Raw genomic sequence first — 115,343 nt, forward strand, 5'->3', positions numbered from 1 at the left:
CGACTTAATTATAGAGGAAACAGATGTCTTTTTCTATTATTATGAGTATAAAAAAAGATATTTAGTGTTATCCTCCGTTTGAGTAACAACACTAAATATCTTAGACCCTTTTTTTTTGATATAGTTTCGCTTGCTTCTTCTATATCTTTGAAGAATTTTTTAGAAACATGCTATAATCATCTTAAGGAAAATCTGAGGAGGAATGACGATGAAATTAACGATTTTAGGTTGCATGGGGGCCTATCCATCTAAAGGGCGCGGAACTACAAGCTATCTTTTGGAATCAGACGGCTTTCATCTATTAATCGATGCCGGCAGCCAAACATTAAGTCAATTAGAAAAGGTGATGAGTCCGCTTGATTTAGATGCGGTGATTATCAGTCATTATCATCATGATCATATTGCTGATTTAGGCGTGTTGCAATATATGTGGCAGTTATCTAACAAGCGTGATAAAAACAGAGTCTTACCCATCTATGGTCATGGCAATGATGCGTTTCATTTTAATGATTTAACCATGCCACAAGTGAGTCAAGGGCATAATTACTTGGAGGCGAATCATTTGAATTTGGGACCGTTTTCTGTTACATTTAAAAAGACGATACATCCTGTGGAGTGTTATGCGATGAGAATTGTCGAAAAGCGTAGTGGCAAGGTATTTGTCTTTACCGCAGATTCTGGTTATATGGAAAGTTTTAACGAATTTGTCAAGGATGCCGACCTATTTTTAGCGGATACCTATCTCTTTGATGGACATGAAAATCACCATGCGCATTTTACAGCAGGTGAGGCAGGTAAGATTGCGAAGGCGGCTGGTGCGAAACGTTTAATCTTATCTCATTTACCAGAAGAAGGCGACTATGATTTACTCAAGGCTCAAGCGCAAAAACAAGCAGGAGAAAATATCCAAGTATCGGTTGCCAAAATAGGTGATACTTACCAAATTTAGGAGGGATTAGGCATGATTTTTGTACCTAATGAAATCACAGATCCAAGAATTAACTTAGCAATTGAAACTTTTTTACTACAAGAGATGCAAGTAGATGAGCCGATTCTACTTTTCTATATCAATGAGCCGTCGATTATCATTGGCCGTAACCAAAATACCATTGAAGAAATCAATAAAGAATATGTGGATGAACACGGCATTCATGTGGTTCGTCGCTTTAGTGGTGGTGGTGCGGTATATCATGATTTCGGGAACTTGAATTTCAGTTTTATTATGAAAGATGATGGTGAGTCTTTCCGCGATTTCGAAAAATTAACGAAACCAATCGTGGAAGCATTACAAGAATTAGGCGTAAAAGGTGCGCATCTAAAAGGCCGCAATGATTTGGTTATCAATGATCAAAAATTCTCTGGTAATGCGATGTATGCGACGAATGGCCGAATGTTTGCGCATGGTACAATCATGTTCGACAGCGATATTAACGAAGTCGTGAATGCTTTGAAAGTGAAGAAAGAAAAGATTGAATCTAAAGGCATTAAGTCCATTCGTTCACGCGTAACCAATATCAAACCGTTCTTACCTGAAGATAAACAAAACATGACCACCAAAGAATTCCGCCAAGATATTTTATTAAAAATCTTTGGTGTCGATAGTGTCGATCAAGTGAAAACCTATGAATTAACTGATGCTGACTGGGAAAAGATTAATCAAATTTCTGATAAATATTACCGTAACTGGGACTGGAACTATGGCCAATCCCCAGCCTTTGATTTACAACGTAGCCAACGATTCAATATTGGCTCAATCGATGTGCGCTTAAATGTCGCAGAAGGTAAAATTACCGAGGTCAAAATTTATGGAGATTTCTTCGGTTTAGGGGAAATCAAAGACGTGGAAGAAGCTTTAGTAGGTGTGAAATATGAAAAATCCGCCTTACAAGAAGCCATCAGCAAAATCGATTTGAAGAAATACTTTGGTAATATCGAACCAGAAGAATTCTTAAACTTAATTTACTAAAATGAGGTGTCTTATGAACGCATTTCAAGAAAAGTTTTATCATTTTATTTTAGACCGTGTCCAAACTGACAAGGTAGAAGATGTGAAAGAATTATTGGCAGAAAGCTTTGCCAAACAATCGGAAGGTACCTTTGATGTGGCTTATCTTTTAACTTTTCAAGACAAAATCGTGCCTATGTTAAAAGAAGCCGATAAAGAAGAAGTGCTGAAGATTATGGAAGAATTTGGCAAAAAGTTCCAATAAAATCTACGAACTTAGCTGACACGATTGAAGCTTTCGGTTGAATTGATGCAAAATTTGCATGGACCTTTTACTTCTTTAGAGGAGCTATTAATAATCAAAATCAAAAGGACTGACTGCAATAGGCGCAATCAGTCCTTTTTGAATGAGGTCGCAAAACAGCTTGGCAAGATAGGAATGTCAAGCTGTTTTGCCACGATTGGTTATTCTGTTTTTTCGGTGACGTAATAGACTTTGGCGATTTGTGGATATTTCTTTTGGATTTGTTTGGTTAATTTTTCTTGATAGTCTTTCGTTAAGTCATTTTTCGTTTGAATCACGACCAATTCGATTTCCTCATCATTTAAGTATCCTGTCGCACTAGCCACATCGGTAATGACTGTTTCATCCATTTTCTGAATGGTAGCGTTGATTTTGGCGTAGTCGGTGGTATTTTCACTATTTTCTGCTTGGGTATTGGCATTTTGGTGACTTTCGATAATGCTAGAAATATAGTCCTCAAACTGTTTACCCGATAATTGAGAAAGCTCGGCGATTTGCGTGATTTTGAGTTCATACCCACTCAAGCCATAGTGTTTTAAATCATTTTGTAGTTGATCGATATGGGCATCGGTGTAGTCATTACCCGCTATCGTAAAGCGTAAAATCTTATCTTTTTCATCGATGCTTTGTTTGATAATGGTCGCATGGGTTAATTCTTCCGTGGCAAAATTTTTCACACTAGCATCTAAAATCGATTTTTGGACCAAAGATTTTGCGGAAATCACGCTTGGAAGTAAAATCAAGGCAGTTAACCCGATATAAAAAATTCGTTTATGCTTGGTTAATCTTGGCTCGGCTTCTACTTTTTGACGACTTGGCATCCGCAGTGCTTTGACTCCAGCATAAGTCGTTAAAATGATGAAGAACGCATTGATAATAAAGAGATAACCCGCACCCGTGGCATAGCTGAGATTTTTGCTGGCAATCCCATAGCCTACCGTACAAATTGGCGGCATTAAAGCAGTGGCGATGGCAACCCCGGGTACGATATTATTGATAGTTTTCTTTCTGGCTCCGATAATGCCGGCCGTACCCCCAAAGAGCGCAATCAACGCATCCCAAAGTGTCGGTGCTGTTCGGTTAATGATTTCCTGACTGGCATAACTAATCGGTGAAAAATAAAAATAAATGCTAGCAACTACGACGCTGAGCAATACTTCAATTCCGAGCGTTTTGGCGGCACGTTTTAATAGTTCTTGATCATAAATCGCTAAAGCCGTCCCAATCGCCAAAATAGGGGACATTAAAGGCGAAATCAACATTGCCCCGATAATTGTCGCTTGCGAATTCATATTTAAGCCAATCGATGCGATGAAAATGGCGCAAGTTAAAATCACTAAATCTTCTTTACTAATGTCGCTATCTTCATACATCTTATGATAAAATTCTTGGTTCGTATACGTATCTGGTGTACGCAAAAAAATCACTCCTCAAGTCATATAACTGGCCATATTTTAGCAAATTTTCACACAAAATAAAATAAATTCGCCCAAAAATATGAGCGAATTCATCTAAGGAATTAATAAGCGCGGGCAATCCAAAGGGTGTGTTTGGCAGGTTTTCCGCTGACGATATCAAATTCTTTTTGCATAGGCACTTCAAATGGAATGTTACGCGTCGTAAAGCCAGTTTCTTCTTTAATTTTCGCTTCTGTTTCTTCGGTGCCATCCCAACCGATTAATACAAAACCAGGAACTTTGCCTTCTGCTTTAGATTTTTCGATATGTGCTTTTAATTCATCTAGTGTATTGATGTCATAGTGTTCGTTTGCTTTGTTGCGTTCTTTAGCCGCTTGTAATAGACGTGGAGTCATCGCTTGTAATTGTTCATCAATGTAGCTTTCCAAGTCTTCAAATTTCACGGTTTCTTTGCCATCAAGGTCGCGCATTTTGACCATGACATGCCCATTTTCTAAGTCGCGTGGGCCACATTCCACACGGATACAAGCACCTTTAAGTTCCCATTCATTAAATTTATAGCCAGGAGAATTATTAGAATCATCTAGGCGAACACGAATGCCTTTTTGTTTTAAGGTTGCGAAGATTTCATCTAATTTTTCCATGATTGCTGGATTTTTCTTCCATGGGCCAACTGGGATAAGTACCACTTGAGTAGGCGCCACAGTTGGTGGGAAGACTAAGCCATTTTCATCCCCGTGTGTCATAATCAATGAACCAAGTAAACGAGTCGAAACGCCCCATGAAGTCGTATGTGCAAGCGTGTGTTGGTTTTCTTGATTTAAGTAAGTGATGTCAAACGCTTGGGCAAATTTGGTTCCCATGTAGTGAGAAGTACCGGCTTGAACTGCTTTTCCGTCTTTCATCATTGCTTCGATGGAATAAGTATCCACTGCCCCAGCAAAACGTTCGGAAGGTGTTTTTTGACCTTTGTAGACTGGAATCGCTAAAAATTCTTCACATAAACGTGCATATTCATCTAATACACGCATCGTACGGCGGCGCGCATCTTCTTCATCCACGTGCGCTGTATGTCCTTCTTGCCATAAAAATTCAGAAGTACGCAAGAAAGGAAGGGTCTTTTTCTCCCAGCGGAAGACATTGGCCCATTGATTGATTTCATAAGGTAGGTCACGGTATGAATTAATCCAATCAGAAAAAGCGGAACCAATCATTGTTTCTGAAGTTGGACGCAATGCTAAAGGTTCTTCTAATTTTTCATTTCCTACTTCGGTCACCCATGGTAATTCAGGGGCAAATCCTTCAATATGATCGGCTTCTTTCATGAAAAAGCTTTGCGGAATCAACATTGGGAAGTATGCATTACGGATGCCTTCTTTGCGTAAAAATTTGTTGAACTCTTCTTGGATGTGTTCCCAAAGTTCAAAGCCATCTGGACGGAAAATAATTGAGCCACGTACGGGTGAATAGCTCATTAATTCCGCTTGTTGTACTGTCTGTAAGTACCATTCTGTAAAGTCGTTGGTTTGGTTGTTTGCCATAATTTCCTCCTAAAAGATTTATCTCTTGTCAGCTCATCTTTTATCAAACGTACACAGGTAATAAAAAAAGCATCCGCCCTCATAAAAAGGACGAATGCTTGAATTCGCGGTACCACCTTTATTGGTTAGAAAATGTCTAACCCAGCTTTAGCGTCGATAAGGAAGACGAGTCCTGACTGTTTGCAATCAATCATCATTGGTAGGTTCGCAAATACAGGGGTTGCCAAAGTTCCAGCCATGCTTTAGCTCTCTATAAACATCTATTTGCTACTAGTCCAAATCTATTTCTTATCCTATACAAAATTGAGCGAAAAAGCAAGTAAAACTCATAAAAAAATAAAGGAAAGAAGAAAACAGTGTCTTTACAAAAATAATAGAAAAATTGCTATTTTAAATGTTCGTGATTTATTACTTAGTTCGTTGTTGGAAGAAAGTGAAAACATGATATTTCACCAAATTTGTACTTTCTTTCTCAAATAAAATGAGCTGTTTTTCGAATGATATGAGAGAAAAATGTTACTGAAAACGATTGAAATCTGATTGATGACTATAGTATAATAATACTTGTCACTGTATTACAACACATTATCGAGGAAGGGAGGATAATTTTTGATAATGTGGCAAATTACAAATGAAGAAGGTGCGAAATTTTGAAAATGAAGAAGTTGACAAAACATTTATTAGTGGCTGGGGCGGTGCTTTCCTTTGGTTGCTTTGCGCCAAAAATCTTAGCAGAACAAACGACGGTACCTGTCCAAGTGTTGGGGGTAAATGACTTTCATGGTGCATTAAGTACAACCGGAAGTTATTACTATCCAGGTGGCAAAATCTCAGGTGCTGGTGGTGCAGCTTTACTTTCAAGTAAGCTAAACCAAATGCAAGCAAACTTTGTAGCCAATCATCCAACTGGGCAAACCTTACGTGTCTCTGCTGGGGATATGGTTGGGGCTAGTCCAGCTAACTCAGGTCTACTCCAAGATGAACCAACGATTAAAGCATTCAATGCAATGAACTTCACAGTAGGTACAATTGGTAACCATGAGTTCGATGAAGGTTTAGCAGAATTTAATCGTATTTTATTAGGTCAAGCTCCGAGCGCCGACAGTAACTTTTTAGATATTGTCAAATCTTATCCACGTGAAGCTTCTAAAATGGATTTAGTCATTGCTAACTTGGTGAATAAATCTGACGGCAAGATTCCATTTGGCTGGCATCCATATACGGTCAAAACACTAACAGATGCAAATGGCAATTCTGTTAAAGTTGGTTTTATCGGTGTTGTCACGACAGAAATACCTGATTTAGTTTTGAGAAAAAATTGGCAAGATTATCAATTCTTAGATGAAGCTCAAACGATTGCGAAATACGAAAAAGAATTACGTGAAAATCAAAAAGTGAATGCGATTGTCGTCTTAGCCCATGTACCAAGTGTGCAAAGTGGCGAGACTACGACCGGTGCAGTGGCTGATATGTTAGCTAAATTAGCAACAATTGAGCCAAATCATACCGTCGATGCCGTGTTTGCTGGACATAATCACGTGTATACAAACGGGGTAAATGGTAAGACGCGCGTGATGCAGTCTACTTCTCAAGGTAAAGGCGTCGCAGAAATCACGGGTGAAATTGATGTTGCGACTCAAGATTTCGTGAAAGTACCAGATGGCCAAGTCGTACCTGTCACGAAAGAAAATCTTACCCCAGATGAAAAAGTTGCTGCGATTGTTGCAGATGCCGATAATCGAATTGCTGATGAACAAAATAAAGTCATTGGGGCAGTCGATGCAGATACCATGGTCACTCGTGAAGTCAATGACAATGTCCAAAGAGAATCCCCACTAGGAAACTTGATTACAGATGGTCAACGTGCGATGGCGAAAGAAGCAGGCTATGATGTTGATTTTGCGATGACGAATAATGGGGGAATTCGTGCTGATTTATTATTAGGCAAAGATGGCATGGTTACTTGGGGTGCTGCTCAAGCGGTTCAACCATTTGGCAATATTTTACAAGTAGTCGAAATGACCGGTGCACAAATCAAAGAAGTGCTAGAACAACAATATGATGATGAAAAATACTTCTTACAAATTTCGGGATTAAGCTACACCTTTACGGAAAATCCAACAGGGGATGCCAATCAAAAATATGTTGTGGAAAGCATGACGAAAGAAGACGGCAATCCAATTACCCCTGAAGGAAGATATAAAGTAGTCATCAACGACTTCTTATTTGGTGGGGGCGATGGCTTCAAAGGCTTTACTAACACGAAATTATTAGGGGCTATTGATCCAGATACGGAAACTTTTGTCAATTATATTCAAAAATCTTCCGCAAAGGGTAAAATGGCGGTTCCTGCTTTAGGCCGTAAGCTTTTATATCAAGAACGCGTGGCTAAAGTTGGCGAAATCCAAGGACATGATCATCTTGGTGCTTTTACGCATCAAAACGTGACAGTGAAAGATGTGGTTGTTACTGCAGTTGAAAATTCAAGCCGCTTCTATGTGCAAGATTTACATCCAGATGGTGATATCACAACTTCAGATGGGATGAGTGTCTACTTCAAGAACCATAATGTGAAAGTCGGCGATCAATTAGAATTAAAAGGAACGGTCGCTGAAGTCTTTGGTGCTGGCTATGCGGAAAAAGAACAAACTGATTTAACCATTACCCAATTACAAGCGACTCAAGTAACGAAAGTCGCTACTGCCCAAGTGCCTGCGCCAGTCGTATTAGGTGTCGATCGTAAAGTGCCAAGTCAACATATTGAAAATGATGGCTTTGTAAACTTTGATCCAAATGATGATGCTTTAGACTTCTGGGAATCATTAGAAGGGATGCTTGTTGCAGTAAATAATGCGAAAATCTTAGGCCCACAAAAGAATGGCGAACTATTTGTCTTACCTGGCGAAAGTACGGATATTTTAAATCATTCTGGTGGTTTACTCTTAGATGAAGACTATAATCCACAAATCATTGCGTTATCAACAGGTGATCGTAAATTACGTGCAAAAGCCAAAGACACTATTGAAGGAAAAGTAGCTGGTCCGGTAACTTATTCTTATGGTATGTATAAAGTGTACTTACCAAAAAATAGTGTCAAAATTAAAGACGGTAAACTTGCCCGTGAAAAAACAACAATCAAAGCAAGCAAGGATAAATTAACCATTGCTTCTTATAATATTGAAAACTTCTCAGCAAATAAAGCGTCCACAAGTGATGAAAAAGTTCAACGCATTGCCCAATCGTTTGTGAATGATTTAAATGCACCAGATATTATTACCTTGTTAGAAATGCAAGATAATAATGGTCCAATTGATGATGGCAAGACGGATGCGACTCAAAGTGCCAAACGTTTGATTGAAGCGATTGAAAAAGCAGGCGGGCCAAGCTATCAATATATCGATGTGGCGCCAGAAAATAATCAAGATGGTGGTGCACCAGGGGCTAATATCCGTGTCGGCTTCTTATACAATCCAAAACGTGTAGATTACAACGCGTCCGAAGCTATCGGTAAAGGGGACGAACTCTTTAAAGATACACGTAAATCTTTAGCGGGTTACTTTACATTTAAGGGTCAAAAATTATTATTGATTGGTAACCATTTGAATTCTAAACGTGGTGACCAACCATTATACGGTAGCCATCAACCAGCAAGTTTTGCCTCTGCGATGAAACGTGATCAACTAGCACAAACCATTGCTACGTATGTTGATAAAGCGGTGAAGAGTGATCCAAGCTTGAAAGTCGTAATGACAGGTGACTTCAATGATTTTGAATTCAGTAACACTTTAGCGATTCTTGAAGGCAAACAATTAGTGAACTTAGTCAAGACGCATCCAGCTGAAGACCGCTATTCATACTTCTATCTAGGAAATAGCGAAACACTTGATCATATCTTAGTATCTAAAGACTTAGCGAAAAATGCTGTGTTCGACATGATTCATATCAATGCGATGTTTATGCAAGAGGATGGTCGCGCTTCTGACCATGATCCGGTAATGGTGCAATTAACCTTTACGAAACAAAATCCAGATGTTGGTGAAAAAGATAAAGATAAAGGTAAGGGCAATCCAACAGCTAATCAAGATAATAATAAAGGTAAATTACCTAAGAAATTGAAAAAAGATTTACCATCTGCCGGTACGAAGATTATGGGCTCATTGGTCATTATCGGTGTCGTGCTAATCGGTGCGGCAATTATTATTCGTATCTACAATACTAAAAAAGCAAAATAAGCCTGAATAAGGGGTAGTCAGATTGGCTGCTCCTTTTTTGTAACCATTAGTCTATCCAAAACTCACTTCCATCTGTTTGGGGTGAGTTTTTTGAAAAATTCCAAGCATTATGAAAAAATATTCAGAAAATTTAGCAAAAACTATTGACTTTTAATTTTAAATTAGGTAAATTCTAATAAAATATTAATTTAATTAGGTGAGTCAAATGAAAAATAAAAAGGTTATGCATTTCGGTTTATTATTATTAAAATAGAGAACTCTTTTTACCCAACCCAACAGTTGAAATAAAAGAGTTCTATTGGCATTGCATCAAAACAACATGCAATGCCTTTTTAATTAGAGTTGTGAGAAGGGTTGAACAGCTACAAGCAGCTAAGTTTGTCCGGAATGGCAGGAAAATCTATTTTGTTTAAAGATTTTCCTAGACAGGCCGGCTTAGATGCGATGTAGCTACCCTTCGAACACGGATTATATAAGGTTGTAAATCGACTTGGTCAGCTACGAGCGGATAAGTTTGTCCAGCACGTCGGGAAAGTCCCCAAAGTTAAGACTTTCGCAGACGAGAATGTCTTACGCCGAAGTAGCTAGTCGATTTGCACCGTCAAATAAGGTTGTAAATCGACATGTCCAGCAAGTGAAAAAAAGAAAAAGGAGTGGCAGGTTCTATGCGTAAAATTCAGTTTTTTGATACGACATTAAGAGATGGGGATCAAACCCCAGGCGTCAATTTTAATACTAAAGAAAAGGTACAAATCGCCCTACAATTAGAAAAATGGGGAATAGATACGATTGAAGCGGGTTTTCCGATTGCTTCACCGGGAGATTTTGAAGCAGTGAGTGCGATTGCGAAGGCTTGTCAAAAGATGACAGTGGCAGGTTTAGCGCGTTGTCAGAAAAAAGATATTGATGCAGCATATGAAGCTTTAAAAGAGGCCAAATATCCACAAATTCATGTCTTTTTAGCAACCAGTCCTGTGCATATGGAATACAAATTAAAAATGACACCAAATGAAGTCTTGGCATCCATCAAAGAACATGTGACTTATGCGAAAAGTAAGTTTGAAAAAGTCCAATTTTCACCAGAAGATGCGACCAGAACAGAAAAGGACTTCCTACTAAAAGCTGTCCAGACTGCCATTGATGCGGGTGCGACCATTATCAATATTCCTGATACGGTAGGATATACCAACCCAACAGAATATGGTGCGATTTTTAAATTTCTGATTGAAAACATTCAAAGCAAGACGGAAATTACTTTTTCTTCTCATTGTCATGATGATTTAGGGATGGCCACGGCAAATGCATTGGCAGCTATCGAAAATGGGGCCAATCGTGTAGAAGGAACGGTCAATGGCATTGGTGAACGCGCTGGAAATACTGCACTAGAAGAAGTCGCAGTGGCTTTGCATATTCGCCAAAATTATTATCAAGCAACCAGCAAAATTGATCTAAGTGAAACCAAGTGTACCAGTGATTTGATTGCCCGACTATCAGGAATCAAGGTGCCGAAAAATAAAGCAGTTATTGGTGGAAATGCTTTTAGTCACGAGTCGGGTATCCATCAAGACGGTGTGTTGAAAAATCCAGAAACCTATGAAATCATTACCCCACAATTGGTTGGAGTGAAAACTAATGCCTTGCCACTGGGTAAATTATCTGGGCGTCATGCCTTTGCCAATAAGCTAGAAGAATTAGGCTATCACTTTGATGAAGCAGAGCGCAATCTACTATTTAAGAAATTCAAAGTATTAGCAGATAAGAAAAAACAAGTAACCGATCAAGATATTCAAGCGTTGATTGCGGATAAACAAACGCGCGAGGCTGATTTGTATCAATTATCAGCCATTCAACTACAATATGTCTCCAATGGTTATCAAGCAGCCGTTGTATCGATTACGATGCCAGAGCAAGAAATTAAGACATCTTCAGCGATTGGTGATGGCAGTATTCAAGCCATTTACAATGCGATTGATGACGTCTTTGAACAAAAACCAATCCTAACCAATTACGAAATTCAAGCCTTAACTAGTGGGGAAGATGCCCAAGCGGAGGTACGTGTCACACTCACGAATCCACAGACAGCCACACAAATTAATGGAATCGGCGTGGACTTTGATGTGTTGAAAGCTTCAGCCAAGGCCTATGTCCATGCAAGTTCAAGTATGAAGGAAAGAGGATAAGCAATGAAAAAAATAGTGATTTTAGCCGGTGATGGCATCGGACCAGAAATTATGGACAGTGCGCTAAAAGTCTTTGAAGCAGCTAGTCCAACAATTACCAAAGAATATACCTTCGAAGCACATGTCTTTGGTGGTGCGGCCATTGACAAGACGGGAGAACCTTTGCCAGCAGAAACGTTACAAGCCTGCCAAAGTGCTGATGCGATATTAATGGGCGCAATCGGTGGACCAAAATGGGAGCATGCCGAAAAAACACCAGAAGCGGGACTATTAGCCTTACGAAAAGCATTGCATTTATTTGCGAATATTCGCCCAGTTCAAGTCCCACCCGCCCTTGTGAAGTATTCGCCCTTAAAACCAGAAATTGTCGCAGGAACGGATTTGGTCGTCGTGAGGGAATTAACCAGCGGCATCTATTTTGGTGAACCGCGTCATCTGGGGGAAGATGAGGCTTATGATACGAATCGTTACCGCAAAGAAGAAATTGCGCGTATCTTACATCAAGCCTTTCAAATTGCCCAAACTCGCAATAAACGCGTGATGTCGGTGGATAAAGCCAATGTCTTAGCCACGAGTAAATTATGGCGCAAGATTGCTAATGAAGTCGCCAAAGATTATCCAGATTGCACCTTAACGCATCAATATGTGGATTCAGCGGCGATGAAATTAGTCCAACAGCCAAATACCCTAGATGTTATCGTCACAGAAAATTTATTTGGCGATATCTTAAGTGATGAAGCTTCGGTCTTACCAGGAACTTTAGGGGTATTACCAAGTGCCAGTCATAGTATTAATGGTCCGTCACTTTATGAACCAATTCACGGCTCAGCACCTGATATCGCAGGGAAGAATATCGCGAATCCTGTTTCGATGATTTTATCAGTCGTGATGATGTTGCGCCAATCCTTTAAAGAAGAAGCCCTTGCAGCGAAAATCGAGGCTGCTTGCTTTGAGGTAATGGACAGAGGGATTTTGACACCTGATTTAAATGGGACAGCAACTACGAGTGAATTTACCCAAGCCGTCATAACAGAACTAGAAAAATAATAGAGGTGAAAGCGATGCAGACACTATTTGAAAAAGTATGGCAAGAACATGTGATTAAAGGAGAAAAAGGACAAGCACAGTTAATTTATGTGGATTTGCAGATGATACATGAAGTTACCTCGCCACAAGCGTTTGAAGGCCTAAGACAAGCCAATCGTCCCGTGAGGTGTCCAGATAAGACCTTTGCGACAATGGATCACAACACACCGACTAAAGATATCTATAATATTACCGATTTAATTTCGAAAAAGCAGATTGATACGTTAAGAAAAAATTGCGAGGAGTTTGGCATTACGCTATGTGATAATGGCTCTGAACGTCAAGGTATCGTGCACATGGTGGGACCTGAAGTAGGATTGACCCAGCCAGGTAAAGTGATTGTTTGTGGAGATTCGCATACCGCCACGCATGGTGCATTTGGGGCGATTGCTTTTGGGATTGGTACATCTGAAGTGGAGCACGTCCTAGCTACCCAAACCATTTGGCAAAAGCAACCTAAAACTCTAGGCATCAAAGTCAGCGGTCAATTACCTAAAGGCGTCTATGCCAAAGATATTATTCTTGCGTTGATTCGTAAATATGGGGTTGATTTTGGAGTCGGTTATGCAGCGGAATTTTATGGAGAAACGATTGAGGGCTTGTCCATGGAAGAGCGCATGACGATTTGTAATATGTCGATTGAAGGAGGCGCAAAAATTGGCATGATTCGCCCGGATGAAAAGACTTTTGAATATATTAAAGGTCGTGAATATGCGCCTAAAGACTTTGAAGCAGCCGTAGCACATTGGCAAACGCTGTATACGGATGATGAATCTTGCTATGACCGCATTTTGACGCTAGATGTATCGACTCTAGCCCCATATGTTACCTGGGGGACGAATCCAGAAATGGGCGTGGCATTTGATGAGGCCTTTCCAGCAATCAAGGACCATAACGACACGCTAGCTTATGAATACATGGACCTTCATCCTGGACAAATGCCAAGTGAGATTCCGATTGAGTATGTCTTTATCGGTTCGTGTACCAATGGCCGTCTATCTGATTTACAAGAAGCGGCCCAATTCATTCGTGGCAAAAAAGTCCATCCTAAAGTCACCGCCATTGTCGTACCAGGCTCTAGACCGGTGAAAAAAGCAGCGGAGAAGATGGGCTTAGATCAAATCTTTAAAGAAGCCGGTTTTGAGTGGCGCGAACCAGGCTGCTCGATGTGTCTAGGGATGAATCCTGACCGCGTACCTGAATACGTCCATTGTGCCTCAACGTCTAACCGTAACTTTGTTGGCCGTCAAGGAAAGAATTCACGCACCCATCTTTGCTCTCCAGCCATGGCCGCCGCGGCAGCTATTCATGGACATTTTGTAGATATAAGAAAAGAAGTAGGTGAAAACTAATGGAAAAATTTACGATACACACCGGGCAAAGCGTCCCATTGATGAATGATAATATTGATACGGACCAGTTGATACCTAAAACTTATCTCAAACGTGTGGAAAAATCAGGCTTTGGGGAGTTTTTATTTGATGATTGGCGCTATCTAGCAGACCGCAGTTTAAATCCTGATTTTATCTTGAATCATCCGGACTATCAGCAGGCTACCATCCTAGTTGCTGGCGATAATTTTGGCTCGGGTTCTTCTCGTGAGCATGCTGCTTGGGCTTTGATGGATTATGGCTTTAAAGCGGTGATTGCCGGCAGTTTTAGTGATATCTTCTATATGAATGCGACAAAAAATGGTTTATTACCCATCGTATTAGACCAAAACGCGCGTGAAAAAATCGCCCATTTACCTAGCGATCATCAGCTAACGATTGATTTAGAAGCTCAAACTGTAAGTGTGGGTGAGGATACGTATCATTTTGATATCGATGAAACATGGAAGTATAAATTGCTTAATGGTTTAGATGAAATAGGGATTACGCTCCAATCTGCTGATGAAATCACCGCCTATGAGCAGACGATTCCTAGCTATCGTGCTTAAAATCAGTTAGTAAGTCTACCAGTTGTGCTCATGTCTTCCCTATCTCCATCTCACTGGTAGCTTTCTATATAAAAAACGCGCTGAAATTCCATCAAGCGCGTTTTTGTATTTATTTTGCATTTTTTTCATCGACAAAAGCATCATTATAGTAGTTACTATTTTTCGATAATTCAGTATTGACTTTATCTAAGCCGTATTTTTCAATCAAGGTTGGCGTATCAGAAGCCAAGTTACTACCAAGTCCTAAACGATTGCCTTGAATTTTCACACCCATACTTGCCAAAATGGTAGGGAAGTAGTCATATGGGGCGTATTTGCGATTGAAGGCTTTGATATTCTTTTGGTCAAAGTCTGCATTTAAAATCAAGTTAAAGGTCGTGCGGTGATAGTTCGGATCAAAGTTAGCAAAGAATTTCTTATCCATGCTTGGGTGATCACCAGTTAGAATAATCACGGAATCTTTATAGAATGGTTGCTGCTGAATCCAACGAACTAAATCCACAACTTGTTTTTGAGAATAGTGAATGACATTGGCATATTGACTAGGATAAATCTTTGGTGTATCTGGTTCGACAAAGCCATCAGGGAAGTGAGTATCGGCATTTTCCATGGTAAAGTTAAATGGTTTGCCCGTATTTGCTAGACGCGTCATTTCAGCTTTGGCAAAATCATATAGCTTATTATCCTCAAAGCCCCACCAAACATTATAGTCTTTTGGAATCAAGCCAGCTTTACGCGCATATTTCACATCGAAAATATTGTAGTGACCATGTGTCGTAAAGAAGCTCGTTAACCCACCAAAGTCTGCATCTGCACCGAACATAATCGTTTGTTCATAGCCTTGTTTTTCCAAAATATCCCCGATAAGTGTCGCACCTGGTAAGAATTGGCCCGTTTTACCGTAGCTATTGCCCTCCATCGGAATCTTTAGCGGCAAGCCACTACTCATATTGACCATGGAGGCTACCGACCAACTAGAGCCATACGTTTGATATGGTCCGCCAAATGTTTTCGACTCACTAAAATGAATCCCTTCTTTAGATAATTCCATCAAATCAGGCATTAAGTTCTCATCCATAAATCCACCATTGGCCTTATCAAAGTAAGAATTCTCAATAGACTCTAAGTAGAGATGAATGACATTGCGCTTTTGTTTTGGGAAGGTGAGCTTGACATCATTTGGATTGACATACTCGTCTTTAATAAAGTTAGATTGGTCAAAGTAAGCAGCATAGACTTTATCTAGTTGGAGTTCTTTAATACTATAGAAGATACCGCCAGCTAAAAATCCTAGACTGAACAGCGCAAATAAAATACGTTTTACTCGATTAGGAAGTACTCTATAATCTTTGACGTAGATATCTTTATTCGCAAACAATAAGACTGCAAAGATAATTAATAAACCAACCGCAAATAATACTGGGGTACCGACGATTTGATCGGTCATATTGCTCGCAGTACCCTTAACTGGTGATTTGAAGTTAAAGATAAATTGCTCTGGTGTGAGTCGACCGAAGAAATCAATAAACCAACTCGTCCCAATAAAGCAAACCGTTCCTAAGGCAAACAGGATGCAGCTGATTACACTGAGTACGATTTGCCAGGCCGTTGTTTTTCCCTCGGCTTTTTCCAAAAAGACTGCCCCTTGGAATCCGCCTTTTAAGATATTTAAGCCTAAGCCAATCCCAAGTGCCAAGGCTAGATACTTGTAGGCAAAATTCGTGGCATAAATTTCAGGAATGAGCCCAGTCTGGATATTTAAGGCAAAGCGCACAATTAATAACGCCACTGCATTGGTCAGCAGCGTGTCGATGAGCCATTTTTTTAAAATTGTCGTTTTGCTGTAATCCTCAGTCAACCAGACATCGACAGCACAAGTAATCACCCCGACAAGTAAGTAAATTAGTAGTTGTAAAAAAATCAAATTATTTCCCACCCTATCATCAATTTTTCATATGTTCCTAGTATACCTTTTCATGAGTCAGGACGACAAGTAGGCAATGTTTAAAAATTTATTATTATTTGTCAAAAAGAATCTAGATAAGGGGAGTTCTCCAAATTTAAACGAAAAATCCCTACTTTCCAATCTTTTCAGAAAATCAAAAGAAATCAGTCGAAAATGATTGACAAGCAAGGACGGTTTTGGTAGTCTTAAATTGTTGTAATTGTGGTCTCCACAGCTACAACCGCTCAGAACAAGTATTTAAGTACGCATGTCGCTTGGGATGGCGAGTCTAAGTATATATAAGGAGGTGCTTTAAGCATGTACGCAATTATCAAAACTGGTGGTAAACAAGTGAAGGTTGAAGTAGGTCAAGCTATCTACGTTGAAAAATTAAACGTTGAAGCTGGCGAAAAAGTTACTTTCGATGAAGTTGTCTTAGTTGGTGGCGAATCAACTAAAGTGGGAACTCCTTTAGTAGCTGGTGCAACTGTTGTAGGTACTGTTGAAAAACACGGCAAACAAAAGAAAGTTGTGACTTTCAAATACAAACCTAAAAAACATTCACACCGCAAACAAGGTCATCGTCAACCATACACTAAAGTGGTTATCGAAGCAATTAACGCATAATTAGACAAAGAAGGATAAGTTGATGATTAAGGGTACTTTTTACCGAACAGAATCAGGAACGATACATCAATTTCGCATTACAGGTCATGCTGGGGCAGGAGAATACGGCGAAGATATCGTCTGTGCTGCTGTGAGTGCATTAAGCATCAATGCGATTAATAGTGTCTCTTCACTTGCTGGCATTGAGATGCAAGTTGAGGCAGATCAAGAAAATGGTGGTTTCCTAGAGGCGACGATTTCTGAAGATTTGACTCAGGAGCAAAAAAATGTCGCACAGATTCTCCTTGAAAGCTTGTTTTTAGGTTTAGAGTCGGTACAAGAAGACTATCAGCAATATATCCAAATCAAAACCATTACAAATCACTAGGAGGTGCATCTCATGTTAAAGATGAACTTACAATTCTTCGCTCATAAAAAAGGTGGGGGTTCTACTTCTAACGGACGTGACTCACGTGCAAAACGCTTAGGTGCTAAACGCGCAGACGGTCAAACAGTTACTGGTGGTTCTATCCTTTACCGTCAACGTGGTACTAAGATTTATCCAGGTGTAAACGTTGGTATCGGCGGAGATGACACATTATTTGCAAAAGTTGACGGCGTGGTACGTTTTGAACGTAAAGGTCGCGACAAAAAACAAGTGTCAGTATACCCAGTTGCTAAATAATTGAATTTCAATAGCCCAAGATGTCTTCGGATGTCTTGGGCTTTTTTGTTGTCTGAAATTTTATCTAATCAGGTGCGAATGATTCAGGCGATTTGAGAAGAAAGACATTCGAAATGTTTTATTCTGCTTACTTGATTAAATAATAAAAGAAATTATTCTATTTTTACTTCTCTTTTCATTTCTGACTAGACATAACGTTTACATAGTCATTAGTATGTAAACAACTATTTTATAAAATGTTATCTAATATAACAAATATTTTATATATAATACTTTAAAAATACAGTTGTATCAACGAAAATATAACTGTTTTTTTATTTCTTGCTAGAATGATGTTATTTAATAGTTCTTTGACTTAGGTTATTGACAGGAGTAAAATGAACATTGTAATAAGTATAATTTTTATCAATAATTATGCTTATTTTGTCTTGTAATTTGAGAAACAAGAATGGGGGAAAATGTAATGTTTAAATCGGAAAAAGAAAAGCGTTACAAATATGGATTGCGTAAAAAACGCGGAGGTGGAGGAGCTGCCTCATACATAATTGGCGCAATGTTGTTTGTTGCTATGGGAATGGCCGTCGCACCACAGGATGTGTTTGCACTTGATACATCAGGCGGTATTAGCAATGCGCAGTTCAAGTAAACTGTTTCTACAGATAGCAATTTTGCTTATGTAGGAATTCGAAATGTACGTATTGATGGTAAACGTTTGTATTTTGATTTAGCGAAAACAAGTAAGACATCTTTTAACCTTGTACCGAATAAATCTGGATGGTTTGCATTTAAGCTCAATGATACACTCAAGGAACATGTTACTGATTTTCGTTCGCAATTTTATGATGAAGGATATTATGGGGGAAATAATTATCCAAAAGCTCAAGGTGGCAAAGATGCCATAAATGATTATGATCGAATTGCTCAAAAAGGTCCAGATTCTGATGCTTATTACTTTAAAATGATAAATAAAGATGCTGATAAAGATTTGAAATGGCCAGAATACGCTTGGGGTCACAAAGATTCACCAGAGCAAGGATTATTTATTGGTAATGAAGAATCTGAACAGCTTGTTCCAATGTATATAGAATTTGACCAAGATGTAAAAACTTTGATTGACGAAAACGATAAAAATGGAATTGAAAGCTATTTGCAAATGGTTACATATGGTCCTAATGGTGATATCATGTCTAATGGATGTGTTCGCAAAGTGCTGTCATCATCGGTGAATGATAATAACCCTAGTCCATTAAAATCTGTTGCCAAAAGTGGTGGAGAATTTGTCGCAAATAATTCGGATATGATACTAACTTATGATCCTAGATATAATGCGATTGTTGTTGATGTCAGATATAAGCCAGCAACTTGGTCTCAAGGTTATTCAACCCAGTTGGTTAACTTATTAATGACTGATCCTATAATTCAAAGAAATGTTGGTCGTGTTGAAATCATGCGTGAAGGGCTATCAGGAAATTCTTGGTATAATTTACAAATAGAAGGTCAAAATATTGAAGCTGCGATATGGTCTACAGATCCACAAGCTTCTACCAATGAGAATCCGACCGAATCTGATCCCCCTAATTCAATTCAAACGATATATAAAGCTGCAGATGACTCTTACCGTAGACCGAAAGAGGTATTAAATGGAACCACTTGGGGAAGTTTGACAGATAGATTTGGTAAGAATCGTGCGGTATTTATTGCTGATGATGGACCAGATGGGAACATTCATGATCATTATTTTCAACTTAATAATGCAAACATGCAAGCGGGAAAAATAGTGTTATATTTGAATGGAAATCCTACTAATTTGTTAATAAATCCTGATGGTACACGTGCAACAAGTAAGTTGTTTAAATTTGAAGATATGTTTGCGATACCGGCAGCCGATAATTCGGGATATGAATATGTAAGTAATACGTTGAGTTCAGCTTATTTTGAAATTCGTGATTCCGATGGTGATGGTTTAATGGATCAAACCGAACAATATATCGGTAGCAATCCATATAACAAAGATACCGATGGCGATGGTAAGGAAGATGGCGCGGAATTTTCTAATTTAGACGTTACACGTGCTGCATACACATCGAATAAAACAAGTTATGGACATGATCATTATAAATTCTTTGGTACAGGGGTAAATACACCACCACCAGTCTGGAATAACCAAGAAATTAAGGCTGGTCAAACAGAAATTACGCTTAACACGAAAGATTGGCATAACCGTGTCATGGATGTCATCTTGGTTAAAAAAGGAACAGAAGCTTATAATTTAAGTCGAGACGATTTCTATGATTCAGGTAGTATGTACAAATCAGGCGCTTACGTTCTTTCTAAATTCAGTGGGACTCACCCAATCGATTCTAGTCTAGGGACGGTCAATAGTGGTGGTACAATTATTGGGCCAAACGAGAATACAAAGACTTTCAAATTACCTGATGGGGTTAGTCTCGAAAAAGGAGATAAGTTAATCTTACGTGCATGGCAAGATGGTGGTACTTATGCCGGCAATGATGGAACACGTCCATTCAGCATCCCTGAGTTATCGACCGAACGCTATGTGGGTGTATCTTCTCCAGCGATTGTAGAATCACCATACAATACAGAATCTAAAATGACCGGTACCGTTCCAGCTGGTACAAAGCCTGAAGATTTCAAAGTAAGCTTGACTTATGGTGATAACAAAGACCAAAAATTTGAAATTCCAAAAGAAGCCATTACAATCGATTCTGCAAAAGTAGGTGACGATGGCGCGACAACAGAATATGCAAAATTCACTATTGATTGGTCTAAAGTGCCTAACATCCCAGCTGAATTACTAGATGCAGATGGTCATATTAAGAAAGACACACCAATCACATTCTCAACAGCTCAATATGGTGCTGATCCTGCAGAAGTAACCGTTCCGATGTTACAAGGACCACATATTGAACCTGTATACACGACTAGCAAACAAATCACAGTCGATGTACCTGATAAAACAAGCAGCGTGAAATTAACTGTTAATGGTAAAGAAATTGTCGCTACACGTAATCCAGAAAATAAAAAACAATTTATCGCAAATGTTCCAGAAAGCATGGCTTTAAATGAAAACGATGAAGTCGTGGCTACAGCGGTGGTTGATGGTAAACAATTAGAACCAGTTAAAACAAATGTATTACTTGATACTGCAGCAACTGAAACACCAACCATTACGCAAAGTGGTAAAGATTTAGTAGTAGGTAACATTGATCCTAAAGCCAATAATGACGATGGCGATGGTATGATTATCCATGCCAAAGACGCAACAGGTAAAGACGTTACTTATACTTATGAAAAATTAGGTAATGCCTGGGTACCAACTAATGATGCGGCTAAACAAATGCCTACCAAGGTCAATGCAGACGGTACAGTATCACTTACACCATCTGATGAATTACAAAAGACTTTAGTAGGACAAACAATTTATGTTGAAGTGAAAGATAAAGAACAAGACGGTGCTTTACCTAAGTCTGATACATTAATCTACCGTGACGTTCCTTACGCATTCGAAACACCAACCGTAACGAATAATACAGATGTTCCGGCAAATACTAAAGCAGTAACGGTTAACGAACCATATACAATCAAAGAACCAGCTAAGGCCGATGGTGTTGATTTAACGATTAATAGAGATGGCACTGTAACTGGTAAACCTGTCATTGAAGATTGGCAAGAAGGCGAACCTGCTCGTATGGTGAATATTCCGGTAACAATTGTGGATGATAATGGTGCTGAAAAGACTATAGAAGTCCCGATTGTTGTAGAACGTCAAGATAAGGTAACAGCTACTGATAAGACAATTAAACCAGTAGTTGAAAATACTGAGCTTAAATCTACACCAGCCATTGAAGCTGAAGAGGGTGCTACCATTACTCCTCCAACTGATCCAGTGAATGGCTTAACAGTGGATAAAGATGGTAAAGTTTCAGGTACACCAAAGATTAACGACTGGAAAGACGGAGAACCTCGCCGTACTGTTGAAATTCCAGTAACGGTTTCTAAAGATGGTAAAGAATCTACCACTGTCACTGTCAAAGTTCCAGTGTTACGTGATTCAGATGGCGATGGTTTGTCAGATGAAAAAGAAAAAGAACTCGGTACAGACCCTAATGAAGCTGACAGTGACCATGACGGTGTCAATGATGGCCAAGAAGTCAAAGACACGACTGATCCAAATAAAGCTGACACAGATGGTGATGGTCTAAACGATGGCGAAGAAAAGACTAAAGGCACAGATCCTAAGAACCCAGATTCAGATGGCGATGGCTTAAAAGATGGCGAAGAAGTCAAAAGTGACAATCCAACCAATCCAAATAAAGCCGACACAGATGGAGATGGCTTGAAGGATGGAGAAGAAGTCAAAAGTGACAATCCAACTAATCCAAATAAAGCCGATACAGATGGCGATGGCTTAAATGATGGAAAAGAAGTTAACGAAACGAAGACTGATCCTAACAAAGCTGATAGCGATGGTGACGGTGTCAACGATGGTCAAGAAGTCAACGAAACGAAGACTGATCCAAATAAAGCTGACACAGATGATGATGGTCTAAACGATGGCGAAGAAAAGACTAAAGGCACAGATCCTAAGAACCCAGATTCAGATGGCGATGGCTTAAAAGATGGCGAAGAAGTCAAAAGTGACAATCCAACCAATCCAAATAAAGCCGACACAGATGGAGATGGCTTGAAGGATGGAGAAGAAGTCAAAAGTGACAATCCAACCGATCCAAATAAAGCTGATACAGATGGCGATGGCTTAAATGATGGAAAAGAAGTTAACGAAACGAAGACTGATCCTAACAAAGATGATAGCGATGGTGACGGTGTCAACGATGGTCAAGAAGTCAAAGACACGACTAATCCAAATAAAGCTGACACAGATGATGATGGTCTAAACGATGGCGAAGAAAAGACTCAAGGCACAGATCCTAAGAACCCAGATTCAGATGGCGATGGCTTAAAAGATGGGGAAGAAGTCAAAAGTGACAATCCAACCAATCCAAATAAAGCCGACACAGATGGCGATGGCTTGAAGGATGGGGAAGAAGTCAAAAGTGACAATCCAACCGATCCAAATAAAGCCGATACAGATGGCGATGGCTTAAATGATGGAAAAGAAGTTAACGAAACGAAGACTGATCCTAACAAAGATGATAGCGATGGTGACGGTGTCAACGATGGTCAAGAAGTCAAAGACACGACTGATCCAAATAAAGCTGACACAGATGGTGATGGTCTAAACGATGGCGAAGAAAAGGCTAAAGGCACAGATCCTAAGAACCCAGATACCGATGGTGATGGCTTAAACGATAAAGAAGATCCAAATCCTCTTGTGTTCGATGTCAAAGCAAATCCAGTCAAAGGTCTTGAAGCAACTGAAAACAAAGCAGTCACACCTAAAAAAGCGATTGAAACAAATCCAGGTGCAACCATTACTGCGACAGAAACAAAAGGCTTAACAGTGAATGCCAATGGCGACTTAACAGGTACACCAAAAGACCTTGTTTGGAGTGGCGACAAAACTTCACAAACAGTCTCTATCCCAGTGAAAGTAACGGTGACTGATGCGAAAGGCGAAACACATACGAAAGAAGTAAGTGTGCCAGTACTTGTCTTGCGTGACCGTGACAATGATGGTATCCCTGATAAAGACGATCCAAACCCAACAATTTCTGATTTACGTGCAGATGTTGCTGAAAACTTGAAAGCGACAGATGGTCAAGAATTACCAACAGGTAAAGATGCAATCAAGGCGGTAACTACAGATGTTGGTTCAACGATTACTTCTAAACCAGTGAACGGTGTGTCAGTTGATAACAATGGTAACTTAGCAGGCAAACCAACTGTTACGGATTGGAAAGACGGCGAAACTGAACGTACAGTCGAAATTCCAGTCACTGTGTCTGGTGATGGTAAGACTCGTGATGTCATGGTGCCAGTAGTCATTGAACGTGATACAGATGGCGATAGTTACTCAGATAACACTGAAAAAGACAATGGTTCAGACCCAACCAACCCAGATTCTACACCAGAAGATTTAGATGGTGATGGCATTAAGAATGACGAGGATAAGAATCCAACGCAATACGATATCAAAGCCGATCCAGTGGATGATTTAGCAGTAACAGACGGTCAAGAAATTCCTGAAGGTACTAAAGCAATCGAAAAGAAAGACGGCGCAATAGTAACACCTAAAGATAAAGATGGTGTCAATGGTGTGAATGTCGATGAAAATGGTAACTTAACAGGTAAACCAACTGTTGATGATTGGGGCAAAGACGAAGAAGAACGTGAAGTCAAGATTCCAGTCACTGTAACGGAAGATGGCAAAGGTTCAACGGATGCAGAAGTTCCAGTAACCATCCAACGTGATACAGATGGCGATGGTACACCAGATGTCAAAGATACTGACGATGATAATGATGGCATCGATGATAAGGACGAAGCTGGCAAAGGTACTGATCCTAAGAAGGCCGATACAGATGGCGATGGTATCAATGATAAGGACGATAAGAATCCTACTAAATATGATGTCAAAGCCAATCCAGTGGATGACTTAGCCGTAACAGACGGTCAAGAAATTCCTGAAGGTACTAAAGCAATCGAAAAGAAAGACGGCGCAACCGTAACACCTAAAGATAAAGATGGTGTCAATGGTGTGAATGTCGATGAAAATGGTAACTTAACAGGTAAACCAACTGTTGATGATTGGGGCAAAGACGAAGAAGAACGTGAAGTCAAGATTCCAGTCACTGTCACAGAAGACGGCAAAGGTTCAACGGATGCAGAAGTTCCAGTAACCATCCAACGTGATACAGATGGCGATGGTACACCAGATGTCAAAGATACTGACGATGATAATGATGGCATCGATGATAAGGACGAAGCTGGCAAAGGTACTGATCCTAAGAAGGCCGATACAGATGGCGATGGTATCAATGATAAGGACGATAAGAATCCTACTAAATATGATGTCAAAGCCAATCCAGTGGATGACTTAGCCGTAACAGAAGGTCAAGAAATTCCTGAAGGTACTAAAGCAATCGAAACCAAAGATGGCGCAACTGTAACACCAAAAGACAAAGATGGTGTCAATGGTGTGAACGTCGACGAAAATGGTAACTTGACAGGTACACCAAAAGTTGATGATTGGGGTAAAGACGAAGAAGAACGCGAAGTCAAGATTCCAGTCACTGTATCTGAAGGAGATAAAGGTTCTACCGATGCTGAAATCACTGTAACGATTCAACGTGATACAGATGGTGATGGTACACCAGATGTGAAAGATGCCGATGATGATAATGATGGCATCTCTGATCAAGATGAACTTGCGAATGGTACAGATCCTAAGAACGATGATACCGATGGCGATGGTGTGAAAGATAACGAAGACAAGAATCCAACTATCTTTGATGTACCAGTCACTGTGACAGATGGCTTGAAAGCAACTGAAGGACAAAAAGTTCCAGCTGGCACCAAAGCAGTCGACACAGCAGATGGCAATAAGATTACCGCACCTGAAGTCAATGGTTTAACAGTGGATAAAGACGGCAACTTAACAGGTACACCAAAAGTGGATACTTGGAAAGGCGACGAAGAAACCAAAGATATCACTATTCCTGTTACGGTAACAGATAAAGACGGCCATGCTTCAACAGTCAAGGTGCCTGTAACAATCGAACGTGATACCGATGGCGATGGTACCCCTGATGTGACTGATCCAGATGATGACAATGATGGTATTCCAGATGCGAAAGACCCAGATAGCAAGACACCAACCCCACTTGTCGATCCTAAGACTTTAGCAGACACAACTATTCTCTCACCAGTCTTGGAAAACAAACCAATGACACCAACAAATGTTGTGAAAACTAAAGATGGTTCTCCAGTGAAACAAGGTGCACTTCCTGAAGGATTATCTGGTGTAAGTATTGATGAAAATGGTCAAATCACAGGTACACCTAAAGTAAGTAATTGGGGAACAGATGAAGAACGTACTTTCCAAATTCCTGTTACATTGACGGACAGCTATGGTCGTGAATACACTATCAACGTACCTTTAACAGTTTTACGTGATACTGATGGCGATGGTATTGCAGATAAGGCGGATAAAGATGATGATAATGACGGTTACTTAGATGGTGAAGATAAGAATCCTAAGACCCCAGATGCTGCGCCTGAAGCCGTAGCACCTGCTTTAAATATTGATCCATTAACAGAAGGTCAAGCAGTGAAACCTGGTACGAAGGTAATCGAATTAGCAGAAGGTCAAACTACGACTGGTGCGAAATTTGAAGATGGTGTGACTGGTTTAGCGGTTGAAAATGGAAACTTAACAGGTACACCTAAAGTAACCAACTGGCAAGAAGGAGAAGAAGTCCGTAATACTACAGCTGTCATCGAAGTAACGAAGAAAGATGGTACAAAACAAAATGTGACTGCACCGTTTACAATCTTACGTGACACAGATGGCGATGGTATTCCAGATGTGAAAGATACCGATGATGATAATGATGGTGTATTAGATGTGAATGACTCAGCACCAAAAGATCCGAATAAATCAACGGATGAAGTCAAACCTAATGCAGTTGTCAATATTATCGAACCTTTAGTAGAAAAAGTGATGATTAACAAACCAGTTCAAGCAGTCACAATCTACAATGGTAAGATGTCAGTCATTAGCCGTCCTGCCAATGTGAAAGGATTAATCCTAAATGCAGACGGTACACTTACAGGTTCACCAGTTGTTACTGATTGGAAAGCTGATAAGAATGACACGACGCGCGATGTGAAATTCATTGTGCAAGTGGGTGACCAAACCTTTGAAGTGCCTGTACGTATCTTACGTAACACAGATGGGGATGCTAAACCAAATATCACAGATGAAGATGCTGATAATGATGGTTTAACTGATACTGAAGAAGCACAAAAAGGTACTGATCCATTCAATCCAGATTCAGATGGCGATGGGGTCAAAGATGGTCAAGAAGTCAAAGATGGTACTGACCCTAATAAGGCAGATAGCGATGGCGACGGCTTGACAGATGGCGAAGAAAAAGACCATGGCACAGATCCAAATAGCAAAGATACCGATGGCGATGGCTACACGGATAAAGAAGAAGTCGATGCAGGTTCTGACCCATTAGATCCAAATAGTCATCCAAGCTATGATAAAGATAGCGATGGCGACGGCTACTCTGATAAAGAGGAAGAAAAAGCTGGTTCTGATGCTACTGATCCTAAGTCTACACCAAATGATCTTGATGGCGATGGTTTGAGTAATGAGGAAGAAAAAGCCCATGGTACCGATCCTAAGAACCCAGATACAGATGGCGATGGTGTTTCTGATGGTGAAGAAGTCAAGAACGGCACAGACCCAACCAAAGCAGATAGCGATGGTGATGGTTTAAGTGATGGTGAAGAAAAAGCACACAGCACTGATCCTAATAAAGCTGATAGTGATGGCGATGGTGTCAATGATGGACAAGAAATCAAAGACGGTACTGCTCCAAATAAAGCCGACACAGACGGTGATGGCCTAACTGATGGCGAAGAAAAAGCGAATGGTACTGACCCTAATAAGGCAGATACGGATGGCGATGGTATCTCTGATGCAGATGAAGTGAAGAATGATACTAACCCAACCAAAGCGGATAGTGATGGCGATGGTGTCAATGATGGACAAGAAATCAAAGACGGTACCGATCCAAATAAAGCCGACATAGACGGTGATGGCTTAACAGATGGCGAAGAAAAAGCCCACGGTACTGATCCTAATAAGGCAGATACCGACGACGATGGCTACAGTGATAAAGAAGAAATCGCTGCAGGTACTGACCCTAATAAGGCAGATAGCGATGGCGACGGCTTGACAGATGGCGAAGAAAAAGACCGTGGCACAGATCCAAATAGCAAAGATACCGATGGCGATGGCTACACGGATAAAGAAGAAGTCGATGCAGGTTCTGACCCATTAGATCCAAATAGTCATCCAAGCTATGATAAAGATAGCGATGGCGACGGCTACTCTGATAAAGAGGAAGAAAAAGCTGGTTCTGATGCTACTGATCCTAAGTCTACACCAAATGATCTTGATGGCGATGGCTTGAGTAATGAAGAAGAAAAAGCGCATGGTACTGATCCTAAGAACCCTGATACCGATGGCGATGGTGTTTCTGATGGTGAAGAAGTCAAGAATGGCACAGAGCCAACCAAAGCAGACAACGATGGGGATGGTTTAAGTGATGGTGAAGAAAAAGCACACGGCACTGATCCAAATAAAGCAGATACGGATGGCGATGGCGTCAATGATGGACAAGAAATCAAAGACGGTACCGATTCAAATAAAGCCGACACAGACGGTGATGGCCTAACTGATGGCGAAGAAAAAGCGCATGGTACTGACCCAACCAAAGCAGATACCGACGGCGATGGCTACAGTGATAAAGAAGAAATCGCTGCAGGTACTGACCCATTAGATCCAAATAGTCATCCACAAGCTGATGGCTTAACGGGTGTTGATTTAGCAGTAAATAGCATTACTGTCACTGATGGTCAAGCTGTGCAAACTCAACCAATCGTTAAAGGTGCTGACAAAGATACGAAGGTGACGCTTGAATTACCAGATAATCTTAGAGGTCTAACTTTAAATGACCAAAACCGTATCGTGGGTACACCAAAAGTAACTGATTGGAAAGATGGCGAAACTTCACGTACCTTTGAAGTGATTGTCCATGTTACAAAAGATGGACAAACAAAAGACTTCAAACTTAAAGTAACTGCGAAACGTGCAAGCAGCTTATCTGGCCGTGGTGATGTACAGGGTATTTCTACTGGACGTGGTACTGTTAGAGGTACAACTCGTGGTCACCTACCTCAAACTGGTAGTCAATCTGTCTTACCAAGCTGGTTAGGTGGCATCTTTGCAAGCCTAGGTTTAGGATTAGCCTTCTTCAAACGTCGTAACAAAGAAGAAAAATAATGCTTAAATAAAACTCTCGGATGGCTGAACTCCCATAGCCTCCGGTAGTTTTTTTATACATGTGATTAGCGTTTGTTTTCTATAGTTTTTCACGATATAATAAATGTATAATTTTTTTTGGAGTGATGAATGATGAAAATAAGGGTTGCCAAAGTAGAGGATGCTGCACGGTTAGTCGAGATTTATCGTCCATATGTAGAAGATACGGCGATTACTTTTGAATATGAGGTGCCAAGTGTTGAAACATTTGCTCAAAGAATCGCGCAAACTTTAACCAAATATCCTTATTTAGTTTTAGAAAACGAGCAAGGCTATATTGTTGGTTATGCTTATGCGGGAACTTATAAGGGACGGAGCGCTTATGATTGGTCTGTGGAAGTGACCGTTTATTTAGACCAAGAAAATCATGGGCGTGGTTATGGTAAAGTATTATATACTGCCTTAGAGTCCTATTTATCTAAGCAGCATGTCTATCAGTTAACAGCTTGTATTACTGCGGGAAATGGGGCCAGTGAGCATTTTCATGAAAAGCTAGGTTATCGTAAAGTTGCACATTTTGCGCAAATTGGCTATAAATTTGGTCGATGGTACGATGTTTGTTGGATGCAAAAGACTTTAAGAGATTTACCGTCTCAGCCAGCACCATTTATCCCTTTTGGTGAATTGTAAAAAGTATATATAATAGTAGTTTTTGTTGTGAGGTGAGGATTGTTGAGTAAACGAATGGAACGAATTTATCAGTATGTCTATGAGCAGACGGCCTTATTGACTAGTTCGCAACTAGCATTATCTGGTGTGACAACCAATGAAGTCGCCGAAGCATTAGCCATTCAGCGGACGAATGCCAGTAAAGATTTGAATGAGTTGGTCCGGCAAGAGCGCTTGATGAAGTTAGAAGGTCGCCCTGTACGTTATATGGTACAGACACAAAAAGAAATCTCAGCTACTTCTTATAAGGATGCTTCCGTAGTTGTAAGTAAACCAACTGTAGAAAACATAGCGCAACTTCCTGATACATCTAATCAAGTAGATATCTTCTCAAAAATTATTGGGATAAAAGGAAGTATGAAAAATGCGGTCGAACAGGCAAAGGCAGCGATTTTATATCCGCCACGGGGGTTGAATTGTTTGATTACAGGTCCGACTGGTTCAGGGAAGACTTATTTTGCGCATGCGATGTTTCAGTTTGCCAAGGATAATCATGTAGTTCCTCAAGATAAGGATATGATTGTTTTTAACTGTGCCGATTATGCCAATAACCCAGAATTACTGATGAGTCACTTATTTGGGTATGCTAAGGGTGCGTTTACCGGTGCCGATGATGAAAAAGAAGGGGTTATTGACCAAGCAAACGGCGGGATGCTCTTCTTAGATGAAATTCACCGACTCCCTCCTGAGGGGCAAGAGATGATTTTTTACTTTATGGATCATGGTACGTATAGTCGTTTGGGTGAGACGGGTAAAAAGCATCAAGCGGACGTACGAATTGTTGGGGCGACTACGGAAGATCCTACTTCGGCATTATTAGATACGTTTGTCAGACGGATTCCGATTAATATTCAATTGCCAGCTTTTGAAAATCGACCAGCTATGGAGCAAATTGATCTTGTTCGTGTGATGGTTGCACAAGAAGCCAAGCGTATCCAACGCACGATTACCTTGACAGAAGATGTGGTCAAAGCATTACTAGGTAGTGTGAGTTTTGGGAATATCGGGCAGCTGAAATCGAATGTCCAACTAATCTGTGCGCGCGGTTTTTTAAATCATATGAACCAGACACAAATTGATATAGATTTGCATGATTTATCAGAAGGAATCAAAAATGGGTTAATTGTTTTAGCGAATAAACGAGACCATTTAGCTCAGTTGCAAAAATATTTGGTACCGAAATTAATTGTTCAGCCAAATGAAAGTATCGTGGATATTAATACTGATTCGTATGAGTTGCCGTATAATTTGTATGATATTATTGGCGATAAAGCAGCCTTGTTAAAAGCAGAAGGAATCGATCAAGAAGCGATTAACCATTTTATCAAGACCGATATTAATATTCATTTGAAATCATTTTATAAGCATCATCAGTTTTCTTTCCAATCTGATAATAAGTTAGCTGAATTGGTGGATCAGCGTGTAATTGAAGTGACGCGCGAGATTTATCAGTTAGTCGAAAGTGAATTGAACATCGAATATCAGGCGAATTTCATTTATGCTTTTAGTTTGCATATCAGCAGTCTTTTGAAGAAACTCAACCTCGGGGAGCAACGCCAGATTAACGACAATATTCGTACCATGATTAGCGATTATCCTGAAGAATTTCAATTGGCTAAAAGAATTCGTAAAATGATTGAAGCAGCTTTTTCGGTAACGATTTTGGAAAGTGAAGATTATTATTTAGCGGCTTTACTCGTTTCGCTGAAATCCACTCCATCTGCAGGAAAAATCGGAGTCGTGGTCGCTGCGCATGGTCGTAGTTCGGCCTCGAGTATGGTGGAAGTGGTGTCGCAGTTACTAGGCGTTGAGCAGTTAAGGGCTGTAGATATGCCTTTAGATATGTCTCCGAAAGTTGCGTTAGAAAAAATCGAGAAAGCCGTATTAGAAGTTAATGATGGTAGTGGCGTTCTTTTATTAGTAGACATGGGTTCACTTGCGACTTTCTCTCAAGAAATTTATCGTCACACCAATGTGCGTGTGCGCACCATCGATATGGTCACTACCGCCGTTGTTTTAGAAGCTGTGCGTAAGGCTTCGATGGTGGGGACGGATTTAGATAGTATTTATGAAACAATGCGTAATTTTCGTGGATATGGTCATATTGATCATGAAAGTACAACTGATATCAAAAAGACCAAAGCTATCTTAGCTGTTTGTGCTTCTGGAGAAGGAACCGCCCAACGTATCAAAGAAATTTTAGAGTATTCATTGCAAAAACGTCCAGGTACGGATTTAACGATTGTGACTTCATCTATTGCTCAAGTGAATCAAAAATTACCAGAAATCATGGAGCGTTATCAAGTGATTGCGACTACCGGAATTGCCCAACCAAATATTCCAGTGCCATTTATTACTTTAGAACAATTTATTGATGCGGATATTGATCAATTATTAGACCAATTATTAATAGAAGATGAATTACTTGATTTAGATCAGAAACAACTCGAGCAAAATGTCGATGAAGATGATACGCGCCAATTGTGTATTCAATTTTTAGAGCGCAATGTCACTTTTATCAATCCAAAGAAAGTCATCGATCTTTTGTGGAACTTTGCGGATAAAGTGATTGAACAATGGCAGTTTACCGAGGAGTTGAAAGGATTTCGGATTAATTTTATCTTGCATTGTGGCAATATGCTAGAGCGCAATGTATTACACCGTACCTTAACACCACCAGATGGCTATCAAGGCAAACTTTATGGAAATGCAGCCTATGAGCAACTTCATTTGGCTACTCAAAGTCTTGCCAGAGCGCTAAATATCGATATTTTACCTGTGGAAGAGTATTATCTTTTAGAATTAATCGAAAATCATCGTGCAAGAGTACAGTCTAAATAATACAGTCAAGACAGCGATACACTAGATACACTAAAATACAATTAGTGTATCTTTTGTAGTGTATCGCTTTTTTGTTGATTTTTAAGCTTTTTTTAAGTAGTGTATCGTTTTGAAAGTTGGCACACATCTTGCTTATATTAAGGTGGATACAAAGGAGGGAGGAAATACTAAGGATTGAAAGATACTGTATTTCTAAAAGTTTCAAAGGAGCAGTTAGTATGGATGTCCGTTTAGTTCGAATTGATGACCGTCTGATTCATGGCCAAGTTGCGACAGTATGGGCGAAGGAAACCGGTATTGAACGCATCATTGTTGTGAGTGATACGGTAGCGAAAGATGAGTTGCAAAAGTTTTTACTCAATCAAGCAGCTCCACCAGGCGTCAAGGCGAATGTTGTCCCTGTCGATAAGATGTTTGAGGTATTTCATAATGTATTATTTATCAATACCAAGGTCATGTTATTATTTACTTGTCCTCAAGACATCGAACGACTGGTACAAGCAGGCATTCCCATCCAGTCAGTGAATATCGGTGGCATGCGTTTTTCTCCAGGAAAAAAGATGTTGACCAATGTAATATCACTAGATGAAGATGATGTCCGATCTTTCCAATATTTGTATGGGAAAGGGATTGAATTGGAGGTCAGGCAGGTGCCAGCTGATCGCAAGGTAAACTTTATGGATTTACTTTATCGTTTCAAAGATGTGAAATAAAAATAATTGTTGGTTGAAAGGTTAATTTATTCAGTAGGAGGTATGAAGATGGTAGGAATTATCCTAGCAAGTCATGGGGAATTTGCAAATGGTATTTTACAATCAGGCTCAATGATTTTTGGTGAACAACAAAACGTTGCTGCTGTTACATTAATGCCTAGCGAAGGTCCAGATGATGTCAAAGCAAAAATGGAAGCAGCCATTGCTACATTTGAGAATCAAGATGAAGTCTTATTCTTAGTTGATCTTTGGGGTGGTACACCATTTAACCAAGCAAATAACTTGCTTGAAGCACACAAAGATAAATGGGCAATTGTTGCAGGTATGAACTTACCAATGGTAATCGAAGCTTATGCTTCACGTTTTTCTATGAATACTGCGCATGAAATCGCAGCACACATCATTGCTACAGCAAAAGATGGTGTGAAAGTGAAACCTGAAGAGTTAGAACCAGCTGAAGAAAAGGCAGCAGTTCAACAACAAGGTCCTGTAGGCGCAATCCCACCTGGAACAGTGTTAGGTGATGGAAAAATCAAATTTGCTTTGGCGCGTATTGATTCACGTCTATTACATGGTCAAGTGGCAACTGCTTGGACAAAAGCAGTGCAACCAACACGTATCATCGTTGTTTCAGATGCTGTATCTAAAGATGAATTACGTAAGAAATTAATTGAACAGGCTGCTCCTCCAGGAGTAAAAGCAAACGTTATTCCAATTGCTAAAATGATTGAAGTCGCTAAAGACCCTCGTTTTGGTAATACAAAGGCTTTACTATTATTTGAAAACCCACAAGATGTAGTCCGTGCAATTGAAGGTGGCGTTGACATTAAAGAAGTTAACGTTGGTTCAATGGCTCACTCTGTTGGTAAAGTATTAGTCAATAAAGTATTGTCAATGGATGCTAAAGACGTTGAAGCTTTTGAAACAATGAAAAAAGCTGGCGTGAAGTTTGATGTACGTAAAGTACCAAATGATAACAAAGACAATATGGATGCTTTACTACAAAAAGCAAAATCAGAGCTTGGTAATGCTTAGTTTACCAAATAAAGGACTTATATAGGAGGTTTATTATGTCTATTATTTCTATGGTATTAGTCGTAGTGGTTGCCTTTTTAGCCGGAATGGAAGGTATCTTAGATGAGTTCCAATTCCATCAACCATTAGTTGCTTGTACTTTAATCGGATTAGTAACCGGTAACTTAGAAGCCGGAATTATTTTAGGTGGTTCTTTACAAATGGTTGCCTTAGGTTGGGCAAACATCGGGGCTGCCGTAGCACCAGATGCTGCCTTAGCTTCTGTTGCTTCTGCAATTATCTTAGCTTTAGGTGGTCAAGGAGTTAAAGGTGTTGACTCTGCATTCGCTATTGCAATGCCTCTAGCTGTTGCTGGTTTATTCTTAACTATGATCGCTCGTACTTTAGCCGTTGCTATCGTGCATGCAATGGACCGCGCTGCTGAAGCTGGTAACATTCGTGCTATCGAAATGTGGCAAGTAGTTGCTATCTGTATGCAAGGTTTACGTATCGCTATCCCTGCTACTTTACTTTTAATGATCCCTGCTGAACGTGTGCAAGCTTTACTTGAAGCTATGCCAGCTTGGTTAAACGAAGGTATGGCAATCGGTGGTGGTATGGTTGTTGCCGTTGGTTATGCAATGGTTATCAACATGATGGCATCTCGCGAAGTATGGCCATTCTTCATGCTTGGTTTCGTTATCGCTGCAATTACACAAATCACATTAATTGGTTTAGGGGTAATCGGTGTTGCTTTAGCATTACTATACCTACAATTAACTAAGAATGCTGGTTCTGCTGGCGGTAACGGTGGATCAGGTGATCCTCTAGGCGACATTTTAAATGATTATTAAGAAGGAGGAAAATGAGTAATGGCTGAAAGAATTGAATTAAGTAAAAAAGATCGTTTGGCTGTAGCATGGCGTTCAACTTTCTTACAAGGTTCTTGGAACTATGAACGTATGCAAAACGGCGGCTGGTGTTATGCAATGATTCCAGCAATCAAAAAATTATATAAAGATCCTGAAGATCGTAAAGCGGCTTTAAAACGCCACTTAGAATTCTTTAACACTCACCCATACGTAGCATCTCCAGTATTAGGGGTTACTTTAGCACTTGAAGAAGACCGTGCCAACGGTGCAGCTGTCGATGACGTTGCAATTCAAGGGGTTAAAGTTGGTATGATGGGACCTTTAGCCGGTGTTGGTGACCCAGTATTCTGGTTTACTGTACGTCCTATGTTAGGGGCTTTAGGTGCTTCTCTAGCTTTAGGTGGTAACATCTTAGGTCCAATCTTATTCTTCGTATTATGGAATGCCATTCGTTGGGGATTCATGTGGTATACACAAGAATTTGGTTACCGTACTGGTTCTAAGATTACTGAAGACTTATCAGGTGGTTTATTACAAGACATCACTAAAGGGGCTTCTATCTTAGGTATGTTCGTATTAGCAGCCTTGGTTGAACGTTGGGTATCTATCAAGTTCACACCAGTTATCGCTAATATCAAACTATCAAAAGGTGCTTACATTGAATGGGATAAAGTTGAAATGTCTGGTAAAGGTATGAAGACTTTATTTGAACAAGTTCAAAGCGGTATGGCATTTGGTCCAATCAAACAACAAACTTTACAAGGAAACTTGGATTCATTAATTCCTGGATTAGTTCCATTGCTATTAACATTCTTATGTATGTGGTTATTGAAGAAGAAAGTTTCTCCAATCGTAATCATCATTGCATTATTCATCGTTGGTATCGTTGGACACTTAATCGGATTATTATAATTCATTATTACTACTATTCGTTTATTGGAGAAGCGAGAATCAAATTGGTTCTCGCTTCTTTTTACTAATTATGTTATGCTAATGGCGAGGTGAGAAATATGGTGCAATCTTTAAATACAAAAGTAGATTTAACAGTGAATGCGACATCCTTTATGGGCCTAGCAAACTATGGCAAAATCATGGTTGGTGATAAGGCTTTTGAATTTTATGATGATCAAGATGTGCGTAAATATATTCAAATCCCTTGGGAAGAAGTGGAATTTGTGATGGCAACGGTTCTATTTAAAGGAAAGTGGATTCCTCGTTTTGCGGTCCAAACCAAGAAAAATGGACGTTATCAGTTTGCTGCAAAAAATCCAAAGAAAGTCTTACGTGCCATTCAAGATCATATCGGTAAAAAGAAAATGCGCCGTTCGCTGAGTTTTTTCCAAATCTTTTCTCGAAGCATCAAGGCAAAATTTGGCAAAAACAAATAAACTTAATTTTTTCGAGATAAACGCATTAAATCGTGCAAAGTCAATGATTTAATGTGTTTTTTGTGTTAGAATTAAAAATATCTTAGAGAAGAGAAGGTAGATATGATGATTCGAGTAGAAAACTTACGCAAATTAATGAGAGAAAATGATTTAGAGGCTTTTTTAGTGACTAGCCCATATAATTTGCGCTACTTAACAAACTTTACAGGAACAACAGGTTTAGCCGTGATTACATTAAATAATGCCTACTTTGTCACTGACTTCCGTTATACTGAACAAGCAGCGATGCAAGCAAAAGGCTATACCATTGTGAAAAATACTGGTCCAATCTTTGAAGAAGTAGCTAAGATTTGCACACAAGATGAGTTGAAGAATCTAGCCTTTGAAGAAAGCTTTGTGACTGTCAGAGATTATGATCAATTAGAAGATCTAATCCACGAAACTTCTTTAGTGCCAGTGAGCGGATTAATTGAATCTTTACGTGAAATTAAAGATGAAAAAGAAGTCGAAATCACGAAAAAAGCTTGCGAAATCGCGGACAAAGCCTTTTTACACATTCTTGACTATGTAAAACCAGGCATGAGCGAAATTCAAGTAGCAAACGAATTGGATTTCTTCATGCGTTCTTTAGGTGCAAGTGGTGTCAGCTTTGATACGATTGTGGCAAGTGGTTTACGTTCAGCTATGCCACATGGTGTTGCAAGTGAAAAATTAATTGAACAAAATGATTTAATTACGATTGACTTTGGTTGCTACTATCAAGGTTATGTTTCAGATATGACTCGTACGTTTGCAATTGGCGATCCTGGAGAAAAATTAAAAGAAATTTATCAAGTGGTATTGGAAGCTCAATTAAAAGTCATCGAAGCTGCTAAACCAGGCATGACTGGCGTTCAATTGGATGCAGTGGCTCGTGATCATATTGCTTCTTATGGCTATGGTGAAGCTTTTGGTCACTCAACGGGTCATGGGATTGGTCTAGAAATCCACGAAGGGCCAAATGTATCCTTCAGAGCAGAGAAAGCTTTTGTGCCAGGAAATATTATTACAGATGAACCAGGTATCTACTTACCGGGTGTTGGTGGGGTACGTATTGAAGACGACCTATTGATTACCCAAACTGGCAATGAAGTCTTAACACATGCACCAAAAGAATTAATTCTCTTATAATCTTGTTAGAATTACACCAAGCTATAGATTATCAGCGCATAAAATGATAAAATAGTTGTGAATGATAACTATCTGTTAGAATTGGAGGAAATGAGATGGCTGATGAAAAAGCTTTAAAATTAGATGTCCAAGATGAACTTGGCGAAATCGTCATCGCCCCTGAAGTTATTGAAATTATTAGTGGGATTGCTGCTTCTAAAGTTGAGGGCGTATATAAAATGCAAGGTTCTTTTGCTAATAATGTAACAGAATTGCTTGGTCGTAGTGTCTATGGTAAAGGCGTTTATCTATCAAACACTGAAGATGGAATCCAAGTAGATGCTTATGTGAGCGTAAAATATGGCGTTTCTGTCCCTAAAGTAGCGACCGAAATCCAACAACGTATCAAACAACAAGTCTTATTCATGACTGATGTGACTTTAGCTCAAGTCAATGTGCATATTGTAGCAGTTATTCCTGAAAAGCAAGAAGCAGTGAATTTAGACGAACTTTTTGATGATAATGAGGACGACAATGAATAAAGAATTATCCAGACATCAAATCCGTGAAATGGCCATTCAAGCTTTGTTTCCGTTAAATTTTAACCAAGATTTAACGAAACAAGCGGCGATTAACCATGCAATTGAATTGAATTTAGTGGACCAATTAGATGATGAACAAGCTAGTTTTGTGCCGCCATACTTAGATGTATTAGTCAGCGGTGTGTGCGATAACCAAGCGACCATTGACCAATTAATTGAAAACCACTTAAAACCAGGTTGGAAGATTAGCCGCTTAGCAAAAATGGATGTCACAATATTACGTTTAGCAATTTTTGAAATGAAATATGTAGACGATGTACCGAATAATGTTGCTTTAAATGAAGCAATTGAATTGGCAAAAACCTTTAGTGATGAAAAATCGCGTCGTTTTGTCAATGGTCTTTTATCTGCAGTGAATCAAGAATTACAAGCATAAGTAGGTTAGACCGAAATTTCTCAAATTTGGAAACACAAATCGGGGGAATTTCGGTTTTTTAAATCTAAAAAATAAAAAGGGGTTCTAATAAATGCATTTATTGAATGGAAAAGAATTGGCACAAAAATTACAGCAGGAAATGACGCAAGAAGTAACTGAATTGAAGGAAAAGGGACTACAACCTGGACTAGCCGTGATTTTAGTTGGTGAAGATCCAGCAAGTCAAGTGTATGTCCGTAATAAAGAACGTGCAGCAAACAATATTGGTATGTATTCGGTCGTGTATCGTTTACCTGAAACAACTAGTGAAGCAGATTTGATTGCTAAAATTGAAGAATTGAATCATGATGATAAGGTTCACGGCATTTTAGTACAGTTGCCGTTGCCAAAGCATATTAATGAAGATTTAGTGCTTGATACCATTGATCCAGCTAAGGATGTCGACGGTTTCCATCCAATGAATTTAGGAAATCTTTTTGCTGGCAAACCTACGATGATTCCATGTACACCAGCCGGAATCATGGAGTTAATTAAACTTTCGGGCATAGATTTAGCTGGGAAAAATGCTGTGATTATTGGCCGCAGTAATATTGTTGGTAAACCTATGGCACACCTCTTACTACAAGCAAATGCGACAGTGACGATTTGCCATTCGAAAACCAAGGATCTTCCTAGAGTAGCGAAACAAGCAGATGTTTTAGTCGTAGCGATTGGTCGTGCGAATTTTGTGACCGCTGATTTTGTCAAAGAAGGCGCAGTTGTGATTGATGTAGGAATTAATCGCGATGAAAATAATAAATTAACAGGTGATGTGAAATTTGATGAAGTCGCACCGTTGACTAGCTACATTACGCCGGTTCCAGGTGGCGTGGGCCCGATGACGATTACGATGTTGATGCGCCAAACGATTGATGCGGCTAAGAGAAAGGAAAATGTTCGTTGAGTCAACCAGAATATTTAACGGTGAGTGCCTTAACGCGTTATATCAAGACGAAATTTGATAATGACCCTTACATGAAACGTGTTTATTTAACAGGGGAGATTTCAAATTTTAGAAAAAGACCGAACCATCAGTATTTTTCACTTAAAGATGACCATGCGAAAATATCGGCCGTGATGTTTCGAGGACCATTTAGTAGGGTGAAATTCGATGTCCAAGATGGGATGAAAGTCTTAGTGGTCGGTTATGTTTCGGTGTATGAAGCTTCTGGAAGTTATCAGATTACGATTGAGCATATGGAACCAGATGGCATCGGGGCACTATATCAAGCTTTTGAACAATTAAAAGAAAAGTTATCTAAAGAAGGTTTGTTCACAGCACCGAAAAAGCCTTTACCAAGATTTCCAAAACGTATTGGGGTCATTACAAGTCCTTCTGGGGCGGTGATTCGTGATATTATGACGACGATTAATAGACGTTATCCGATTGCCCAAATTATTCTATATCCGACCGTCGTGCAAGGGGATCAGTCCGCCGATGATTTGGTGCGTAATATTAAGCGTGCCGATGAGTCGGGCAATTTTGATACCTTGATTATCGGACGTGGCGGGGGTTCGATTGAAGATTTATGGCCTTTTAATGAAGAAAAAGTAGCTAGAGCGATTTTTGCTTGTCAGACACCCATTATTTCTTCGGTGGGTCATGAAACAGATACGACGATTGCAGATTTCGTGGCGGATGTCAGGGCAGCTACCCCAACTGCGGCGGCCGAACTTGCAGTGCCTGTGTTAAGTGAAGAAATAATGAAGATTGATCAACAAAAGATGCGTTTAATGCAAGCTTTTGCCAATCAATTGAAATTAAAAAATCAACGCTTAAATCGGGTGCAACAAAGTTATGTCTTTGCCCAACCGCATCGTCTTTATGAGGCGCAATCGCAAAAACTTGACCAATTGCAACAGCGGCTAACGAGTAGCATGCAAGGTCAAGTCCATCAACAAGAACGTCGCTATCAACAATTAAGTCAACGTTTAGTCCAACAAACACCTAGTCATCGTTTGCAAAATGAGCAACAAAAGCTAGGATATCTAACGGAAAGTTTGCAACGTCAAATGCAACTACTTTTCCAAAAGAAAGTGCAAGACTTCAATCAAGCTTTGGTTTCACTGGATTTATTAAGTCCTCTAAAAACCATGCAGCGTGGATTTAGCTATACAACAGTGGATGAGCAAGTGGTTAAAAGTGTTGAACAATTAGCCCCTAACCAAGAAATTACCGTACATTATGCCGATGGTACAATTCAAGCGCAGGTGCAATCCATTCAGAAAAAAGAAAAGTGAGGAAAATCATGTCAGAATTAACTTTTGAACAGTCTTTACAACAGTTAGAACAAATTGTTTCGCAACTAGAGCGTGGCGATGTGCCGTTAGAAGAAGCTTTAGATGCTTTTCAAAAAGGAATGGTTTTATCTAAACAATGTAAAGAACAATTAGCCAATGCCGAAAAAACGTTGGCCAAAATGATGACCGACGCCAATCAAGAAGTGCCATTTGAAGAGGCTAAAAATGAATAAGGAATTAACTCAGGCGATGCAGCAAGTCGAAACCTTAATGGAGCAGTTAGTCCTGGATTCGACCAATGATGAATTGCTTGCTAAAAGTATGTGCTATTCCCTTGCAGCAGGTGGCAAGCGAATTCGTCCGCGAATCTTTTTAGCGACTTTACAAGCATTTGGTGTACCTCTAGAGGAAGAAGCCTTAAAAATTGCAGCAGTTATCGAAATGATGCATACTTATTCATTGATTCATGATGACTTGCCAAGCGTGGATGATGATGATTTACGTCGTGGGAAACCAACCAATCATAAAGTTTTTGGAGAAGCCATGGCCTTATTCGCTGGCGATGCTCTATTGACTTTATGTTTTGAGATATTGGCTCAGTTAAACTTACCGGCATCTATCAAGACTCAGTTGATTGCGCACTTATCCAGAGCAGCTGGTCCTTCTGGGATTGTGGCTGGTCAAGCAAGTGATGTCCAAGCAGAAAAGCAGCATGTCCCGTTAGAACGATTAATCCAAATTCACGAGCGAAAAACGGGTGCACTGTTACAATATTGTTTTGTTGCTGCCGGGATTGTCGCTGGTGGATCAACGGAACAATTGACATTACTGAAAACATTAGGGATGGATGTTGGGATTGCCTTTCAAGTGCGGGATGATTTACTAGACATATTAGCAACCACACAAGAACTAGGCAAAACAGCTGGGCGCGATATTGAACTGGAAAAAAGTACGTATCCTGCGTTACTAGGCATCCAAGGAGCAAAACAGGCTTTAGCTGATTACTTGTTGAAAGCCAAACAAGCTTGTCAGATGCTCGCTGAAGACGGAATGGATATGACTGAGCTAGTAAAAATCATTGAAAAATTAGAATTGAGGGATTAATACTTGAAAAAAGAACGAGTAGATGTCCTTTGTGTGATGCAAGGATTATTTGATACCAGAGAACAAGCCAAGCGCGGAATTATGGCCGGCTTAGTTTATAATGATAAGCACGAACGCTTGGACAAACCTGGTGAAAAAATTGATGCCAGTATGACTTTAGAAATTAAAGGAAAAAAACTTCCTTATGTTTCTCGAGGGGGCCTAAAATTAGAGAAAGCCTTAAAAATTTTTGATTTTACAGTTAAAGATAAAATCGTTTTAGACATTGGCGCTTCAACCGGTGGCTTTACCGATGTGGCTTTGCAAAATGGTGCGAAGTTAAGTTATGCCTTAGATGTTGGCTATAATCAGTTGGCTTGGAAGATTCGTCAAGATGAACGAGTGGTTGTGATGGAGCGGACGAATTTTCGCTATAGTAAACCTACAGACTTTTTAGAAGGATTACCACAAGTGGCGACCATCGATGTTTCCTTTATTTCTTTAAGTTTGATTTTGCCGCCTTTATATGAGATTTTAGTGGCAGACGGTGATGTCATGGCTTTAATCAAACCGCAATTTGAAGCAGGAAAGGAATTTGTCGGCAAACACGGGATAGTCAAAGATCCAAAAGTGCATCAAGCCGTGATTGAAAAAGTGATTGATCTTTCGCTTGAGACTGGTTTTTCAGTTGAGAATTTAAGCTTTTCACCGATAACCGGCGGCGAGGGCAATATCGAATTTTTAATCCATCTGAAAAAAGCGAGTTTACCGGCAAGTGTTTCAAGTAATGTGGATGTCGCTGAGGTAGTAAGACAAGCGCATGAACGTTTAGAAAAATAGTGAAAGTTAGACCATGTAGAAAATAAATGCTGCATGGTCTTTTTGTCCTATTCATGTTATAATCGATTTCATGAATAAAAATAAATTTGGAAGGGGTAACGTAATGCGTAAAAAAGATCGACACCGTTTAATTATCCGTTTATTAAACGAATTTGCGATTGAAAAACAAGAAGATTTTGTCGATATTTTGAAAAAGCATGGGGTAGAAGTGACACAGGCAACTATTTCGCGTGATATCAAAGAGTTGAAGTTAGTAAAGATTCCAGCTGCTGATGGAAATTATCGCTATAGTTTACCACAAGAATCAAATGAAGATTTGTTTAATAAATTATTACGCTTATTAAGAACGGCTTGTATTGCAGTTGATTCCATGGATAAAATGATTATGATTAAGACGATTCCCGGAAATGCTTCGGCGGTGGGCAATCTACTAGATAAATGTTTTAAAGAAGAATTATTTGGCTTACTTAATGATGATGATAGTATTTTGATGATTTTACGTACAGAACAAGATTGTGCGATGATTTATCAAAAATTACGCAACTTTTAAGCAGATTAGAGGGAAGAAATGTGATTTTAGAACTTTCTATACAAAATTTTGCGATTATTTCAGAATTACATTTGCACTTTAAGCCAGGGATGACTGCTCTCACTGGGGAAACAGGGGCGGGTAAATCAATTATTATTGATGCGATGTCACTATTAGCAGGAGCGCGCTCATCCGTTGATTTTATTCGCCAAGGCTGTGATAAGTCGATGATTGAAGGGATTTTCGAAATTCCCCAACAAGTGGAATTCACTCTTTTAGCGCAAGAGTTAGGAATTGACTTAGAGGAAGGATATCTGATTATTCAGCGCGATATCACTTTAAATGGTAAGAGTTTCAATCGGGTCAATGGGCGGACGATTACTTTAGCCAACTTGAAGCGAATCGGTGCATTTTTAGTCGACATTCAAGGGCAAAATGATCACCAACAGTTATTACAACCGGAAAAGCATTTGGATTTTGTCGATAGTTTTGCAGATGAGGCATTTAAGGAGAAAATCAAGCAGTATCAAGCAAAATTTAGTGAATATCAACAGTTAAAACAGCGTGTGCACAAAATTCAGTCTAATGAACAACACTACATCCAACGAATGGATATGCTGCAATATCAAAAAGAAGAACTAGAACAAGCGGCATTAGTTGAAGGGGAAGAAGAAGTCCTAACAGAAGAACGGGAAAAACTATTGAATTTCCAAAAGATTATGGATGCTTTTGCGCAATCACATCAAGCACTTGTGATGAATGAGTCGAATTTATTGGATGGTATCTCACAGGTGGGGGATTTATTACAAGAAATTGCCCCAATCGATGCGGATTACGAAGCGTTAAATGAGCAAGTCCAAAATGCGTATTATTTGTTACAAGATGTCGCTACAGGGATATCTAGACAGATGGATTTGATGGACATGGATGAAGCGCGTTTAGAAGAAATTGAAGAGCGCCTAGCCGTCATCAAGAGGTTAAAACGCAAATATGGCGATACTATCACGAAAATGTTAGACTATCTTGCTGAAATTACAGAAGAATTGGAAGCAACGATGCAATCAGAAGACCAGCTAGATCAGTTAGAAGCACAATTGGCTGATTTAGAAAAAGCTTTGATGAGTGAAGCTGAGGCTATTAGTCAAAAGCGTCATGAGATTGCCTTTCATTTATCTAAGGAAATCATGCAAGAACTCAAGGAATTATATCTAGAAAATACCCAGTTTGAAGTTCGCTTTGAAAAAGAAAAACAGTTGCAAGCTCAAGGAATAGACCAAGTAGAGTTTTATTTGACTACGAATCCAGGAGAACCATTAAAACCTTTAGTGAAAGTTGCTTCTGGTGGCGAGCTTTCTAGAATTTTACTTGCTTTGAAGTCGATTTTTTCTCGTAGCCAGCAGATGACGAGTATCATTTTCGATGAGGTTGATACCGGTGTGAGTGGTCGGGTGGCCCAAGCGATTGCAGAAAAAATCTTAAATATTGCCCGTTCCTCTCAAGTATTGTGTATCACGCATTTACCACAAGTAGCGGCTGCGGCAGATAATCAGTATTTGATTCAAAAGCAAGTGCAAGATGGTCGTACTTCAACCACGGTTTTACCGCTAGATGAGAATCAAAGGGTAGAAGAAGTAGCGCGCATGCTTGCCGGTGCAGAAATTACTGATTTAACTATCAAACACGCACAAGAATTGATTACTACACTAGGCCAATTACGAAAATAAACAAATCATCGCTTGAGCAAAAAGAAAAGCCAAAAAAAAGAGGCGTAACTTGCAAAAACGCCTCTATTTTTTATAAGGTTGTAAATCGACTCGGTCAGCTACGAGCGGATAAGATTGTCCGACACGACGGGAAAGTCCGAGAAGTAAAGACTTTCCCAGGCGGGGTGGCTTGTACGCCGAAGTAGCTAGTCGATTTACACCGTCAAATAAGGTTGTGAGAAGGGTCGAACAGCTACAAGCAGCTAAGATTGTCCGGAATGACAGGAAAATCCATTAGTATTAAAGATTTTCCTAGGCAGGCCGGCTTAGATGCGATGTAGCTACCCTGCGAACACCGTCAAATAAGGTTGTGGGGTAGCTTGCTTTGCTACCCTGCGAACATTTTACATAAGTGCTGCTACCGTTGATAAGATGACGCCACCAATTGTGACAATCAACATTGCCCAAATAACTACTTTAGTGACTTTTTCAAAGGTAGACATCTTTTTCTTTTCATTCATACGATTTCGTCCTTTTTCCATTTTTTATAGTCTACAACCTATTATACGTTAATTCAAGGAAAAGGACAAAGAATTTTTAAAAAGTTTGAAACACCGATGTAAAGTTTGTGGTGTATATTAGTCTTGGCTTAATGGATAAAGAGGATTTTATGCATTTCTCGCCAAGCAATCATTAGGTAAATTTGAAGTAGAGAGGATTACATAAATGAATCATAGTACATTAGAATTATTAGGGTGGTTTGCTAGCCCAATATTATTATATATGGGATTGAATTTTATTGTTCATCGTTTTTCCTTAAAGCAGTTAATCAAAGTGAAATTAGCTGATATCATGGTACCAATCTTATTTATAGTAGATAATCATTTATCAAAATTGTTGTTTCACGAATCTATCTTAGCTTACTTATTTATTTCAGCTTTTATTTTAGGGATCGGAATTGCTGTGATACAGGCTTATTTCTATGATGAAATTAATTATCATGTGTATTTTAAGATGTTTTGGCGCTTTTTATTTTTATTACTGATTGTTTTCTATCTGTTTTTATTTATTTTAGCAATTATTTAGAAATTATTGAGAAAATCGTTTCCAAATCCATTTAAACTTTTTAAAATCTTTTAAAAAACTCTATTATGAAAAATTTTTGTTTTTTTTTATTAAGTTATATTAAATATTAGAGAAATAGTGGTAGAAAGTGGGGGAATGTGGTAGACTAAGGGTACTAAGTGGTAAATGGAGGAAATTTCGATGTTTATGGGTGAATTTCAACATTCAATAGACGCGAAAGGCCGTTTAATTATCCCTGCTAAATTTAGAGAAAAGTTAGGCGAAAATTTTGTCGTGACTCGGGGATTAGATGGCTGCTTATTTGGCTATCCTCAAGACGAATGGGAAAAGTTAGAGGCAAAACTAAACGAAATGCCCCTAGCTAAAAAAGATGCTCGCCTTTTTGTGCGCTTCTTTTATTCGGCTGCCACTGAATGTGAACTTGATAAACAAGGCCGCATTAATATCCCACAAAGCTTACGTCAACATGCCAATTTAGAAAAGAGTTGTGTGATTGTTGGGGTAAGTAATCGTATCGAGATTTGGGATGAAACACGTTGGCAAGCATTTACGGATGCTGCTGAAGAAAACTTTGACGAGATTGCTGAGTCAATGATTGATTTTGGATTATAAAAGATTGAAATGAGGATTTAGAGAATGGTTCAGTTCCAGCATTATACAGTGATGAAACACGAAACCGTAGATGCACTTGAGATTAAACCAAATGGTATATATGTAGATTGTACGCTTGGTGGAGCTGGCCATAGTGAATATATCTTATCTCAATTATCGAGTGAAGGTCATTTATACGCCTTTGACCAAGATCAAAAAGCCATTGACCATGCAAAGATTCGCTTGGAAAAATATGTAGATGCCAATCAAGTGACATTTATTAAGGCGAATTTTCGTGAATTGCAAGTGCGTTTAAATGAATTAGGTGTAAATGGCGTAGATGGCATTATTTATGATTTAGGGGTTTCTTCGCCACAACTAGATGAAGCTGCGCGTGGATTTAGTTATCACCAAGATGCACCTTTGGATATGCGTATGAATCAAGAAGCTGATTTTAGTGCTTATCATGTTGTGAATGAATATAGCTATCAAGAATTAGTAAAGATTTTCTTTCGTTATGGGGAAGAAAAATTTTCAAAGCAGGTTGCTCGTGAAATAGAGAGAGTACGTGAAAAACACCCAATTGAAACAACGGGTGAACTAGTGGATATTATTAAAAGCGCGATTCCCGCTCCGGCTAGACGTAATGGCGGACATCCGGCCAAACGGATTTTTCAAGCGATTCGTATTGCGGTCAATGATGAGCTAGGAGCAGTGGAAGAATCTTTAGAGCAAGCAATCGCATTATTAAACCTTAATGGCAGAGTAAGTGTGATTACTTTCCATTCATTAGAAGATCGTATCGTAAAGACGATGTTTAAGGAATACAGTCAAGTGCGTGATTTACCACCTGGCTTACCTGTGATTCCAGATGAATACAAACCTATCTTAAAGTTAGTGAATAAAAAACCAATTACTGCCTCGAAAGAAGAATTAGCAGAAAATAATCGTTCGCGCAGTGCAAAATTGAGAGTGGCGGAAAAAATAATGATAAAGGAGTAGGAAAATGGCTGAATTGAAGTATGAAGATTATTCATTTGATATCGATCCATCAATGAATCAACAAGTAGAACAAATGAATAACTTTGTGATCGAAGAAGTCAAACGTCCTGCTATCAAAGTCGTCGGTGATTCGGCGTCGAATAAATTAGCACGGATTAGCTTAGTCGAAAAAATGATTGCTGTTTCTATTCTTCTTTTCGTCGTTTTTGTGGCTCTAGTAATGATTTATGTTCGTACTTCAATTAATCAGATGGAACATGATATCTCAATAGTTGAGAATGAAATTACAGTGAATGAAAAAGAAATTACTCGCTTACAGCAAGAAAAAAATGAACTATCAAAAGCTGATAGAATTAAACAAATTGCTGAAAAATTAGGGTTATCAATTAATGATGATAATTTAAGGAAAGTGAAGTAAATGACTTATAAACAAAAATTTGATAAGTTTCTTAAAAAAAAGAATCTAACTACTACGAACAACCGCAAAAAAGTCGGAATCTTATTCTTTCTTACCACTATTGCGTTGTTCTTTTTATTTGTTTTACGTTTGGGCTACATAGTACTAGTCGGTAATGTAGGCGATGTATCTTTAAAGCAGCGTACGACCGAATTATATAAAGGTTCAGAAGTGATTGCGGCCAAGCGAGGGACCATTTATGATCGAAATGGCATTGCGATTGCTGAGGATGCCACCTCTTATTCTGCTTATGTGGTACTTTCTGACACCTATGTACAAGGAAAGACCAAATTATATGCTGAGCAAAAAGATTTTAGTCAGATTGCAGAAGTGCTACATGATACGGTTGGTACCAGTAAAAGTAAAGTAGAGAAAATTTTGAATACGGCTTATGACAAAAAAGTACGTCCTTATCAAGTAGAGATTTCGGCTGCTAAAGATATTACTTTGCAACAAAAAGAAGCGATTGAAAAAGAATTAAAATCGCGTAAAAGCAAAGGGCTATATTTCAATAGTCATCCTTCGCGAATCTATCCAAATGGCCAATTTTCTTCTCATTTAATTGGTTATGCTGATATTGCTGTGAAGAATAATGAAGAACGCTTAGTCGGAAAACTTGGCATTGAAGAAGCGTATAATGATGTCTTAAAAGGTACAGATGGCAAGATTACCTATCAAAAAGATAATTATCAAAACCCATTGCCTGGTACGGTTGCTGAGAAAAAGGCTGCAGTTGATGGAAAAGATATCTATACTACTTTAGATAGTCGTCTCCAAACTTATTTAGATTCTTTATTGACTGAAGCTTACAAGAAAAGCAAGCCAGAAAACATGACTGGTGTCTTAATGAATGCGAAAACTGGGGAGATTTTAGCCGCTGCCCAACAACCTTCTTTCAATCCTGAAGATAAAGCAACATTGGGTGGCAAAGATTTTACTTGGTTGAATTTATTATTACAAGAAACATATGAACCCGGGTCAACAATGAAAATCCTAATGACCTCAGCAGCGATTGATCAAGGGGTATTTAATGAATATGAAAGTTATCCATCTGGTCAAATCAAGATTGCTGATACGGTGATTGATGACTGGGATCACGGGGCCTTAGGGACATTAACCATGCGTCAGGCGCTTTCTTGGTCTAGTAACAAAGGGATGGTTATGTTAGAGCAACGTATGCAAGATCGCTGGCAAAGATATTTAAAACAATTCGGCTTTGGTCAAAGTACAAATGCTGGTATTCTGGGTGAAAGTCCGGGAATGTTGCCAGAAGATAATGTGGTTTCGCATGCGATGACATCCTTTGGTCAAGGTATTGCCGTGACAAACTTCCAAATGTTGCAAGCATTTACGGCAGTTTCCAATAATGGGACTATGGTCAAACCACACTTTATTAAAGAAATTGTCGATCATACAACCAATAAAAAGGCGATTACCCAAACAGAAGTCGTCGGTAAGCCAATTAGTGAAAATGCTGCTCGTAAAGTACGCGAATATATGCGTGATGTTGTCGAAAATAAAGATTATGGTAGTGCTTATGGTGAATATAGCGTGCCAGGTTATAATATTTCGGCTAAAACGGGTACTGCGCAGGTCGCTTCAGATTCTGGCGGATATTTACAGGGGGAAAATTCTTACCTATATTCTATTGTATTAATGGTTCCTTCTGAAGAGCCGGAATATGTTTTATATCTAACGGTGAAATTGCCAAAAGAAAATGATGGAACGATTTTACCAAGTGTGGCAAATCCATTGTTAAAACGTGCGATGGACCTTCAAGATGAAACGGTAGCCACACCTGAAACTACCGAAAAGAGTACTGAAAAAGTAACCGTGGATAAATTCACAGGCATGAGTAGTGTAGATGCTGCAAATCTAGCCGAAAAACGTGGCCTAGATGTCGTGGTCATTGGTAATGGTGAAAAAGTGACGACACAATCATTGAAAGCCGGCATCAAAGTCTTACCAAATGAAAAAATCATCCTTTTAGCGAAGGGTGAAAATGCTTATATGCCAGATGTGTCTGGTTGGTCGAAAGCTGACCTAGTGAAGCTTGGAAGTATTTTAGATATCAAAGTGAAATTTAATGGTAGTGGTTATTGTATCAATCAAAGTATTCAACCTTATGAAACTTTAACAGATAAAAAATCAATTACCTTTACCTTAAAAGAAAATGATTAATAAGTAGGAGTTAATGATGGAACTAACAAAATTTTTCTTACCTTTTGCAAGTGGCTTTGGCTTGACCTTTGCCTTTATGCCACTGTTTATTCATTACTTTCAGATGAAAAAATATGGTCAAGAGATTCGTGATGAAGGACCAAAATGGCATAATGTAAAAGCTGGTACCCCGACGATGGGGGGTTTTGTATTTAGCTTAGCGGCGATTGTAAGTAGTATTTGGGCAGCTGTTTGGCTAAAACTGTTAACCCCTACGCTATTTATTTTACTATTTGTCTTTCTTCTCTATGGCACACTGGGCTTTTTAGATGATTTTATTAAGATTTTTATGAAACGAAATCTTGGTTTAAAATCTTTACAAAAGCTAATCGGCCAAATCATTGGTGGGGTAGTCTTTTACCTAGTCTTTTTAGCTGATAAACAACCAAACACGCTAAACTTCTTTACAATTGAAATTCCATTATCTTATCTATATGGTTTGTTTATCGTTTTTTGGTTAGTTGGTTTTTCAAATGCAGTCAATTTAACAGATGGGATTGACGGTTTAGTCTCTGGATTAGGCACAATTTCTTTCTTAACGTATGCGATAATCGCTTGGCATCAAAAACAATATGATATCTTTCTTGTATGTATTAGTGTGGTGGGTGGCTTAGTTGGCTTCTTCCCATATAATCATAAACCTGCTAAAATTTTCATGGGGGATGTTGGTTCACTAGCTTTAGGGGGGCTTTTGGCTTCGATTTCGATTTTATTACATCAAGAATGGACCTTATTATTAGTTGGCTTAATCTATGTGATCGAAACAGCTAGTGTGATGTTGCAAGTGACTTCCTTTAAATTAACAGGCAAACGTATCTTTAAGATGTCACCGATTCACCACCATTTTGAGATGAGTGGTTGGTCAGAGTGGAAGATCGATATCGTATTCTGGTTGATTGCTGTGATTTGTTCAGTGGTCACTTTGATGATTGTATTGTAAAAAGCGAGGAATGAAAGATGAAGAAAGTGACAAAATTTCAAAATGAAAAAGTATTAGTTTTAGGATTAGCAAAGAGCGGAGTAAGTGCGGCCAAATTGTTACACGATTTGGGTGCACTTGTTACCGTTAATGATGGTAAACCTTTTAATGAAAATCCTCAAGCACAGGAATTGTTAGAAGCCGGCATTACCGTTATTACCGGTAGCCATCCGATTGAATTAGTGGATGAAGGATTTAGTTTAATGGTCAAAAATCCTGGTATTCCTTATACCCATCCAATGGTTGCGCGTGCTCTAGAACTTCATATTCCGGTGATTACTGAAGTGGAATTGGCTTATTTGATTAGTGAAGCACCTATTATCGGTATTACTGGAACCAATGGTAAAACCACAACGACTACGATGATTGCGACGATTTTAAATGAAAATCGTACAAAAGGGCAAGCACGTTTGTCAGGAAATATCGGCTATCCAGCTAGTTCTGTGGCCCAAGAAGCAACAAATGATGATGAGCTAGTGATGGAATTATCTAGTTTCCAATTGAAAGGGACACGAAGCTTTCACCCACATATCGCGGTGATTACGAATTTATATGAAGCGCATATTGATTATCACCAAACGCGAGCTGATTATGTAGACTCAAAATGGAAAATCCAAGCGAATATGACTGCGGATGATTATCTTGTACTTAACTGGCAACAAGAAGAAGTTCGTGAATTAGCTAAAACAACCCAAGCACAAGTAGTGGCATTTTCAACAACTGAAAAAGTCAATGGCGCCTATTTGCTAGATGGCAATTTGTACTATAAAGATGAGTTGGTCATGCCAGCTGATCAATTAGGGGTTCCTGGTAGTCATAATATTGAAAATGCCTTAGCTGCAATTGCGGTGGCTAAATTAATGCATGTTGAAAATAGTGCAATTCAAACCGCACTTAGTCAATTCCATGGCGTAAAACACCGGACGCAGTTTATTAAAGAAATTGCTGGGGTGCGCTATTACAATGACTCTAAAGCAACTAATATTTTAGCTACACAAAAGGCTTTAGCTGGTTTTGATTTGAGCAAGGTTGTATTATTAGCTGGTGGATTAGACCGTGGCAATTCTTTTGATGCCTTAATTCCTAGTTTGAAGGGTTTAAAAGCAATTATTTTATTCGGTGAAACCAAGGATAAATTAGCTGATGCGGCGAAACAAGCAGGAATTACCTCTATTACAATGACCGAAAATGTCGAAACAGCAGTCCCTATTGCAGCTAAATTAGCGCAAGCAGGCGATATCGTCTTATTATCACCAGCCAATGCTAGCTGGGATCAATATCCAAACTTTGAAGTCCGTGGTGATAAATTTATCGCGGCAATCGAAAAATTATAAGAAATGAGCGGAAATTCATGAAAATATTATTAACCGGTGGGGGAACTGGTGGCCATATTTATCCGGCTTTGGCTTTTATTAAGTATGTTAAATCAGTGGATCCAACAAGCGAATTTATGTACATCGGAGCAAAACGTGGATTAGAAAATAAAATCTTGCCACAAACGGATATTCCTTTTCAAACCTTAGAAATTCAAGGCTTTAAACGCAGCTTGTCAGTGGATAATCTCAAAACATTGCAACTCTTTTTTAGAAGTATGCGTCAAGCGAAGAAAATATTGCGAGATTTTCAACCAGACGTCGTGATTGGTACTGGTGGCTATGTTTCTGGTGCAGTGGTATTCCAGGCTAGCCGCATGCATATTCCGACAATTATTCATGAGCAAAACAGCGTACCTGGGATTACGAATAAATTTTTAGCGCGCTATGTGGATAAAATTGGGATTGCTTTTAGCGATGCGGGACAGTATTTTCCACTAGCCAAAACAGAACTAGTCGGTAATCCACGCGCGCAAGAAATGCAAGGAATCGTTCGCAGTGATGTTTTGTCGCAATATGATTTAAAACCAGGTGTTAAGACGGTTTTAATTTTTGGTGGGAGTCAAGGTGCCTTAAAAATTAATCAAGCCGTTGTCAATGCCTTACCTACTTTGGCAAAAAAAGATTATCAAGTGCTATATGCTTCAGGTGAAAGATATTACCAACAAATTGAAGAAGAAATCGGGATGTCCAAGGATGCCTTTGTGAACATTTCCATTCAACCTTATATTCACAATATGGCAGAAGTGATGGCTAATTGTGATTTACTCATTGGACGTGCCGGAGCGACTTCCATTGCTGAGCTAACTGCGCTTGGGTTACCATCGATTTTAATTCCAAGTCCTTATGTAACCAATGATCACCAAACGAAAAATGCCAAAAGTTTAGAAAAGATTGGTGCAAGTAAGGTGATTGCAGATGCGGACTTAACTGGTGAACGTCTGGTGCGAGCGATTGACTCAATTATGAATGATGATACGCTTTTACAAAGTATGTCTAAAGCGTCTAAGAGTCAAGGAATTGTGGATGCCTCACAAAGGCTGTATAAGCTCGTTTTAGAAGTAACTGAAAAGTAGGTGAAGACTATTAGTACGAAAGATGAAAAAAATCAAAATTCTATGAATCATAAAGATAGTCAGCAAAAACCTACTCCTTGGCAAGAAGCTCATCAAAAATACTTAGAAGAAAAGAGATTGATGGATAAAATCCTGAAAAACAATCAAGAGCAAGAAGAATCAGAATCTCTAGCAGAATCTAGTGAAGAAGTTGAGCAGCAAGAAAATCAAGAGCAAGAAAAAAATGAACGTCCCATGATTGAAATCCTCTCTTCAGAAAAGCCAACTGAGTCGATTCGTGAAAGTGAAAATACCAGTTTTTCTGATAAGTTGCCTAAGATGAAGGATTATCGTCAGCGAAAACTACATCGTCGTCTAACGTTGATTATTTTATTGTTTCTCATTCCTCTAATAGTTTGTATTTATTACATTTCGCCTTTGGGTCAGTTATCAAAGGTAAATGTTGTACATAATCAGCAAGTTGCAAGTGAGCAGATTGTGAAAACAGCGAATTTTAAAATAAATGAACCATTATGGGAACAATATTTTGCACGTCAAAATGCGATTAATAAAATCAAAAAAATTTCTCCTTGGATAAAAGCAGTCAATGTGAAAGTTGTTCATTTCAATCAATTTCAAATCAATGTGACTGAATATCCAAGAGTGGCTTATTTACTCACTGGCGATAAGTATTATGATATTTTAGAAAATGGCCAAGTGTTGAAAAATCCGATTGCCCAAGATCAATTACAAAGTGGTTTACCGATATTGGAAGGATTTACTTCTAAAAAATTAATTTTAAAAACCTTGAAAGCTTATCACAAATTGCCAGAAGAATTTAAACAAAGCATTTCACAAATTAAATCCACCCCACGCGCGGAAAATGATCAATTATTAACCTTAAATATGAATGACCAAAATCAAGTGTTAATCAATATTGATCAATTAACGAAAAAATTACCTTACTATGCCAAAGTTGCTAGCAATATGCAAGAACCTGGAATTGTAGATATGGAAGTCGGTTTATTCTCTTATCCTTATCCAAAAGAGGAGAAAAAAACAGGGGATAGTTCAGAGCAAACGACAGATAGTGACTCTGAAAATAGTGAAAGCGTTCAAGAAAATCCACAAGCATAAGATTCTTTAAAGAAATTTGCAGAAATTAGGATTTTTTTATATAATTTATCGCTACCTACTTTTTAAAATTGGGTAAAAATGTTAGAATTGTAAACAGTGAAAACTAAAAAAAGTTAAGTTTGAACAAATTTTGTTCTATTTGATAGTTAAAAATTAGGAGGGAGCCCCATCCATGGCAAAAACGGGAATTTATGTTGGGCTTGATATTGGTACGACATCGGTGAAAGTCGTTGTCGCTGAATATGTTGATAGCCAAATGAATATTATCGGTGTCGGCAATGCGAAGTCTGAAGGAATTAATCGCGGAATCATTGTTGATATTGAAAAAACGGTCCAAGCAATTAAACGCGCAGTTGGACAAGCAGAAGAAAAAGCAGGTATTCAAATTCGTACGGTGAATGTTGGTATTCCAGCAAATCTTTTAGAAGTTGAAGACTGCCAAGGTATGATTGCGGTCAATAACGACTCTAAAGAAATCACTAATGAAGATGTCCGTAATGTTGCTTCTGCTGCTCTAGTTCGTTCAGTTCCACCTGAAAGACAAATTATTGCAGTTTTACCACAAGAATTTACGGTTGATGGATTCGAAGGAATTAAAGATCCACGTGGCATGATTGGTGTCCGCCTTGAAATGTACGGTGTGATGTTTACTGGACCTAAGACAATTATTCATAATATCCGTAAATGTGTCGAAAAAGCAGGGTTAACCATTGGCCAAACCATTATTACCCCACTTGCTTTAACTGAATCTATTTTATCTGATGGTGAAAAAGATTTCGGTACGATTGTGATTGATATCGGTGGCGGTCAGACAACAACTGCTGTGATGCACGATAAACAATTGAAGTTTACAAACGTGAATCAAGAAGGTGGCGAATATGTCACTCGTGATATCTCTACTGTTTTAAATACTTCATTTAATAATGCCGAAGCGTTGAAAATTAACTATGGTGATGCCTATCCTGCACGTACATCTGCAAGTGAAGAATTCCCAGTTGATGTCATTGGTAAGGCAGAACCAGTAAAAATTGATGAACGTTATTTATCTGAAATCATCGAAGCTCGTATGGAACAAATCTTCACGAAAGCCAAAGATGTTTTAGATGAAATTGACGCGCTTGATTTACCAGGTGGTGTCGTATTAACTGGTGGGGCAGCGAGTCTTCCAGGTGTGGTTGACTTAGCACAAGAAATCTTAGGCACACCAGTGAAATTACATGTACCAAATCATATGGGCTTAAGAAATCCTGTATTTACAAATGTCATTAGTTTAGTGGACTATGCTGCAAGTATGAGCGAAATTACCCAAGTGGTTGTTTCAGCCATTACTGGAGAAAGTGTCGTGCCTACTACTTCATCTACACCGGCTGTTCCAACACCAGTGCTCCCAGATGAAGAAACAGATTATGAACAAACAACTTATGATTCAAATGAGAACTACTATGATGAAGAAGAACATCAAGAAAAAGTCACAGATAAGATTAAGAATTTCTTTTCTAACTTTTTTGAATAGTTGATAGGAGGAAATCGATAATGGAATTTTCAATTGATAATAGTGTAAATTCTGGCGCGATTATTAAAGTAATCGGTGTCGGCGGTGGCGGTGGTAATGCCATTAACCGCATGATTGAAGAAAACGTAAAAGGTGTTGAATTTATCGTAGTCAATACGGACGTTCAAGCTTTACGCGCCTCAAAAGCTGAAACAGTTATCCAATTAGGACCTAAATTCACTCGTGGTTTAGGTGCGGGATCTCAACCTGAAGTAGGGCAAAAAGCTGCTGAAGAAAGTGAAGAAGCGATTCGCGAATCATTAGAAGGTGCGGATATGGTCTTCATTACTGCAGGTATGGGTGGCGGAACAGGTACAGGAGCTGCACCAATCGTTGCTCGTATCGCTAAAGAAATCGGTGCTTTAACTGTTGGGGTAGTGACACGTCCATTCACTTTTGAAGGGCCAAAACGTGGTCGTTATGCTGCAGAAGGTATCGCTAAATTAAAAGAAAACGTAGATACTTTATTAATCATCTCTAATAACCGCTTATTAGAAATTGTTGATAAAAAGACCCCTATGTTACAAGCTTTCCGTGAAGCTGATAATGTATTACGACAAGGAGTTCAAGGTATTTCTGATTTAATTACTGCACCAGGTTATGTGAACCTTGACTTTGCCGATGTGAAAACAGTTATGGCTAACCAAGGTACTGCTTTAATGGGTATCGGGGTTGCTAGTGGCGAAGAACGTGTGGTTGAAGCTACTAAACGTGCGATTTCTTCTCCGTTATTAGAAACTTCTATTGATGGGGCCGAACAAGTCTTACTTAATATCACTGGTGGCTTAGATATGACTTTATTTGAAGCACAAGATGCAGCAGATATTGTGGCACATGCTGCAAGTGGTGATGTAAATATTATCCTTGGTACTTCAATCAATGAAGAACTAGGCGATGAAATTCGTGTAACTGTTATTGCGACTGGTATTGATCCAAGTAAACGTGAAAATACTTCTGGTCGCAGTCATCGTGCTAGCCAAATTCACACAACTCAACCAAAACCAGCTCTTGATTTAGACCAAGCACGTCCAACAACCTCAACAACGAATGAAGATAATTCATTTGGTGATTGGGATATTCGTAAAGAACAAAATGTCCGTCCTAAAGTAGATGATGCACAATTTGAAAATGTTGAAAAACGTGAATTTGAAACATTTAATAAAGAAGAAGTAAAACCGGCTGAAGATGAGTTAAGTACACCTCCATTTTTCCGTCGCAAACGCAATAATTAAGCAAAAAAGGAGACCTGATCATGGTGTTAGCTGATAATTTAAAACAAGTGCAACAATCTATTCAGAATGCATGTGATCAGGTTGGTCGTAGTTATTCTGAGGTAACTTTAGTAGCGGTTACTAAGACTGAAGATGTCCTAACAACTCAGGCGATGATAGCGTTAGGTCAATTTCACTTAGCAGAAAATCGCTCGGATAAATTTTTAACTAAAAAACAAGCTATAAATAATCCGATGGTTGTCTGGCATTATATTGGCAATTTACAACGTCGTAAAGTAAAAGATATTATTAATGAAGTTGATTATTTTCATGCTTTAGATAGTCTAAAATTGGCTGATGAAATTCAAAAAAGAGCGCAAAAAGTTGTTAAGTGCTTTGTTGAAGTCAATGTTTCTGGTGAAGAGAGTAAGCATGGATTTACGCTTGAAGAGACAAAAGACTTTATCTTATCACTCCATGCGCATGATAAAATTGAAGTTGTTGGCTTAATGACAATGGCACCTTTTGATTCTACAGTTTCAGAACAACATGCGATTTTTAATAAATTAAAGCAAATGCAATGCGAAATTGAGCATATGGCTTTAGAGTATGCTCCTTGCCATGAATTAAGTATGGGAATGTCTAATGATTTTCCAATTGCTGTTATGGAAGGGGCGACCTATGTCAGAGTCGGTACTGCATTGTTTAAGTGAGACGTGAAAGGAGGATACCCATGAGCATTTTGGAAAGAGTTCAAAGTTTTTTTGGTATGAGTGATGAAGAAGATATTGAAATGAATGGTTACCAAGAGGAAGAAAAAAATGAAGAATATCCAAGTGTAACCAATCGTATCAATAATCCTACATCTCAAAATAACCAACCTACTAGACAGTCGTTTTATCAACGTTCAGTAGTAAATCAGTCTCAGGATTATTCGTCACAGCATTCACAAGAAAGTAATTATAATAATCGATCACAACAATATCACTCTCAGACACAAAATGTTGTTTCTATGCAGCAGTCTAGAATGAATAAATCGACAGCTTCTAAGCAGCGCAGTACAAGAGAAACTCATGCTAATAAAATTATTATCATTGAGCCTAGAGCCTATTCAGAAGCTATGAAGATTGCTAAGCATATTATGAATGGTGAGTCTGTATTAGTAAATTTCCATCAGATTGAAGAGTATCAAGCAAGACGGATTGTTGATTTCTTGACTGGTACTGTTTATGCTGAAAATGGGGATATCAAACGTGTAGGTAATGAAATCTTCTTATGTACTGCACAAGGAGTAGAAATTGATGGGACAGCACAATCTTTAATGGATGCCAATATGTTGGAAATTCAATAATTCTTTTGTCAGTTTAGTGTTTGCTGACAATGATTAGGAGGACAAGCTTATCCTATTTTTACTAATTAAATTAATTGGTGATGTAGTATATCTTTATACAACATTACTTGTTATCTATGCATTATTATCTTGGTTCCCAGGTGGATACCAAAGTAAATTTGGCCAACTTTTAAGTAAGATTTGTGAGCCATATTTAAGTATATTTGATCGGGTGAAATTACAATTCGGACCGGTTGACTTTACGATTATTTTTGCCGTTTTAGTGTTACAATTAGCTAGTCAGGCATTGATTCGTATTTTATTATTTTTTGTATATTAATTAAAGGGGGTGGCTTTTTTGAACGCAAATGTGTATCAACATTTTCGGGAAGATGAGCGCCCTTTTATTGACACTGTAGAAGAATGGTTAGAAAAAGTGGAAATGCAATATGCGCCCGTTCTAACTGACTTTTTAGATCCAAGACAAGCCTATATTTTAGAGACATTGATCCGTCAAAATTCTGATTTAGGTTTTCGTTTTTATGGTGGTTATGAATCAAGTGAGCGAACGCGCTGTTTGATTTATCCAGATTATTATATTCCAACGCAAGAAGATTTTGAAATTACACTCTTTACCATTCAATATCCTAAAAAGTTTGCTCAATTAAGTCATAGTAAGATTCTAGGGACTTTATTATCTACTGGGTTAAAACGTCAATCATTCGGTGATATTATTTCTGATGGGGAAAATTGGCAAGTCTTAATGTCTAAAGAAATTAGTCATTATGTGCAGACTCAGGTAGAAAAAATTGGCAAAATCTCGGTGCGTTTAGAGCAAGCCAACTATACAGAATTAATTGTTCCTAAAGATGATTGGACCTTAGAACAGGCAATTGTGAGCTCTTTGCGGATCGATGTGGTGATATCCAATGTCTTTAATATCTCGCGTCAACGTTCAAAACAACTCATCGAATCCAATAAGGTTAAGCTCAATTGGATGGAATTGCAAAGAGCGGATTTTGTTTTGGATTTATTAGATATTGTATCAATAAGAGGATTTGGTCGCCTGCAGATTCGTGCGATTGAAGGGACGACTAAGAAAGAAAAAATTCGTTTATCATTGGGTGTGTTACGTAAATAAATATTATGAGGTGATTGCCATGGCTTTAACTCCATTAGATATTCAAAATAAAGTATTTTCAAATAAGATGCGCGGCTTTGATCGTGATGAGGTATTAGACTTTTTAGATTTAGTAGCGCGTGATTATGAAATTGCTGTGCAAAAAAATCGTGAGCTAGAAAAATCTTTAAAGCATGCGGAAGAAAAATTAGCTTATTTTAACGAATTAAAAGATGCGTTAAATCAATCTATCATTGTGGCACAAGATACAGCAGATAAGGTGAAATCAAGTGCTACCAAAGAATCTGAAGTATTAGTAACTTCTGCACAAAATAAAGCCAATGAATTGGTTGCAGATGCGGAAAAACGTGCTTTCCAAATTACACAAGCGGCAGAAGATAAAGCAAAAGAAATTCTTTCAGATGCCACTCAAAATGCGCGTCAATTAGTTCTAGAAACCAACGATTTGAAGAAGAAAACACGCGTCTTTTACAATAGCTTATTACTGAAGCTTGAAACCCAATTACAAGAAGTGAAAAGTCCAGAATGGGATGATATTTTGGCACCATTTTCAACTTATGTGCCAGATTCATCTACTGTTTTGAAAGAAGTTTTAGAACAAACACTTGACAACGAGGTGGATGTTGAAGTAAACTCTCAATTAGAAGTTTCTAATCAAGAAGACGATGAAACTGATTCATCTTTAACTGAATAAATATTAGTGGAACAGAAAGCATTATTTTATTTTTCCTAGCGAGTCGGTGAGAGTGAAAGACCGGTAAACCCTGGAATAATGCAGATCATCCTAAGTTTACTATCCTGAACCCATCGTATATGGTAAGTAAGGGTAGACGGCTCATCTCGATATCGATGTCAAAAGGAAGATTTTATATCTTTAAATTTTGGGTGGTACCACGATTTCGTTCGTCCCTATGCTGAATTAGCATAGGGACTTTTTTTATTTAGGACGTGAAACAGCTGGTCAGACATGAAGAAATTCGTGTGCTTACCTACCGCTGAGAAAATCGGATGAAAGGAGATTTTCTCAAGCGGGAGGGCGAATTTCACAATGTCTAGCTGTTGAACGCCGATGATTAAGGATGTGAGCCGGCGAACACAGATTAAACATGGATGTGAAGCGACTTGATTGGTCCACTGAATTATTTTTTAGATGATTTTTAATAATTAAAAGGGGAGACAAGATAAATGAAATTGAAAGAAACACTCCATCTTGGAAAAACTGGTTTTCCAATGCGTGGGAACTTGCCAAACCGTGAAGGCGAATGGCAAAAGGAATGGGACGAAAAAGATTTATATGGTCAACGTCAAAAATTAAATGAAGGTAAACCAAGTTTTGTTCTACACGATGGCCCTCCATATGCGAACGGGAACATCCATTTAGGACATTCTTTAAATAAAATCAGTAAAGATATCATTATCCGCAGCAAGTCTATGTCAGGCTTCCGCGCACCTTATGTACCTGGTTGGGATACACACGGTCTACCAATCGAGCAAGTTTTAGCCAAACAAGGTGTTAAACGTAAGGAAATGGATATCGTTGAATATCGTAAACTTTGTCATGATTATGCGTTATCTCAAGTAGATAAACAACGTGCTGACTTCAAGCGCTTAGGTGTTTCTGGTGATTGGGAACATCCATATGTCACTTTAACACCTGATTATGAAGCAGCTCAAATTCGTGTATTTGGTAAGATGGCTGAAAAAGGCTATATCTACAAAGGGTTGAAACCAATTTACTGGTCACCATCAAGTGAATCTTCACTAGCTGAAGCCGAAATCGAATATCATGATGTGAAATCACCATCAATTTACGTTGCTTTCAAAGTGGTAGATGGAAAAGATTTATTAGATACGGATACTTCATTCATTATCTGGACAACTACGCCATGGACCTTGCCTGCTAACTTAGGTATTTCTGCTAATCCTGATTTTGACTATGTACAAATCAAAGCAGATGGTCGCAAATTTGTCGTTGCGAAAGACCTATTAGAAACTGTATCTAAAGAAATTGGTTGGGAAAATGTTGAAGTCTTACAAGAATTCAAAGGGGAAGTCCTTGATTTAATGACGGCACAACATCCTTTCTATGATCGTACTTCATTATTAATGTTAGGTGATCATGTTACTTTGGATGCCGGTACTGGTTTAGTTCATACCGCTCCAGGACACGGGGAAGAAGACTACATCGTTGGTAAGAAATATGGTTTAGATGTGCTTTCTCCATTAGATAGCCGTGGTTACTATACAGCTGAAGCACCTGGTTTTGAAGGAATGTTCTATGACAAAGCCAATCCAGTTGTCACCAAGATGCTTGAAGAAAATGGTTCTTTATTAAAACTTGATTTCTTCACCCATAGCTACCCACATGACTGGCGTACAAAGAAACCTGTTATTTATCGTGCAACGCCGCAATGGTTTGCTTCAATTGATAAATTCCGTCAAGATATCCTTGATGAAGTCGAAAAAGTAGACTGGATTATCCCATGGGGTAAAACTCGTCTGTATAACATGATTCGTGACCGTGGTGACTGGGTAATCTCTCGTCAACGTGCTTGGGGTGTGCCATTACCTGTATTCTATGCAGAAAATGGAGAAGCAATCCTTACTCATGAAACCATCGAACATGTTGCTGAATTATTTGCTGAATATGGTTCAAATGTTTGGTTTGAACGTGAAGCTAAAGATTTATTACCAGAAGGCTTTACACATCCAGGTTCACCAAATGGTATCTTCACAAAAGAAACAGATATCATGGACGTATGGTTTGACTCTGGTTCTTCACATGAAGGTGTGTTACGTAATCGTCCTGAATTGAAATTCCCAGCTGATATGTACTTAGAAGGTTCTGACCAATACCGTGGTTGGTTCAACTCAAGTATTACAACAAGTGTAGCTATCAATGGAGTTGCACCTTATAAAGCAGTCTTATCTCAAGGATTTACTTTAGATGGTGAAGGCCGCAAGATGAGTAAATCATTAGGAAATACGATTGTTCCGGAAACAGTTATTAAACAAATGGGTGCTGATATCTTACGTCTATGGGTAAGTAGTGTGGACTATGAATCTGATGTACGTGTGTCGATGGATATCTTAGCACAAGTATCTGAAGTTTATCGTAAAATCCGTAACACCATGCGTTTCTTATTAGCAAATACGACTGACTTTGATCCAAAAGCAAATCGTGTGGCTTATGAAGATTTACGCTCTGTAGATAAATACATGATGGTTCGTTTAAATCAAACCATCGAACAAATCAGAAAAGAAGGTTATGACAAATACAACTTCTTACACATCTATCGTACAGTTGTGAACTTCTTAACCATTGACCTTTCTTCATTCTACTTAGATTTTGCCAAAGATGTGGTCTATATCGAAGCGGCTGATAATCATGAACGTCGCTGCATGCAAACTGTCTTTTATGATACTGCTGTGGCCTTGACAAAATTATTAACGCCAATTATCCCACATACGGCTGAAGAAATCTGGAGCTACCTAAAAGAAGAGGAAGAATATGTACAATTAGCTGAATTCCCTGAAGTTGAAACTTTTGCGAATCAAGAAGAATTACTTGATATGTGGAAAGCCTTCATGGACTTTAGAGATGATGTATTGAAAGCTTTAGAAGTTGCGCGTAATGAAAAATTAATTGGTAAATCAATGGAAGCGAAAGTAACGGTTTATCCAAATGAACAAGTTCGTGCTTTATTAACTGCTTTAAATGTAAACTTACCACAGTTATTAATCATTTCACCAGACTTCTTTACTGTCAGCGAAGAAGGTCTAGCAAGTGCGCCTGAAGCTGCTCAAAAATTTGAAGATGTAGCAATCTTAGTGGAACGTGCAGAAGGTCATGTATGTGATCGTTGTCGTCAAGTCAAAGCTAAATTAAGTGACCACGAACATCTAGAACATGTATGTGAACACTGTGCAGAAGTGATTGAATCAGAATTTCCTGAAGAAGCAAAAGTAGGCTTTGAATAAAAATCATAACTAAGTTTTTTAGAGGAAATCGCCGACCAGTCGATGAAAGCTGGTAGGTGCTTTCCTCTTTTTTTGTAAGAATGTGAATGAACACCGAGTATTTTGTTGGTTTTTAGTCTATTGATAACGATTCTCAATGAAAACAGTGAAAAATATATTGGAATTTTCTAAAAATTTATGTAATATTAAAAATATTCTTAAATAAACTCATTGAAAATTAATAATAAATGAGAAAATTGATTGTTGGTAGGTTTAGATGAAAAAAGGAAGGTGTAATCAATGACGACAGCAGAAAAATCAAAATTAATGTATGATCCTTCATTTGAAAAAGATGCTTGTGGGATGGGATTTATCGCGCAAAAAGATGGCAAAGCAAGTCACCAACTAGTCGACTATGCATTAACCATGTTAGAAAGAATGAATCACCGTGGGGGAACTGGTGCGGAGCCTGATACGGGTGATGGGGCAGGGATTTTAATGGCCATACCTGATAGTTTCTTCCAGAAAAAAGCGCAAGAAGTAGGCGTACAATTACCACCAAAAGATGATTATGCGGTGGCCATGCTATTTTTACCAAAAGAAGCCGAGCAAAAAGCAACTTTACAACAGGCGATTGTCAATGATATTGAACAAGCAGGCTATCATGTCTTATGGCAAAGAGATGTCCCATATGCATTTTCAAATTGTGGACCTGGTGCCCAAAAAGTGATGCCAAGTTTTGTCCAAATTTTTATTGAAAAACCAGTGGATACGAAGGCAGGACGAGCATTTGAAGATCAATTATTCTTGCTTCGTCGCAAATTAGAAAAAACGTATCTAGCAAGTGATTTGACGATTTGTACGTTATCGAGTCAGACAATTTGTTATAAGGGGATGTTGCATGCTTATCAAGTGCGTCTATTCTATCTAGATTTACAAGATGAAGCGATGGAAACAAGTATTGCCTTAACCCACTCGCGCTTTTCAACCAATACTTTCCCTAGTTGGAATCGTGCGCAACCTTTCCGCTTTTTAGCCCACAATGGTGAAATTAATACCTTACGTGGTGCGGAAAACTGGATGCACTCTCATCAGATTGAAGTCTATGATGAAGAAAACTCTGACTCTGCGAAATTAGAAAACTGTATGGAATACCTTTATCGCAATGGTCGTGATATGGCGCATGCGTTAATGATGATGGTCCCTGAGGCGTGGTCTAAAGAAGCCAATCTATCTGCCAGCCAAACAGCTTTCAATGAATATAATGCAAGTTTTATGGCGCCATGGGATGGACCAGCTGCTTTATGTTTTACTGATGGTCAATTAGTAGGGGCTGCTCTTGATCGTAATGGATTGCGACCTTCACGATATTCGATTACCAAAGATGGTTTAGTGGTTGTAGCTTCTGAATCTGGTGTGGTTGACCTTGAGCCAAGTACCGTGATTGAAAAAGGTGTATTAGGACCAGCCAATTTCTTCTTAGTGGATACCAAAACTGGTAAAATCATGCATTCAGCAGAAGTCAAAGCCCATTATGCGAGCCAACATCCGTATGAAAAATGGATTGCGAAAAATACGTTAACTTTAGACAAAATTGCCCCCGTTAAACAAACTGCGGCAAGCTATAGCGAACGTGACATGCAACAAATGTGGAAAGTCTTTGGATACACCGATGAAATGATTCGTACCGTGATTATTCCAATGGCTAAAGACGGGCAAGAACCGGTTATTTCTATGGGATTTGACTCTCCATTAGCGGTATTAAGTAAGAATCCACAGTCTTTATTTACGTACTTTAAGCAACAATTCGCGCAAGTCACCAATCCGCCAATTGATGCGATTCGTGAAAAGATGGTCATTGGTACAGAGTTATTCTTAGGTCGCGATGTGGATGTTAAGGCTGATATTGAGAAGAACTGTACGAAATTAAAAGTGGATTCACCGGTGATTTCAACTGAAGATTTCTTAAAGATTCAATCCTTAAAACAAAAAAATCATCGTGCTGTGACTTTATCGACACTCTATGATTATGAACCAGATAAACGTCATACACTCGAAAAAGCGTTAGAACAATTATGTCGAGAAAGTGAACGTGCCATCGACCAAGGCGCCACGATTTTGATTTTATCTGATCGTGATTATCAAAAAGGAAAACTTGCGATGCCGATTCTATTAGCGGTTTCTGGTTTGCATAATTTCTTAGTCCGTCAAGGCAAGGCGGCTTTGGCTTCGATTGTTGTCGATACAGCTGAGGTCTGCGAAGTGCATCATTATGCGATGTTGGTAGGCTATGGTGCAGGGGCGATTCATCCTTATGGGGCTTATCGTACTTTAGCGCATCTTGAATTGACCGACAAACTAGAAAATTACCGTCATGCGTGTGAAAAAGGCATTATCAAGGTGATGTCGCGGATGGGGATTTCGACGATTGCGGGTTATCATGGGGCACAACTATTTGAATCAGTTGGGCTAAGTGAGAAAGTTGTGAATGAATACTTTACTGGTACGCAAACTCGAATTGGCGGTTTAAGTTTAGAGCAAATTGAAGAAGAATATGCTAAACGCTATGAGCTTGCCTATGGTCCTAAAGCCAATGATTACTTGCCATCTGGCGGTAGTTTCCAATACAAATCAGACGGTGAACATCATTTATACAATCCTAGAACAATTTATAATTTCCAAAAAGCAGTACGTGCCGGCGATTATGCATTATTTAAAGAATATGTGGCGCAGATGGAAGCAGAAATGGCGGAAAATCCTACCACCATTCGCTCACAATGGGAATTTAAAAAGACTCGTCCAAGTATTTCACTTGATGAAGTCGAGCCAGCTGAACGCATTGTCAAACGTTTTAAAGTTGGGGCGATGTCTTATGGTTCTTTGAGTGAAGAAGCGCATAAATGTTTAGCTGAAGCGATGAACCATATTGGCGGAAAATCCAATAGCGGGGAAGGTGGTGAAAATCGCAATCGTTTCAAGGTGCAAGCAGACGGGCGTAACTTCAATAGCCGCATCAAACAAGTGGCTTCTGGTCGTTTTGGGGTTAATGCGGAATACTTGATGAGTGCCGATGAAATTCAAATCAAGATGGCACAAGGGGCAAAACCAGGTGAAGGCGGTCAGTTGCCAGCGAAGAAAGTCTTCCCTTGGGTAGCGGAAATTCGTGGTTCAACGCCAGGGGTTATGTTGATTTCACCACCACCACATCATGATATCTATTCTATCGAGGACTTGGCACAGTTAATTTATGACTTAAAGACGATTAATCCATATGCCAAAATCAATGTGAAGTTGGTTTCTAGTACAGGTGTGGGTACGATTGCGACTGGTGTGGTTAAAGCGGGTGCCGATGTGGTCGTGATTTCTGGTTATGATGGTGGTACCGGTGCTTCTCCGAGAAACTCTGTACGTGATGCTGGTCTACCATGGGAAATGGGATTAGCTGAAGCCCATCAAACCTTATCTATGAACCATTTACGTCAACGCATGACCTTAGAAACAGACGGTAAATTGATGACGGGTCGTGATATTGCGATTGCGGCGTTACTAGGTGCAGAGGAATTTAGTTTTGCCTCTTTAGCTTTGGTCTCTATCGGTTGTGTCATGATGCGTGTATGTAGCTTAAATACATGTCCAGTCGGGGTAGCCACACAAAATCCAGCCTTACGTAAATTCTTTGCCGGTAAGCCTGAACATGTCATTAATATGATGATGTTCTTAGCAGAAAATCTACGTGAAGTGATGGCTGAATTAGGCTTTAAGACAGTCGATGAAATGGTTGGTCACGGGGAAAACTTACAAGCACGCTTTGTTGCAAAAGGAAAGGCGAAATCATTAGACCATTCACGCATGATTGGCCATGAAATCGGGATTGAACGTAAAGTGGTTGATCCATTCTATGAAAAACGTCAATGGAAAGATTTAGATAGCTTTGCCAAAGGAGCGATTGAAGCCAAACAAGCTGTTACCGTTAGTCAAAGCATCAACAATGTCAATCGTAGTGTCGGTACACGGATGGCTGGTTGGATTGCGGAACGATTTGGAAATTATGAAGTTGATCCAGGTCTAATCAAATATGAATATACAGGTATTGCCGGTCAAAGTTTTGGGGCTTTCTTAACCCAAGGAATGGAATTAAAACTAATCGGCGAGGCCAATGACTATGTAGCGAAAGGTCTAAGTGGTGGTCGCATGATTATCGTGCCACCCAAAGATGCGGCTTATGATATCGAACATTCACCAATCGTTGGGAATGTTGCCTGCTTTGGTGCCAACCGCGGGGAAGCTTTCTTTAGAGGATTAGCCGGTGAGCGTTTCTGCGTTAGAAATAGCGGGGCTCATGTCGTGGTAGAAGGCTGTGGTGACCATGGTTGTGAATACATGACTGGTGGTGTGGCGGTCATCTTAGGTAAGACTGGTCGAAACTTTGGTGCTGGAATGTCTGGTGGGGTAGCCTATGTCTATGATCCAGAGCAAACCTTTAGCCAACGTTGTAATTTGGAAATGGTTGATTTATATCCAGTCGGCCAAACAACTGGCGATGAAGTCTTAAAAGAATTAATCGAAAAGCATCTAATGTATACAGATTCCGTAAAAGCGGCTGAAATCTTGAGTGACTGGGAGAATCAGCAACAATTCTTTGTCAAAGTTTATCCACATGAATATCATCGAATGGTAGATGCGACGGAAGAATTGGCACGAACTGGTTTAACAGGCGAAGAATTAGTCAACCAAGCATTTGAAAAAGTCGTGGGACCACAATTAAGTATCCCACAAGCACAAGGAAAGGGGTAAGAATGTTATGGCAGATCCATTTGGTTTTTTAAAACATGCAAGAAAAGAAAATCCATATCGCAAAGTAGACGAGCGAATTAAAGATTGGCGCGAATTACAGATTCCCCTTTCAGTTGAAGAACGTCAAGAACAAGCTTCTCGTTGTATGAATTGTGGGATTCCGTTTTGTCACACTGGGACCTTTTATGGTGGCAAGCGCGCGGTGTCAGGTTGTCCCAATGATAATCTAATCCCTGAGTGGAATGATTTGGTTTATCAGGGTCGCTTCAAAGCTGCTTTCGAACGCTTAGCACGTACCAACCCATTACCAGAAATGACGGGTCGTGTGTGTCCGGCACCTTGTGAAAAAGCTTGTACCGAGTCTTTAAATGGTTCAGGTGTTACGATTCATGATAATGAACGCTTTATTATTGACACCGCCTTTGAAAATGGTTGGGTGAAAGAATCCGGTCAGCCAGCACAAAGAACGGGCTTTAAAGTGGCGATTGTCGGTAGTGGCCCGGCTGGTTTAAGTGCGGCATGGCGCTTGAATCAATTAGGCCATGAAGTCACCGTCTTTGAGCGTAGTGATCGCTTTGGTGGTTTATTGATGTATGGGATTCCAAACATGAAGCTAGATAAAGAAATCGTACAACGACGGATTGATTTAATGGCAGAATTGGGCATTCATTTTGTGGCGAATACGGAAATTGGTCGTGATATTACGGCTGAAGAGTTACAGCGTGATTTTGATCGTGTCATTATTGCCGCTGGTGCAAGTGTGCCACGTGATTTGAAAGTCCCTGGTCGTGAATTAAATGGTGTGAAATTTGCCGTTGATTACTTAACTGAAGCGACAAAAGATGTCTTAAAGCACGGTAAAGAAGCGACGAGTCGTAAATTAGAAGGAAAGCATGTGATTGTCATTGGTGGTGGCGATACGGGAAATGACTGTATCGGTTCAGCCATTCGTCAAGGCGCTGCTTCTGTTAAACAATTAGAAATCACGCCACAACTACCCTTAGAACGTCAAAGCGATAACCCATGGCCAGAATATCCGATGATTAATCGTGTCGGCTATGGTCAAGAAGAAGCATTGACTGTTTTTGAAAAGGAACAATTGACATACTATAGCACTTCAACTACTGGGTTTATTGGAGCAGAACGCGGGCAACTAATCGGGATTGAAACAGTGAAAGTGGACCAAAAATTCCAACCAATTCCAGGAACAGAACAAGTGATGAAAGCTGATTTAGTTTTACTGGCGATGGGATTTTTAGGTGCGGAAAATAGTCTGTTAGAAAGTTTTGGTGTCAAAGAGGTCTATGATGATTCGACAACCAATAATGAACGTGTTTTGGTTGCTGGAGATGCTAAACGTGGCCCAAGTTTAGTCATTTGGGGCATTCGTGAGGGACGTCTAGCTGCTGAAAAAGTAGACCAAGCTTTACGTGCATTAACTTACCAAGCATAAAAAAATAAGCCGTTGGATGATTCCAGCGGCTTTTATTACGTTTATTTGGCTAATGGTGTCAATTGCCAGTTACCATCTAGATAGACAGCTAGTTGATTCACGCCATGTTTTTCCAGTAAGCTTGACATATCCGCAAATAATAAGCGATAATCACTTGCGACATGGGCATCCGAACCAAGTGTAAAGAGTTGACCACCAAGCGAGCGATAAAGTGGGATAATGTAGTCATACAGCGCTTTGTTTTGATATTTTCCATAGCTTTTAGCATTTAATTCTAGGGCCATTTCTTTTCCGATGATGAGTTGTAAGATGCGTGTTAATTGTTTTTCGTAATGTTCTCCTAATTCTTCAGGATTAAAGGCTAAGCGGCGTAAACCATATTCAAAATGCGTTAAAATCTGTGCACCGCTAAAGCTTTTTAGTACGTGTTCCATTTGATTAAAATACTCAGATGCCACTTCAAATTTGTCTTTGGAGAGCACGACATCATCCATATAATCGAATTGTCCATTTTGGTGAATGCTCAATAGCTTTAAATCATAAGGATGACTGGCAAGGTAATCTTGAATTTGACGCTCTTGACCAGGCACGACGCCTAGTTCGATGCCTTTTAATAGACGTGTAGGATATTTGTCGGCTAATTCTTGATGTTTTTGCACGAGTTTTTCATAGTCCGGGATATCATCTTGATACTGACTACATGGATTTTTTAAGTCTAAATGATCCGTGGCAACAAATATTTCAGGTTGATACGCAAGATAATTCTCGAATTGCTCTTCAGAATCAAAAGACAAGAACGTATGTAAATGTTGATCGTAATATTGCATGAAACCACTCCTTTTTATTGGTAGGTATATTATAGAATTAGATATATATTTTGAAAAGTAAAAAGAAGTCAATTTTTTAAAGACATTTTTTGTTGATTATGTTACTATCCATGTAAGGAGGTGATTTGAGTGGAGAAAGCAAAAGAATCAATTACAATGAAAGATGTGGCTCAATTAGCAGGTGTGAGTGTTGGAACAGTTTCTCGCGTGATAAATAATGAAAGTGGTATCAAACAGTCTACATTAAATAAAGTGGAGGCTGCGATAAAAGAATTAAATTATATTCCAAATGCTTATGCTAGAGGGATGAAGAAAAATCAAACATCGACAATTGGTTTGATAGTTCCCACGATTTGGCATCCATTTTTTAGTGAATTCGCACAATACATCGAACAATTGTTAGCAAGCAAAGGATATAAAACACTTTTATGTAATATTGGTCAGTATAATTCAGAAGTGGAAATTATCCAAATGTTAGAGCAAAATAAAGTTGATGGCATTATTGCGATTACTTATAGTCCAATTGAAGAATATTTATCGACCAATGTACCTTTTGTAAGTATTGACCGTGTATATACAGATAAAAATATTGCTTGTATTTCAGCAGATAATGCGCTAGGTGCGACAATTGCAGCAGAAAAGCTAATCGAAAAAGGGGGCACTCATTTTGCTTTTGTGGGAAGTCATAACAAAACCATCAATGAGACGAAAAAACGCCGACAATATTTTGAAAAAACCATTTTAAATGCGGGCCTACCATTTGTTGCTTTTGATTTAGAAGAACCATTTACTGATTTTAAAGGAAAGCTACATCAATTTCTATTAGAAAATCCATTCATTGATGCAATATTTGCAATTAATGATTTTACGGCATTAGATGTGATAGAGGAATTGAAGCTAATTGGTAAAAGCGTACCAGAAGATGTTCAAGTGATCGGTTTTGATGGGATTAAAATGTCTGTGGAACGAAACACACCAGTTACGACTATCCGTCAACCGTTGGAATTAATGGCCCAAAAAGCTGTTGAGTTGATTGTACAGAAAATTGCGGGAGAGTCACCTGAAAAGTTACAGTATATCTTACCAGTAAGCTATATAGAGGGTCCAACTACAAAAAATTAAAAAAATCTATTGACAGGAAGCGTTACCAATGTTAGTATCAAGTTGTCAGAAATGACTTTTTTTATTTAGCAAAATTTGAAACGTTTCAAAAAAGTTAGAGAGGTTACGCGCGACTCTCTTTACTTTTAAAACAAAAATGAAACGTTTCAAAAAAGGAGGAAATTATGAATAAAGTATCAGCGAATAAGAGTGATTCATTCCTTCAAAAGGTGAAAAAACAGAAATTATTACTTGCGATGTTAGTGCCTGGATTAGTATTAACTTTTATTTTTAAGTATATTCCGATGTACGGTGTGCTCATTGCCTTTAAAGATTATAATCCATTGCGAGGGATACTTGGCAGTCCGTGGATTGGCTTTTCTGAGTTTGAAAAATTCCTCTCTTCACCTAATTTTATGAATTTATTGATGAATACTCTGAAATTAAGTGTTTATGGATTGCTACTCGGCTTTTTGCCACCGATTATTTTAGCCATTATGTTAAATCAATTATTGAGTGAAAAAGCAAAGAAACGGATTCAATTGGTATTATATGCACCGAATTTTATTTCAGTGGTTGTCATTGTTGGGATGATTTTCTTGTTCTTCTCAGTAGACGGACCGGTGAATCATATTCTTGGTTTCTTTGGGATAAAAGCGAGCTTCTTAACTGATCCTGATTGGTTCCGTCCACTCTATATCTTTAGTGGGATTTGGCAAGGAATGGGTTGGGCTTCGACATTGTATACCGCGACTTTAGTAAATGTGGATACCTCATTAGTTGAAGCAGCAAAATTAGATGGTGCGAATATTTTTCAACGTATTTGGCACATTGACATTCCAACCTTAAAACCAATTATGGTGATTCAGTTTATTTTAGCAGCTGGAGGCATTATGAGCGTTGGGTATGAAAAAGCTTATTTGATGCAAACTTCACTCAACCTTACTTCATCTGAAATTATTGCGACTTATGTTTATAAAGTGGGGCTAGTCTCTGGTGATTATTCTTATTCTACAGCAGTTGGCTTGTTTAATACGGTGATTAATGTAATCTTGCTTGTGGCGGTGAATAAACTAGTTTCTAAAGTTAATGATGGTCAAGGATTATAGGAGGGAAAATCGTATGAATATGAAAATGTATACCAAGTTTGATAAAAGAATGTTGGTATTAAATAAGATTATTATTGCTTTTTTAGTACTAATTACGTTGGTTCCTTTAGTTTATATTCTTGTCGCTTCTTTTATGGATCCGCAAGTATTAGTGAGCAAAGGAATTAGTTTTAACCCAAAAGATTGGACAACAGAAGGATATGCCAGAGTATTTAGTGATAAGTCGATACTTCGAGGATTTTTAAACTCACTATTATATTCCTTTACTTTCTCAGTTTTAACCGTTGCGATTTCTGTATTAACCGCTTATCCATTAGCAAATAAAGAGTTAGTTGGACGTAAATGGGTCAATATCTTTTTAATCATTACGATGTTCTTTAGCGGTGGGTTAGTCCCAACTTACCTTTTGATTAAACAATTAGGTATGCTAAATACAATGTGGGCGATTGTTTTACCTGGTGCTGTAAATGTATGGAATATTATTTTAGCGCGGACTTATTTCCAAGGATTACCAAAAGAATTGGTTGAAGCAGCAGTGATTGATGGTGCAAATGACTTGCAGATATTCTTGAAAATTATGTTACCTTTAGCGAAACCAATTATGTTTGTATTATTCTTGTATGCTTTTGTTGGCCAATGGAATTCATATTTTGATGCGATGATTTATATCAAGGATCCGAATTTAGAACCATTGCAATTAGTTTTACGTAAAATCTTAATTCAAAGTCAACCAGCCAAAGATATGATTGGGGCACAAGCTGCAATGAACGAGATGAAGCGCTTGGCTGAAATGATTAAATATGCGACAATTGTCATTTCAAGTTTACCATTGATTGTTATGTATCCGTTCTTCCAAAAATACTTTGATAAAGGAATTATGGTTGGTTCACTTAAAGGATAAAAATAATTTTAGATTGGAGAAAAATATCATGAAAAAATGGATGACAGTAGGTAGTGTTTTGGTAGCGAGCAGTGCACTTTTATTAGCAGGTTGTAGCAAAAAAGATGAAGCAGCGAGCCCAGATTATAAATTAGAAAAAGTGAAATTTCCTTTAAAAGATGAAGTGACTTTGAAATTTATGACTTCTTCTTCACCATTATCACCAAAAAATCCAAACCAAAAATTGATTTTAAAGCGGATGGAAAAAGCGACAAATGTTCATATTGATTGGACGAATTATCAATCTGATTTTGCTGAAAAACGAAATCTAGATATCTCATCTGGGGATTTACCAGATGCCATTCATAATGATGGGGCTTCAGATGTGGAATTAATGAACTGGGCAAAACAAGGCGTCATCGTTCCTGTAGAAGATTTAATTAAAGACTATATGCCTAACTTGAAAAAAATTCTTGATGAAAACCCTCAATACAAATCCATGATTACAGCACCGGATGGACATATTTATTCTTTCCCTTGGATTGAAGAATTAGGTGAAGGTAAAGAGTCTATTCATAGTGTGAATGATATGGCTTGGATTAATGTTGATTGGTTGAAAAAATTGAACTTGCCAATGCCACAAACAACAGATGATTTAGTGAAAGTTTTAGAAGCCTTTAAAACGCAAGATCCAAACGGAAATGGTAAACAAGATGAAATTCCGATGTCCTTTGTAAATGGTGGAGGTAATGAAGACTTCAAAATGTTGTTTGGAGCATTTGGTATTGGGGACAATGATGATCATTTAGTTGTAAATAATGATGGTACAGTCGATTTTACTGCTGATAATGAAGAATATAAAGAAGGCGTTAAATTTATGCGCCAATTACAAGAAAAAGGATTAATTGATAAAGAAGCTTTTGAACAAGACTGGAATACTTATATTGCCAAAGGTGCGGATAAACGTTATGGTGTTTACTTTACTTGGGATAAGGCGAATGTATCAGGCATGAATGATTCTTATGATGTATTACCTGCATTGGCTGGCCCAAGTGGTAAAAAACATATTACTCGCTCAAATGGTATGGGATTCCAACGCGATCGTATGGTGATTACAAGTGCCAATAAAAACCTTGAGTTAACTGCCAAATGGATTGATTATCAATATCGACCACTTCAATCCGTCCAAAATAACTGGGGAACTTATGGCGATAAGAAACAACAAAATATTTTCGAATTTGATAAAGCAACCAATTCATTGAAACACTTACCATTAGAAGGTACGGCACCAGCTGAATTGCGTCAAAAGACTGAAATTGGTGGACCATTAGCCATTCTAAATAGTTATTATGGAAAAGTGACCACAATGCCTGATGATGCAAAATGGCGTTTAGATTTGTTGAAAGAATACTATGTTCCTTATATGGATAATGAAAATATCTATCCAAAAGTATTCATGAAAGAAAAAGATTTAGACAAGATTAGCCAAGTAGAAGCAGATATGAATGATTATATTTATCGTAAACGTGCAGAATGGATTGTAAATGGCAATATTGATAAAGAATGGGACAGTTATTTGAAAGAGCTAGATAAATATGGCTTAAACGATTGGTTGAAGATTAAGCAAAAATATTATGATAGCAATCAAAAGAATCAATAGGAGGATATTCATGTATAGTATTGAACGTGCAAATGAATATATTCAAGCAAACAAACATCATGTGACGGCAACCTATCAACCTAAACTACATTTTATTCCAGAAATCGGTTGGATGAACGATCCTAATGGCTTTGTATATTACAAAGGAGAATATCATCTTTTTTATCAATATAATCCATATGATAGTAAATGGGATACAATGCATTGGGGTCATGCGAAAAGTAAGGATTTAGCGCATTGGGAATATTTACCTATCGCCTTAGCACCAGATCAAGATTATGACAAAAATGGTTGTTTTTCAGGTTCAGCTTTAGTAGTTGATGATACACTTTGGTTAATGTATACCGGCCATATTGTGAATGAAGATGGCTCAATTTCTCAAGTGCAGAATATGGCTTACTCTACTGATGGTATTACTTTCCATAAAATTAAGGAAAATCCAGTTATTACAGGTCAACAATTACCTAATGAAATTAGTAGAAGTGATTTTCGAGACCCAAAATTATTTGAAAAAGATGGCAAGTATTATGCAGTGGTTGCGACTCAGCATTTGGATCAAGTTGGTTGTGTAGTATTAATAGAATCTGAGAATTTGCTTGATTGGTCTTATAAGTCGATTTTTCTAAAAGGTGAGCAAAATCAAGGCATTGTCTGGGAATGTCCGGATTATTTTGAAATGGATGGTCAAAGTTATCTGATTGTGTCTCCAATGCAATATCATTCTGAGTATTTAGACTTTAATAATCAAAATTCAAATATCATTATGCAAGGTCGAGTGGACTGGCAAGTAGGGAAATTTTATCCTAGCAATCTGAAAGAAATTGACCATGGTCATGACTTTTATGCTGCTCAAACAACTAAAAATGCAAATAATGAACGAATCATGATTGCTTGGATGCATACTTGGGGACGACCACTGATTACAGATCAATTACAACATGGCTGGTTTGGCTCGATGTGTTTGCCTCGAATCTTAAGCGTGCAGGAAAACCAGATCATTCAAAAACTACCCGAAAGTTTGGCTAATCAGTTCGTAGAGGTTGAATTAAACGAAGAATTGAACCAACCTTCAAAACTTGAAATCGACATTAAAGATACGATTGAATTGAAATTAGGAACCAAAGAGGATTATATTTCTTTTGGGTATGACGCTTTTAGAAAAGAAGTTTATATTGATAGAAAAAATCTGAAGTATCAGCTAATTGGCGAAGAACGCAATCCTGTTTTATACCGTGGTGTGCAAATTCAAGCGACTCATTTGACCGCGTATATCGATCAGCAAAGCATTGAAATCTTTGTCAATGATGGCCAAGAAGTGCTTACCTCTGTCTTTTATATCGAAGGAACTAAAAAGGTTTATTCGCAAATATAAAAAACTTGTATTATAATATATTTGTCATGAATGCGGTTGACAAAATCAGAAAATTTAGTATGATAAAAATGTAGAACTGTTCCCACATGGTGAAAATTCAAATAAAGGAGCAATCGATATGGGACTATTTGGCAAATTATTCGGTAAAAAAGAAGAAAATCAGGAAGTTGTTGTAAGCGCTGTGAACTTAAATCCAGGTGAAGTGGCTGCTGTGGTATCAGGTGAAGCTGTGGCACTAAACACTGTAAATGACCCAGTATTTTCAAGTGAAATGATGGGGAAAGGGATTGCGATTAAGCCAAGTGCTAATGAAGTCTACGCACCAGTTAGCGGTGAATTAACAGTCTTTTATCCTTCTATGCACGCATATGGTATTAAAGGCGATGATGGCGTAGAAATTCTTATCCATATCGGTATTGATACAGTGAACTTAGAAGGTAAACACTTTACTTCTAAGAAAAAACAAGGAGATCGTTTAGTTGCTGGCGAATTACTAGGTACTTTTGACCGTAATGCTATTAGCAAAGATGGTTACGATACTACAGTGATGTTAATTGTGACAAATACGGACAACTATGCAGAAGTCGCACCAGTTAAAACAGGCGAAGTCGCAGCAAAAGAAGTAATACTAAACGTAAAATAATAAAAAGGTCGTGAAGTAGCTTGCCTTGTAAACAATAATTGGATTGGTTGGGAAATCCATTCATATTGGATTTTTCTAACCAATTTGTTTTGTTCGATAAATTTTGAACAAAGTGTCATGAAAGGGTATACTTTCCTGATAAAGCGTTTTATAATAAGAATATCAATGTTCATGGGAGTGATTTTTGTGTATTACGGATCAATTGAAGCAGGTGGAACAAAATTTGTTTGCGCCATCGGTAATGAAGAATTAGAAATCTTAGAACGTGTGAGTTTTCCAACCACCACACCAGAAGAAACAATGAGTGCGGTGATTGACTATTTTAAAAAATATCAAGATGAATTAGCAAGTATCGGTGTTGGTTCATTTGGGCCTATCGATATTCATCCTGATTCACCAACTTATGGTTATATCACTTCAACACCAAAATTAGCTTGGCAAAACTATGACTTTGTCGGTGCGTTAAAGGCTGTTTTCGATGTGCCAATTGCATGGACGACTGACGTGAACGCAGCGGCTTATGGAGAATATTATTATGGTCATGGTCAAGGTAAACATAGCGTGGTTTACTACACAATCGGTACTGGTGTAGGTGGTGGTGCCATTCAAGATGGACGTTTTGTAGAAGGATTCAGCCATCCAGAAATGGGCCATATGCTAGTGGTTCCTCATAAAGATGATGATTTTAAAGGTGCTTGTCCATTCCACGGTAACTGTCTAGAAGGAATGGCAGCTGGACCTGCAGTGGAAAAACGTCTAGGAATCAAAGGTCAAGACGTGCCAGCGGATCATCCATACTGGGAACAAGAAGCATACTATATTGCGCAATGTGCATATAATACGACTTTGATGCTCTCTCCTGATGTGATAATCTTCGGTGGTGGTGTGATGAAACAAGAACACATGATGGAACGTGTGCATCGTCAATTCAAAGAGTTATTGAAAGATTATGTGAAAACGCCGGAATTATCAGAGTACATCGTAACTCCTAAATTGGTCGACAATGCGGCAACTATTGGCTGCTTAGCGATGGCCAAAGATTTATTGAAATAGAAATGTGTGAACGTTACAGAGGTTTTTCTTTGTAACGTTCATTTTTTTTGTTATAATTTAAATTAAAACTTTATTAAACCTTTCTAATCTGATATAATGTAAATCACATAAAATGAAAACGAAAAATTTTCATCGCTTGCTTACATTCAAGAAATTCCTTGATTTGGCAAGCAAAATTATTTTAAAGGATTGGTGATTTCTGTGTTTAATTTCTCTGCAGGTCCAGCTGTTTTACCAAAAGAAGTGTTGCAAAAAGCTCAAAGTGAATTCCTAAATTACGAACAAAGTGGTATGTCAGTGATGGAGATGAGTCACCGATCCAAACTTTACGATGCGATTATTAAAGATTGTGAGCAACATTTGCGCGATTTGATGAATATTCCTGATAATTATCATGTTTTATTCCTTCAAGGTGGGGCAAGCTTGCAATTTAGTATGATTCCACTTAATTTAGCTCAAGGCAAAAAAGCGTTATATGTAAATACGGGTGCTTGGGCCAAAAAAGCGATTCAAGCAGCCAAACAAGTCCCTGGTGTTGAAGTGGAAGTGATCGCAAGTAGTGAAGATCAAAACTTTACTTATGTTCCTGAAGTAAGCATTGATCAGGTCGACCAAAACGCGGCTTATGTGCATATTACGACTAATGAGACAATCGGCGGGGTGACCTATGATAAGTTACCAGATTGCGGCAAGGTGCCAATTGTCGCAGATATGTCTTCTAATATCTTAGCTAATGATTTCAAGGTGGAAGATTTTGGCGTGATTTATGCCGGTGCGCAAAAGAATCTCGGACCATCTGGGGTGACATTGGTGATTATTCGTGATGATTTATTGAATAAGGAACCAATTTTTGCACCGATGCTTGATTTTGCCTTACAAGCGAAAAATCGTTCCCTTTATAATACGCCACCTACCTATGCCATTTATATCATGAAATTAGTTTTAGAATGGGTGAAAGAACAAGGCGGCGTACCAGCGATGATTCAACAAGATCAAGCCAAGGCCAAACTTTTATATGACACCATTGATCAGTCTAAACTATTTTCAAATCCGGTGGCGAAAAAGAATCGCTCCATTACAAATATTCCTTTCGTGACTGGGGATGAAGCATTAGATCAATTATTTAATGAACAAGCCTTAACCCAAGGGTTACAAAATTTAAAAGGGCATCGCAGTGTTGGTGGGATGCGTGCTAGTTTGTATAATGCCTTTCCATATGAAGGGGTCGAAGCGTTGGTTACGTTTATGAAGGCATTTGAAGCGGAAAACGGAGGAGAAAAATAATGTATCAAATTAAAACATTTAATGCAATTGCGCCAGAAGGTTTGAATCGTTTTGAAAAGGAAAATTATGCGATTAATGAAAGTGATCAGCCGGATGCGATTATTTTAAGAAGTCAAAAGTTACATGATTATGCTTTTCCATCTTCAGTTTTAGCCGTAGCCAGAGCAGGTGCAGGAACCAATAATATTCCGGTAGATGCTTGTACCGAAAAAGGCATTGTCGTCTTTAATACACCAGGTGCCAATGCCAATGCGGTGAAAGAATTGGTTTTAGCAAGTCTTTTAATGAGTGTGCGTCCTATCTTAAAAGGCGCACAGTGGGTTCAAAGCTTATCTGGTGAAAATGCGGAAGAACAAGTCGAAGTCAATAAAAAGCAATTTGTAGGGAATGAATTAGAAGGAAAACGTCTTGGCGTCATCGGGCTTGGTTCAATTGGTGCGATGGTAGCCAATGATGCTTATCGCTTAGGCATGGAAGTGGTGGGCTATGATCCTTATGTTTCTGTGGATACGGCTTGGAGTATTTCTCGTCGTGTCAAACGTGCCACCCAAATAGAAGAAGTTTTACAGACTTGCGATTTTATCACGCTTCATTTACCATTAAATGATAAGACCCGTGGCATGATTTCCACTCGCGAGTTTAGTATGATGAAGCCCACTGCGCAATTATTAAACTTCTCTCGTGGCGAAATTGTCGATGTCGATGCTGTTTTAGAAGCTGTAACAAGTAAAAAATTAGCAGGATATGTGACAGATTTTGCGGATAGTCGCTTACTTCATCAAGAAAATATTGTGATTTTACCGCATTTAGGAGCCTCTACACAAGAAGCGGAAGTGAACTGTGCGAAGATGGCTGCTCGTACCCTCAAACGTTATTTAGAAACAGGTGCAATTAAATATTCGGTAAACTTCCCACAGGTTGAAATGGCCTTTCAATCGCCTTATCGTCTATCTATTATTCACCGCAATATTCCAAATATGCTTGGAAAGATTTCAGCGGTGATTGCAAGTTTAGATATTAATATTGACAACATGTTAAACCGTGGGCGTGACGAGTATGCCTATACGCTGGTGGATGTGAATGAACAAGATCCTCAAGTCATTGCTGATGTGGTCGAAAAATTAAGTACACAAGATGATATTATTCGTGTACGCAGTATTCAATATACGGAGGTCCCTTATTAATGGTAGATGTACAACCTTTTCGCGCAATCCGTCCTAATGAGCAATTAGCTTCTCAAGTGGCTTGTTTACCTTATGATGTGATTGACACCAATGAAGCACGTGTTGAATCTCAGGATAATCCTTATAGTTATTATCATATTGATCGTAGTGAGATTGCCTTTGACGATGATTTCAATCCATATGATCCAAAGGTATATGAATTAGCCAATCAGACCTTACAACAATTCTTGCAAAAAGGTTGGTTAAAAAAAGAGGATAAGCCATGTTTTTATTTGTATGAATTAACGATGGATGGCCGTAAGCAAACAGGAATTGCGGCTAGCACGTCAATTGATGATTATGTCAATGATCAAATTAAAAAGCATGAATTTACCCGACCAGCCAAAGAACAAGATCGCATCAATCATATCAAAGCTTGTGATGCCAACACTTCACCAATCTTTTTAAGCTATCGTCAACCACAGGCGATGCAACATTTGGTAGAGGAATGGAAAGCCAATCATGCGCCGGTATATGATTTTACCAAATATCATGGTGTTACCCATCGCTTATGGGTGGTAGATGATGAAGCTACAGTTGCTCAAATGGTTGCCCTTTTTGCACAGGTGCCGGCTTTATACATTGCGGACGGTCATCATCGGGCGGCTTCAGCAGTAAAAGTTGGCTTAGAAAAACGAGCACAAGGTCAAGCAAGTGCAGAAAGTGATTATTTCTTATCGATTATTTTTCCTGAACAAGAATTAAAGATTTTAGAATATAACCGTGTGATTAATGTTACGCCGCCAGCTGATTTTCTTGAACGCTTAGCAAAAATCTTTACCATTCAGCCAACGAGTGAAACGAAATCACAACAAAAAGGTGAGTTCAAGCTTTATTTTCAAAATCAGTGGTATACGTTGACTTTAGATGAAAGCTTAAGACCAACGGATGCCGTAGAAGGATTGGACGTGGCAGTTTTACAAAAATATGTGATTGAGGATATTTTTGGCATTATGGATGTCCGTACCGATGCGCGGATTGATTTCGTCGGGGGAATTCGTGGTTCAGAAGAATTGGCTCGTTTAGTGGATAGCGGGGCCTTTCAAGTAGCCTTTGCGCTTTATCCGACTTCGATGCAAGATTTATTAGCCGTGGCAGATGACAACCAAATTATGCCACCAAAATCTACTTGGTTTGAGCCAAAATTATTGAGTGGTTTATTACTACACGATTTAGAAACAAGATGACATCATACTGCAGATAATTACAGTTTTTCGTAATTATCTGCAGTATCTTTATGCTGGAATCGTAAAGGATGAAGGGGGGACATCTGAATAAAACGAGGGATATTCAAGGATGAGTAATCTAATAACATTATTTTTACGCTTTACATATCATTACGGATTTTTGTAAGTATGTGTTGGAAAACGATGTAGCCTTTTTCATATTTGTAATCAAAGAGGTTCATCGTTTAAAGCGAAAAACTATATCAGAAGTAGACTATACGTTGTTTGAATGAATGAAAGAAGAATGTAAATAGATTTCATCCAAAAAAGCATGTGCCGTTTTTTGGCACATGCTTTTTTTAAAAGAGTTCTTGGATGGTTGAGAGGATAAGCTGAATATTTAGAACGGTTAATATCGCTGTACTTATCCAACCTAAAATGCTAAGGATAGGTTTGTTTTTAAATTGCTTGCCCATGATTTTTTCCGAACTGGTAAAGTAAACAAGTGGAATCATCGAAATAGGTAAAGCGATACTTAGAAAGACTTGCGAATAAATCAACAATTGATCCAGCGTTCCTTCATCATCTCCAAAGAAAATAGCACAGAGTATGACTGGTAGTACAGATAATAGTCGTGTGATTAAGCGACGAATCCATGGTGGTAATTTAATATGGATGAATCCTTCCATCACGATTTGTCCAGCTAAAGTACCGGTAATGGTCGAGTTTTGACCGGAAGCTAATAAGGCTACAGCGAAGAGGACACTTAATACTGGGCTGGCAACTTTCCCGGCAATATTTGGATCTTTTAAGGCATCATAAAGGGCAGTAAAAGTTCCTAAATCTCCTTGATGACCAAAGAATAAGGCACTTCCCAAAATCAGCAATAGACAGTTGACTAAAAAGGCGAGAGAAAGCTGTAAATTGGAATCCCAAGTCGCAAAACGGACAGCCAGTGCAATATCCTCTTTACTTTGACGATTATATTTGCGAGTTTGTGAAATCGAAGAACCTAGGTAAAGGTTATGCGGCATTACAGTAGCGCCGACAATCCCTAATGCCATGGTTAATTCTCCATGATGTAATATCCGCTTTTGAGGTATAAAGCCGCCGAAAACTTGTTGGACAACGGGTTCTGCTTGAAATACCTCATACAAGAATACCCCTAAGATGACTAAAATCAATGTCATGACGATGGCTTCGATTTTTCTAAAGCCTAATTTCATCAAGAGCAATAGTAAAAAGACATCAAAGACAGTGAGCAAGACCCCATAGGTGAGTGGAATGCCAAACAATAGATTTAAAGCAATCGCACTTCCGATAATCTCGGCAATATCAGTGGCCATGACCGCCAATTCAGTAATAATCCAAAGTAAGATTCCTAATTTTTTTCCGGTATATTTCCGTGTCGCCTGTGCCAAATCCATGTGGGTGACAATGCCTAGTTTAGCCGCCATGTATTGGAGTAACATCGCAATCAAACTTGATAAAAAGACAACGGATAGTAAGAGATAGCCATATTTTGCCCCACCGCCAATGGAAGTAATCCAGTTTCCGGGGTCCATATATCCAACTGCTACTAAAGCTCCAGGACCGGAGAAAGCTAGTAAATTACGCCAAAAGTTTTTTGTTTTAGGAATTTCAACTGTTCCATTGATTTCTTCCAAGCTTTTGGAATGCGTATGTGTAATAATTGGCGTTTTATGTGTTGTTTCATTCATGAAAGCACCTCATATTCTAGTAAAATGTTAAAAGTTTAGGTACACCTAAAACTAATTACATGGTACACTTATTTCTTAAAAAAAGCAAGTAAAACCCTTTTCTAATTTTGAGTAAAAATGAAACAGATTTTTTGAGAATTTTTTTGCTTAAACTTATTTTTTTATTTTATTATGTTATGATGGAGGTAATCAGATGGTAAGACAAAAAGGTAAATAATCGGGATACATTCTGACATAATTATGATAAGAAAGGATTTGATAGTATGCCAGTTATCATACCAAGTGAAGATTTTTCTGATATCAGTAAGTTATTTGATATGGCTCATAAGATACAGGAACCGATTTTTATTACCAAAAATGCTTACAGCGATCTGGTGTTAATGAGCAGTGAATTATATGATAAATTTGTAAAAAACAACCGAATCGACCAGGCAATCTACGAATCCGAGAAAGAAATGGAAGCAGGCGGTGTTTCTATCGGTCTCGATGAAACTTTTGAGAAACTGAATAAAAAATAAGTGAATGAAACGTAAAATCGGAGTCATCTTCAGTGTATGAAAGATGACTCCGATTTTTTTGATAAGCGAGGCTAGTAGATAAACCTCAAGATTTTTATCCTTTGACTGAACCTGCTGTGATACCTTCCACATAGAATTTTTGCATATAGATGAATAGGATGGTAATTGGAATGGCAATCATCACACATCCAGCGGTAAAGGACATGAATAACGAATTGGCAGTTGTCTTGGTCATCATTGAGTAAAGTCCAATCGCAACGGTATAGTTTTCAACTTTATCGCCCATGATGACTTTGGCAAAGATGAAGTCCATCCAAGGTCCCATGAAAGCCATCAAAGAAGTATAAACGATAATTGGTTTAGATAAAGGTAAAGTAATTTGAGTAAAGATTTGCCATTTGTTTGCGCCGTCAATCATAGCCGATTCATCCAAAGTCATTGGAATGGTATCAAAGAAGCCTTTCGCAATGTAAAAGCCAAGTGCGGCACCGGATGAGTAGACGATGACTAGGGCTACTAAGCTTTCTGTTAAGTTCATGGCTTTTAAGATGTAGTAGACAGCAATCATACTCATAAAGCCAGGGAACATATTTAATACTAAAGCAACTTTTAAGAATGGTTTACGCATTTTGAAACGTAATCTTGATAATGCATAAGCCATCGCAATCGTAATAAATGTTGATAATAAACAACTACAGATAGCAACGATTAAAGTGTTCATAAACCAACGAACGAAGGGATAAGTACCATTTGGATTGGTCAATAGTTTGACATAATTATCAAGCGTGAATTGTTTTGGAATGATGTAAGGGACGAATGCGCCACCTTCAGCACGAAAACTTGTTAAGACAATCCAGATTATTGGAAAGACCCAGATACAGGCCAAAATAGCAAGGATGACATAGACTAAAGTTAGATTTAATTTGCGTTTTGCACGATAATTCATATTGTTTAGCCCTCCTTAAATGAATTTGTTCTAGTGTAGGCTGCTAAACTAAAGACAGCTGAAAGAATAAAGATTAAGATACCGATAACAGAAGCTAAGTTATAGTCCATTGTATCTACGGTTAATTTATATAACCAGGTAACGAGCAAGTCTGTACTACCGGCACCATAGAAATCTGAGTTAGATGGGCCACCACCAGTTAATAAGTAGATGACGTTGAAGTTATTGATATTGCCGACTAATTGTTGAATCAATGAAGGCATCATAACAAATAAAATTTGTGGGAATGTGATGCTTCTAAAGATTTGGAAACTATTTGCACCATCAATGCGAGCCGCTTCGATTTGGTCAGTTGGTAAGTTTTGTAAAATACCAGTAGTGATAATCATTGTTACCGGAATCCCAATCCACATATTGACAAAGATAATTGAGAATTTTGCCCAAGTTGGATCAGTTAAGAAAGGTAAGGCTGATTTGATAATCCCTAAATTCATCAAAGTTGAGTTGATTGGACCTGCATCGTTTAAAAGGTTACGCATAATCAACAAGGAAACGAATTGAGGGACGGCCATCGTTAAGACAAATAGGGTACGCCAAATTTTCTTTCCTTTGATGCCTTTAGTGTTGATTAATAAGGCAAGAATCACGCCAAAGATGAAACAAGTGACAGTTGCCATAACCGCCCAAACCAACGTCCATACTAATACTGGGAAGAAAGTAGAAGCCATATCCCCAGTAATGACATTACCAAAGTTTTTGAATGCCACCCAAGTAAAGAGTTGTTTTGGTGGGAGATGATTGTGATCATAGTTCGTAAACGCAATCGAAATCATGTATAACAACGGTAAAATGGTAAATAATAGCACACCAAGTAAAGGAATGGTCATCAAAGTTGCGTGGAAGCGTTCGTTGAGTAAAGATCTTAAATCATCACGAGTGGTAGGAATAGGTTTGTTCTCTTGTTTTAATTCATAAAGTTTGCGTGCGCTCTTTAAGTTGACGATGTAAAGATAAATCATCATCGCACAAGTTAAGATGGCTGCGATACCGAATAGCAAGATTAACATGGAGTTGTCGCCTTTTTGTAAGACTTCAATACCTAAATCTTCATTATAGACTAATCCTTGTTTTTTCGTACCAAGTGTTTGTAACATTGCTAGAGCGGTCACTCCATTACGAATTAACCAAAAGAAGAAAAGAATTTCTGAACCTAAGAAGAGTAAGCCTTTTGGAATTTGCTTGTTACATAAATTAGCCGTTCCCATAAATAGAAAAGATAGTTTAGTTGGTAAATCGCCCTGTTTAAATAGTTCTCTAAAAGTCATTTTTTTAGGGTGAGAAAGCATTTTTTGAGACATAAGATTCACGCCTTTTCATAAGATATAATGAAATGTTATCTGCAGGAAATCCCCGCAGATAACATTAGAAAGTTCAATTATTTAGCTTCTTTAGAGATATCTTCAACGAATTTATCTAATTTAGCTTGATATTGGTCACTAGCAATTTTACCTTTGTAAGTATCGTTAATTAAAGCATCCATTGCTGGCCAGAATGAAACCATTTCAGGTAATTTAGGCATAACAACTGAGTGAGCTTCATCAGACATTGCTAAGACAGCTTTTGCGACATCATCACTTTGAACTGCTTCAGATTCTTGAGCGGCTTTGTTAGATGGGATGATACCATGGTTCTTGAATAATTCTTCTTGTGCTTTTTCACCACTGATGTAGTTTGCTAAAGCCATCGCAGCTAGTGGATGTTTTGTTTGTTGGTTAACCCCGAATAATTTCACACCTAAGAAAGCTTTCATAGGAACTTCGCCATTACCAAAGTCAACTGTTGGATAAGCTGCAACGCCCATCTTGTCGCCTAAACCTTTTTTCACATCGTTTTTAGACCATGGACCTGAAAGGAAGGCACTTGTTTCACCTGAAGAAAGTTTTGCAATCGCTGTTTCGCTTGATTGAACAACCCCTGGATTTGATTTTTGTTTAGCAATCCAGTCAAGTACTTGCACACCTTTTTCATTGTTGAAGTCAGTACCTTTTAGATCTTCACCATTTTTACCAAATAATACATCACCATTACTCATAAATAATGGGGCGAAGATGTAGTTGGCACCATTTTCACCAAAGTTGGTACCTAATTTACCTTTTGTTGTGATTCCTGTCCAAGTTTTCACATCTTCTTCAGATAAAACAGATTTATTGTAGTAAAGGACTTGAGTTTCTACTCCATATGGGTAAGCGTATAATTCGCCTTTCCAAGATGCCCCTTCAATAGCAGAATCAATATTGTTTTTCTTCACTTCATCTGCGAATTTTGTATTCTTATATAATAGACCTGCTTCAGCCATTTGTCCGACTTGGTCATGTGGTAACATAAAGACATCGGCTGCCTTTTCAGGGTCTTTAGAAACATCTTTTTTCGCATCAGCAGAAGAACCGACTTTGACATCCACTTTAACATCAGGATATTCTTTTTCAAAGTCTTTAACGATTTTGTTGAAAGTGGCTTTTTGTTCGGTATCAATCCATAATTTAATGTGACCTTCTACTTTAGAACTTGAAGCTTTGCCACCATTGTCTGTAGCGCTTTCATTCTTACTTGAATTTCCGCATCCGGCAAGTAGTAATACGCTGGCTCCTAAGGCTACTGTCCCTAGAGCAAATTTTTTGAAGTTAGTTTTCATTCTCAAGACCTCCATTTATTTGAGAAAAATAATTACATGTTTATTATGCAATCGTTTGCGTCTTTTGTCAAATGTTTTTTTCGTATTTTTTTTAAAATATGAAAAAGATAAGGGGATTTTATAAACATAAATTTTAAATACAAATGTTTAAAACAAAGGTAAGTGCTTGGTTTTAAAAGGATTTCTGACTGATTAACAAAACAGATTTGCGATAAAGTGCAACCGATTGCCGTTTTTTGCTTGATTGCGTTTTCGGTTTATGTAATAATAGGGGCGAATCAAATATTTAAATAAAAGGAGAGATTGTATTTATGAATACTTCTGCAATTTATCATCGACCTGAAAGTGAATTTGCTTATCTTTATAATGAAGCAACGATGCACATTCGCTTACAGACCGCCAGAGAAGATGTGAAAGCGGTATACCTTGTTCACGGTGATCCTTATTTGGTGAATAAGGAAAAATGGTTCCAAAAGAAAGTACCTATGCAAAAATTATTGACAACGCAATTGCATGATTATTGGCAAATTAGTGTAGGTGCAAAATTCCGCCGTATTGCTTATGGGTTTATTGTTGAAGGTGTGGATGGCACGACCGCTTTTTATGGAGATCAAGGCATTTTTCCAGCAACGGAAGAATACTTGTCAACACCAAATCTTTATTATCGTTTGCCTTATTTCCACCAAACAGACCGCGTTAAAGTACCTGAATGGGTGAAACAAACAGTATGGTATCAAATTTTCCCAGAACGTTTTGCAAATGGGGATACGACGAATGATCCAAAAGGCACTCTTGCATGGGGAAGCGAAGAACCAACGCCATTTAATTTCTTTGGCGGAGACTTACAGGGGGTACGCGACCATTTAGATCATTTGGTTGATTTAGGAGTGAATGGTTTGTATTTCTGCCCAATCTTTAAAGCGACTTCTAACCATAAATACGATACGGAAGATTACTTTAAAATCGATCCAGCTTTTGGTGATGATGAAACCTTTAAAGCCTTGGTTGAGGAATGTCATGCTCGTGGGATTAAAGTGATGCTGGATGCGGTATTTAATCATATTGGCGATAATTCTCCACAATGGCAAGATGTCATTGAAAATGGGGAAAAATCTAAATATGCTGATTGGTTCCACATTCACGAGTTTCCAGTGAGTTATACAGAAGGGGATAACTTTGAAGATGCTAAAGATTTAACTTATGATACTTTTGCCTTCACGCCGCATATGCCAAAATTAAATACAGCTAATCCTGAAGTGCAAGAATATTTACTTTCAATAGCGAAATACTGGATTGAAAAATTTGATATCGATGCTTGGCGCTTGGATGTTGCCAATGAAGTGGACCACGCGTTTTGGAAGAAATTTAGACAAACTTGTGATGCAGCGAAAAAAGACTTCTATATATTAGGAGAAATTTGGTATTCTTCTCAACGCTGGTTACAAGGTGATGAGTTTGATGCCGTGATGAACTATGCCTTTACCGATGCGATTAAAGCTTACTTTGTAAAAGATGAAATTCCTTTGACAAAGATGGTTGCGCAAATGAACCAACAATTAATGCTCTATCGCATGCAAACGAATCAAGTGCAATTAAACGTTTTAGATTCACATGATACGCCTAGACTATTGACAGAAGTCGCTGGGGATAAAGACTTGGCTCGTCAAATTATGGCTTTCACTTATTTACAAATGGGTGTCCCTTGTATCTACTACGGTACGGAATATGCGATGGAAGGCGAGTTTGACCCTGGTTGCCGCAAATGCATGGTTTGGGATGAAAAAGACCAAGATTTAGAAATGTATGAATTTATGAAATTGTTGGTCGCATTTAGAAAAGAGTATCAACCAATTTTAAGTGAAGGTAGCTTGGAATGGTTAGCCGTCGATGATCGCACAGGAATCGTATCGTTTGCTCGTCAATTGGATGATCGTCTATTAGTCGCAACTTTTAATACAGGTGATCAACCTATTACGATGCCAGTTAGCGAAAGAACAGTTTTAAGTCAAAAAACACAAGAAAATCAAATTTTACCTAAAGGATTTGTCATTACTTACTGGGAAGGTGTGGAATAATGAGTCAAAAACATTGGTGGCAAGAAGTCGTTGTTTATCAAATTTATCCAAGAAGTTTTAAAGATAGTAATGGTGATGGTATCGGGGATTTACCCGGTATCATCGAAAAATTAGACTATCTGGAAAAACTAGGTATCGGTGCGATTTGGTTATCTCCCGTTTATCAGTCGCCAAATGATGATAATGGTTATGATATTTCTGATTATGAAGCGATTATGACTGAGTTTGGGACAATGGAAGATATGGATCGTTTAATTGCCGAAGCGAAAAAACGTAATATTCGTATCATCATGGACTTGGTGGTCAATCATACCTCTGATGAACACGCATGGTTTGTTGAAGCACGCAAATCTAAGGACAACCCTTACCGCGATTACTATGTATGGGCTGATCCAAGTAAAGACGGGGGCGTGCCAAATGGGTTACGTTCGGCCTTTTCTGGTTCAGCTTGGCAATTGGATGAAGCAACAGGACAATATTATTTACATTTATTTAGTAAAAAACAACCTGACTTAAACTGGCAAAATGAAAAAGTCCGTCAAGCAGTCTATCAAATGATGAATTTCTGGATTGATAAAGGCATCGGTGGGTTCCGTATGGATGTGATTGATTTAATCGGTAAAGTACCAGAAAAAGAAATTACCGGAAATGGTCCTCGTTTGCATGAATTTTTACAAGAGATGAATCAAGCGACTTTTGGTAAACATGATTTATTAACCGTCGGCGAAACTTGGGGTGCCACACCAGAAATTGCCAAACTTTATTCAAATCCAGAGCGTCATGAGCTTTCGATGGTTTTCCAATTTGAACATATCGGCTTAGACCAACAAGAAGGCGGCGAAAAATGGGATTTAGCACCGGTTGATTTAGGCAAATTAAAACAAATTTTTGCAAAATGGCAAACCGAGCTAGATAATCAAGGTTGGAATTCACTATTTTGGAATAATCATGACTTACCACGCATGATTTCACGCTGGGGAAATGATGGTCAGTATCGTGTTGAAAGTGCGAAAATGTTAGCGATTCTATTACACATGCAAAAAGGAACACCATATATCTATCAAGGAGAAGAAATCGGCATGACTAACACAGCAATTACCGATATTTCTCAAGCGCGTGATATTGAAACCATTAATATGTATCATGAACGTTTAGCAAATGGCTATGCAAAAGAAGATATTATCCACTCGATTAATGTCAAAGGTCGGGATAATGCTAGACGTCCAGTACAATGGAATAATCATGCCTTTGCCGGTTTTTCAACGGTGGAACCATGGATCGCAGTCAATGATAATTATGAAAAGATTAATGTTGAACAAGCTTTGGCCGATCCTGATTCGATTTTTTACACTTATCAAAAATTAATTGCCCTACGTAAAGCAAACCCAATTATGATTTGGGGCGATTTTGAATTAGTGGATACGCAAGAGGAAGTATTTGCCTACCTACGTAAATATCAAGGCGAAACTTGGCTAGTTGTGACAAACTTCTCTAATGAAGCACATGACTTTAAGTATGATAACGCAAAAGCCAAAGAAATTGTCATTGAAAATATGCCTGTGCAGTTATCAGAATGCTTAGACTTGACCTTAAAACCATGGCAAGCTTTTGTTGTAAAATTGGAGGATTAATAATGGAAAGAAAATGGTGGGAAACTGCGATAGGTTATCAAATCTATCCGCGGAGTTTCTATGATAGCAATAATGATGGTATTGGTGATTTGCAAGGAATCATCGCAAAATTGCCTTATATTAAAGATTTAGGAGTCGATTTCATCTGGATTAATCCAATTTATGCTTCACCAAATGTGGATAATGGCTATGATATTTCTGATTATCAAGCCATTCATCCTGATTTTGGCACGATGGAGGATTTTAAGGAATTACTGACAAAAGCACATGATTTAGGATTGAAGATTGTGATGGATCTGGTCGTTAATCATACGAGTGATCAGCATCCATGGTTTCAAGAAGCGCTAAAAGGCAAGGACAATCCTTATCGTGATTATTACTTATGGGCAGATGCAACACCGGATCGAATGCCGAATGACTGGCAAAGTTTCTTCGGAGGTTCGACTTGGCAATATGATGAAAAATCAAAACAAGCCTATTTCCACATTTTTGCGCCTGAACAACCTGATTTAAATTGGAAAAATCCTAAGGTTCGTGAAGAAATCTATCAAATGATTCGCTGGTGGCTAGATTTAGGCATTGATGGTTTCCGTTTAGATGCGATTAGTCATATCCAAAAAGAGCCATGGGACTTCAAAATTACCGATAATCCATGGGCGCCGTTTATGAATGTGGCGGGAATTGATGAGTATATGCAAGATTTGAAGGAAATTTTTGACGAATATCCGATTGTAACGATTGGTGAAGCAAGTGGTGTGACGAGTAAAAAAGCGGTGAAATGGACCAATCGAGAAGGCTATCTAGATATGATTTTTGAATTAGAACATCAAGTCAGAGAAGGCCAACCTGGTCATGAGCGTATCAATGTGCTCGGATGGAAGAAAGTTGTCAGTCGTTGGCAAAAAGATTTGAATGCGAATGGTTGGAATGCACTCTATGTCGAAAATCATGATAATCCTCGCATCAATTCGATTTTGGGTAATGAAAGCGAACAGTCGGCTAAAGCAATCGCAACGGCTTTTCTATTTATGAAAGGGACACCGTTTATCTATCAAGGACAGGAAATCGGTATGACGAATTTCCCATTTACATCAGTAGAACAATTAGATGCTAAAGATAGTTATAGCCATTATCAAGAATTGTTGAAACAAGGTGTAGAACCATCTGAAGCATTACAACAAATTTGTCATTGGACCAGAGATCATTCCCGGACACCGATGCAATGGCAAGATAGTGATGAAGCTGGGTTTAGCCAAGTACAACCTTGGTTAGCGGTCAATCCAAACTATCAGGAAATCAATGTAGCTGAGCAAGAAGAGCGTCCAGATTCCTTGTTAAACTTTTATAAACAAGCGATTCAGTTGCGCAAAACACCGCTATTTGTCGATGGTAATTATGAGTTGCACTTAGCAGGTCATCCACAAGTCATTGCTTATACACGAAATACGGATGAGCAAAGTGCTTTGGTCTTAGTGAATTTAAGTAATCAAGAAGTTGTGGTAGATTTGCCAAACCGTGTGGTACAACCAACGGCGAAAGTTTTACTAACAAATATCGATGAGCCGAAATTGCAAAAACGCATGACACTTGCGCCATTTGCAGCGATGATTTTTGAATTACCGAATAGATAAAGAGTAAAGAATGAAATATAGTCATGGTGCTTTTAATGTGGTCATTGTAAATCAACGCGTTTTATTAGTGAAACGTCGTGACTTCCCATTATGGGATTTACCTGGTGGTGTAGTTGAATTAGATGAACTTCCTAGTGAAGCGGCCATAAGAGAAATGTATGAGGAAACAGGTTATGAAATTCAGATTGACTATGAATTTGCCCAATATATAGATAAAACTAGAAAGGATTGTCAACATCTTTTCATTAGTCATATTATTAGTGGAGAATTGAAGAGAACAACATCGGAGACACGTGACTTAAGATGGTTTGCACTAAATCGACTTCCTTTATTTATTATTCCTAATAGAAAACGTCAAATTCAAGACGCTCTGACAATAAAGAATTTTGAAGAACATGAGATTAGTGAAAATTGGTTAATATCTCTCATACGAAATTTAGTAAAGAAATAAAAAAAATAGCAATCAACTTCAAATAAGAAGTGATTGCTATTTTTATGATTAAACAAGTCTTTCAAATGGATCGCTGCTAATGCCTTGAGCAAGTACTTGTTTGGCATATTCTTGGGCAGCAAATAAGGAATGGTCGCGATAATTCCCACATTCTTTGGCCGAAACAGCTGGCACATAATCAGTCCCAATGACATGTTTTTCTAAGACAGTTTTAAGGGCGTCACGAATTTCTTCCGTTGAATGTTCACCCCAAACGATTAAGTAAAAACCAGTACGGCAGCCCATTGGTGATAAATCAATCACACCTTCAATATAGTCGCGTAAATTCACGGCTAATAAATGTTCTAAGGTGTGAAGTGCAGCAGTCGGTAAAGCATCGTGATTGGGTTGTAAGAAACGTAAATCAAATTTTTGAATAACTACACCTTGATTGGTTTCCATTCCTGCCATGCGGACGTAAGGTGCTTTGACTTTATTATGATCTAGACTAAAGCTTTCTACTTTTGCCATGTATATCCCTCCAAAATTTCATTTGCATACCCACTATAACAAAGCGTGCTCTTACTTTCAATGAATTTATCGGAAAAAATGTGTGAAAAGACTAGTAAAATTTGAAATATATGTTAAAATAATTAAAAAATATTAATAAAAGGGAGTAATGTCGTGTGGCAAGAGAATATACTGTAGCAGTCGTTGGAGCAACTGGGGCTGTCGGAACAAAAATGATTGAAATGTTGGAGCAATCTACATTACCTATTAAAGCAGTGAAATTATTAGCTTCTAAACGTTCAGCTGGAAAAAAAACCTTCTTCAAAGAGCAAGAATTAACGATTGAAGAATTAGTGCCAGAATCATTTGAAGGTGTGGATTTGGCTTTATTTAGTGCAGGTGGTAGCATTTCAAAAGTCTTTGCGCCAGAAGCTGTGAAACGTGGAGCGGTAGTAGTTGATAATACCAGCTATTTCAGAATGCATGAAGGAATTCCATTGGTTGTGCCTGAGGTAAATAAAGAAGCCTTAAAATCACATAAAGGAATTATCGCCAATCCAAACTGTTCAACGATTCAAATGATGGTTGCCTTAGAGCCTATCCGTCAAAAAGCTGGTTTGGACCGTGTGATTGTTTCTACTTATCAAGCGGTATCGGGTGCTGGTGCGCGTGCGATTGCTGAATTAACAAATCAAGTGAAAGCCTTTAGTGAAGGGACGCCATTAAATGAATTAACGGCTGAAATTTTACCATGTGGTGGCGATAAAAAACACTATCCATTGGCCTTTAATGCTTTGGCGCAAATCGATGTGTTTAGTGATGAAGGTTACACTTATGAAGAGTGGAAAATGGTCAATGAAACGAAGAAAATTATGGAAGATAGCAGCATCAAAGTTTCTGCGACTTGTGTCCGTGTGCCTGTTCTAAGCGGTCATTCTGAATCTGTTTATATTGAAACAAAAACACCATTAACAGTCGAAGAAGTGCGCGATGTATTAAAAGATGCACCAGGAGTCGTTTTAGAAGATGATCCTAGCCAACAAATCTATCCACAAGCGATCAATTCAATTGGCAAGAAAGAAACCTTTGTTGGTCGTATCCGAAAAGATTTAGATGTTGAAAACGGCTTACACTTATGGGTCGTATCTGATAATCTATTGAAAGGCGCAGCTTGGAACTCTGTACAAATCGCCGAAACGTTACATGAAATGGATTTAGTTCGTGTACCTGAATAAAAATTTACCGACTTGTTGATAGGACAGGTCGGTATTTTTGTGTCTAAGGGGATGGATGTTCTCACTTTTGTACGAATAAACCAATGATTTTTTGAATTCTATGAGATAGTTGTATTTTTCTTTTTGTTTTAGTCTTGATTTCATGTATAATAGTAATGATGAGTTAAAGAAATAAAATAAAAATTGAGGTGAAATTTTTGACTAAGATAAATATCATTCCACAAAGCGGGGTCCGTGAAAGTGGAAAAAACCTATACATTGCCGAAGTTGATGAAGATATTTTCGTGCTTGATTGTGGGTTACGCTATCCAGAAAGTGAACTATTAGGAATTGATACGATTATTCCTGATTTTACTTATCTTAGAGACAATAAAGAAAGGATTGCCGGGATCTTTTTAACCCATGGACATCCGGATGCAATCGGAGCGCTTCCTTATCTTTTGGCTGAAGTGAAGGCCCCGGTTTTTGGGACGAAATTAACCATTGAATTAGCGAAATTAAATGTACATCGTTATGAGCCAACTAAACGTTTTAAAGAATTCCATGTGATTGACGAATACACAGAAATTGATTTTGGTCAAACGGTGGTAAGCTTCTTTAGGACGACCCACTCGATTCCTGATTCAGTAGGGGTGAGCTTAAAAACACCAGAGGGCAATATTGTTTATACTGGAGATTTCAAATTTGACCAATCAGCCAGTGAACCTTATCGCACCGATTTTGCCCGTTTAGCCGAAATTGGTAAAGAAGGGGTGCTTGCATTATTAAGTACTTCAAGTAATGCTGAAAATCCTCAACCGATTGCTTCAGAACAAAAAATTGCCGAAGAAGTCTATGATACCATTAATTATTGGGAAGGCCGAATTGTCGTTGCCTGTGTCGCAAGTAACTTACAGCGTGTCCAACAAGTGATTGATGCATGCTATAAAGCGGGTCGTAAAATTGTATTGACGGGTCAAGATTTCGGTCGTATTATTCGAACTGCGATGAAGCTAGGGAAATTAACAGTTCCTGATGAAGATTTATTTATTCCGCAAAAAGAAATGAAAAAATACGCTCCAGAAGAACTATTGATTTTAGAAACAGGTCGTATGGGAGAACCAATCAAATCTTTACAACGCATGGCAAAAGGAACACATCGAACTTTGCGTATTCATGAGGGCGATTTGGTTTATATTACGACTACGCCAACTATTTCGATGGAGACGGTGGTTGCTAAGACTGAAGATATTATTTATCGCGCAGGTGGCACAGTTAAAAATATTTCTGATAATATGTCGGTTTCAGGGCATGCCAATCCAACTGACTTACAATTGATGATGAATCTTTTGAAACCGAAATATTTAATTCCAGTTCAAGGAGAATATCGTCAATTAGTCGCTCATGCAAATCTGGCTAAACAATTAGGTTATGATGATAAACATATTTTAGTGACGGCTAAAGGGGATGTCATCAGCTTGATTAAGGGCCGTTTGATTTTAAATGGTTCAGTTCCGGCTGAAAATGTCATGATTGATGGTAAAGGAGTCGGTGATATTGGGAATATTGTCTTGCGCGACCGCAAAGTATTGTCAGAAGATGGTATCTTTGTAGCAGTGGTTACGATTAATCGCCGCGAGAAAAAAATTATTTCCTCCCCACAAATTACTTCACGTGGCTTTGTCTATGTGAAGGCTAGTCGTGATTTGATGCGTGAGAGTGCCGAAATCGTGCAAGAAATTGTTGAAAGTCATTTACAAGTGCAAGACTTTGATTGGGGCAATCTCAAACAAGATATCCGTGATCAATTGAGTCGCTATCTATTTGAGCAAACACGTCGTCGCCCAGTCATTTTGCCAGTGATTATGGAGTCAAGCAACCGTAAAGGCAAAAATAATCGCTATTAATACTCATAGCCAAGAGAATGTTATCAATGGTTCTCTTGGCTATTTTTGTGGTTAAAATTGAAAGGTCGATGTATATTTTTAGATTCTAATATCGGTGAAAATAATTGGATTATTTAAATAAAAAGATATCTAATGTCAACATTTAACCCTAGGTATCTTTTCCACGTATTGAGTTTCACCTCACGCTAGATATGCCCTCTCTATAGGCAGTCCTGCTATTCTTTTTCTCAACATTAATGATAAATGTTGAGCCCACAGGCGGGTGCAGGCCATATCCACGAGCCCACTAATAAAGCAAATCTATTTTCAGTTCCAATCATAGCGATGGCGCAAATCCTTGTCGATATTTAGGTGTGAAAGTTGCAAAAAACGCTAAACTTGAATCATTTCTCCTGATAGTCTAGAAAATTATTTTTCCCCTCAGAAACTTCCTAAAAAGCATTGTACTTCTGCTAAAATCTGTTACAATAAATGGTGAATACTGTATTAATTTCATCTAAAAAAGTTAGATGTAAACGTTCTATATAATGGATTGTGTTATAACAAAGTACAAGAGGAAGAAGTGAGCAAATGACAACGAAACATGATTTAATTTTATCATATATTGAGCAGTTGCCAGTTGGCGAAAAAATCTCAGTACGCGGAATTGCCAAACAGCTAAAGGTCAGTGAAGGGACTGCCTATCGTGCCATTAAAGAGGCCGAAAATAGCGGTTTAGTTTCGACCATTCAACGGGTAGGAACCATTCGCATTGAACGCAAATTAAAGAAAAATATTGAAAAATTAACCTTTGCAGAAGTAGTAGAGATAATTGAAGGAGATGTGCTTGGCGGTGAGAGTGGTTTAAGTCACGTCCTCAATAAATTTGTAATTGGGGCGATGGAAGTCTCAGCCATTGAACGTTATGTGACACCTGGTTCATTGATGATTGTCGGTAACCGTATCAATGTGCAACGCTTGGCTTTAGAAAATGGCGCAGCGGTACTGATTACTGGTGGTTTTGATACGACAAGTGAGATTGCCAGTCTTGCGGATGAAAAGGGGCTACCAATTTTACGGACGACTTATGATACGTTTACCGTGGCGACGATGATTAACCGAGCTTTAAGCGATCAATTGATTAAAAAAGAAATTATGCTGATTGCCGATATTTATATGCCACTAGAAAAGACGCATTATTTACAAGTTCATGATACGGTGCGTGATTATATTGAATTGGCCGAAACCACCAAACATTCGCGCTTCCCAGTCGTCAATAAAAATATGCGTGTCGTTGGGATTGTGACCACCAAAGATATTTTAGAAAAGAGCGATCATCTCTTAATTGAACGGGTCATGACCAAAGATCCCCGTGTCGTGAAAAAGGAAATGTCGATTGCTTCTGTCAGTCATCAAATGATTTGGGATGGCTTAGAAGTGATGCCGGTGGTTGCCGATGATTTTTCACTATTAGGGATTGTGACACGTCAAGATGTGATGAAGGCGATGCATTTGGTTCAAAGACAGCCGCAAGTATCTGATACGATTGCCGATCAAGTCAATGCGCAAATTCAGATGATTGAAGAAGATGCCCAAGGAAATGCCCTTGAATTGCCAGAGTTTCAATTTACAGTTACGCCACAAATGGTTGATGAATTAGGGACGATTTCTTTTGGGGTGCTTTCAGGATTGATTGCCAATACCGCCAAACAAACCATGATGATTTATAAACGCAAAAATACTTGGATTGAACAAGTGAACTTACATTATTTCAAATTGATTCAGTTAGAAAGCGAGCTGTCAATCAAGCCGCGAATATTAGAGTCAGGTCGCCGTTCTGCCAAACTAGATATGGAAATTTATCTTGAAAATACTTTGGTGGCTAAAGCGATTGTCACTTGTCAAGTCATGGAAAGAGCATAGAAAGTAGGGATAAGATGGATTTACAAACAGCACAAGCAATACTAAATAAAATAAAAGCCTATGATACGATTATTATTCATCGCCATATGCGTCCTGATCCAGATGCCTTAGGTTCGCAAGTGGGATTGGCTGAGATTTTGCGAGCAAGTTTTCCTGAAAAGCAGATTTATCAAGTAGGGAAAACTGTTGATCATTTGGAATATTTAGCAACGATGCAAGAAATAGCTGATGAGGTTTATCAAGATTCACTCGTGATTGTCACTGATACCGCCAATGCACCGCGAATTAGTGATGAGCGTTATCATCTAGGAAAAGAATTAATTAAAATTGATCATCATCCAAATGACGAACCTTATGGCGATTTGGTCTATGTAGATACGACTGCAAGTAGTTGTAGCGAGATTATTTGTGATTTTTATCAACAATTAGCGGATGAATTAACGATGACTACGAAGGCTGCACGCTTGCTCTATGCTGGTATTGTAGGTGATACGGGTAGATTTTTATATCCAGCAACGACGGCAAAAACGCTGCGGATTGCTAGCTTTTTAAGAGAATTTGACTTTGATGCGACGTTATTAAATCGCCAAATCTCACAAATTAGTTTAGCCGTATCTAAGTTAGTGGGGTATGTTTATCAAAATCTTGAAATAGATGAAAATGGGGCGGCTTGTTGCTACTTATCACAAGCAGTATTGCAAGAGTATCAAGTAGATGATGCTAAGACTGCGCATTTGGTGCCATTGCCTGGAGAAATTGAACAAGTCCAAGCCTGGGCATTATTTGTCGAGCAACCAGAAGGCTATTATCGTGTGCGTTTGCGTTCTAAAACTAAGCCTATCAACGAAATCGCGAAACGTCATCATGGGGGTGGCCATCCATTAGCGAGTGGTGCCAATGCCTATAGTTTGGAAGAAGCCCAAGAAATCTATCAAGAAATAAAAGATGTGTTAAAAAATAGTCATAAAGAATAACTTTTTTATTGGTTCTTTAAAGACGCGTTTCAAAATTTTTGAATAATATCTTCTCCTATTTTATTAATCTATGTAAAAAAATAAATTTACTTAAAGAGGCGTATAAAATTATGGATCATATAGAAATTTATGTCAGTGACTTAGGAGAATCTTTTCATTCTATAGTTGGTTATTTCCCAAGCTTGGTTTTAAAGTCTTTCAAGAATGGGATGAGTGATTTTTATATCGAAAAAATGATTTTTACATTGTTTTTATTCAGACGAAGGGTCAGTATTTGCCTTCTACATACCATAGATGTCATGTAGGACTAAATCACTTAGCTTTTCATTGTGACAAAATAGAGATGATTGATCATATTCATCAGTATTGTTTGGATAATCATTTGACATTGTTGTACGAAGAATATTATCCATATGCTGCAGGTAAAGAATTTTATGCAGTTTTTTTTGAAGATCCAGATAGAATAAAAATTGAAGTCAGGTTAAGAAAAGATTAGGGGAGATATCAGGAAACGAATGATAATTTTATCTTGATAATGTCGTATATAAGCAAAACTATCAGGTTAAATTAATTTTTTTAATAATGATAAAAATCCGAATGTTCAACTTGAGTATGAATTCAATCATTGCTGAACATTCGGATATTTTTTTGTTATACCGAAATATTAGTCTATTACTTCTCTATTTTAGTTCATCACATTTTGTTCGATATCTTCATCCATAATTTCGCCTTTGGTAATAATATTGGTATCCCCAATTAAGAAGAGTCCGTCTGGTGTGACTTTGACTTTTAAGGTACCACCAAGTACATGAATCGTGACTTCTTCTGGTTGGACTAAACCTTTTTGTGCCAGGATATAGGCAGTTGAGCCGCTACCTGTGCCACAAGCTAAGGTGAAATCTTCTACGCCGCGCTCAAAGGTTCGAACCACGACTTCTTGATTTTCCAATACTTCATAAAAATTTACATTGGCTCCTTTAGGCAAGTAGTCCCAATAACGTAAACTTTTAGCCAAAGCTTGAATCGATGCTAATGGCGTGATACTCAAATTTTCATAAGGGACTACCAAATGAGGAATGCCAGGATCACCCAATTCGACATAATCGACTAAGAAATCATTAAACATCAAAGCTTCTTGGATATTAGCTGGATCATTTAATTGCACTTGATAGTTGCGTTGGTCTAAACGTTTGGCATAAACCATCCCCGCAACTGTTTCGATTTGCATTTCTTCATTTGCCAGTTGGTTTTCAAAAGCATAGCGCGCCAAACAACGAGCACCATTGCCACACATTTCAGCTTCGGTACCATCTGCGTTGAAGAAAATCATGCGAAAATCGCCACCTTTTTGAGGAGTATCTACTACCATTAAGGCATCTGAACCCACAGAAATTTTACGTTGGCAGATTTGTTTGGCTAATTTGACTAAGGTTTCATAAGGAAATTTTAATTCAATGTTATTAATAATGATAAAGTCATTGCCGGTACCTTGCATTTTGTAAAAAGGAATTTGCATCATTTCACACTCACTTTCTATAAAAAATCAGGAATCAATTCATTTTGGATCATTTGTTCATAGCTTTGGCGTTTGACGATTAAAGCATCTTGTCCGTCTTTCACTAATACGACTGCTGGAATGGGTAGTTTATTATAGTTGCTAGCCATGGAATAGCCATAAGCCCCCGTTGTAAAGGTAGCAAAAATATCACCTGTTTCAACTTTTGGTACGGCTAAGTCTTTTACCAAAATATCGGTACTTTCGCAGGCTTTTCCAGAGATGGTTACTTTTTCTGTTTTTGCTTCATCGGCTTTGTTGGCAATGACTCCGGTATAAGTTGCATCATATAAGCCTGGGCGAATGTTATCAGTCATCCCACCATCAATGGCAGCATAAGTACGGATGCCTGGTAAAGTCTTAATTTCGCCAATTGTGTGTAAGCTAATGCCAGCTTCGGCCACAATACTTCGACCAGGCTCGATGACGATATTTGGACGTGGAAAATCATGTTTTCGACAAAAGCTTTCCGTTAATTCCATCAAAGGTGTTAGGAAGTATTCGTATGGTTGGCGGAGTTCATCTGGTAAGTATTTCACACCAAAGCCACCGCCGTAATTCAATTCTTTAATCGTATAGTTTAGACGTTTTCGCACTTCTAAGGCCAAATCTAAGGCAATTTTCGCTGCAGCTAGATGCGCGCTATTGTCTTTTAACTGACTCCCTACATGGAAATGGAAACCATAAAATTCAATATTGCTAGCATCAATGGCTTTTTGAATGGTTGGCCATAAAATCTCTTCATCAAGCGGAATCCCAAATTTGGAATCTTTTTGACCGGTTGAAATATAGCTATGGGTTTGCACATTCACTTCAGGGGTAATTCTAAACAAGACTTTGGCTGTGGTTTGTTTTTCACTTGCAAGTTTTTGAATGCGTTCAATTTCTTGTAACCCATCAACGATAATCCGCCCTACACCATAATCTAAAGCCAGACTTAATTCTTCATCAGATTTATTATTACCATTAAATTCGATATGCTCGGCTGGAAAATCAGCTTGGATGGCGGTATATAGTTCCCCACCACTGACTACATCGATACAAAAACCTTCACGAGCCATGATTTTATACATTGCAAGTGTAGAAAAAGCCTTTGAAGCGTAGGCCACACGCGTATTTGGATAGCGATTGGTAAAGGCAGCTTTTAACTGATTACATTCTGATACAATCGCGTTTTCTGAAAAGACATAGAGTGGGGTGCCATATTTTTGGGCTAATGCAACTGTGTCGCACCCATCAAAATATAAATGATGATTTTTTACTTCAAAATTCATTGCAGGACTCCTTATTGATTTAATTCTTTCATTAATTGACGGTAACATTCCACGCCGCCGAGTAAATATTCTTCATTAAATTGTAGTTGATCACTGTGTAAAGGATGCGTATAGCCTAATGCTTCATTGCGAATGCCTACGAAGAAAAAGAGACTTGGCACCTTTTGCTGGTACATTGAGAAGTCTTCAGCGAGCATATAAGGCGGGGTCGTGACATAGCTATCCCCAACAATTTTTTCTAAGGCTGCGACCATTTGTGCATCATTATCTACCACACGATACATATGATTAAAGGTTACTTCAGCTTCACAACCATATCCTTTGGCGATGTTTTGCGCGATTTCTTCAATGCGACGGGTCATCGTTTCATAAACTTCATCGCTAAATGCGCGCATCGTTCCTTCAATTTTGACTTCTTGGGCAATAATATTCATCGCATCGCCACCGGTAATCTTACCAAAAGTGAGGACGGCTGAATCCATTGGCGAAAGATTGCGTGAAATAATTGTATGTAGGCCTGAAATCACCGCGCTAGTAGCAACAATCGCATCAGCCCCGATTTGTGGTTGCGCCCCGTGTGCACTCTTACCTTTGATTGTGATGTAGACCTCGCCATTTCTTGCCATCATTGGTCCTTTACGACAGGCGATGATTCCTTCGTCAAATTCTGGAAAGACGTGTAAGCCAATCATTTGTTCAATGCCATATTTTTCAAAAAGCCCGGCATCGATTAAAAGTTGGGCACCGCCAGGACCTTCTTCAGCTGGTTGAAAGACTAAGACGATGGTACCGATAATTTCTTGCGGATGTGTGGCAAGATATTGTGCAAAGCCTAGCATGGTAGCCATATGTCCATCATGACCACAAGCATGCATCTTACCAGGATGAGTGCTTTGAAAGGCTAAGTCAGTATTTTCAGTAATCGGTAAAGCATCGATATCGGTACGAAAGCCTAATGTCTTGCCTTCTTTGCTGCCTTTGAAAATTGCGACCAGCCCAGTATCTAATATTTCATGGATTTCAATATTGGGTAGTTGTTGCAAAAAATTGTATAAATATTCTTTTGTTTTATATTCGGATAAACCTAATTCAGGAATTTGATGAAGCGCACGTCGATGTTTCGTCACTAGATCTTTGAGTTGCGCTACGTCTTGAGAAATCAGCATTTTTATGCAAACCTCCTTAGGGATTTTTCTTGTGATATATTCATTAGCATATTAATTATTAAGATTGAATGCAACTAACCTGCTTATTTTTGAAAAATTTTTTGCAGAAATTAGTGAATATTCCTTGCTAAGTATTTACATTATATAATATAATTAGAGCAATTCATATTGTTTTGTTAGTATTTTTTCATTTTATTGTCTGAAAACTAATGAAAATGAACAATTAATGATAAATTTGAAAGGAAGTGTCAAAAAGTGGCAATTTTTACAGGTGCAGGAATCGCGCTGATTACCCCAATGTTAGCAGATGGAACGGTGGATTTCGATAAGTTAAAAGAGCTAGCTGAATGGCATGTACAACAAGGAGCCGACGCCATTATCGCGTGTGGGACAACAGGAGAAGCTTCAACTTTAGACGATCAAGAACATATCGCCGTGATTGAGGCAGTGGTCAAACAAGTAAATGGCCGTATTCCAGTCATTGGTGGGACAGGTTCTAATAATACTCAACACGGGATTGAATTATCTCAAGCAGCCCAAAGAGTTGGGGCCGATGCATTATTGGTCGTGACACCATACTATAATAAAGCAACGAAGAAAAGCATTATCAAACATTATCAAGCAATTTGTGCCAGTGTTGATTTACCGGTTATTTTATACTCAGTGGCTTCACGGACAGGGATGAATTTGACTCCGGCGATTGTCAAAGAATTAAAAGTAATTCCTAATGTTGTCGGTATTAAAGAAGCAAGTGGGGATATTTCACAAATTGTGGAGATTGCGCGTCTGGTTGATGAGGACTTTGCGCTTTATTCAGGAAATGATGATCAAGTTCTTCCATTATTGTCTGTGGGTGGTTCAGGTGTGATTTCTACGATTGGTAATATTGCACCAAAACAAACTTCGCAAATGGTGCATGATTATTTAGAAGGTCAAACAAAAGCAGCCTTAGCCGTACAATTAGCACAAAAACCATTAATTGATGCGATTTTTAGCGAGGTTAATCCAGTGCCGATTAAAAAAGCAGTCGGTATGCTTAAAGGCTATGATACCTACTATCGCTTACCACTAGACCAACCAGAAGATACAACTGTCGAATTATTAGAAAATGAAATGAAAAAATATGGGTTATTATAGGTATTAGAAGTGACGATAGAAAGGATAAAAATATGTTAAAGATTATTTTAAGTGGTTGTCATGGTAAGATGGGCAAAGTCTTACAGTCCATGATTGCGGCTAAAGAAGAAATGACAGTCGTAGCTGGCATTGATCAAAATACGGATTTACCTAGTGATTTTCCAGTTTATGCGCAATTAGCACAAGTCCAAGAAACAGCGGATGTCGTGATTGATTTTTCACACTTTTCAGCTGTGACGCAGTTAGTCAATGATGCCAAATCCTTACACTTGCCAGTTGTTGTTGCTACTACAGGGTTAACGCCAGACATTCAAGCAACGATTGACCAAGCAAGTGAAGAGATTGCGATTTTTCAGTCGGCGAATATGTCTTTAGGGATTAATGTCTTGATTAAGGCCTTGCAAGCAGTGACACCAATTTTAGAAAAAGATTATGATATTGAAATGATTGAAAAACATCATAATCAGAAAAAAGATGCACCGAGTGGAACGGCTTTATTATTGGCGGATAGCATCAATGAAGTTTGTCAGGAGAAAAAAGAATATATCTATGACCGCACGCCAAAAGATGAAGCGCGCCAAACGAGTGAATTAGGGATTTCAGTGGTGCGTGGAGGCACGATTCCTGGTGAGCATATCGTGATTTATGCGGGTGAAGATGAGATTTTAGAATTTAAACACACCGCTTTATCACGCAATATTTTTGCCAAAGGTGCCCTTGAAGCAGCCGAATTTCTTGCCAAACAGCCAAGTGGCAAATATAATATGGCTGATTTAGTGAATCAAAATTAAGAATTTATCGAGGTGGAAAATGTCAGAATTACAATTTACCGATCCATATATGTTAGCAAAATATATTAAGGATGCAACGAAACAAACGCCAGTCAAAGCCTATGTTCAAGGTGATTTATCTGGTGTGACGAGTGATGAAGTGAAAATTTTTGGTGAAGGGAATTTTCATTTTGTGATTGGCGATGCAGCAAAAGTAGCCGACTTTTTAGATGCGCATCAAGATAAGATTACGGATTCTTATTTAGAAAATGACCGTCGCAATTCCGCTGTCCCACTATTAGACTTAACCAAAGTGGATGCTCGAATTGAACCAGGTGCGTTTATCCGTGACCAAGCTGTTATTGGAAAAAATGCTGTCGTCATGATGGGCGCCGTGATTAATATTGGTGCCGTAGTAGGCGAAGAGACCATGATTGATATGGGAGCTATTTTAGGTGCACGCGCGACAGTAGGAAAACGTGCGCATATTGGTGCGGGGGCTGTGTTGGCCGGCGTCTTAGAACCACCTTCAGCAAGTCCAGTGATTGTGGAAGACAATGTGTTAGTCGGCGCCAATGCAGTTGTACTAGAAGGTGTGCGCATTGGTGAAGGTGCAGTGGTTGCTGCGGGTGCTGTCGTAACTGAAGATGTGCCAGCTGGTGCGGTAGTTGCGGGTAGTCCTGCCAAAATCATCAAAATGAAAGACGAAAAAACGATTAGCAAAACGGAATTTCTAGATGATTTACGTAAATAAAGTGGTTGAGGTCAAGTAGAAAAGTGGCTACTTGGCCTTCTTTGTATATCAGTTATCAGCGAGGACAGCAAAAGGTTTATAGATAGGCAGATTAGATAACGCAAAGAATTTAAGTCAGAAATAAATTTTCTTTGCAAGTCACCCCGTTTTCAAGTATATTAGAAATTAGGAAAAATAAAATAAAACAATTTTAGGAGGAATTTATGGCTTTACCAAAATGTCCAATGTGTCAATCAGAATATACTTATGAGGATCGTGGGTTATTGATTTGCCCTGAATGCGGTCATGAATGGTCACCAGAAGATTCAGTTCAAGAAGAAGGCTTAGTCGTCCTTGATGCAAATGGCAATCAATTACAAGATGGCGATACAGTCACTGTGATTAAGGATTTAAAAGTCAAAGGGGCTAGTGGCGCGATTAAACAAGGAACTAAAGTCAAAAACATTCGCTTAGTAGAAGGCGACCATAACATTGACTGCAAAGTTGATGGCTTTGGTGCGATGAAATTAAAATCAGAATTTGTGAAGAAACTATAATCTTTCAAAAGCTGTTTACAATTTCTTCATACTTTTTTGGTAAACTATTCTTGAAAATCGATACGAGGTGAAAGGAATGTATGGAATGTATCCGATGGGGTTTTTCTTTGATCCCACCTATATTTTAGTGATTATCGGAATTATGCTATCCATAGCGGCTTCGGCTTATGTGAATAGTACTTACCGTAAATATGATGAGGTTTTGAGTAAAAAAGGGGTTACCGGGACGCAAGCTGCGCAGTATATCTTACAAAGTCAAGGCATTCATAATGTGGGTGTTCAAGGGATTGCGGGCGATTTGACCGATAATTATAATGCCCAAACGAAGATGTTGAGTTTATCCCAAGCTACAGCGCAATCGACTTCTGTTGCGGCAATTGGTGTGGCTGCTCATGAATGTGGTCATGCTGTACAAGATGCGAAAAACTATTTTCCATTGCGTTTGCGAGCAGGTATTGTGCCGATTGTCAATATTGGTTCGACTTTGTCTATCCCGTTGATTTTAATCGGGGTTTTATTACGTGGTCAATTTTTGATTAACTTAGGCTTAATTGCATTTGCGTTAGTCTTTATTTTCCAATTAGTCACGTTGCCTGTCGAATTTGATGCTTCAAGAAGAGCGATTCAAATTTTAAGTGAAGGTGGCTTATTGGCTGAAGATGAATTGCCTATGGTGAAAAAAGTCTTAACCGCCGCTGCTTTAACTTATGTGGCTGCTGCAGTGAGTACTTTACTTCAATTATTACGTTTATTTATTCTTTTTGGAAATAACAATCGCGACAACTAAAAGACAACTCTTAGAATTTGTCTCAAATCGTTGTATAATCGATGAAAATGTTTTCTAAATGTGCTAAAATAAAGACAAAAGAAGAATTGGAGTGATGGTTATGAAAACATCTACAAAAATTGCCTTAGGTGTCAGTACCACTTTGGTAGCTGGGGTGATTACTTCAGCGATTGTGGCCGATAAAATTATCACAAAGGTTAAAAAAGTTCAAAACCGCAAAAAAGTCAAAAAATTTGTGGACGATAAGTTAAATGGCAATGCTTTTGTTGGCGATATGGTGGACCGTCTAAGTGATAAAGATATTGAATCATTAATCAACATCGGTAAAAAAATCGGTGAAGGTCAAGAACAGTTATCTACTTATGGCGAATCAGTCAAAAATGCGACGAGCCAAGCCAAAGATAAAGTAGGTTCAGTCATTAAACAAATCAAAATCAAATATTAGTACAGATAGTCTCAAGAATTGCTCTTGGGACTTTTCTTAATAAGAAGTTAGGATGAGAAAATGGAAAAAAGGAGCAGTCTGACCCAAGAACAAAAAGAGTATTTCATGCAAGAAGCCATTAAAGAAGCCAAAAAAGCAGAACAAATGGCAGAAGTTCCCATTGGAGCGGTCGTGGTTTATCAAGGTGAAATCATAGGGCGCGGACATAATCAAAGAGAAACGCAGCAACAAGCCGCAGCCCATGCAGAGATGTTTGCCATTCAAGAGGCTTGTGAAAAGGTCGGTAGTTGGCGTTTAGAGAGCAGTCAATTATTTGTGACTTTAGAGCCTTGTGTAATGTGTAGCGGGGCCATTCAGTTAGCCCGTGTCGAAGAAATCTATTTCGGGGCATTTGATCCAAAAGGTGGGGCATGTGGTTCTTTATTAAATATTGCCACCGATGAACGCTTTAATCATTGGAGCTATGTCGAATCAGGGATTTTAGCTGAGGAATGTGGCCAGTTATTATCACAATTTTTTAAAAAGCTAAGAGAAGCAAAAAAATTACGAAAAAAGGCTAGTCATTCATCAAAAAATAGTATATAATAGGTATTGCCGTTATGGCTAGGACAATGGAAAGCTTGTGAAGCGTGTCAGGTCTGGAAGGAAGCAGCACTAAGCATGTCTTTCCATGTGTCTGATTGATTGCATCAGTATTGACTGGTGTATTTTTTTTGCCTTCAAAGTGATTTTTTGAAAGACTTCTTTATGTTTTACAGATATGATATTTAAATTAAGTTTTACACTAAGGAATGCTAAATAACGCCACCAAATCAAGTTAGATTAAGTGGCGTTTTTTATGCATCGCGCTTATTCTTTGATTTTTACTGTAAGCTGATTGTTGGTATTTTGACTGATGTAAATGTTAAATGTTTTTTGAAAAGCATATTCATAATAACCTGAAATGTAGTGTTCTTTTGTTGAATTTTTATTCTTAATTTGAAGCGTTATCTGTCCAGTAAAATTTTTTGGTATCTTTATCTTTTTCTTTGCTTGGAAGCTTTGATTGACATTCCCACGAAACTTTACCATCATATCAGTCAAGGATAAATTTGTATGATTTGTGATAGAGATAGTATTGTCTTTTCCATGATTGTATATAAAATAACCATCCAAAAATGCAATAATGAATACTACTCATATGATTACTTTTTTCTTCATGTTTTCACCGCCTATACTGATTTGAACGCATCCTTTTTTTAGCAATTCCTTTTTTCGACTGTCTTTTTAATTTCAATGCCCAAAATAACTCTCTTCTCAGTATAACATTTTTGTAGAAGAAAAAAATGTTATGATAGCTGTCATATAATGAATGAAAGTTTTTGTCTAAAAGTGATTGTTCTATTAGTGGAAAATCGTTACTTTCTTTATTTTGTTGTCAGCATTAGAATGGTTCGCGTTGTTGAAAAGACAAGAGGAATGTCTGGCCGTCATGAAAGAAGAATAAATATGATTTTTCCTTTGCAAATGATTATGATTGTATGGTATAATTTTTGTCATTGCTGTAAGTTTTCAGCAATATTTTTGCAAATAGATTTGATGGAAGGATGACAGAAATGAAAGGGAAAAACCTTACCCTGAATTATAGTCTTCTACAAGGTAGCTATTGGATGAGTTATTGTGCCTTGTATAGTTTTGCGACAGTTTATCTTTTATCAAAAGGCTTTAATAGTGCGATGATAGGGATGATTGTGGCTGGTAGTAACATTTTAAGTAGTGTATTACAACCTTATGTTTCAACTTTGGCCGATCAAGCGAAGAAATTAAGTATTCGCCAAATTATTTTAATGGTAGCAGCTGTATTGGCTATTTTATTAGCAGGCTTAACGATTGTGCCTAGCCAACTTTTACTTGTAGGTCTTTTATTTATTTTTGCCAATATTTTCTTACAGGTGTTACAACCCTTAATCAATGCGATGAGTTTTTACTATATTCGTCATGGCATGAAAATTGACTTCGGTTTAGCCCGCGGAACAGGTTCGCTAGCTTTTGCGATTCTTTCAAGTATTTTAGGATATTTATTATCAAAATTCGCGAGTTGGGTCATTCCGTTTAGTAGTTTAATTTGCGTGGGACTGATCGTGTTATTGATGTTGAGTTTCCCGATGATTCAAAAGATGAGTGCAGAAGTAGCACACGATGAAAATCCTAACCATGTGCCTGGTGGTTCCTTCATGTATTTTATCAAGGAATATCCAAGTTTTTGCTTTGTCTTAATTGGTAGCACTTGCTTATTTATCTATCATAATATGTTTAACGGTTATTTAATCCAAGTGGTAGAAGCCTTGCATGGGACTTCAAAAGAGTTAGGAACAACGATGTCACTTGCGGCGATGGTTGAGATTCCGACCATGTTCTTATTCTCAAAGATTGTAGCCAAATATAGCAGTCATAAGTTATTGGTTTTTGCAAGTATTATGTTTACGGTTAAAGCGATTGCGACGATTTTTGCAGTCAATATTCCGATATTATATGCGACTCAAATTTTCCAAATGTTTGCTTTTGCGCTATTCACCCCAGCATCTGTGTATTACACCAATCAAATGATGAAACCACAAGACCAATTCAAAGGACAAGCTTACCTGACAATGACCATTACCATGGGTGGGGTGCTTGGAAGTCTGTTAGGTGGTTTTATCCTTCAATATAGCAGCGTGTCAATGATGTTGATTGTCTGTGCGATTGTTTCAGCGATTGGGACTTTCTTTGTAGCAAAATTTGCGAAAGAAGTAAAAAATGCTTAAATCTTATCTTGAAAAGTGAGTTTCTTCTTAGAGGCTCACTTTTTTTGCTTCATTTATCCATTGGTAAAAAATAGGGCTTGTCTTTTAATCTAAAATTCGCTATGCTTGATTCGTGCATTGAAATCAAGGTCAACTTGGACTGGTTCGAAAACTTCCCAGGATAAAAAACTAAGAATCTCAGAAACTCTTTTTTTGTCAAAGAAAAAGAGAATATTATGAAAGGGGTTGGAGAGATGCGCAAAGTAATTATTGATTGTGATCCAGGGATTGATGATTCGCTGGCTTTATTATATGCGCTCAAGTCACCAGAAATTGATGTTGTAGCGATTTGTGTTGTTGCAGGCAATGTTCCAGTCGAAATCGGTGTCAAGAATGTGTATTACTGCTTGGATTTGGTCAATCGTCGGGATATTCCTGTTTATCTCGGTGCGACTGAGCCTTTGGTTGTGCCATTTGTGAGCGCGCAAGATACGCATGGCTTCGATGGTCTTGGGGAAAGTCATTTAGCTCAAGCGACTATAGTTACGCCACAAGAGCAAAGTGCGGCTGAATTTTATGCTCAGACTTTTGCTCACCCACAGGAAATCTCGGTTATTGCCTTAGGTCCTTTAACGAATATCGCTCAAGCACTCGATTTGAATGTCAATCTCGGTTTAAATATGCAACGCTTTGTCAGCATGGGTGGTGCTTATCTTAGTCATGGTAATTGTTCACCGGTGGCAGAGTATAATTATTGGTGTGATCCCGATGCGGCAAAAATCGTCTATGAAAAATTAGGCTGTCCGATTGAAATGGTCGGCTTAGATGTGACGCGCAAGATTGTTTTGACACCGAATTTGTTGCAATATAGTCAGTATTTAAATCCACAAATGGGTGAAATACTTGCAAAAATGACCCAATTTTATTTTGATTTTCACTGGCAACAAGAGCATGTCTTAGGCTGTGTGATTAATGATCCGCTAGCTGTGGCTTACTTTATTCATACCCAGTTATGTAGTGGCTTCAATAGTTATGTAGTTATTGAAAATCAAGGAGTCAGTCGTGGTCAAAGTTTGGTAGATGCGCATGATTTTTGGCGCAAACCGGCAAATACCAAAATTTTGACTCAAGTCGATTCGACAGCGTTCTTTGTGGAATTTCTAGCCATTGTCTTAGATGTACCTCACGAAGTCATTGCACAAGATATGAAAAATTTGAAACTAGGTGAATGACTTTGAAAAATATCTCAACGAAAAAAATTGCATTGATTGCTTTATGTGTCGGACTTAATTATGTGGGTGGGAATATCGCCTTATTTTTACGTTTACCCATTTATCTTGATAGCTTAGGGACAATTATGGCTGCGTTTTTACTTGGACCGATTGCGGGGATGGCAGCCGGTTTGTTAAGTGGCTTACTTAGTGGTATAACGACGGATTTATTCTCACTTTATTATATCCCGGTTGCACTGTGTACTGGTTTTATTGCTGGGATGGTTTATCAACGTTTGCATAAGACTTGGCGTGTTCCGATTGAAGCTGCCGTGATTTCTTTACCAGGTACGTTGATTTCTTCTTTTATCACGTATTTCTTATTTGGAGGTATCACTTCTTCAGGCTCGAGTATTATTGTGCAATTGATTCATGGTCTAGGACTCAACCAATTAACTAGCGTGATTTTAGTGCAGATGATTACAGATTATGCCGATCGCTTATTGAGTGTTGTGGTGGTATTAAGTGTGATTGCGATGTTGCCGAAAAAAGTAAAAATGATATAAATTACAAGAGTGTCTGATTTTAGGCACTCTTTTTTAGGCGTTTTGCTTGTGTTTCGTCTAAAAAATATTATAGTTAAAGTTAGAATTGAAAGTTACGGAGTATTTTCATGGAAACGATAAAGATTTTACATACCAATGATATCCACTCACATTTGGAAAATTGGCCGCGAATAGCGCATTACATCCAAAGTCAACAACAAGCAACCAAAGAAGATGAAACACTTTGGACCTTGGATTTAGGCGATTTTTGTGATCGATGGCACCCTTTAACCGAGGCCACGCATGGAAAAGGCAATATCGCATTACTGAATCAAGCCCACTATGACCTTATCACTTTGGGTAATAATGAAGGACTAGGTTTTAGCCAAGATGAATTTAAAGAGCTTTATCAACAAGCCAATTTTCAAGTGGTGATTGCCAATGTCCAACAATTGAATCAACAACTTCCACCTAACTGTCACGCCTATACGATTCTGACGACAAAAGACAAGACCAAAATCGCCTTTATCGGTTTGACTGCTCCTTTTGAATCCGGGTATCGTGCCAATGGTTGGGAGATTTTAGATCCTCAAGAAACCTTGCGTGCGTTTTTACCAGAATTAAAGCAACAAGCTGACCTCATTTGTGTGATGAGCCATTTAGGTGTGAAGCAAGATCGTTTACTTGCTCAAAAATTTCCTGAAATTGACCTTATTATTGGTTCGCATACGCATCATGTGTTTCTTCAGGGGGAATATGTAAATCAGACTTTGTTGGCAGCGGCCGGGAAGTATGGCCAGTATGTTGGTGAAATTACTTTAACTTTGGAAAATCATCAGCTAAAAGAGAAACGAGCGCGGGCCATTTGTTATGAAGATTTACCACCGGTAGCCGATGAAGGACGTGTGAGTGAAGGGTATTTTCAAGAAGGCCAACATTTGTTAGCTGAGCAAGTCCTTTGCACAATCACTGAAGAAAAATCCATTGAAAAAATTACCGCAGAATTAGCCCAAGCGATGAAAGCTACGACCAATCAAGACTTGGCTTTATTAAATACAGGCTTAGTTTTACATTCTTTAGCCAAAGGTGTCATTACGAAAAAAGACTTACATGAAATATTGCCTCATTTGATGCATTTAGTGACCGTTCAGTTGCAAGGGCGTGATTTAATACGTCTAGCAGCTGAAATAGCTAAAAATCAAACCTTTTTGAGTTATTATCAACCAAAAGGCTTAGGATTTCGTGGTAAGATTTTCGGGCAAATTTATAATGACGGCTTAGTCTATCATCCGGAAAGTCGAACAGCAAGTCTTAGAGGAAAGTCAATTGCAGCCAATCAAAGCTATTCGTTAGTGACTTTGGATTATTGGGTCTTTTTACCTTTTTTCCCAACACTAGAAATTGCTGGGGAGGTCACGTTATATTATCCGAAATTATTGCGTGAGATTTATGGCGATTTTTTAGCAAGAAATGAGAATTAAACATACACAAACAACCGCTGAAAAGGTATAATAAAAAGGACAGTATATTATTGATAGGATGGTGAAAAGATGACCAATCAGGAAACGCAACAAGAAGTGCAAACAACCCAAGAACAAGCCACTGAAGAA

General features: G+C 38.4%; 93 protein-coding genes, 1 other RNA gene, 1 riboswitch and 2 other annotated features (1 of these 97 running past the window's edge). Of the genes, 81 read left to right on the top strand and 13 right to left on the bottom strand.

Annotated elements, in window-relative coordinates; all coding sequences use genetic code 11:
• Positions 1-208: 208 nt before the first annotated feature.
• The 3 genes from ACTQZM_RS00005 to ACTQZM_RS00015 are packed head-to-tail and all read left to right on the top strand — an operon-like array spanning position 209 to position 2,210.
• Complete coding sequence (locus tag ACTQZM_RS00005) at positions 209-949, top strand: MBL fold metallo-hydrolase (RefSeq protein WP_113783771.1); 741 nt, start codon at positions 209-211, stop codon at positions 947-949.
• Positions 950-961: 12 nt separating this feature from the next.
• The gene (locus ACTQZM_RS00010) at positions 962-1,966 is read left to right on the top strand and encodes a lipoate--protein ligase (RefSeq protein WP_113783773.1); all 1,005 of its coding nucleotides are present in this window, start codon (positions 962-964) and stop codon (positions 1,964-1,966) included.
• A gap of 13 nt (positions 1,967-1,979) precedes the next feature.
• Positions 1,980-2,210 (top strand): hypothetical protein, encoded by a 231-nt coding sequence (locus ACTQZM_RS00015; RefSeq protein WP_287852499.1) that lies wholly within the window; start codon positions 1,980-1,982, stop codon positions 2,208-2,210.
• A 200-nt stretch (positions 2,211-2,410) separates the two neighbouring features.
• Here the strand turns inward: ACTQZM_RS00015 and ACTQZM_RS00020 are convergent, their stop codons facing one another.
• Together ACTQZM_RS00020 and proS are read right to left on the bottom strand one after the other, a co-directional pair.
• Positions 2,411-3,676, bottom strand: a complete 1,266-nt coding sequence (locus ACTQZM_RS00020) for a DUF389 domain-containing protein (protein ID WP_441652493.1) — start codon at positions 3,674-3,676, stop codon at positions 2,411-2,413.
• 92 nt (positions 3,677-3,768) lie between these two features.
• Complete coding sequence (gene proS / locus ACTQZM_RS00025) at positions 3,769-5,208, bottom strand: proline--tRNA ligase (protein ID WP_113827096.1); 1,440 nt, start codon at positions 5,206-5,208, stop codon at positions 3,769-3,771.
• Between the two features lie 83 nt (positions 5,209-5,291).
• Positions 5,292-5,501, bottom strand: a binding site (T-box leader).
• A 363-nt stretch (positions 5,502-5,864) separates the two neighbouring features.
• On the opposite strand from proS, the gene ACTQZM_RS00030 reads away from it, so the two are divergent.
• The 5 genes from ACTQZM_RS00030 to leuD all read left to right on the top strand — a co-directional run bounded on the left by ACTQZM_RS00030 (position 5,865) and on the right by leuD (position 14,645).
• Complete coding sequence (locus tag ACTQZM_RS00030; RefSeq protein ID WP_441652547.1) at positions 5,865-9,440, top strand: 5'-nucleotidase C-terminal domain-containing protein; 3,576 nt, start codon at positions 5,865-5,867, stop codon at positions 9,438-9,440.
• Positions 9,441-10,105: 665 nt separating this feature from the next.
• On the top strand, positions 10,106-11,620 hold the full coding sequence (locus ACTQZM_RS00035; RefSeq protein WP_441652494.1) for a 2-isopropylmalate synthase: 1,515 nt from the start codon (positions 10,106-10,108) through the stop codon (positions 11,618-11,620).
• Between the two features lie 3 nt (positions 11,621-11,623).
• A complete protein-coding gene (gene leuB, locus ACTQZM_RS00040; RefSeq protein WP_441652495.1) occupies positions 11,624-12,667 on the top strand; it encodes a 3-isopropylmalate dehydrogenase in 1,044 nt (347 codons plus the stop codon).
• A 14-nt stretch (positions 12,668-12,681) separates the two neighbouring features.
• Positions 12,682-14,058 carry a 3-isopropylmalate dehydratase large subunit gene (gene leuC, locus ACTQZM_RS00045; RefSeq protein WP_441652496.1) on the top strand — a complete coding sequence of 459 codons (1,377 nt, stop codon included), beginning with the start codon at positions 12,682-12,684 and terminating at the stop codon, positions 14,056-14,058.
• Positions 14,058-14,645, top strand: a complete 588-nt coding sequence (gene leuD / locus ACTQZM_RS00050) for a 3-isopropylmalate dehydratase small subunit (RefSeq protein ID WP_113827090.1) — start codon at positions 14,058-14,060, stop codon at positions 14,643-14,645. The genes leuC and leuD overlap by 1 nt, the downstream gene beginning before the upstream one ends.
• A 109-nt stretch (positions 14,646-14,754) precedes the next feature.
• Here leuD and ACTQZM_RS00055 read toward each other — a convergent pair whose 3' ends face one another.
• Complete coding sequence (locus tag ACTQZM_RS00055) at positions 14,755-16,569, bottom strand: LTA synthase family protein (protein ID WP_441652497.1); 1,815 nt, start codon at positions 16,567-16,569, stop codon at positions 14,755-14,757.
• A 250-nt stretch (positions 16,570-16,819) separates the two neighbouring features.
• Positions 16,820-16,891, top strand: a sequence feature (ribosomal protein L21 leader region).
• A gap of 17 nt (positions 16,892-16,908) precedes the next feature.
• Here ACTQZM_RS00055 and rplU point away from each other — a divergent pair.
• The 22 genes from rplU (at position 16,909) to recN (ending at position 45,002) form a co-directional block, all read left to right on the top strand.
• Complete coding sequence (gene rplU / locus ACTQZM_RS00060) at positions 16,909-17,217, top strand: 50S ribosomal protein L21 (protein WP_016183321.1); 309 nt, start codon at positions 16,909-16,911, stop codon at positions 17,215-17,217.
• Between the two features lie 22 nt (positions 17,218-17,239).
• Positions 17,240-17,584, top strand: coding sequence for a ribosomal-processing cysteine protease Prp (locus ACTQZM_RS00065; protein ID WP_248624139.1), 345 nt, complete (start codon positions 17,240-17,242; stop codon positions 17,582-17,584).
• A 12-nt stretch (positions 17,585-17,596) separates the two neighbouring features.
• Positions 17,597-17,881: a 50S ribosomal protein L27 gene (gene rpmA / locus ACTQZM_RS00070; protein ID WP_248624140.1), complete on the top strand. Its 285-nt coding sequence runs from the start codon at positions 17,597-17,599 to the stop codon at positions 17,879-17,881.
• 463 nt (positions 17,882-18,344) lie between these two features.
• Positions 18,345-18,527, top strand: coding sequence for a hypothetical protein (locus ACTQZM_RS00075; RefSeq protein WP_441652498.1), 183 nt, complete (start codon positions 18,345-18,347; stop codon positions 18,525-18,527).
• 66 nt (positions 18,528-18,593) lie between these two features.
• Positions 18,594-28,883: an LPXTG cell wall anchor domain-containing protein gene (locus tag ACTQZM_RS00080; protein ID WP_441652499.1), complete on the top strand. Its 10,290-nt coding sequence runs from the start codon at positions 18,594-18,596 to the stop codon at positions 28,881-28,883.
• Positions 28,884-29,015: 132 nt separating this feature from the next.
• Complete coding sequence (locus tag ACTQZM_RS00085) at positions 29,016-29,552, top strand: GNAT family N-acetyltransferase (RefSeq protein ID WP_441652500.1); 537 nt, start codon at positions 29,016-29,018, stop codon at positions 29,550-29,552.
• Positions 29,553-29,594: 42 nt separating this feature from the next.
• The gene (locus ACTQZM_RS00090) at positions 29,595-32,432 is read left to right on the top strand and encodes a sigma-54-dependent transcriptional regulator (protein WP_441652501.1); all 2,838 of its coding nucleotides are present in this window, start codon (positions 29,595-29,597) and stop codon (positions 32,430-32,432) included.
• Between the two features lie 218 nt (positions 32,433-32,650).
• Positions 32,651-33,145, top strand: a complete 495-nt coding sequence (locus ACTQZM_RS00095) for a PTS system mannose/fructose/N-acetylgalactosamine-transporter subunit IIB (protein ID WP_441652502.1) — start codon at positions 32,651-32,653, stop codon at positions 33,143-33,145.
• A 48-nt stretch (positions 33,146-33,193) separates the two neighbouring features.
• Positions 33,194-34,180: a mannose/fructose/sorbose PTS transporter subunit IIA gene (locus ACTQZM_RS00100; protein ID WP_208922313.1), complete on the top strand. Its 987-nt coding sequence runs from the start codon at positions 33,194-33,196 to the stop codon at positions 34,178-34,180.
• Positions 34,181-34,215: 35 nt separating this feature from the next.
• Positions 34,216-35,013 (top strand): PTS mannose/fructose/sorbose transporter subunit IIC, encoded by a 798-nt coding sequence (locus ACTQZM_RS00105; RefSeq protein WP_113784589.1) that lies wholly within the window; start codon positions 34,216-34,218, stop codon positions 35,011-35,013.
• A gap of 18 nt (positions 35,014-35,031) precedes the next feature.
• Positions 35,032-35,943, top strand: a complete 912-nt coding sequence (locus ACTQZM_RS00110) for a PTS system mannose/fructose/sorbose family transporter subunit IID (RefSeq protein ID WP_113827086.1) — start codon at positions 35,032-35,034, stop codon at positions 35,941-35,943.
• Positions 35,944-36,041: 98 nt separating this feature from the next.
• Complete coding sequence (locus ACTQZM_RS00115; RefSeq protein WP_441652503.1) at positions 36,042-36,419, top strand: DUF956 family protein; 378 nt, start codon at positions 36,042-36,044, stop codon at positions 36,417-36,419.
• Between the two features lie 102 nt (positions 36,420-36,521).
• Complete coding sequence (locus tag ACTQZM_RS00120) at positions 36,522-37,589, top strand: M24 family metallopeptidase (protein WP_441652504.1); 1,068 nt, start codon at positions 36,522-36,524, stop codon at positions 37,587-37,589.
• 95 nt (positions 37,590-37,684) lie between these two features.
• Positions 37,685-38,110: an Asp23/Gls24 family envelope stress response protein gene (locus tag ACTQZM_RS00125; protein WP_016251177.1), complete on the top strand. Its 426-nt coding sequence runs from the start codon at positions 37,685-37,687 to the stop codon at positions 38,108-38,110.
• Positions 38,103-38,546: a transcription antitermination protein NusB gene (gene nusB, locus ACTQZM_RS00130; protein ID WP_441652505.1), complete on the top strand. Its 444-nt coding sequence runs from the start codon at positions 38,103-38,105 to the stop codon at positions 38,544-38,546. The genes ACTQZM_RS00125 and nusB overlap by 8 nt, the downstream gene beginning before the upstream one ends.
• Before the next feature lie 91 nt (positions 38,547-38,637).
• Complete coding sequence (locus ACTQZM_RS00135; RefSeq protein WP_441652506.1) at positions 38,638-39,489, top strand: bifunctional methylenetetrahydrofolate dehydrogenase/methenyltetrahydrofolate cyclohydrolase; 852 nt, start codon at positions 38,638-38,640, stop codon at positions 39,487-39,489.
• Positions 39,486-40,826 carry an exodeoxyribonuclease VII large subunit gene (gene xseA, locus ACTQZM_RS00140; protein WP_441652507.1) on the top strand — a complete coding sequence of 447 codons (1,341 nt, stop codon included), beginning with the start codon at positions 39,486-39,488 and terminating at the stop codon, positions 40,824-40,826. Before ACTQZM_RS00135 ends, xseA begins: the two co-directional genes overlap by 4 nt.
• Positions 40,827-40,834: 8 nt before the next feature.
• On the top strand, positions 40,835-41,059 hold the full coding sequence (locus ACTQZM_RS00145; RefSeq protein WP_016251181.1) for an exodeoxyribonuclease VII small subunit: 225 nt from the start codon (positions 40,835-40,837) through the stop codon (positions 41,057-41,059).
• On the top strand, positions 41,052-41,930 hold the full coding sequence (locus ACTQZM_RS00150) for a polyprenyl synthetase family protein (protein WP_441652508.1): 879 nt from the start codon (positions 41,052-41,054) through the stop codon (positions 41,928-41,930). Before ACTQZM_RS00145 ends, ACTQZM_RS00150 begins: the two co-directional genes overlap by 8 nt.
• 3 nt (positions 41,931-41,933) lie before the next feature.
• Positions 41,934-42,749 (top strand): TlyA family RNA methyltransferase, encoded by an 816-nt coding sequence (locus tag ACTQZM_RS00155; protein ID WP_047342200.1) that lies wholly within the window; start codon positions 41,934-41,936, stop codon positions 42,747-42,749.
• A 103-nt stretch (positions 42,750-42,852) separates the two neighbouring features.
• Positions 42,853-43,299, top strand: a complete 447-nt coding sequence (argR, locus tag ACTQZM_RS00160; RefSeq protein WP_441652509.1) for an arginine repressor — start codon at positions 42,853-42,855, stop codon at positions 43,297-43,299.
• A 20-nt stretch (positions 43,300-43,319) separates the two neighbouring features.
• Entirely contained in the window at positions 43,320-45,002 is a 1,683-nt protein-coding gene (gene recN, locus ACTQZM_RS00165) for a DNA repair protein RecN (protein WP_441652510.1), read from the top strand.
• Between the two features lie 383 nt (positions 45,003-45,385).
• On the opposite strand, the gene ACTQZM_RS00170 is transcribed toward recN, so the two are convergent.
• Positions 45,386-45,523: a DUF4044 domain-containing protein gene (locus tag ACTQZM_RS00170; protein WP_376716553.1), complete on the bottom strand. Its 138-nt coding sequence runs from the start codon at positions 45,521-45,523 to the stop codon at positions 45,386-45,388.
• Positions 45,524-45,707: 184 nt separating this feature from the next.
• Between ACTQZM_RS00170 and ACTQZM_RS00175 the strand changes: the two genes are divergently transcribed.
• From ACTQZM_RS00175 to ACTQZM_RS00265, 19 genes are all read left to right on the top strand, one after another.
• Entirely contained in the window at positions 45,708-46,067 is a 360-nt protein-coding gene (locus ACTQZM_RS00175) for a DUF3397 domain-containing protein (protein ID WP_349281552.1), read from the top strand.
• A 180-nt stretch (positions 46,068-46,247) separates the two neighbouring features.
• The gene (gene mraZ / locus ACTQZM_RS00180) at positions 46,248-46,679 is read left to right on the top strand and encodes a division/cell wall cluster transcriptional repressor MraZ (RefSeq protein ID WP_016251188.1); all 432 of its coding nucleotides are present in this window, start codon (positions 46,248-46,250) and stop codon (positions 46,677-46,679) included.
• A 24-nt stretch (positions 46,680-46,703) separates the two neighbouring features.
• A complete protein-coding gene (gene rsmH, locus ACTQZM_RS00185; RefSeq protein WP_248624151.1) occupies positions 46,704-47,660 on the top strand; it encodes a 16S rRNA (cytosine(1402)-N(4))-methyltransferase RsmH in 957 nt (318 codons plus the stop codon).
• Between the two features lie 4 nt (positions 47,661-47,664).
• Entirely contained in the window at positions 47,665-48,078 is a 414-nt protein-coding gene (gene ftsL / locus ACTQZM_RS00190; protein ID WP_171379037.1) for a cell division protein FtsL, read from the top strand.
• Entirely contained in the window at positions 48,079-50,298 is a 2,220-nt protein-coding gene (locus ACTQZM_RS00195; RefSeq protein WP_441652511.1) for a penicillin-binding transpeptidase domain-containing protein, read from the top strand.
• 16 nt (positions 50,299-50,314) lie between these two features.
• On the top strand, positions 50,315-51,277 hold the full coding sequence (gene mraY, locus ACTQZM_RS00200; RefSeq protein ID WP_441652512.1) for a phospho-N-acetylmuramoyl-pentapeptide-transferase: 963 nt from the start codon (positions 50,315-50,317) through the stop codon (positions 51,275-51,277).
• A 17-nt stretch (positions 51,278-51,294) separates the two neighbouring features.
• A complete protein-coding gene (murD, locus tag ACTQZM_RS00205) occupies positions 51,295-52,650 on the top strand; it encodes a UDP-N-acetylmuramoyl-L-alanine--D-glutamate ligase (protein WP_441652513.1) in 1,356 nt (451 codons plus the stop codon).
• Positions 52,651-52,667: 17 nt separating this feature from the next.
• On the top strand, positions 52,668-53,765 hold the full coding sequence (gene murG, locus ACTQZM_RS00210) for an undecaprenyldiphospho-muramoylpentapeptide beta-N-acetylglucosaminyltransferase (protein ID WP_441652514.1): 1,098 nt from the start codon (positions 52,668-52,670) through the stop codon (positions 53,763-53,765).
• On the top strand, positions 53,766-54,881 hold the full coding sequence (locus tag ACTQZM_RS00215; protein ID WP_441652515.1) for a cell division protein FtsQ/DivIB: 1,116 nt from the start codon (positions 53,766-53,768) through the stop codon (positions 54,879-54,881). It abuts the gene before it with no gap.
• A gap of 172 nt (positions 54,882-55,053) precedes the next feature.
• Positions 55,054-56,394, top strand: a complete 1,341-nt coding sequence (gene ftsA, locus ACTQZM_RS00220; RefSeq protein ID WP_441652516.1) for a cell division protein FtsA — start codon at positions 55,054-55,056, stop codon at positions 56,392-56,394.
• A 20-nt stretch (positions 56,395-56,414) separates the two neighbouring features.
• On the top strand, positions 56,415-57,665 hold the full coding sequence (gene ftsZ, locus ACTQZM_RS00225) for a cell division protein FtsZ (protein ID WP_441652517.1): 1,251 nt from the start codon (positions 56,415-56,417) through the stop codon (positions 57,663-57,665).
• A gap of 23 nt (positions 57,666-57,688) precedes the next feature.
• Positions 57,689-58,357 carry a YggS family pyridoxal phosphate-dependent enzyme gene (locus ACTQZM_RS00230; RefSeq protein WP_441652548.1) on the top strand — a complete coding sequence of 223 codons (669 nt, stop codon included), beginning with the start codon at positions 57,689-57,691 and terminating at the stop codon, positions 58,355-58,357.
• Between the two features lie 20 nt (positions 58,358-58,377).
• Positions 58,378-58,995, top strand: coding sequence for a cell division protein SepF (locus tag ACTQZM_RS00235; RefSeq protein WP_349277337.1), 618 nt, complete (start codon positions 58,378-58,380; stop codon positions 58,993-58,995).
• A gap of 64 nt (positions 58,996-59,059) precedes the next feature.
• Entirely contained in the window at positions 59,060-59,314 is a 255-nt protein-coding gene (locus tag ACTQZM_RS00240) for a YggT family protein (RefSeq protein WP_441652549.1), read from the top strand.
• Positions 59,315-59,332: 18 nt separating this feature from the next.
• A complete protein-coding gene (locus tag ACTQZM_RS00245) occupies positions 59,333-60,115 on the top strand; it encodes a YlmH family RNA-binding protein (RefSeq protein WP_441652518.1) in 783 nt (260 codons plus the stop codon).
• Between the two features lie 19 nt (positions 60,116-60,134).
• On the top strand, positions 60,135-60,809 hold the full coding sequence (locus ACTQZM_RS00250; RefSeq protein WP_349277341.1) for a DivIVA domain-containing protein: 675 nt from the start codon (positions 60,135-60,137) through the stop codon (positions 60,807-60,809).
• A gap of 491 nt (positions 60,810-61,300) precedes the next feature.
• Complete coding sequence (gene ileS / locus ACTQZM_RS00255) at positions 61,301-64,096, top strand: isoleucine--tRNA ligase (RefSeq protein WP_441652519.1); 2,796 nt, start codon at positions 61,301-61,303, stop codon at positions 64,094-64,096.
• Between the two features lie 279 nt (positions 64,097-64,375).
• Positions 64,376-68,869 (top strand): glutamate synthase large subunit, encoded by a 4,494-nt coding sequence (gene gltB / locus ACTQZM_RS00260; RefSeq protein WP_441652520.1) that lies wholly within the window; start codon positions 64,376-64,378, stop codon positions 68,867-68,869.
• A 7-nt stretch (positions 68,870-68,876) separates the two neighbouring features.
• The gene (locus ACTQZM_RS00265) at positions 68,877-70,322 is read left to right on the top strand and encodes a glutamate synthase subunit beta (protein ID WP_113784632.1); all 1,446 of its coding nucleotides are present in this window, start codon (positions 68,877-68,879) and stop codon (positions 70,320-70,322) included.
• A 41-nt stretch (positions 70,323-70,363) separates the two neighbouring features.
• Here ACTQZM_RS00265 and ACTQZM_RS00270 read toward each other — a convergent pair whose 3' ends face one another.
• A complete protein-coding gene (locus tag ACTQZM_RS00270) occupies positions 70,364-71,149 on the bottom strand; it encodes a PHP domain-containing protein (protein WP_441652521.1) in 786 nt (261 codons plus the stop codon).
• 129 nt (positions 71,150-71,278) lie between these two features.
• Here ACTQZM_RS00270 and ACTQZM_RS00275 point away from each other — a divergent pair, with 129 nt between their 5' ends.
• From ACTQZM_RS00275 to ACTQZM_RS00320, 10 genes are all read left to right on the top strand, one after another.
• Positions 71,279-72,271, top strand: coding sequence for a LacI family DNA-binding transcriptional regulator (locus ACTQZM_RS00275; protein ID WP_441652522.1), 993 nt, complete (start codon positions 71,279-71,281; stop codon positions 72,269-72,271).
• A gap of 164 nt (positions 72,272-72,435) precedes the next feature.
• On the top strand, positions 72,436-73,359 hold the full coding sequence (locus ACTQZM_RS00280; RefSeq protein ID WP_248624166.1) for an ABC transporter permease: 924 nt from the start codon (positions 72,436-72,438) through the stop codon (positions 73,357-73,359).
• A 13-nt stretch (positions 73,360-73,372) separates the two neighbouring features.
• A complete protein-coding gene (locus tag ACTQZM_RS00285; protein ID WP_243197844.1) occupies positions 73,373-74,260 on the top strand; it encodes a carbohydrate ABC transporter permease in 888 nt (295 codons plus the stop codon).
• Between the two features lie 28 nt (positions 74,261-74,288).
• Positions 74,289-75,899: an ABC transporter substrate-binding protein gene (locus tag ACTQZM_RS00290; protein ID WP_441652523.1), complete on the top strand. Its 1,611-nt coding sequence runs from the start codon at positions 74,289-74,291 to the stop codon at positions 75,897-75,899.
• A 10-nt stretch (positions 75,900-75,909) separates the two neighbouring features.
• Positions 75,910-77,271 carry a glycoside hydrolase family 32 protein gene (locus ACTQZM_RS00295; protein ID WP_441652524.1) on the top strand — a complete coding sequence of 454 codons (1,362 nt, stop codon included), beginning with the start codon at positions 75,910-75,912 and terminating at the stop codon, positions 77,269-77,271.
• A 118-nt stretch (positions 77,272-77,389) separates the two neighbouring features.
• Positions 77,390-77,914, top strand: coding sequence for a PTS sugar transporter subunit IIA (locus ACTQZM_RS00300; protein ID WP_243197841.1), 525 nt, complete (start codon positions 77,390-77,392; stop codon positions 77,912-77,914).
• A 186-nt stretch (positions 77,915-78,100) separates the two neighbouring features.
• Positions 78,101-78,967, top strand: a complete 867-nt coding sequence (gene scrK / locus ACTQZM_RS00305; RefSeq protein ID WP_287852187.1) for a fructokinase ScrK — start codon at positions 78,101-78,103, stop codon at positions 78,965-78,967.
• A gap of 195 nt (positions 78,968-79,162) precedes the next feature.
• Complete coding sequence (gene serC / locus ACTQZM_RS00310) at positions 79,163-80,251, top strand: 3-phosphoserine/phosphohydroxythreonine transaminase (RefSeq protein ID WP_441652550.1); 1,089 nt, start codon at positions 79,163-79,165, stop codon at positions 80,249-80,251.
• Positions 80,251-81,435 carry a phosphoglycerate dehydrogenase gene (locus ACTQZM_RS00315; RefSeq protein WP_441652525.1) on the top strand — a complete coding sequence of 395 codons (1,185 nt, stop codon included), beginning with the start codon at positions 80,251-80,253 and terminating at the stop codon, positions 81,433-81,435. Before serC ends, ACTQZM_RS00315 begins: the two co-directional genes overlap by 1 nt.
• Positions 81,435-82,661, top strand: a complete 1,227-nt coding sequence (locus tag ACTQZM_RS00320; RefSeq protein WP_441652526.1) for a DUF1015 domain-containing protein — start codon at positions 81,435-81,437, stop codon at positions 82,659-82,661. The genes ACTQZM_RS00315 and ACTQZM_RS00320 overlap by 1 nt, the downstream gene beginning before the upstream one ends.
• Positions 82,662-82,999: 338 nt before the next feature.
• Here the strand turns inward: ACTQZM_RS00320 and ACTQZM_RS00325 are convergent, their stop codons facing one another.
• A complete protein-coding gene (locus ACTQZM_RS00325) occupies positions 83,000-84,361 on the bottom strand; it encodes an Nramp family divalent metal transporter (protein ID WP_441652527.1) in 1,362 nt (453 codons plus the stop codon).
• A 263-nt stretch (positions 84,362-84,624) separates the two neighbouring features.
• On the opposite strand from ACTQZM_RS00325, the gene ACTQZM_RS00330 reads away from it, so the two are divergent.
• Positions 84,625-84,879 carry a type II toxin-antitoxin system Phd/YefM family antitoxin gene (locus ACTQZM_RS00330; protein WP_441652528.1) on the top strand — a complete coding sequence of 85 codons (255 nt, stop codon included), beginning with the start codon at positions 84,625-84,627 and terminating at the stop codon, positions 84,877-84,879.
• Between the two features lie 94 nt (positions 84,880-84,973).
• On the opposite strand, the gene ACTQZM_RS00335 is transcribed toward ACTQZM_RS00330, so the two are convergent.
• The 3 genes from ACTQZM_RS00335 to ACTQZM_RS00345 all read right to left on the bottom strand — a co-directional run bounded on the left by ACTQZM_RS00335 (position 84,974) and on the right by ACTQZM_RS00345 (position 88,517).
• Entirely contained in the window at positions 84,974-85,825 is an 852-nt protein-coding gene (locus ACTQZM_RS00335) for a sugar ABC transporter permease (RefSeq protein WP_441652529.1), read from the bottom strand.
• Between the two features lie 5 nt (positions 85,826-85,830).
• Positions 85,831-87,183 carry a carbohydrate ABC transporter permease gene (locus ACTQZM_RS00340; protein ID WP_113827071.1) on the bottom strand — a complete coding sequence of 451 codons (1,353 nt, stop codon included), beginning with the start codon at positions 87,181-87,183 and terminating at the stop codon, positions 85,831-85,833.
• Positions 87,184-87,260: 77 nt separating this feature from the next.
• Positions 87,261-88,517, bottom strand: a complete 1,257-nt coding sequence (locus tag ACTQZM_RS00345; protein WP_441652530.1) for an extracellular solute-binding protein — start codon at positions 88,515-88,517, stop codon at positions 87,261-87,263.
• A 311-nt stretch (positions 88,518-88,828) separates the two neighbouring features.
• Here ACTQZM_RS00345 and ACTQZM_RS00350 point away from each other — a divergent pair, with 311 nt between their 5' ends.
• Genes ACTQZM_RS00350 through ACTQZM_RS00365 form a run of 4 tightly spaced genes read left to right on the top strand, consistent with a single transcriptional unit; the run spans position 88,829 to position 94,305 of the window.
• The gene (locus ACTQZM_RS00350) at positions 88,829-90,592 is read left to right on the top strand and encodes a glycoside hydrolase family 13 protein (protein ID WP_441652531.1); all 1,764 of its coding nucleotides are present in this window, start codon (positions 88,829-88,831) and stop codon (positions 90,590-90,592) included.
• Positions 90,592-92,223, top strand: coding sequence for a glycoside hydrolase family 13 protein (locus ACTQZM_RS00355; RefSeq protein ID WP_441652532.1), 1,632 nt, complete (start codon positions 90,592-90,594; stop codon positions 92,221-92,223). Before ACTQZM_RS00350 ends, ACTQZM_RS00355 begins: the two co-directional genes overlap by 1 nt.
• Positions 92,224-92,225: 2 nt before the next feature.
• Positions 92,226-93,854: a glycoside hydrolase family 13 protein gene (locus ACTQZM_RS00360; RefSeq protein ID WP_441652533.1), complete on the top strand. Its 1,629-nt coding sequence runs from the start codon at positions 92,226-92,228 to the stop codon at positions 93,852-93,854.
• 10 nt (positions 93,855-93,864) lie between these two features.
• Positions 93,865-94,305, top strand: a complete 441-nt coding sequence (locus tag ACTQZM_RS00365) for an NUDIX domain-containing protein (protein ID WP_441652534.1) — start codon at positions 93,865-93,867, stop codon at positions 94,303-94,305.
• 48 nt (positions 94,306-94,353) lie between these two features.
• Here the strand turns inward: ACTQZM_RS00365 and ACTQZM_RS00370 are convergent, their stop codons facing one another.
• Entirely contained in the window at positions 94,354-94,815 is a 462-nt protein-coding gene (locus ACTQZM_RS00370) for an S-ribosylhomocysteine lyase (RefSeq protein WP_287852204.1), read from the bottom strand.
• A 155-nt stretch (positions 94,816-94,970) separates the two neighbouring features.
• Here ACTQZM_RS00370 and ACTQZM_RS00375 point away from each other — a divergent pair, with 155 nt between their 5' ends.
• From ACTQZM_RS00375 to ACTQZM_RS00390, 4 genes are all read left to right on the top strand, one after another.
• Positions 94,971-96,029, top strand: a complete 1,059-nt coding sequence (locus ACTQZM_RS00375) for an aspartate-semialdehyde dehydrogenase (RefSeq protein ID WP_441652535.1) — start codon at positions 94,971-94,973, stop codon at positions 96,027-96,029.
• Positions 96,030-96,226: 197 nt separating this feature from the next.
• On the top strand, positions 96,227-97,915 hold the full coding sequence (locus tag ACTQZM_RS00380) for a ribonuclease J (protein ID WP_441652536.1): 1,689 nt from the start codon (positions 96,227-96,229) through the stop codon (positions 97,913-97,915).
• Between the two features lie 570 nt (positions 97,916-98,485).
• Positions 98,486-99,817: a DRTGG domain-containing protein gene (locus ACTQZM_RS00385; RefSeq protein WP_243197827.1), complete on the top strand. Its 1,332-nt coding sequence runs from the start codon at positions 98,486-98,488 to the stop codon at positions 99,815-99,817.
• Positions 99,818-99,831: 14 nt separating this feature from the next.
• Positions 99,832-100,791, top strand: a complete 960-nt coding sequence (locus ACTQZM_RS00390; RefSeq protein WP_171333364.1) for a DHH family phosphoesterase — start codon at positions 99,832-99,834, stop codon at positions 100,789-100,791.
• A 685-nt stretch (positions 100,792-101,476) separates the two neighbouring features.
• On the opposite strand, the gene dapF is transcribed toward ACTQZM_RS00390, so the two are convergent.
• From dapF to ACTQZM_RS00405, 3 genes are read right to left on the bottom strand one after another with little or no spacing between them, the layout of a single operon-like run.
• Positions 101,477-102,307, bottom strand: coding sequence for a diaminopimelate epimerase (dapF, locus tag ACTQZM_RS00395; protein WP_171335945.1), 831 nt, complete (start codon positions 102,305-102,307; stop codon positions 101,477-101,479).
• Between the two features lie 17 nt (positions 102,308-102,324).
• Positions 102,325-103,620 carry a diaminopimelate decarboxylase gene (gene lysA, locus ACTQZM_RS00400; RefSeq protein WP_441652537.1) on the bottom strand — a complete coding sequence of 432 codons (1,296 nt, stop codon included), beginning with the start codon at positions 103,618-103,620 and terminating at the stop codon, positions 102,325-102,327.
• Between the two features lie 11 nt (positions 103,621-103,631).
• Entirely contained in the window at positions 103,632-104,786 is a 1,155-nt protein-coding gene (locus tag ACTQZM_RS00405; RefSeq protein WP_441652538.1) for a M20 metallopeptidase family protein, read from the bottom strand.
• A gap of 255 nt (positions 104,787-105,041) precedes the next feature.
• Here ACTQZM_RS00405 and dapA point away from each other — a divergent pair, with 255 nt between their 5' ends.
• The 13 genes from dapA to ACTQZM_RS00470 form a co-directional block, all read left to right on the top strand.
• Positions 105,042-105,923, top strand: coding sequence for a 4-hydroxy-tetrahydrodipicolinate synthase (gene dapA / locus ACTQZM_RS00410; protein ID WP_441652539.1), 882 nt, complete (start codon positions 105,042-105,044; stop codon positions 105,921-105,923).
• Positions 105,924-105,955: 32 nt separating this feature from the next.
• On the top strand, positions 105,956-106,714 hold the full coding sequence (dapB, locus tag ACTQZM_RS00415; RefSeq protein ID WP_441652540.1) for a 4-hydroxy-tetrahydrodipicolinate reductase: 759 nt from the start codon (positions 105,956-105,958) through the stop codon (positions 106,712-106,714).
• A 19-nt stretch (positions 106,715-106,733) separates the two neighbouring features.
• Positions 106,734-107,447: a 2,3,4,5-tetrahydropyridine-2,6-dicarboxylate N-acetyltransferase gene (gene dapD, locus ACTQZM_RS00420; RefSeq protein ID WP_243197808.1), complete on the top strand. Its 714-nt coding sequence runs from the start codon at positions 106,734-106,736 to the stop codon at positions 107,445-107,447.
• A gap of 203 nt (positions 107,448-107,650) precedes the next feature.
• Positions 107,651-107,983: a zinc ribbon domain-containing protein YjdM gene (locus tag ACTQZM_RS00425; RefSeq protein WP_060470762.1), complete on the top strand. Its 333-nt coding sequence runs from the start codon at positions 107,651-107,653 to the stop codon at positions 107,981-107,983.
• Positions 107,984-108,059: 76 nt separating this feature from the next.
• Positions 108,060-108,770, top strand: a complete 711-nt coding sequence (locus ACTQZM_RS00430) for a zinc metallopeptidase (RefSeq protein ID WP_248624191.1) — start codon at positions 108,060-108,062, stop codon at positions 108,768-108,770.
• Between the two features lie 100 nt (positions 108,771-108,870).
• Positions 108,871-109,215, top strand: a complete 345-nt coding sequence (locus ACTQZM_RS00435) for a hypothetical protein (protein WP_016251238.1) — start codon at positions 108,871-108,873, stop codon at positions 109,213-109,215.
• Positions 109,216-109,275: 60 nt separating this feature from the next.
• The gene (gene tadA / locus ACTQZM_RS00440) at positions 109,276-109,800 is read left to right on the top strand and encodes a tRNA adenosine(34) deaminase TadA (protein ID WP_441652541.1); all 525 of its coding nucleotides are present in this window, start codon (positions 109,276-109,278) and stop codon (positions 109,798-109,800) included.
• A 10-nt stretch (positions 109,801-109,810) separates the two neighbouring features.
• Positions 109,811-109,910: signal recognition particle sRNA small type (gene ffs, locus ACTQZM_RS00445), an RNA gene on the top strand.
• A 900-nt stretch (positions 109,911-110,810) separates the two neighbouring features.
• Positions 110,811-111,998: an MFS transporter gene (locus tag ACTQZM_RS00450; RefSeq protein WP_047342230.1), complete on the top strand. Its 1,188-nt coding sequence runs from the start codon at positions 110,811-110,813 to the stop codon at positions 111,996-111,998.
• 133 nt (positions 111,999-112,131) lie between these two features.
• A riboswitch (PreQ1 riboswitch) is annotated at positions 112,132-112,176 on the top strand.
• A 55-nt stretch (positions 112,177-112,231) separates the two neighbouring features.
• Complete coding sequence (locus ACTQZM_RS00455) at positions 112,232-113,209, top strand: nucleoside hydrolase (RefSeq protein WP_047342273.1); 978 nt, start codon at positions 112,232-112,234, stop codon at positions 113,207-113,209.
• Positions 113,206-113,754 carry an ECF transporter S component gene (locus ACTQZM_RS00460; protein WP_441652542.1) on the top strand — a complete coding sequence of 183 codons (549 nt, stop codon included), beginning with the start codon at positions 113,206-113,208 and terminating at the stop codon, positions 113,752-113,754. The genes ACTQZM_RS00455 and ACTQZM_RS00460 overlap by 4 nt, the downstream gene beginning before the upstream one ends.
• 107 nt (positions 113,755-113,861) lie before the next feature.
• A complete protein-coding gene (locus ACTQZM_RS00465; protein WP_441652543.1) occupies positions 113,862-115,214 on the top strand; it encodes a bifunctional metallophosphatase/5'-nucleotidase in 1,353 nt (450 codons plus the stop codon).
• A 69-nt stretch (positions 115,215-115,283) separates the two neighbouring features.
• On the top strand, positions 115,284-115,343 hold the 5' portion of the coding sequence (locus ACTQZM_RS00470; RefSeq protein ID WP_243199164.1) for a YutD family protein. It continues 522 nt past the right edge of the window; 60 of the gene's 582 nt are visible here — the first part of the coding sequence; the start codon lies at positions 115,284-115,286; its stop codon lies off the right edge, out of view.

This window comes from Enterococcus cecorum (genome assembly GCF_052119425.1).
In the GTDB taxonomy this organism is placed as follows: Bacteria; Bacillota; Bacilli; order Lactobacillales; family Enterococcaceae; genus Enterococcus_E; species Enterococcus_E cecorum_C.

Coding starts and splice junctions, on each gene's coding strand:
- ACTQZM_RS00005 (WP_113783771.1), top strand. CDS start 209: ATGAAATTAACGATTTTAGGTTGCATGGGGGCCTATCCATCTAAAGGG.
- ACTQZM_RS00010 (WP_113783773.1), top strand. CDS start 962: ATGATTTTTGTACCTAATGAAATCACAGATCCAAGAATTAACTTAGCA.
- ACTQZM_RS00015 (WP_287852499.1), top strand. CDS start 1,980: ATGAACGCATTTCAAGAAAAGTTTTATCATTTTATTTTAGACCGTGTC.
- proS (WP_113827096.1), bottom strand. CDS start 5,208: ATGGCAAACAACCAAACCAACGACTTTACAGAATGGTACTTACAGACA.
- ACTQZM_RS00030 (WP_441652547.1), top strand. CDS start 5,865: ATGAAGAAGTTGACAAAACATTTATTAGTGGCTGGGGCGGTGCTTTCC.
- ACTQZM_RS00035 (WP_441652494.1), top strand. CDS start 10,106: ATGCGTAAAATTCAGTTTTTTGATACGACATTAAGAGATGGGGATCAA.
- leuB (WP_441652495.1), top strand. CDS start 11,624: ATGAAAAAAATAGTGATTTTAGCCGGTGATGGCATCGGACCAGAAATT.
- leuC (WP_441652496.1), top strand. CDS start 12,682: ATGCAGACACTATTTGAAAAAGTATGGCAAGAACATGTGATTAAAGGA.
- leuD (WP_113827090.1), top strand. CDS start 14,058: ATGGAAAAATTTACGATACACACCGGGCAAAGCGTCCCATTGATGAAT.
- rplU (WP_016183321.1), top strand. CDS start 16,909: ATGTACGCAATTATCAAAACTGGTGGTAAACAAGTGAAGGTTGAAGTA.
- ACTQZM_RS00065 (WP_248624139.1), top strand. CDS start 17,240: ATGATTAAGGGTACTTTTTACCGAACAGAATCAGGAACGATACATCAA.
- rpmA (WP_248624140.1), top strand. CDS start 17,597: ATGTTAAAGATGAACTTACAATTCTTCGCTCATAAAAAAGGTGGGGGT.
- ACTQZM_RS00075 (WP_441652498.1), top strand. CDS start 18,345: ATGTTTAAATCGGAAAAAGAAAAGCGTTACAAATATGGATTGCGTAAA.
- ACTQZM_RS00085 (WP_441652500.1), top strand. CDS start 29,016: ATGAAAATAAGGGTTGCCAAAGTAGAGGATGCTGCACGGTTAGTCGAG.
- ACTQZM_RS00095 (WP_441652502.1), top strand. CDS start 32,651: ATGGATGTCCGTTTAGTTCGAATTGATGACCGTCTGATTCATGGCCAA.
- ACTQZM_RS00100 (WP_208922313.1), top strand. CDS start 33,194: ATGGTAGGAATTATCCTAGCAAGTCATGGGGAATTTGCAAATGGTATT.
- ACTQZM_RS00105 (WP_113784589.1), top strand. CDS start 34,216: ATGTCTATTATTTCTATGGTATTAGTCGTAGTGGTTGCCTTTTTAGCC.
- ACTQZM_RS00110 (WP_113827086.1), top strand. CDS start 35,032: ATGGCTGAAAGAATTGAATTAAGTAAAAAAGATCGTTTGGCTGTAGCA.
- ACTQZM_RS00115 (WP_441652503.1), top strand. CDS start 36,042: ATGGTGCAATCTTTAAATACAAAAGTAGATTTAACAGTGAATGCGACA.
- ACTQZM_RS00120 (WP_441652504.1), top strand. CDS start 36,522: ATGATGATTCGAGTAGAAAACTTACGCAAATTAATGAGAGAAAATGAT.
- ACTQZM_RS00125 (WP_016251177.1), top strand. CDS start 37,685: ATGGCTGATGAAAAAGCTTTAAAATTAGATGTCCAAGATGAACTTGGC.
- nusB (WP_441652505.1), top strand. CDS start 38,103: ATGAATAAAGAATTATCCAGACATCAAATCCGTGAAATGGCCATTCAA.
- ACTQZM_RS00135 (WP_441652506.1), top strand. CDS start 38,638: ATGCATTTATTGAATGGAAAAGAATTGGCACAAAAATTACAGCAGGAA.
- ACTQZM_RS00145 (WP_016251181.1), top strand. CDS start 40,835: ATGTCAGAATTAACTTTTGAACAGTCTTTACAACAGTTAGAACAAATT.
- ACTQZM_RS00150 (WP_441652508.1), top strand. CDS start 41,052: ATGAATAAGGAATTAACTCAGGCGATGCAGCAAGTCGAAACCTTAATG.
- argR (WP_441652509.1), top strand. CDS start 42,853: ATGCGTAAAAAAGATCGACACCGTTTAATTATCCGTTTATTAAACGAA.
- ACTQZM_RS00170 (WP_376716553.1), bottom strand. CDS start 45,523: ATGGAAAAAGGACGAAATCGTATGAATGAAAAGAAAAAGATGTCTACC.
- ACTQZM_RS00175 (WP_349281552.1), top strand. CDS start 45,708: ATGAATCATAGTACATTAGAATTATTAGGGTGGTTTGCTAGCCCAATA.
- mraZ (WP_016251188.1), top strand. CDS start 46,248: ATGTTTATGGGTGAATTTCAACATTCAATAGACGCGAAAGGCCGTTTA.
- rsmH (WP_248624151.1), top strand. CDS start 46,704: ATGGTTCAGTTCCAGCATTATACAGTGATGAAACACGAAACCGTAGAT.
- ftsL (WP_171379037.1), top strand. CDS start 47,665: ATGGCTGAATTGAAGTATGAAGATTATTCATTTGATATCGATCCATCA.
- ACTQZM_RS00195 (WP_441652511.1), top strand. CDS start 48,079: ATGACTTATAAACAAAAATTTGATAAGTTTCTTAAAAAAAAGAATCTA.
- mraY (WP_441652512.1), top strand. CDS start 50,315: ATGGAACTAACAAAATTTTTCTTACCTTTTGCAAGTGGCTTTGGCTTG.
- murD (WP_441652513.1), top strand. CDS start 51,295: ATGAAGAAAGTGACAAAATTTCAAAATGAAAAAGTATTAGTTTTAGGA.
- murG (WP_441652514.1), top strand. CDS start 52,668: ATGAAAATATTATTAACCGGTGGGGGAACTGGTGGCCATATTTATCCG.
- ftsA (WP_441652516.1), top strand. CDS start 55,054: ATGGCAAAAACGGGAATTTATGTTGGGCTTGATATTGGTACGACATCG.
- ftsZ (WP_441652517.1), top strand. CDS start 56,415: ATGGAATTTTCAATTGATAATAGTGTAAATTCTGGCGCGATTATTAAA.
- ACTQZM_RS00235 (WP_349277337.1), top strand. CDS start 58,378: ATGAGCATTTTGGAAAGAGTTCAAAGTTTTTTTGGTATGAGTGATGAA.
- ACTQZM_RS00250 (WP_349277341.1), top strand. CDS start 60,135: ATGGCTTTAACTCCATTAGATATTCAAAATAAAGTATTTTCAAATAAG.
- ileS (WP_441652519.1), top strand. CDS start 61,301: ATGAAATTGAAAGAAACACTCCATCTTGGAAAAACTGGTTTTCCAATG.
- gltB (WP_441652520.1), top strand. CDS start 64,376: ATGACGACAGCAGAAAAATCAAAATTAATGTATGATCCTTCATTTGAA.
- ACTQZM_RS00265 (WP_113784632.1), top strand. CDS start 68,877: ATGGCAGATCCATTTGGTTTTTTAAAACATGCAAGAAAAGAAAATCCA.
- ACTQZM_RS00270 (WP_441652521.1), bottom strand. CDS start 71,149: ATGCAATATTACGATCAACATTTACATACGTTCTTGTCTTTTGATTCT.
- ACTQZM_RS00280 (WP_248624166.1), top strand. CDS start 72,436: ATGAATAAAGTATCAGCGAATAAGAGTGATTCATTCCTTCAAAAGGTG.
- ACTQZM_RS00285 (WP_243197844.1), top strand. CDS start 73,373: ATGAATATGAAAATGTATACCAAGTTTGATAAAAGAATGTTGGTATTA.
- ACTQZM_RS00290 (WP_441652523.1), top strand. CDS start 74,289: ATGAAAAAATGGATGACAGTAGGTAGTGTTTTGGTAGCGAGCAGTGCA.
- ACTQZM_RS00295 (WP_441652524.1), top strand. CDS start 75,910: ATGTATAGTATTGAACGTGCAAATGAATATATTCAAGCAAACAAACAT.
- ACTQZM_RS00300 (WP_243197841.1), top strand. CDS start 77,390: ATGGGACTATTTGGCAAATTATTCGGTAAAAAAGAAGAAAATCAGGAA.
- ACTQZM_RS00315 (WP_441652525.1), top strand. CDS start 80,251: ATGTATCAAATTAAAACATTTAATGCAATTGCGCCAGAAGGTTTGAAT.
- ACTQZM_RS00320 (WP_441652526.1), top strand. CDS start 81,435: ATGGTAGATGTACAACCTTTTCGCGCAATCCGTCCTAATGAGCAATTA.
- ACTQZM_RS00325 (WP_441652527.1), bottom strand. CDS start 84,361: ATGAATGAAACAACACATAAAACGCCAATTATTACACATACGCATTCC.
- ACTQZM_RS00330 (WP_441652528.1), top strand. CDS start 84,625: ATGCCAGTTATCATACCAAGTGAAGATTTTTCTGATATCAGTAAGTTA.
- ACTQZM_RS00335 (WP_441652529.1), bottom strand. CDS start 85,825: ATGAATTATCGTGCAAAACGCAAATTAAATCTAACTTTAGTCTATGTC.
- ACTQZM_RS00340 (WP_113827071.1), bottom strand. CDS start 87,183: ATGTCTCAAAAAATGCTTTCTCACCCTAAAAAAATGACTTTTAGAGAA.
- ACTQZM_RS00345 (WP_441652530.1), bottom strand. CDS start 88,517: ATGAAAACTAACTTCAAAAAATTTGCTCTAGGGACAGTAGCCTTAGGA.
- ACTQZM_RS00350 (WP_441652531.1), top strand. CDS start 88,829: ATGAATACTTCTGCAATTTATCATCGACCTGAAAGTGAATTTGCTTAT.
- ACTQZM_RS00355 (WP_441652532.1), top strand. CDS start 90,592: ATGAGTCAAAAACATTGGTGGCAAGAAGTCGTTGTTTATCAAATTTAT.
- ACTQZM_RS00360 (WP_441652533.1), top strand. CDS start 92,226: ATGGAAAGAAAATGGTGGGAAACTGCGATAGGTTATCAAATCTATCCG.
- ACTQZM_RS00365 (WP_441652534.1), top strand. CDS start 93,865: ATGAAATATAGTCATGGTGCTTTTAATGTGGTCATTGTAAATCAACGC.
- ACTQZM_RS00370 (WP_287852204.1), bottom strand. CDS start 94,815: ATGGCAAAAGTAGAAAGCTTTAGTCTAGATCATAATAAAGTCAAAGCA.
- ACTQZM_RS00385 (WP_243197827.1), top strand. CDS start 98,486: ATGACAACGAAACATGATTTAATTTTATCATATATTGAGCAGTTGCCA.
- ACTQZM_RS00390 (WP_171333364.1), top strand. CDS start 99,832: ATGGATTTACAAACAGCACAAGCAATACTAAATAAAATAAAAGCCTAT.
- dapF (WP_171335945.1), bottom strand. CDS start 102,307: ATGCAAATTCCTTTTTACAAAATGCAAGGTACCGGCAATGACTTTATC.
- lysA (WP_441652537.1), bottom strand. CDS start 103,620: ATGAATTTTGAAGTAAAAAATCATCATTTATATTTTGATGGGTGCGAC.
- ACTQZM_RS00405 (WP_441652538.1), bottom strand. CDS start 104,786: ATGCTGATTTCTCAAGACGTAGCGCAACTCAAAGATCTAGTGACGAAA.
- dapB (WP_441652540.1), top strand. CDS start 105,956: ATGTTAAAGATTATTTTAAGTGGTTGTCATGGTAAGATGGGCAAAGTC.
- dapD (WP_243197808.1), top strand. CDS start 106,734: ATGTCAGAATTACAATTTACCGATCCATATATGTTAGCAAAATATATT.
- ACTQZM_RS00425 (WP_060470762.1), top strand. CDS start 107,651: ATGGCTTTACCAAAATGTCCAATGTGTCAATCAGAATATACTTATGAG.
- ACTQZM_RS00430 (WP_248624191.1), top strand. CDS start 108,060: ATGTATGGAATGTATCCGATGGGGTTTTTCTTTGATCCCACCTATATT.
- ACTQZM_RS00435 (WP_016251238.1), top strand. CDS start 108,871: ATGAAAACATCTACAAAAATTGCCTTAGGTGTCAGTACCACTTTGGTA.
- tadA (WP_441652541.1), top strand. CDS start 109,276: ATGGAAAAAAGGAGCAGTCTGACCCAAGAACAAAAAGAGTATTTCATG.
- ACTQZM_RS00450 (WP_047342230.1), top strand. CDS start 110,811: ATGAAAGGGAAAAACCTTACCCTGAATTATAGTCTTCTACAAGGTAGC.
- ACTQZM_RS00455 (WP_047342273.1), top strand. CDS start 112,232: ATGCGCAAAGTAATTATTGATTGTGATCCAGGGATTGATGATTCGCTG.
- ACTQZM_RS00460 (WP_441652542.1), top strand. CDS start 113,206: ATGACTTTGAAAAATATCTCAACGAAAAAAATTGCATTGATTGCTTTA.
- ACTQZM_RS00465 (WP_441652543.1), top strand. CDS start 113,862: ATGGAAACGATAAAGATTTTACATACCAATGATATCCACTCACATTTG.